At 56.4% G+C, this 110,382-nt stretch carries 120 protein-coding genes, 8 tRNA genes, 4 pseudogenes and 1 other annotated feature (1 of these 133 only partly in view); of the genes and pseudogenes, 60 read left to right on the forward strand and 72 right to left on the reverse strand.

The annotated features are described in order from the left end of the window. Window positions 1-155: 155 nt before the first annotated feature. The 3 genes from KHQ26_RS21485 to KHQ26_RS21495 are packed head-to-tail and all read right to left on the reverse strand — an operon-like array spanning window position 156 to window position 899. Entirely contained in the window at window positions 156-305 is a 150-nt protein-coding gene (locus KHQ26_RS21485; RefSeq protein WP_165473733.1) for a hypothetical protein, read from the reverse strand. Next, window positions 305-625 carry a CII family transcriptional regulator gene (locus tag KHQ26_RS21490; RefSeq protein WP_004141720.1) on the reverse strand — a complete coding sequence of 107 codons (321 nt, stop codon included), beginning with the start codon at window positions 623-625 and terminating at the stop codon, window positions 305-307. Before KHQ26_RS21490 ends, KHQ26_RS21485 begins: the two co-directional genes overlap by 1 nt. A gap of 40 nt (window positions 626-665) precedes the next feature. After that, the gene (locus KHQ26_RS21495; RefSeq protein ID WP_004151299.1) at window positions 666-899 is read right to left on the reverse strand and encodes a transcriptional regulator; all 234 of its coding nucleotides are present in this window, start codon (window positions 897-899) and stop codon (window positions 666-668) included. A 127-nt stretch (window positions 900-1,026) separates the two neighbouring features. On the opposite strand from KHQ26_RS21495, the gene KHQ26_RS21500 reads away from it, so the two are divergent. The 19 genes and pseudogenes from KHQ26_RS21500 to cmoB all read left to right on the forward strand — a co-directional run bounded on the left by KHQ26_RS21500 (window position 1,027) and on the right by cmoB (window position 11,773). Then, window positions 1,027-1,716, forward strand: a complete 690-nt coding sequence (locus KHQ26_RS21500; protein WP_032453660.1) for an XRE family transcriptional regulator — start codon at window positions 1,027-1,029, stop codon at window positions 1,714-1,716. Between the two features lie 335 nt (window positions 1,717-2,051). After that, a complete protein-coding gene (locus tag KHQ26_RS21505) occupies window positions 2,052-2,177 on the forward strand; it encodes a hypothetical protein (protein WP_211777942.1) in 126 nt (41 codons plus the stop codon). Further along, the gene (locus KHQ26_RS21510) at window positions 2,170-2,376 is read left to right on the forward strand and encodes a phage encoded cell division inhibitor protein (protein WP_008807814.1); all 207 of its coding nucleotides are present in this window, start codon (window positions 2,170-2,172) and stop codon (window positions 2,374-2,376) included. The genes KHQ26_RS21505 and KHQ26_RS21510 overlap by 8 nt, the downstream gene beginning before the upstream one ends. A 79-nt stretch (window positions 2,377-2,455) precedes the next feature. Next, window positions 2,456-3,427, forward strand: coding sequence for a hypothetical protein (locus KHQ26_RS21515; RefSeq protein WP_211777943.1), 972 nt, complete (start codon window positions 2,456-2,458; stop codon window positions 3,425-3,427). Window positions 3,428-3,434: 7 nt separating this feature from the next. Beyond that, window positions 3,435-3,719: a host nuclease inhibitor GamL gene (gamL, locus tag KHQ26_RS21520; protein WP_048287189.1), complete on the forward strand. Its 285-nt coding sequence runs from the start codon at window positions 3,435-3,437 to the stop codon at window positions 3,717-3,719. Window positions 3,720-3,734: 15 nt separating this feature from the next. Beyond that, entirely contained in the window at window positions 3,735-4,580 is an 846-nt protein-coding gene (bet, locus tag KHQ26_RS21525) for a phage recombination protein Bet (RefSeq protein ID WP_211777944.1), read from the forward strand. Further along, window positions 4,577-5,257, forward strand: coding sequence for a lambda exonuclease family protein (locus KHQ26_RS21530; protein ID WP_211777945.1), 681 nt, complete (start codon window positions 4,577-4,579; stop codon window positions 5,255-5,257). The genes bet and KHQ26_RS21530 overlap by 4 nt, the downstream gene beginning before the upstream one ends. Further along, entirely contained in the window at window positions 5,254-5,682 is a 429-nt protein-coding gene (locus tag KHQ26_RS21535; protein ID WP_211777954.1) for a regulator, read from the forward strand. The genes KHQ26_RS21530 and KHQ26_RS21535 overlap by 4 nt, the downstream gene beginning before the upstream one ends. Next, window positions 5,679-6,335 carry an MT-A70 family methyltransferase gene (locus KHQ26_RS21540; RefSeq protein WP_196983368.1) on the forward strand — a complete coding sequence of 219 codons (657 nt, stop codon included), beginning with the start codon at window positions 5,679-5,681 and terminating at the stop codon, window positions 6,333-6,335. Before KHQ26_RS21535 ends, KHQ26_RS21540 begins: the two co-directional genes overlap by 4 nt. Next, window positions 6,332-6,552 (forward strand): annotated as a pseudogene (locus tag KHQ26_RS26115) (hypothetical protein). The gene KHQ26_RS21540 and the pseudogene KHQ26_RS26115 overlap by 4 nt, the downstream one beginning before the upstream one ends. Continuing rightward, complete coding sequence (locus KHQ26_RS21545; RefSeq protein ID WP_211777946.1) at window positions 6,549-6,773, forward strand: hypothetical protein; 225 nt, start codon at window positions 6,549-6,551, stop codon at window positions 6,771-6,773. Before KHQ26_RS26115 ends, KHQ26_RS21545 begins: the two are co-directional and overlap by 4 nt. After that, window positions 6,770-6,997, forward strand: a complete 228-nt coding sequence (locus tag KHQ26_RS21550) for a hypothetical protein (protein WP_040217354.1) — start codon at window positions 6,770-6,772, stop codon at window positions 6,995-6,997. The genes KHQ26_RS21545 and KHQ26_RS21550 overlap by 4 nt, the downstream gene beginning before the upstream one ends. Next, a complete protein-coding gene (locus tag KHQ26_RS21555; protein ID WP_211777947.1) occupies window positions 6,994-7,212 on the forward strand; it encodes a TraR/DksA family transcriptional regulator in 219 nt (72 codons plus the stop codon). The genes KHQ26_RS21550 and KHQ26_RS21555 overlap by 4 nt, the downstream gene beginning before the upstream one ends. Before the next feature lie 3 nt (window positions 7,213-7,215). Further along, a complete protein-coding gene (locus KHQ26_RS21560) occupies window positions 7,216-7,458 on the forward strand; it encodes an excisionase family protein (RefSeq protein ID WP_110236430.1) in 243 nt (80 codons plus the stop codon). 47 nt (window positions 7,459-7,505) lie between these two features. Beyond that, window positions 7,506-8,765, forward strand: coding sequence for a tyrosine-type recombinase/integrase (locus tag KHQ26_RS21565; RefSeq protein WP_211777948.1), 1,260 nt, complete (start codon window positions 7,506-7,508; stop codon window positions 8,763-8,765). Continuing rightward, complete coding sequence (locus tag KHQ26_RS21570) at window positions 8,762-9,541, forward strand: DUF72 domain-containing protein (RefSeq protein WP_101972468.1); 780 nt, start codon at window positions 8,762-8,764, stop codon at window positions 9,539-9,541. Before KHQ26_RS21565 ends, KHQ26_RS21570 begins: the two co-directional genes overlap by 4 nt. A gap of 52 nt (window positions 9,542-9,593) precedes the next feature. Then, a complete protein-coding gene (locus tag KHQ26_RS21575) occupies window positions 9,594-9,989 on the forward strand; it encodes an MAPEG family protein (protein ID WP_002911484.1) in 396 nt (131 codons plus the stop codon). 39 nt (window positions 9,990-10,028) lie between these two features. Further along, window positions 10,029-10,772, forward strand: coding sequence for a carboxy-S-adenosyl-L-methionine synthase CmoA (gene cmoA, locus KHQ26_RS21580; RefSeq protein ID WP_002911486.1), 744 nt, complete (start codon window positions 10,029-10,031; stop codon window positions 10,770-10,772). Further along, window positions 10,769-11,773, forward strand: coding sequence for a tRNA 5-methoxyuridine(34)/uridine 5-oxyacetic acid(34) synthase CmoB (gene cmoB, locus KHQ26_RS21585; protein WP_020803737.1), 1,005 nt, complete (start codon window positions 10,769-10,771; stop codon window positions 11,771-11,773). Before cmoA ends, cmoB begins: the two co-directional genes overlap by 4 nt. An 81-nt stretch (window positions 11,774-11,854) precedes the next feature. On the opposite strand, the gene cutC is transcribed toward cmoB, so the two are convergent. After that, window positions 11,855-12,598: a copper homeostasis protein CutC gene (cutC, locus tag KHQ26_RS21590; protein WP_004891031.1), complete on the reverse strand. Its 744-nt coding sequence runs from the start codon at window positions 12,596-12,598 to the stop codon at window positions 11,855-11,857. A 76-nt stretch (window positions 12,599-12,674) separates the two neighbouring features. Further along, a complete protein-coding gene (locus tag KHQ26_RS21595) occupies window positions 12,675-13,244 on the reverse strand; it encodes a VOC family protein (RefSeq protein WP_002911491.1) in 570 nt (189 codons plus the stop codon). A 235-nt stretch (window positions 13,245-13,479) separates the two neighbouring features. Here KHQ26_RS21595 and argS point away from each other — a divergent pair, with 235 nt between their 5' ends. Next, on the forward strand, window positions 13,480-15,213 hold the full coding sequence (gene argS, locus KHQ26_RS21600; RefSeq protein WP_004151452.1) for an arginine--tRNA ligase: 1,734 nt from the start codon (window positions 13,480-13,482) through the stop codon (window positions 15,211-15,213). 61 nt (window positions 15,214-15,274) lie between these two features. Here argS and KHQ26_RS21605 read toward each other — a convergent pair whose 3' ends face one another. Together KHQ26_RS21605 and KHQ26_RS21610 are read right to left on the reverse strand one after the other, a co-directional pair. Further along, window positions 15,275-16,414, reverse strand: a complete 1,140-nt coding sequence (locus KHQ26_RS21605) for a glycoside hydrolase family 88/105 protein (protein ID WP_002911497.1) — start codon at window positions 16,412-16,414, stop codon at window positions 15,275-15,277. A 4-nt stretch (window positions 16,415-16,418) separates the two neighbouring features. Then, the gene (locus KHQ26_RS21610; RefSeq protein WP_002911499.1) at window positions 16,419-18,002 is read right to left on the reverse strand and encodes an MFS transporter; all 1,584 of its coding nucleotides are present in this window, start codon (window positions 18,000-18,002) and stop codon (window positions 16,419-16,421) included. 352 nt (window positions 18,003-18,354) lie between these two features. Here KHQ26_RS21610 and uspC point away from each other — a divergent pair, with 352 nt between their 5' ends. After that, on the forward strand, window positions 18,355-18,783 hold the full coding sequence (gene uspC, locus KHQ26_RS21615; protein ID WP_004175415.1) for a universal stress protein UspC: 429 nt from the start codon (window positions 18,355-18,357) through the stop codon (window positions 18,781-18,783). Between the two features lie 23 nt (window positions 18,784-18,806). Here the strand turns inward: uspC and otsA are convergent, their stop codons facing one another. From otsA to KHQ26_RS21640, 5 genes are all read right to left on the reverse strand, one after another. Next, the gene (gene otsA, locus KHQ26_RS21620; protein ID WP_004175414.1) at window positions 18,807-20,231 is read right to left on the reverse strand and encodes an alpha,alpha-trehalose-phosphate synthase; all 1,425 of its coding nucleotides are present in this window, start codon (window positions 20,229-20,231) and stop codon (window positions 18,807-18,809) included. Further along, the gene (otsB, locus tag KHQ26_RS21625; protein WP_002911505.1) at window positions 20,206-20,994 is read right to left on the reverse strand and encodes a trehalose-phosphatase; all 789 of its coding nucleotides are present in this window, start codon (window positions 20,992-20,994) and stop codon (window positions 20,206-20,208) included. Before otsB ends, otsA begins: the two co-directional genes overlap by 26 nt. A 161-nt stretch (window positions 20,995-21,155) precedes the next feature. Continuing rightward, entirely contained in the window at window positions 21,156-22,136 is a 981-nt protein-coding gene (gene araH, locus KHQ26_RS21630; RefSeq protein ID WP_002911507.1) for an L-arabinose ABC transporter permease AraH, read from the reverse strand. Window positions 22,137-22,150: 14 nt separating this feature from the next. After that, a complete protein-coding gene (araG, locus tag KHQ26_RS21635) occupies window positions 22,151-23,665 on the reverse strand; it encodes an L-arabinose ABC transporter ATP-binding protein AraG (RefSeq protein ID WP_002911516.1) in 1,515 nt (504 codons plus the stop codon). Window positions 23,666-23,727: 62 nt separating this feature from the next. Continuing rightward, window positions 23,728-24,708 carry an arabinose ABC transporter substrate-binding protein gene (locus KHQ26_RS21640; protein ID WP_002911518.1) on the reverse strand — a complete coding sequence of 327 codons (981 nt, stop codon included), beginning with the start codon at window positions 24,706-24,708 and terminating at the stop codon, window positions 23,728-23,730. Window positions 24,709-25,069: 361 nt separating this feature from the next. On the opposite strand from KHQ26_RS21640, the pseudogene KHQ26_RS21645 reads away from it, so the two are divergent. After that, window positions 25,070-25,165 (forward strand): annotated as a pseudogene (locus tag KHQ26_RS21645) (hypothetical protein); the annotation flags it as partial. A 434-nt stretch (window positions 25,166-25,599) separates the two neighbouring features. Further along, window positions 25,600-26,109 carry a non-heme ferritin-like protein gene (locus KHQ26_RS21650; protein WP_020804448.1) on the forward strand — a complete coding sequence of 170 codons (510 nt, stop codon included), beginning with the start codon at window positions 25,600-25,602 and terminating at the stop codon, window positions 26,107-26,109. Window positions 26,110-26,179: 70 nt separating this feature from the next. On the opposite strand, the gene KHQ26_RS21655 is transcribed toward KHQ26_RS21650, so the two are convergent. Then, window positions 26,180-26,338: a succinate dehydrogenase gene (locus tag KHQ26_RS21655; protein ID WP_004148869.1), complete on the reverse strand. Its 159-nt coding sequence runs from the start codon at window positions 26,336-26,338 to the stop codon at window positions 26,180-26,182. Between the two features lie 65 nt (window positions 26,339-26,403). Here KHQ26_RS21655 and KHQ26_RS21660 point away from each other — a divergent pair, with 65 nt between their 5' ends. Then, window positions 26,404-27,915: an MFS transporter gene (locus KHQ26_RS21660; protein ID WP_020804441.1), complete on the forward strand. Its 1,512-nt coding sequence runs from the start codon at window positions 26,404-26,406 to the stop codon at window positions 27,913-27,915. A 37-nt stretch (window positions 27,916-27,952) separates the two neighbouring features. Here KHQ26_RS21660 and KHQ26_RS21665 read toward each other — a convergent pair whose 3' ends face one another. Further along, window positions 27,953-28,204, reverse strand: a complete 252-nt coding sequence (locus KHQ26_RS21665) for a DUF2766 family protein (RefSeq protein ID WP_002911524.1) — start codon at window positions 28,202-28,204, stop codon at window positions 27,953-27,955. 150 nt (window positions 28,205-28,354) lie between these two features. On the opposite strand from KHQ26_RS21665, the gene KHQ26_RS21670 reads away from it, so the two are divergent. Next, window positions 28,355-29,776: an MFS transporter gene (locus tag KHQ26_RS21670; protein ID WP_004148871.1), complete on the forward strand. Its 1,422-nt coding sequence runs from the start codon at window positions 28,355-28,357 to the stop codon at window positions 29,774-29,776. A 49-nt stretch (window positions 29,777-29,825) separates the two neighbouring features. Here the strand turns inward: KHQ26_RS21670 and KHQ26_RS21675 are convergent, their stop codons facing one another. Further along, on the reverse strand, window positions 29,826-30,464 hold the full coding sequence (locus tag KHQ26_RS21675; protein WP_002911528.1) for an RpiB/LacA/LacB family sugar-phosphate isomerase: 639 nt from the start codon (window positions 30,462-30,464) through the stop codon (window positions 29,826-29,828). A gap of 171 nt (window positions 30,465-30,635) precedes the next feature. Here KHQ26_RS21675 and KHQ26_RS21680 point away from each other — a divergent pair, with 171 nt between their 5' ends. Then, window positions 30,636-30,815: a hypothetical protein gene (locus KHQ26_RS21680; RefSeq protein ID WP_020804451.1), complete on the forward strand. Its 180-nt coding sequence runs from the start codon at window positions 30,636-30,638 to the stop codon at window positions 30,813-30,815. Between the two features lie 57 nt (window positions 30,816-30,872). Then, window positions 30,873-31,370 carry a non-heme ferritin gene (gene ftnA, locus KHQ26_RS21685; RefSeq protein WP_004141101.1) on the forward strand — a complete coding sequence of 166 codons (498 nt, stop codon included), beginning with the start codon at window positions 30,873-30,875 and terminating at the stop codon, window positions 31,368-31,370. A gap of 35 nt (window positions 31,371-31,405) precedes the next feature. Here ftnA and KHQ26_RS21690 read toward each other — a convergent pair whose 3' ends face one another. Next, window positions 31,406-31,645: a YecH family metal-binding protein gene (locus tag KHQ26_RS21690; RefSeq protein ID WP_004200338.1), complete on the reverse strand. Its 240-nt coding sequence runs from the start codon at window positions 31,643-31,645 to the stop codon at window positions 31,406-31,408. 191 nt (window positions 31,646-31,836) lie between these two features. Here KHQ26_RS21690 and tyrP point away from each other — a divergent pair, with 191 nt between their 5' ends. Beyond that, a complete protein-coding gene (gene tyrP, locus KHQ26_RS21695; protein WP_004891013.1) occupies window positions 31,837-33,048 on the forward strand; it encodes a tyrosine transporter TyrP in 1,212 nt (403 codons plus the stop codon). Between the two features lie 24 nt (window positions 33,049-33,072). Here tyrP and KHQ26_RS21700 read toward each other — a convergent pair whose 3' ends face one another. The 8 genes from KHQ26_RS21700 to uvrY form a co-directional block, all read right to left on the reverse strand. Continuing rightward, on the reverse strand, window positions 33,073-33,741 hold the full coding sequence (locus KHQ26_RS21700) for a YecA family protein (RefSeq protein WP_004141106.1): 669 nt from the start codon (window positions 33,739-33,741) through the stop codon (window positions 33,073-33,075). Window positions 33,742-33,839: 98 nt separating this feature from the next. Then, window positions 33,840-34,721, reverse strand: a complete 882-nt coding sequence (locus KHQ26_RS21705) for a dihydrodipicolinate synthase family protein (RefSeq protein ID WP_020804444.1) — start codon at window positions 34,719-34,721, stop codon at window positions 33,840-33,842. Window positions 34,722-34,950: 229 nt separating this feature from the next. Then, window positions 34,951-35,037, reverse strand: a tRNA-Leu gene (locus KHQ26_RS21710). A 13-nt stretch (window positions 35,038-35,050) separates the two neighbouring features. Next, window positions 35,051-35,124, reverse strand: a tRNA-Cys gene (locus KHQ26_RS21715). A gap of 40 nt (window positions 35,125-35,164) precedes the next feature. Continuing rightward, window positions 35,165-35,240 (reverse strand) — tRNA-Gly (locus tag KHQ26_RS21720). Between the two features lie 150 nt (window positions 35,241-35,390). Next, window positions 35,391-35,939 carry a CDP-diacylglycerol--glycerol-3-phosphate 3-phosphatidyltransferase gene (gene pgsA, locus KHQ26_RS21725; RefSeq protein WP_004141115.1) on the reverse strand — a complete coding sequence of 183 codons (549 nt, stop codon included), beginning with the start codon at window positions 35,937-35,939 and terminating at the stop codon, window positions 35,391-35,393. 57 nt (window positions 35,940-35,996) lie between these two features. Further along, complete coding sequence (gene uvrC, locus KHQ26_RS21730) at window positions 35,997-37,829, reverse strand: excinuclease ABC subunit UvrC (protein ID WP_020804446.1); 1,833 nt, start codon at window positions 37,827-37,829, stop codon at window positions 35,997-35,999. Then, on the reverse strand, window positions 37,826-38,482 hold the full coding sequence (uvrY, locus tag KHQ26_RS21735) for a UvrY/SirA/GacA family response regulator transcription factor (protein WP_023301078.1): 657 nt from the start codon (window positions 38,480-38,482) through the stop codon (window positions 37,826-37,828). Before uvrY ends, uvrC begins: the two co-directional genes overlap by 4 nt. A 461-nt stretch (window positions 38,483-38,943) precedes the next feature. Here uvrY and KHQ26_RS21740 point away from each other — a divergent pair, with 461 nt between their 5' ends. Next, window positions 38,944-39,168, forward strand: a complete 225-nt coding sequence (locus KHQ26_RS21740) for a DUF2594 family protein (protein WP_002911541.1) — start codon at window positions 38,944-38,946, stop codon at window positions 39,166-39,168. Between the two features lie 67 nt (window positions 39,169-39,235). Here the strand turns inward: KHQ26_RS21740 and sdiA are convergent, their stop codons facing one another. The 5 genes from sdiA to tcyJ all read right to left on the reverse strand — a co-directional run bounded on the left by sdiA (window position 39,236) and on the right by tcyJ (window position 43,591). After that, window positions 39,236-39,958, reverse strand: a complete 723-nt coding sequence (sdiA, locus tag KHQ26_RS21745) for a transcriptional regulator SdiA (RefSeq protein WP_002911542.1) — start codon at window positions 39,956-39,958, stop codon at window positions 39,236-39,238. Window positions 39,959-40,275: 317 nt separating this feature from the next. After that, the gene (tcyN, locus tag KHQ26_RS21750; protein ID WP_004151455.1) at window positions 40,276-41,028 is read right to left on the reverse strand and encodes an L-cystine ABC transporter ATP-binding protein TcyN; all 753 of its coding nucleotides are present in this window, start codon (window positions 41,026-41,028) and stop codon (window positions 40,276-40,278) included. Then, window positions 41,025-41,693 carry a cystine ABC transporter permease gene (gene tcyL, locus KHQ26_RS21755; protein WP_002911547.1) on the reverse strand — a complete coding sequence of 223 codons (669 nt, stop codon included), beginning with the start codon at window positions 41,691-41,693 and terminating at the stop codon, window positions 41,025-41,027. The genes tcyN and tcyL overlap by 4 nt, the downstream gene beginning before the upstream one ends. Window positions 41,694-41,708: 15 nt before the next feature. Continuing rightward, a complete protein-coding gene (gene dcyD / locus KHQ26_RS21760; protein ID WP_004141132.1) occupies window positions 41,709-42,695 on the reverse strand; it encodes a D-cysteine desulfhydrase in 987 nt (328 codons plus the stop codon). A gap of 95 nt (window positions 42,696-42,790) precedes the next feature. Next, on the reverse strand, window positions 42,791-43,591 hold the full coding sequence (tcyJ, locus tag KHQ26_RS21765; RefSeq protein WP_016831817.1) for a cystine ABC transporter substrate-binding protein: 801 nt from the start codon (window positions 43,589-43,591) through the stop codon (window positions 42,791-42,793). Between the two features lie 200 nt (window positions 43,592-43,791). Between tcyJ and amyA the strand changes: the two genes are divergently transcribed. Further along, entirely contained in the window at window positions 43,792-45,279 is a 1,488-nt protein-coding gene (amyA, locus tag KHQ26_RS21770) for an alpha-amylase (RefSeq protein WP_004189225.1), read from the forward strand. 41 nt (window positions 45,280-45,320) lie between these two features. Here amyA and yedD read toward each other — a convergent pair whose 3' ends face one another. Continuing rightward, window positions 45,321-45,755, reverse strand: a complete 435-nt coding sequence (gene yedD, locus KHQ26_RS21775; protein WP_004189223.1) for a lipoprotein YedD — start codon at window positions 45,753-45,755, stop codon at window positions 45,321-45,323. Window positions 45,756-46,127: 372 nt separating this feature from the next. On the opposite strand from yedD, the gene rcsA reads away from it, so the two are divergent. Then, the gene (rcsA, locus tag KHQ26_RS21780; protein WP_002911561.1) at window positions 46,128-46,751 is read left to right on the forward strand and encodes a transcriptional regulator RcsA; all 624 of its coding nucleotides are present in this window, start codon (window positions 46,128-46,130) and stop codon (window positions 46,749-46,751) included. A 32-nt stretch (window positions 46,752-46,783) separates the two neighbouring features. Here rcsA and dsrB read toward each other — a convergent pair whose 3' ends face one another. Further along, window positions 46,784-46,975 (reverse strand): protein DsrB, encoded by a 192-nt coding sequence (gene dsrB, locus KHQ26_RS21785; protein ID WP_002911586.1) that lies wholly within the window; start codon window positions 46,973-46,975, stop codon window positions 46,784-46,786. Between the two features lie 133 nt (window positions 46,976-47,108). On the opposite strand from dsrB, the gene KHQ26_RS21790 reads away from it, so the two are divergent. After that, window positions 47,109-47,330, forward strand: a complete 222-nt coding sequence (locus tag KHQ26_RS21790; RefSeq protein WP_002911589.1) for a YodD family protein — start codon at window positions 47,109-47,111, stop codon at window positions 47,328-47,330. A gap of 299 nt (window positions 47,331-47,629) precedes the next feature. On the opposite strand, the gene dgcQ is transcribed toward KHQ26_RS21790, so the two are convergent. Together dgcQ and KHQ26_RS21800 are read right to left on the reverse strand one after the other, a co-directional pair. Beyond that, window positions 47,630-49,309, reverse strand: a complete 1,680-nt coding sequence (gene dgcQ, locus KHQ26_RS21795) for a cellulose biosynthesis regulator diguanylate cyclase DgcQ (protein ID WP_020804443.1) — start codon at window positions 49,307-49,309, stop codon at window positions 47,630-47,632. 115 nt (window positions 49,310-49,424) lie between these two features. Then, window positions 49,425-50,336, reverse strand: a complete 912-nt coding sequence (locus KHQ26_RS21800) for a DUF808 domain-containing protein (protein WP_002911591.1) — start codon at window positions 50,334-50,336, stop codon at window positions 49,425-49,427. A 183-nt stretch (window positions 50,337-50,519) separates the two neighbouring features. Between KHQ26_RS21800 and yedA the strand changes: the two genes are divergently transcribed. Then, on the forward strand, window positions 50,520-51,431 hold the full coding sequence (gene yedA, locus KHQ26_RS21805; protein ID WP_020804452.1) for a drug/metabolite exporter YedA: 912 nt from the start codon (window positions 50,520-50,522) through the stop codon (window positions 51,429-51,431). Here yedA and KHQ26_RS21810 read toward each other — a convergent pair. The 4 genes from KHQ26_RS21810 to drpB form a co-directional block, all read right to left on the reverse strand. Then, window positions 51,406-51,900 (reverse strand): very short patch repair endonuclease, encoded by a 495-nt coding sequence (locus KHQ26_RS21810; protein ID WP_004200342.1) that lies wholly within the window; start codon window positions 51,898-51,900, stop codon window positions 51,406-51,408. The two genes, yedA and KHQ26_RS21810, sit on opposite strands and share 26 nt — an antisense overlap. Next, window positions 51,881-53,281 carry a DNA cytosine methyltransferase gene (locus tag KHQ26_RS21815; protein WP_004175390.1) on the reverse strand — a complete coding sequence of 467 codons (1,401 nt, stop codon included), beginning with the start codon at window positions 53,279-53,281 and terminating at the stop codon, window positions 51,881-51,883. Before KHQ26_RS21815 ends, KHQ26_RS21810 begins: the two co-directional genes overlap by 20 nt. A 76-nt stretch (window positions 53,282-53,357) precedes the next feature. After that, window positions 53,358-54,065, reverse strand: a complete 708-nt coding sequence (locus KHQ26_RS21820) for a phosphohydrolase (RefSeq protein WP_002911594.1) — start codon at window positions 54,063-54,065, stop codon at window positions 53,358-53,360. Window positions 54,066-54,107: 42 nt separating this feature from the next. After that, a complete protein-coding gene (gene drpB / locus KHQ26_RS21825) occupies window positions 54,108-54,389 on the reverse strand; it encodes a cell division protein DrpB (RefSeq protein ID WP_004151461.1) in 282 nt (93 codons plus the stop codon). A 538-nt stretch (window positions 54,390-54,927) separates the two neighbouring features. On the opposite strand from drpB, the gene ompC reads away from it, so the two are divergent. After that, entirely contained in the window at window positions 54,928-56,073 is a 1,146-nt protein-coding gene (gene ompC, locus KHQ26_RS21830; protein WP_002911596.1) for a porin OmpC, read from the forward strand. A 272-nt stretch (window positions 56,074-56,345) separates the two neighbouring features. Here the strand turns inward: ompC and KHQ26_RS21835 are convergent. Further along, a tRNA-Ser gene (locus KHQ26_RS21835) sits at window positions 56,346-56,435 on the reverse strand. A gap of 90 nt (window positions 56,436-56,525) precedes the next feature. Here KHQ26_RS21835 and mtfA point away from each other — a divergent pair. The 4 genes from mtfA (at window position 56,526) to KHQ26_RS21855 (ending at window position 59,144) form a co-directional block, all read left to right on the forward strand. Beyond that, a complete protein-coding gene (mtfA, locus tag KHQ26_RS21840) occupies window positions 56,526-57,326 on the forward strand; it encodes a DgsA anti-repressor MtfA (RefSeq protein WP_072141170.1) in 801 nt (266 codons plus the stop codon). 100 nt (window positions 57,327-57,426) lie between these two features. Continuing rightward, a tRNA-Asn gene (locus tag KHQ26_RS21845) sits at window positions 57,427-57,502 on the forward strand. 352 nt (window positions 57,503-57,854) lie between these two features. Continuing rightward, on the forward strand, window positions 57,855-58,607 hold the full coding sequence (locus KHQ26_RS21850) for a LysR substrate-binding domain-containing protein (RefSeq protein ID WP_004189213.1): 753 nt from the start codon (window positions 57,855-57,857) through the stop codon (window positions 58,605-58,607). Window positions 58,608-58,907: 300 nt separating this feature from the next. Next, window positions 58,908-59,144 carry a hypothetical protein gene (locus KHQ26_RS21855; RefSeq protein WP_004189211.1) on the forward strand — a complete coding sequence of 79 codons (237 nt, stop codon included), beginning with the start codon at window positions 58,908-58,910 and terminating at the stop codon, window positions 59,142-59,144. 198 nt (window positions 59,145-59,342) lie between these two features. Here the strand turns inward: KHQ26_RS21855 and ldtA are convergent, their stop codons facing one another. The 3 genes from ldtA to nac all read right to left on the reverse strand — a co-directional run bounded on the left by ldtA (window position 59,343) and on the right by nac (window position 62,337). Further along, the gene (ldtA, locus tag KHQ26_RS21860; RefSeq protein WP_075204419.1) at window positions 59,343-60,284 is read right to left on the reverse strand and encodes a L,D-transpeptidase; all 942 of its coding nucleotides are present in this window, start codon (window positions 60,282-60,284) and stop codon (window positions 59,343-59,345) included. Between the two features lie 78 nt (window positions 60,285-60,362). After that, window positions 60,363-61,313, reverse strand: coding sequence for an HTH-type transcriptional regulator Cbl (cbl, locus tag KHQ26_RS21865; RefSeq protein ID WP_004175385.1), 951 nt, complete (start codon window positions 61,311-61,313; stop codon window positions 60,363-60,365). A 106-nt stretch (window positions 61,314-61,419) separates the two neighbouring features. Then, on the reverse strand, window positions 61,420-62,337 hold the full coding sequence (gene nac / locus KHQ26_RS21870; RefSeq protein ID WP_002911729.1) for a nitrogen assimilation transcriptional regulator NAC: 918 nt from the start codon (window positions 62,335-62,337) through the stop codon (window positions 61,420-61,422). Between the two features lie 330 nt (window positions 62,338-62,667). On the opposite strand from nac, the gene KHQ26_RS21875 reads away from it, so the two are divergent. Continuing rightward, a tRNA-Asn gene (locus KHQ26_RS21875) sits at window positions 62,668-62,743 on the forward strand. Between the two features lie 93 nt (window positions 62,744-62,836). Here the strand turns inward: KHQ26_RS21875 and KHQ26_RS21880 are convergent. Next, window positions 62,837-64,471, reverse strand: a complete 1,635-nt coding sequence (locus tag KHQ26_RS21880; protein WP_004148971.1) for a Na+/H+ antiporter — start codon at window positions 64,469-64,471, stop codon at window positions 62,837-62,839. A 590-nt stretch (window positions 64,472-65,061) separates the two neighbouring features. Here KHQ26_RS21880 and KHQ26_RS21885 point away from each other — a divergent pair. The 3 genes and pseudogenes from KHQ26_RS21885 to KHQ26_RS21895 all read left to right on the forward strand — a co-directional run bounded on the left by KHQ26_RS21885 (window position 65,062) and on the right by KHQ26_RS21895 (window position 67,793). Further along, window positions 65,062-65,887, forward strand: a pseudogene (locus KHQ26_RS21885) (TetR/AcrR family transcriptional regulator). Continuing rightward, the gene (locus KHQ26_RS21890; RefSeq protein ID WP_227542143.1) at window positions 65,820-66,740 is read left to right on the forward strand and encodes an MDR family oxidoreductase; all 921 of its coding nucleotides are present in this window, start codon (window positions 65,820-65,822) and stop codon (window positions 66,738-66,740) included. Before KHQ26_RS21885 ends, KHQ26_RS21890 begins: the two are co-directional and overlap by 68 nt. 120 nt (window positions 66,741-66,860) lie before the next feature. Further along, the gene (locus KHQ26_RS21895) at window positions 66,861-67,793 is read left to right on the forward strand and encodes a nucleoside recognition domain-containing protein (RefSeq protein ID WP_029497605.1); all 933 of its coding nucleotides are present in this window, start codon (window positions 66,861-66,863) and stop codon (window positions 67,791-67,793) included. Here KHQ26_RS21895 and KHQ26_RS21900 read toward each other — a convergent pair. Next, the gene (locus KHQ26_RS21900; protein WP_020804317.1) at window positions 67,704-69,326 is read right to left on the reverse strand and encodes an alpha/beta hydrolase; all 1,623 of its coding nucleotides are present in this window, start codon (window positions 69,324-69,326) and stop codon (window positions 67,704-67,706) included. The two genes, KHQ26_RS21895 and KHQ26_RS21900, sit on opposite strands and share 90 nt — an antisense overlap. 272 nt (window positions 69,327-69,598) lie before the next feature. Here KHQ26_RS21900 and pmrD point away from each other — a divergent pair, with 272 nt between their 5' ends. Together pmrD and KHQ26_RS21910 are read left to right on the forward strand one after the other, a co-directional pair. Continuing rightward, window positions 69,599-69,844 (forward strand): signal transduction protein PmrD, encoded by a 246-nt coding sequence (pmrD, locus tag KHQ26_RS21905; protein WP_004141189.1) that lies wholly within the window; start codon window positions 69,599-69,601, stop codon window positions 69,842-69,844. A gap of 129 nt (window positions 69,845-69,973) precedes the next feature. Beyond that, window positions 69,974-71,428: an AMP nucleosidase gene (locus KHQ26_RS21910; protein WP_004148975.1), complete on the forward strand. Its 1,455-nt coding sequence runs from the start codon at window positions 69,974-69,976 to the stop codon at window positions 71,426-71,428. A gap of 161 nt (window positions 71,429-71,589) precedes the next feature. Here KHQ26_RS21910 and KHQ26_RS21915 read toward each other — a convergent pair. From KHQ26_RS21915 to KHQ26_RS26330, 3 genes are all read right to left on the reverse strand, one after another. Beyond that, window positions 71,590-71,665: transfer RNA gene (locus tag KHQ26_RS21915), tRNA-Asn, on the reverse strand. Between the two features lie 128 nt (window positions 71,666-71,793). Next, window positions 71,794-73,230 (reverse strand): EmmdR/YeeO family multidrug/toxin efflux MATE transporter, encoded by a 1,437-nt coding sequence (locus tag KHQ26_RS21920; protein ID WP_004151469.1) that lies wholly within the window; start codon window positions 73,228-73,230, stop codon window positions 71,794-71,796. A gap of 34 nt (window positions 73,231-73,264) precedes the next feature. Further along, complete coding sequence (locus KHQ26_RS26330; protein ID WP_004225945.1) at window positions 73,265-73,417, reverse strand: DUF5951 family protein; 153 nt, start codon at window positions 73,415-73,417, stop codon at window positions 73,265-73,267. 5 nt (window positions 73,418-73,422) lie between these two features. Here KHQ26_RS26330 and KHQ26_RS21925 point away from each other — a divergent pair. After that, window positions 73,423-73,498: transfer RNA gene (locus KHQ26_RS21925), tRNA-Asn, on the forward strand. A gap of 53 nt (window positions 73,499-73,551) precedes the next feature. Here KHQ26_RS21925 and KHQ26_RS21930 read toward each other — a convergent pair. From KHQ26_RS21930 to KHQ26_RS21950, 6 genes and pseudogenes are all read right to left on the reverse strand, one after another. Beyond that, window positions 73,552-73,884, reverse strand: coding sequence for a type II toxin-antitoxin system PemK/MazF family toxin (locus KHQ26_RS21930; protein WP_023341911.1), 333 nt, complete (start codon window positions 73,882-73,884; stop codon window positions 73,552-73,554). Then, window positions 73,885-74,142, reverse strand: a complete 258-nt coding sequence (locus tag KHQ26_RS21935; RefSeq protein ID WP_000288812.1) for an AbrB/MazE/SpoVT family DNA-binding domain-containing protein — start codon at window positions 74,140-74,142, stop codon at window positions 73,885-73,887. 334 nt (window positions 74,143-74,476) lie between these two features. Next, window positions 74,477-74,683 (reverse strand): helix-turn-helix domain-containing protein, encoded by a 207-nt coding sequence (locus KHQ26_RS21940; protein WP_020805021.1) that lies wholly within the window; start codon window positions 74,681-74,683, stop codon window positions 74,477-74,479. Continuing rightward, window positions 74,680-75,140 (reverse strand): annotated as a pseudogene (locus tag KHQ26_RS26120) (hypothetical protein). Before KHQ26_RS26120 ends, KHQ26_RS21940 begins: the two are co-directional and overlap by 4 nt. Before the next feature lie 282 nt (window positions 75,141-75,422). Next, window positions 75,423-75,980, reverse strand: a complete 558-nt coding sequence (locus KHQ26_RS21945) for a hypothetical protein (protein WP_020805022.1) — start codon at window positions 75,978-75,980, stop codon at window positions 75,423-75,425. A 78-nt stretch (window positions 75,981-76,058) separates the two neighbouring features. Continuing rightward, entirely contained in the window at window positions 76,059-77,807 is a 1,749-nt protein-coding gene (locus KHQ26_RS21950) for a hypothetical protein (protein WP_211777949.1), read from the reverse strand. 185 nt (window positions 77,808-77,992) lie between these two features. On the opposite strand from KHQ26_RS21950, the gene KHQ26_RS26335 reads away from it, so the two are divergent. Then, window positions 77,993-78,316, forward strand: coding sequence for a hypothetical protein (locus tag KHQ26_RS26335; protein ID WP_016532370.1), 324 nt, complete (start codon window positions 77,993-77,995; stop codon window positions 78,314-78,316). 69 nt (window positions 78,317-78,385) lie between these two features. Next, window positions 78,386-79,489, forward strand: a complete 1,104-nt coding sequence (locus KHQ26_RS21960) for an AarF/UbiB family protein (protein ID WP_029497607.1) — start codon at window positions 78,386-78,388, stop codon at window positions 79,487-79,489. Here the strand turns inward: KHQ26_RS21960 and KHQ26_RS21965 are convergent. The 3 genes from KHQ26_RS21965 to KHQ26_RS21975 all read right to left on the reverse strand — a co-directional run bounded on the left by KHQ26_RS21965 (window position 79,486) and on the right by KHQ26_RS21975 (window position 82,268). Beyond that, entirely contained in the window at window positions 79,486-80,457 is a 972-nt protein-coding gene (locus KHQ26_RS21965) for a sensor domain-containing diguanylate cyclase (RefSeq protein ID WP_020804136.1), read from the reverse strand. The genes KHQ26_RS21960 and KHQ26_RS21965 overlap by 4 nt on opposite strands. A 206-nt stretch (window positions 80,458-80,663) precedes the next feature. Continuing rightward, window positions 80,664-81,500 (reverse strand): alpha/beta fold hydrolase, encoded by an 837-nt coding sequence (locus tag KHQ26_RS21970; protein ID WP_004180471.1) that lies wholly within the window; start codon window positions 81,498-81,500, stop codon window positions 80,664-80,666. Between the two features lie 192 nt (window positions 81,501-81,692). Next, window positions 81,693-82,268 carry a hypothetical protein gene (locus KHQ26_RS21975; protein WP_016532101.1) on the reverse strand — a complete coding sequence of 192 codons (576 nt, stop codon included), beginning with the start codon at window positions 82,266-82,268 and terminating at the stop codon, window positions 81,693-81,695. 131 nt (window positions 82,269-82,399) lie between these two features. Between KHQ26_RS21975 and KHQ26_RS21980 the strand changes: the two genes are divergently transcribed. Continuing rightward, window positions 82,400-83,314 (forward strand): LysR substrate-binding domain-containing protein, encoded by a 915-nt coding sequence (locus tag KHQ26_RS21980; protein WP_004899327.1) that lies wholly within the window; start codon window positions 82,400-82,402, stop codon window positions 83,312-83,314. A 5-nt stretch (window positions 83,315-83,319) separates the two neighbouring features. Here the strand turns inward: KHQ26_RS21980 and KHQ26_RS21985 are convergent, their stop codons facing one another. Continuing rightward, window positions 83,320-83,655, reverse strand: a complete 336-nt coding sequence (locus KHQ26_RS21985; RefSeq protein WP_002911862.1) for a DUF1869 domain-containing protein — start codon at window positions 83,653-83,655, stop codon at window positions 83,320-83,322. 6 nt (window positions 83,656-83,661) lie between these two features. Then, window positions 83,662-83,994, reverse strand: coding sequence for a DUF1971 domain-containing protein (locus tag KHQ26_RS21990; RefSeq protein ID WP_002911866.1), 333 nt, complete (start codon window positions 83,992-83,994; stop codon window positions 83,662-83,664). A gap of 97 nt (window positions 83,995-84,091) precedes the next feature. Here KHQ26_RS21990 and KHQ26_RS21995 point away from each other — a divergent pair, with 97 nt between their 5' ends. Then, window positions 84,092-84,220 carry a hypothetical protein gene (locus KHQ26_RS21995; protein WP_004144110.1) on the forward strand — a complete coding sequence of 43 codons (129 nt, stop codon included), beginning with the start codon at window positions 84,092-84,094 and terminating at the stop codon, window positions 84,218-84,220. Here the strand turns inward: KHQ26_RS21995 and KHQ26_RS22000 are convergent. Beyond that, complete coding sequence (locus KHQ26_RS22000; RefSeq protein ID WP_004196289.1) at window positions 84,217-86,127, reverse strand: putative bifunctional diguanylate cyclase/phosphodiesterase; 1,911 nt, start codon at window positions 86,125-86,127, stop codon at window positions 84,217-84,219. The genes KHQ26_RS21995 and KHQ26_RS22000 overlap by 4 nt on opposite strands. 10 nt (window positions 86,128-86,137) lie before the next feature. After that, on the reverse strand, window positions 86,138-86,635 hold the full coding sequence (locus tag KHQ26_RS22005) for a molybdopterin-dependent oxidoreductase (protein WP_004198821.1): 498 nt from the start codon (window positions 86,633-86,635) through the stop codon (window positions 86,138-86,140). Window positions 86,636-86,942: 307 nt separating this feature from the next. On the opposite strand from KHQ26_RS22005, the gene shiA reads away from it, so the two are divergent. Both shiA and KHQ26_RS22015 read left to right on the forward strand, forming a co-directional pair. Then, window positions 86,943-88,262: a shikimate transporter gene (shiA, locus tag KHQ26_RS22010; protein WP_020804143.1), complete on the forward strand. Its 1,320-nt coding sequence runs from the start codon at window positions 86,943-86,945 to the stop codon at window positions 88,260-88,262. Between the two features lie 46 nt (window positions 88,263-88,308). Further along, window positions 88,309-89,049, forward strand: a complete 741-nt coding sequence (locus KHQ26_RS22015) for a lipoate--protein ligase family protein (RefSeq protein WP_020804127.1) — start codon at window positions 88,309-88,311, stop codon at window positions 89,047-89,049. Here KHQ26_RS22015 and KHQ26_RS22020 read toward each other — a convergent pair. Then, window positions 89,009-89,965 carry a LysR family transcriptional regulator gene (locus KHQ26_RS22020; RefSeq protein ID WP_020804122.1) on the reverse strand — a complete coding sequence of 319 codons (957 nt, stop codon included), beginning with the start codon at window positions 89,963-89,965 and terminating at the stop codon, window positions 89,009-89,011. The genes KHQ26_RS22015 and KHQ26_RS22020 overlap by 41 nt on opposite strands. A 115-nt stretch (window positions 89,966-90,080) precedes the next feature. Between KHQ26_RS22020 and KHQ26_RS22025 the strand changes: the two genes are divergently transcribed. Continuing rightward, window positions 90,081-90,470 (forward strand): tautomerase family protein, encoded by a 390-nt coding sequence (locus tag KHQ26_RS22025; RefSeq protein ID WP_020804142.1) that lies wholly within the window; start codon window positions 90,081-90,083, stop codon window positions 90,468-90,470. 21 nt (window positions 90,471-90,491) lie between these two features. On the opposite strand, the gene KHQ26_RS22030 is transcribed toward KHQ26_RS22025, so the two are convergent. Continuing rightward, entirely contained in the window at window positions 90,492-91,223 is a 732-nt protein-coding gene (locus KHQ26_RS22030) for an HPP family protein (RefSeq protein WP_032410855.1), read from the reverse strand. Between the two features lie 198 nt (window positions 91,224-91,421). Here KHQ26_RS22030 and KHQ26_RS22035 point away from each other — a divergent pair, with 198 nt between their 5' ends. Continuing rightward, the gene (locus tag KHQ26_RS22035; RefSeq protein WP_031589183.1) at window positions 91,422-92,531 is read left to right on the forward strand and encodes an adenosylhomocysteinase; all 1,110 of its coding nucleotides are present in this window, start codon (window positions 91,422-91,424) and stop codon (window positions 92,529-92,531) included. Window positions 92,532-92,573: 42 nt separating this feature from the next. On the opposite strand, the gene cobT is transcribed toward KHQ26_RS22035, so the two are convergent. From cobT to dacD, 6 genes are all read right to left on the reverse strand, one after another. After that, the gene (gene cobT / locus KHQ26_RS22040) at window positions 92,574-93,641 is read right to left on the reverse strand and encodes a nicotinate-nucleotide--dimethylbenzimidazole phosphoribosyltransferase (protein ID WP_020804129.1); all 1,068 of its coding nucleotides are present in this window, start codon (window positions 93,639-93,641) and stop codon (window positions 92,574-92,576) included. Window positions 93,642-93,668: 27 nt separating this feature from the next. Then, window positions 93,669-94,409, reverse strand: a complete 741-nt coding sequence (gene cobS / locus KHQ26_RS22045; protein ID WP_004144121.1) for an adenosylcobinamide-GDP ribazoletransferase — start codon at window positions 94,407-94,409, stop codon at window positions 93,669-93,671. A 314-nt stretch (window positions 94,410-94,723) separates the two neighbouring features. After that, window positions 94,724-95,047 (reverse strand): DUF496 family protein, encoded by a 324-nt coding sequence (locus KHQ26_RS22050; RefSeq protein WP_002911883.1) that lies wholly within the window; start codon window positions 95,045-95,047, stop codon window positions 94,724-94,726. 167 nt (window positions 95,048-95,214) lie between these two features. Continuing rightward, a complete protein-coding gene (locus tag KHQ26_RS22055) occupies window positions 95,215-96,273 on the reverse strand; it encodes an FUSC family protein (protein ID WP_002911885.1) in 1,059 nt (352 codons plus the stop codon). A 98-nt stretch (window positions 96,274-96,371) separates the two neighbouring features. Further along, complete coding sequence (gene sbmC / locus KHQ26_RS22060; protein ID WP_020804146.1) at window positions 96,372-96,845, reverse strand: DNA gyrase inhibitor SbmC; 474 nt, start codon at window positions 96,843-96,845, stop codon at window positions 96,372-96,374. 176 nt (window positions 96,846-97,021) lie between these two features. Continuing rightward, window positions 97,022-98,185 (reverse strand): serine-type D-Ala-D-Ala carboxypeptidase DacD, encoded by a 1,164-nt coding sequence (gene dacD / locus KHQ26_RS22065; protein ID WP_029497101.1) that lies wholly within the window; start codon window positions 98,183-98,185, stop codon window positions 97,022-97,024. A 180-nt stretch (window positions 98,186-98,365) separates the two neighbouring features. Here dacD and sbcB point away from each other — a divergent pair, with 180 nt between their 5' ends. Next, entirely contained in the window at window positions 98,366-99,790 is a 1,425-nt protein-coding gene (gene sbcB / locus KHQ26_RS22070) for an exodeoxyribonuclease I (protein WP_020804141.1), read from the forward strand. A 216-nt stretch (window positions 99,791-100,006) separates the two neighbouring features. Here sbcB and fusA read toward each other — a convergent pair whose 3' ends face one another. After that, window positions 100,007-102,109 carry an elongation factor G gene (gene fusA / locus KHQ26_RS22075; RefSeq protein WP_020804128.1) on the reverse strand — a complete coding sequence of 701 codons (2,103 nt, stop codon included), beginning with the start codon at window positions 102,107-102,109 and terminating at the stop codon, window positions 100,007-100,009. A 239-nt stretch (window positions 102,110-102,348) separates the two neighbouring features. Here fusA and KHQ26_RS22080 point away from each other — a divergent pair, with 239 nt between their 5' ends. Further along, a complete protein-coding gene (locus tag KHQ26_RS22080) occupies window positions 102,349-102,660 on the forward strand; it encodes an ArsR/SmtB family transcription factor (protein ID WP_002912109.1) in 312 nt (103 codons plus the stop codon). 182 nt (window positions 102,661-102,842) lie between these two features. Here the strand turns inward: KHQ26_RS22080 and plaP are convergent, their stop codons facing one another. From plaP to KHQ26_RS22100, 4 genes are all read right to left on the reverse strand, one after another. Next, entirely contained in the window at window positions 102,843-104,201 is a 1,359-nt protein-coding gene (gene plaP, locus KHQ26_RS22085; RefSeq protein ID WP_004148994.1) for a putrescine/proton symporter PlaP, read from the reverse strand. After that, on the reverse strand, window positions 104,191-104,253 hold the full coding sequence (yoeI, locus tag KHQ26_RS26340; RefSeq protein ID WP_096335043.1) for a membrane protein YoeI: 63 nt from the start codon (window positions 104,251-104,253) through the stop codon (window positions 104,191-104,193). Before yoeI ends, plaP begins: the two co-directional genes overlap by 11 nt. A gap of 237 nt (window positions 104,254-104,490) precedes the next feature. Further along, window positions 104,491-105,381, reverse strand: coding sequence for a LysR family transcriptional regulator (locus KHQ26_RS22095; protein WP_004184781.1), 891 nt, complete (start codon window positions 105,379-105,381; stop codon window positions 104,491-104,493). Window positions 105,382-105,419: 38 nt separating this feature from the next. Continuing rightward, on the reverse strand, window positions 105,420-106,244 hold the full coding sequence (locus KHQ26_RS22100; protein ID WP_019724960.1) for an SDR family oxidoreductase: 825 nt from the start codon (window positions 106,242-106,244) through the stop codon (window positions 105,420-105,422). A 176-nt stretch (window positions 106,245-106,420) separates the two neighbouring features. On the opposite strand from KHQ26_RS22100, the gene hisL reads away from it, so the two are divergent. From hisL to hisB, 5 genes are all read left to right on the forward strand, one after another. After that, a complete protein-coding gene (gene hisL, locus KHQ26_RS22105; RefSeq protein ID WP_004899375.1) occupies window positions 106,421-106,471 on the forward strand; it encodes a his operon leader peptide in 51 nt (16 codons plus the stop codon). Further along, window positions 106,447-106,569: a sequence feature (His leader region), on the forward strand. It overlaps the preceding gene by 25 nt. Before the next feature lie 47 nt (window positions 106,570-106,616). Further along, window positions 106,617-107,516 (forward strand): ATP phosphoribosyltransferase, encoded by a 900-nt coding sequence (gene hisG, locus KHQ26_RS22110; protein WP_002912152.1) that lies wholly within the window; start codon window positions 106,617-106,619, stop codon window positions 107,514-107,516. Window positions 107,517-107,555: 39 nt separating this feature from the next. Beyond that, window positions 107,556-108,860 carry a histidinol dehydrogenase gene (hisD, locus tag KHQ26_RS22115; protein ID WP_023287820.1) on the forward strand — a complete coding sequence of 435 codons (1,305 nt, stop codon included), beginning with the start codon at window positions 107,556-107,558 and terminating at the stop codon, window positions 108,858-108,860. After that, complete coding sequence (hisC, locus tag KHQ26_RS22120; protein ID WP_020804148.1) at window positions 108,857-109,918, forward strand: histidinol-phosphate transaminase; 1,062 nt, start codon at window positions 108,857-108,859, stop codon at window positions 109,916-109,918. The genes hisD and hisC overlap by 4 nt, the downstream gene beginning before the upstream one ends. Beyond that, window positions 109,915-110,382 carry the start of a bifunctional histidinol-phosphatase/imidazoleglycerol-phosphate dehydratase HisB gene (gene hisB / locus KHQ26_RS22125; RefSeq protein WP_016529437.1) on the forward strand. 600 nt of this gene lie beyond the right edge of the window, so the window shows 468 of its 1,068 coding nt (coding positions 1-468); it begins with the start codon at window positions 109,915-109,917; its stop codon lies beyond the right edge, outside the window. The genes hisC and hisB overlap by 4 nt, the downstream gene beginning before the upstream one ends.

Genomic DNA, 110,382 nt, shown 5'->3' on the forward strand with positions numbered 1-110,382 from the left:
ATTCGCGTAGAAAGCCGTTAGTGTCCTACCACCGCGGCTTTCGCCTTTTTCAGAACAGACCTTGCTGCTTAACGGGCTTTGCCCTTTTCTTTTCGAACTTGTCAGACGGTAATGTCTGCTTCTCTGCCCACAGCTTTGCGTGGCGTAACACATCGTCAAAAATCCTCCCCTTGCGACTGGCCTGCGACATGCGCTTGTACATATCGACCGCCTGGTATGCCCCCCCCCTGAGCCACTGCCTGGGTGAATCCCTGGCGCATCAGCTCTTCGCGGACGTTCTTCTCAATGAATTCGATGTGGTTCATCAATCCCACCCTAACGGACCTGGACGGCACCGCTCTGCACGTAATCCGATATCTGCCAGCGTTTCTACTGACTGCAGGTAGTGGCGGGAAACTACCACCGCCTCCGGCGGAACAACCTGCAAACCCAGCGCTGATATTTCCTTCGCCATCTCGGCGTAATACCCCTCGCTCTTGCGGCGACTGATTGTCGACTCGCTAACCCCTCGCATTTCTGCAAAAACCTTCTGACCAATGGATAAAAGGCGGTTTAGCAAAATGCCTTCTATCTCAATCGGGTTGAGGATTGGCGGTTCTAACTTTCGGGCTATTGCATTCTCCATCTGTGATAATTCCTCTGGTGTTGTTTGGAATGGCCGCCAGTCAGGCGGCGCTATTGTTTGGTGGCGGAAAAATCGAAGGCAGATCAGGGCGAAACTCATATGCCTTAATCTCTCCATTTACGGCAGCGACAAGGTCGGGGACGTGCACTGGAGAAATCCTCTTTTTCCCGTTTAGCCAGTCGCAGATCGTCGACTGCGCTTTGCCGCATCGCTTGGCCAATTCTTTCTGACTGCCGGCGATGGAAATCGCTTTTTCTACTGCAGGGTTTTTCATAATCACCTCAGCTATTGGTTTTTGATGATTATGGTTATCGCAAAAGAGATTGTCAATCGCCTATGCGATTTTTTGCCAAGTAATCGCCTTGGCGATAGGATTAAAGGAGTTACTTTGAGGAGGTGTTATGGATTTCTCTGAGCGTCTTGCTCGAGCAATGTCATTGGCTGGGTATACGCAAGGCAGGCTTGCCAAAGAGGTCGGCATGGCTCAGTCAAGCGTAAACAAGCTGCTTAATGGCGCCAACGGCTCTCGCAAAACAGTGGAAATAGCATCTGTGTTAGGCGTGCGTCCTGAATGGCTTTCCACTGGAGCAGGTGAAATGCTTGCTGATTCCATACAGATCACGGAAGTGCAGACGCCAGTAACACCGAAAAATGGCATTTATCGGGTAGATGTCCTCGATGTAAAAGCCAGCGCAGGTCCTGGTGCACTTATCACGAACGATTTCATCGAGACGATTCGTGCGATCGAATACACATCAGAGCAGGCCAGATCTCTATTTGGCAATCGGCCAGCTCATCACATAAAAGTAATCACCGTTACCGGTGATAGCATGGACACGACAATATCCCCCGGCGATGAAATTTTCGTAGACATCAGCGTCACCCATTTTGACAGTGATGGCGTTTATGTGTTTGTTTTTGGCAAAACTCTTCACGTCAAGCGCTTGCAGATGCAAAGGGACCGACTAGCTGTAATTTCGGATAACCCCATCTATGAAAAATGGTATGTAGAGCCAGGTGATGAAGACCAGTTTTACGTTATGGCCAGAGTCCTTCTCAGACAATCGATCGAATACAAACGATTCGCATAACCCGCTCCGGCGGGTTTTTTATCGCTACACCTTAGCAACCACCCTCGCAAAAACACCTTTCTAAAATTTTTTCTTAAAATAATCACTTTAATAATCACATATTTATCACTTATACGATTGATAATATCGTTTTAGCGATTGACCTGAATAATCGCCTTGGCTATTATCATCTCATCCAAACAACAACGTTGGCGCCGGAAATAGGTAACAACGCTCCGTTAGCCGCGATAAGGCAAAGGTGAAGAGATGATCCGCGAAGAAGACAAGCCTGCATGGCGTAATTTTTGGTTAAAGGTCGTTCCGTTTCTGGTTGCTGTCCTCTTTTTTAGCTTCGCATGCTGGGGTGGAAAATGAGCAAACAAGGCATTCGTTCACTGATTTACTGCCTGCTGATCTGCGGCGTTATCTGGACAGCGTTGATTATCAAAATTCTGCACGTTACGTGGGTGTTCAATGGTTAGTCATCATTACGGGACACAGACCGTTAACCGCGGCGCCGTTCTCCCAGGGATGCTGGTTAAGCATCGGGAAAGCACCTGGACAGCATCAGCAAATAAACGCGGTCGCCTGTACCTGCATCGCGGGATTGAGCGGACTTACACAACCGACTTGCTGGTTGAAGTTTATCTGAACGGGTTGGGACAAGGTCTCAGCCGGTAATCGAAACGAAGAATTTAACTGAGCTATCAGGCAGCCAATACGGTGCCGGGCGTTTCACAACCAAATTTCAGGGGAAACCATGAGCGAAATAATGGATTTAACCGTCATCGAAATAAAACCAGAACAGGCACCGACCCTGTACCGGGCTGGCGGTCTTGATGCTTACCTGGAGCAGATTCGCCAGGCCGTGAACGAGGTTCCGGACCTGACCACCAAGAAAGGTCGTGACCGTGTCGCTTCTCTCGCGGCGCAGGTATCACGCAGCAAGACGGCAATCGAGAAGCCGGGGCGCGAGTACCTGAAACGTCTTAAAGAGGCTGTGCGCCCTGCTGAGGCGGAAATTAAGCGGTTCGTTGACGCATGTGACGAGCTGCGCGATGCAACACGTCGCCCACTGACTGAATGGGAAGCTGAGCAGGAACGCATTAAGGCCGAAGAAGCCATGAATGCCCTTCACGTCGAAGCGCTGGTGATGAACGAGAACATCGATCTGCAGCGTGCGGTTCAGTTCGAAGCTGACCACGAAATGGCCCTGCTGATGAATGACGCTTTCGACCGAGAGCAGGCTGAGAAGAAAGCAGAAGCCGAACGCCAGCGCATTGCCCGCGAAGAAGAGATTAAGCGCCTGGCAGAAGAGAAAGCGAAGCGTGAGGCAGCAGAACAGGCACAGCGTGAAATTGACGCCGCAGCCGCCAGAGAGCGCGAAGCGATTTTGGCCAAAGAGCGAGCCGAACGTGAACAGAGAGAAGCAGCTGAGCGTGCGGAGCGTGAAAAGCAGGCCGCTGTGGAAGCAGAACGCCGCAAAGCACAGGAAGAAGCCGATCGCATCCGCCGCGAGGCAGAGCAACGCGAACAGGCCCGCCTGGCTGAGGAGAAGCGTAAAGCCGATGAGCAGGCGCGCCGCGAAGCCGACGTTAAGCACCGCAAGGCTGTAGGTACTGAAATCGTCAAAGCTCTTCTGGCCAATACCAGCCTTACCCGGGATCAGGCTATCGAGGTGCTTACAGCGGTTAAAGACGGAAACATCCCGCACACCGGGATCAGTTACTGAGGTTCTTATGAACGCATACCGCGCATATGACGTGATCGAAGAGCGTAAGTGGGCCGAGCAAGCGCTCACCGAAGAGAAGCAAAAGTGGATTGACGATCGGGCGCAGGAAATTATCGACGCCCTGCCGAAAGAGCCGTCAGGACTGTTCCGCTTCTCTGTACCGATGGACAAAAGCCCATACGAAGGCCTCCGCAGCGATGCAGCTGGCGAGGCATATAACGATCTCATCTCGGCAGTAGCTTACGCCCAGGCGGAATACGACTGGGATCACCGCACCGGCTGCCCGTTTTAACTTTGGGGAATAGCAATGGCTAACGAACTTGTGATTACAGCCAGCACTCTTGCTGAGCGAGGCATTGACGGCGCTACCTGGAGCGCCCTCAAGAACAGTATTTACCCTGGCGCCAAGGATGAGTCGGTAATGATGGCGCTGGACTACTGCCGGGCCAGAAACCTCGATCCGCTTCTGAAGCCCGTTCATCTGGTGCCGATGAGCGTTAAGGACTCGAAGTCGGGGAAAAGCGAATGGCGCGATGTGGTTATGCCGGGCATTGGGCTTTATCGGATTCAGGCCGATCGCTCAGGTTCTTACGCTGGCGCAAAAGAACCAGAGTTCGGCCCGGACGTCACTCTGACGCTTACCGGTATTGAAGTGACCGTACCTCAATGGTGCAAGTACACGGTCAGCAAGCGCATGCCGAGCGGGGAGATCGTCGAATTCAGCGCGAAAGAATACTGGGTTGAAAACTACGCCACCGCTGGCCGTGACACTACCGCGCCAAACGCTATGTGGAAAAAGCGCCCTTACGGCCAGCTGGCGAAGTGTGCCGAGGCTCAGGCTCTGCGTAAGGCGTGGCCTGAAATTGGCCAGCAGCCCACCGCCGAAGAGATGGAAGGTAAAACGCTGGAAGTGGATGCGCGTGACGTGACGCCGCGCAGCACGACAGAGGCGCTCCCCCTGGTGGCCAGTGAGGAAACGCTGCAGGCAATTACCGACCTCCTGACGTCCCTGAATAAGGACTGGGAGCAGGACTTCCTGCCTCTGTGCAGCAACATCTTCAAGCGTGACATTTTACAGGCATCACAGCTTACCGAAGAAGAAGCGCAGAAAGGCTTTAGCTTCCTCCAGAAAAAAGCGCAGGTGGCAGCATGACACCAGAAATTATCTTCGAACGAACTGGCATTGACGTTACCCGCGTTGAACAGGGAGACGAATCCTGGCACCGATTACGCCTGGGCGTGATCACCGCCTCGGAAGTCCATAACGTCATCGCCAAGCCCAAGTCAGGTAAGAAATGGACTGATATGAAGATGTCCTACTTCCTTACGCTCCTTGCCGAAGTGTGCACCGGCGTGGCGCCGGAAGTTAACGCCAAGGCGCTGGCCTGGGGGAAACAGTATGAGGCCGACGCTCGCACCCTGTTTGAGTTCACCACCGACGTGAAGGTAACCGAGTCGCCGATCCTTTTCCGTGACGAAGGTATGCGCACCGCCTGCTCACCAGACGGCCTGTGCAGTGATGGTCGCGGCCTTGAGCTGAAATGCCCTTTCACCTCTCGCGACTTCATGAAATTCCGGCTTGGCGGCTTCGAGGCTATCAAATCCGCCTACATGGCCCAGGTGCAATTCAGTATGTGGGTAACCGGGAAGGATGCCTGGTATTTCGCGAATTATGACCCTCGCATGAAGCGAGAGGGCATTCACCATGTCGTTGTTGAGCGCGACGACAAATACATGTCCGACTTTAACGAAATGGTGCCGGAGTTCATCAGCAAGATGGATGAATCGCTGGCGGAGATCGGCTTTACCTTCGGGGAGCAGTGGAAATGAAACGCACTCCATTTTACCGCAGGCCCGGCAAAGCAGGGAAATTCTCCGGACTTCGCGAGCGCGTGATCTGGATGATTCAGACGCGCGGCCGCCCTGTAACCGGCAGCGAAATAGCGGAGAAGTTCGGCGTGACGCTTGTCGAATTTAACCGTGTAGCGAACGGCATAACCAAGGGAGAAGGCCGCATTGCGCAGCTGGTCGCATCGGAAACCTGGCTCAACGAGGACGGCATCTGCGATCGCACCTTTTACCTGATCACAAGGCCAAAGGTCATTACCCCGCAGGGTAAAACTCGCCTGTTCACTAAGCGCTCGATAGCTCAGGCCGCCTCTGGCAACCGCCAGAAATGTATTGATAAAGCGGCCCGGCGCCGCCGGCTTATCGCATCTGGCCTCTATATCGATGAAATGGAGTCAGTCCTATGAACCGCTACTCACTTATCTATGCCGACCCGGCCTGGTCTTACGGGAACCAGATCAGCAATGGCGCCGCCGTCGATCACTACCCCACAATGAGCCTTCTCGATATGAAGCGGCTCCCGGTGTGGGAGCTCGCCGCGGATAACGCCGTGTTGGCGATGTGGTACACCGGCACCCACAACCAGGAGGCGATCGAGCTGGCCGAGGCCTGGGGCTTTACGGTTCGCACGATGAAGGGCTTCACCTGGGTGAAGTTGAACCAGCTGGCCGAGCTACGCATTACCAAGGCTCTGGCAGATGGCGATGTGAACGATTTTTACGACTTCCTCGCCCTGCTGAATGCCGAGACGCGCATGAACGGCGGCAACCACACCCGCGCCAATACCGAAGACGTGCTGATCGCCACCCGCGGCGCCGGGCTGGAACGCAAGCACGCTGGAATTAAGCAGGTGGTCTACAGCCCACTCGGCGCACACAGCGAGAAACCGTGGGAAGTTCGCCACCGCCTGGAGCTGCTCTACGGCGACGTGCCGCGGATTGAGCTGTTCAGTCGCAGCGCAGCGCCAGGCTGGAGCCACTGGGGGAACCAATGCGCCACCGCTTCCGTTGAACTGATACCCGGCTGCGCCATCGACGTAGTGAAGACGGAGGCAGCATGACGCCAGAAGAAAAAGAAAACGCTCTCCGCGCCCAGGCTCGTCGCTGCGCAGAAGAGATAACCAAAGCGATGAGCGTAAAGCCTAAACCGAAGTGGAACGCTGTATGCCCCCCATCCTTCGCAAGCACTACGAGAAGGTAAAACCGATGGGTGTCAGCCTGGTGAAATTTGTCAGTGTTATTGGGCGGCTGAGCGGCCGCTATGGAGTGGAGTCATGAAGCTGAAAATGTATACCCCATCTGGGTCTGTGATCGTCGAAACCAACGACGTCGCGCAGTTTTACCCAGACGCTGAAAGCGGCGGAGAGCTGACCACAATCGAACTGGTTTCGCCAGCCGGCGACCATGGGAAGGTGGCAGTAAAACATAGCTTCCACCAGGTGGCTGGCGCTCTCGCCACGGCCTGGAAAATAGATGAAGACAAGGCAGGTGCAGCATGAGCAAATACGTAAATCTTGATATCGCGATAATGAGCAAGCTTAGCGAGACGCCTTCTCCGTTTAGCCGCCTGTTCTCTGGTGACGTAGGGGCTGAGTGCGTCGATATAGCGAAGGATGAAGGAGATAAAAAAGAGCCGTTCCGCATCCTCGACCGCCGATTACAGGCCTTGCGTAAATTGGGGGTGATTGCCCATGTGAAAGGTAAAGGATGGGTGAAGTTATGAGCGCAGAAATCATCGATCAGGCCAACGAGCTGGCAGAGCGCCGGCTGGAAATGACCATCCAGAGCACGCGCATCAACCATGCGGCAGTTTCAGCTACTCACTGCCGCGACTGCGGGGAAGAGATACCCGAGCGGCGCCGGGAACTGGTGGCGGGTTGTCAGCGCTGCGCTGACTGTCAGGAAGAGTTTGAAGAACGTGGTAAGCACCAGAGGTGATACATGCAGACAATTATCCAAGTTGAGACAAACGATTGGGTTTCAGAGGACTTGCTGATGGCGGTCACAGGGATGAAGCGCGGCACCATTACACGGGCTCGCAAGCTGTCCTGGTTACTTGGGCGAGAGTACAAACACGTTGCCCCTGATGGGGACCCTAAACCCCATTGCGAATTTATGTATAACAGAAAAGCTGTAGATTCTTGGATTTATGCCATGAAACAGCCAGGGGTAGTGATCGATTAGCATGAAAAAGGTAATCTTTCACCGCTCCTGGACGTCGGGAGGGAACAATGAGTAAAGAATCATACCCAACGGGCGTTGAGAACCACGGAAAATCACTCCGCATATGGTTCATTTTTAAAGGTAAGCGTGTCAGGGAAAACCTCGGTGTCCCTGACACCGCTAAAAACAGGAAGGTGGCCGGGGATCTGCGAACGTCAGTATGTTTTGCTATCCGCATGGGGACCTTTGACTATGCGGCGCAGTTCCCCAACTCACCAAACCTGAAAACTTTCGGGATCGGCAAGAAAGATATCACCGTGAAAGAGTTGTCTGAAAAATGGCTTGACCTGAAGCGGCTGGAGATCTGCGCAAATGCTTTAAACCGGTATGAATCAGTGGTGAAAAGCATGCTGCCGAGGATTGGTGCGAATAAGCTGGTTTCGGGTGTGACAAAGGAAGAACTGCTCTATATCAGGAGGGATATGCTGTCGGGGGAGAAAGGACTGAGTGTGGTGACGGTAAACTACTACATGACCACGATAGCGGGGATGTTTCAGTTTGCTGTTGATAATGGCTATGTGAGTGAAAACCCGTTTAACGGCATCAAGCCGCTAAAGAGGGCCAGGATAGAACCAGATCCGCTCACGCGTGATGAATTCGTTCGTTTAATAGATGCCTGCAAGCATCAGCAAACGAAAAACCTGTGGTCAATTGCGGTATACACAGGATTACGCCACGGTGAGCTGGTATCCCTCGCATGGGAAGACATAGATCTGAAAGCTGGAACGATGACCATACGCCGGAATTATACGAAACTCGGTGATTTCACTCTACCAAAAACCGAAGCCGGTACCGACAGGGTCGTGCACCTGATCAAGCCAGCCATTGACGCTTTAAGGAACCAGGCGGAAATGACCAGGTTAGGCAAACAGTATCAGGTTGAGGTGCAACTACGGGAGTATGGCCGAACGGTTATTCACGACTGTACATTTGTGTTCAATCCTCAGTTGGTTAAAAAAAGTGGCAGCGTGGGTTACCTGTACAAAGCCGATTCAGTTGGTGATTCATGGGATGCGGCGCTTAAACGGTCAGGTTTAAGACACCGCAAGGCGTATCAGTCGAGACATACTTACGCCTGCTGGTCGCTGTCTGCCGGGGCCAACCCGAGTTTCATTGCCAGCCAGATGGGACACGCCAGCGCCCAGATGGTTTTCAATGTCTACGGCGCCTGGATGGCCGACAGCAGCAGCGATCAGATTGCCATGTTGAACCAGAAATTATCGGACTTTGCCCCATCCATGCCCCACGGCATGGTGATAGGAATATGAGAATGATAAAAATCAGCAAGTTAGCGCATCACGCCCGCCACTTTAACTGCGTGGAGGGCAACACCACCCTGTATGCGCTACCAAAGCCGGAGATTGTCGCCCGCTGGTATGAACAGACTCACGATGACTTCCGCTTCTGCTTCAAATTTCCGGCCACCATCTCGCACCAGGCCGCCCTGCGCCATTGCGACGAGTTAAGCAGTGAATTTTTTGCCCGCCTGGCGCCGCTGGCCTCGCGCATCGGCCAGTACTGGCTGCAGCTGCCGGCGACGTTCGGTCCTCGCGATCTCCCCGCGCTATGGCATTTTCTCGACGGACTGCCGAAGGATTTCACCTACGGCGTCGAAGTTCGTCATCCCGAGTTTTTCGCCAAAGGGGAAGCGGAACAGCAGCTCAACCGCGGGCTGCACGAGCGTAACGTCAACCGCGTGATCCTCGACAGCCGCCCGGTCCATAGCGCTGCGGCCACCAGTCCGGCGATGATCGATGCCCAACAAAAGAAACCGAAGGTGCCGGTACATGCGGTGATGACCGCCCGGCAGCCAATGGTGCGCTTTATCGGCGGTGACGATATGGCCCATAACCGGGAACTGTTTCGCGTCTGGCTTCAGACCCTGGCGAAGTGGCATCAGTCGGGGACCCCGTGGTTGTTCCTGCATACCCCGGACATTGCTTTCGCCCCGGCGCTGGTGGATACCCTGTGGGGTGACCTGCGCGCTGCCCTGCCGGCGGCAGGAAATGCGCCGTCGATTCCGCAGCAATCTTCTCTTTTCTGATATCCTGCTATCATATCCGGAGCCATCTGCCAGAGTTAAAGGGAGTTTTCGTATGGTCAGCGCGCTGTATGCCGTTTTAGGTGCGTTATTGTTAGTGAAGTTCTCATTTGACGTGGTGCGTCTGCGCACCCAATACCATGTAGGCTACGGTGACGGCGGCTTTAGCGAGCTGCAGGTTGCCATCCGCGTTCACGGCAATGCCGTCGAATATGTGCCGATTGGCCTCATTTTGCTGTTATTTATGGAGATGAACGGCGCTCAGACCTGGATGGTGCACGTTTGCGGGATTTTATTGATTGTCGGGCGACTGATGCACTCCTGGGGCTTTCATCACCGCGTCTACTACTGGCGCCGCTCCGGCATGAGCGCCACCTGGTGCGCGTTGTTGCTAATGGTGCTGGCCAATCTTTGGTATATGCCCTGGGAGTTGGTTTTCTCCCTCCGTTAGCGCACAATACGCCGTTTTCGTTTTTTCGGGTTTAACGTTATGTCTCACCGCGATACGCTTTTTTCCGCGCCGATTGCCAGCCTCGGCGACTGGACCTTTGATGAACGGGTTGCTGAAGTCTTCCCCGATATGATCCAGCGTTCTGTGCCCGGCTACTCCAATATCATCTCGATGATCGGCATGCTGGCCGAGCGCTTCGTTCAGCCCAACACTCAGGTTTACGATCTTGGCTGTTCGCTGGGCGCCGCCACCCTCTCCGTGCGCCGCAATATTAGCCATCCGGGCTGTCGCATTATCGCTATCGATAACTCTCCCGCGATGGTGGAGCGCTGCCGTCGCCATATTGACGCTTATAAAGCGCCGACGCCGGTCGAAGTGATTGAAGGGGATATCCGCGACGTGACCATTGAAAACGCCTCGCTGGTGATCCTGAACTTTACTATTCAGTTCCTTGAGCCGGGCGATCGCCAGGCGATCCTCAATAAAGTCTATCAGGGGCTGAATCCGGGCGGCGCGCTGGTGCTCTCGGAAAAATTCAGCTTCGAAGACGCCCACGTTGGCGAACTGTTGTTCAATATGCATCATGACTTTAAGCGCGCCAACGGCTACAGCGAACTGGAGATCAGCCAGAAACGCAGCATGCTGGAAAATGTGATGCTGACGGACTCTGTCGAAACCCATAAAGCCCGCCTGCGTCAGGCTGGGTTTGAACATGCCGAACTGTGGTTCCAGTGCTTTAACTTTGGCTCGCTGGTGGCTGTTAAAGCCGGGGAGCAGGCATGATCGACTTCAGTAACTTCTATCAGCTGATCGCCAAAAGCCCGCTGTCTCACTGGCTGGAGACGCTGCCTGCCCAGGTAGCCGCCTGGCAGCGCGATGCCCTGCACGGCAAGTTTCGTGAATGGGAGCGCGCCGTAGAATTTCTGCCGGAGCTAACGCCCTGGCGTCTGGATCTTCTGCACAGCGTCACCGCCCAGAGCGAAACGCCGCTCAGCGAAGGCCATCAGCGGCGGATCGAAAATCTGCTTAAAAACCTGATGCCGTGGCGCAAAGGCCCTTATTCGCTGTACGGCATCAATATCGATACCGAATGGCGATCCGACTGGAAATGGGAGCGCGTTCTGCCGCACCTGTCCGATCTCACTGGCCGGACTATCCTCGACGTGGGCTGCGGCAGCGGCTATCACATGTGGCGGATGATCGGCGCCGGCGCACATCTGGCGGTCGGAATCGATCCCACCCAGCTGTTCCTGTGCCAGTTTGAAGCGGTGCGTAAGCTGCTCGGTAACGACCAGCGGGCGCATTTGCTGCCGCTGGGCATCGAGCAGCTGCCGGCGCTGGAGGCCTTCGACACCGTGTTCTCGATGGGGGTGCTCTACCACCGCCGCTCGCCGCTGGACCATCTGTGGCAGCTGAAAGATCAGCTGGCGCCAGGGGGCGAGCTGGTGCTGGAGACGCTGGTGGTTGAAGGAGATGAAAATACGGTGCTGGTTCCGGGCGACCGCTATGCGCAAATGCGCAACGTCTATTTTATCCCCTCGGCGGCGGCCCTGAAAATGTGGCTGGAGAAGTGCGGGTTTATTGACGTGCGCATCGTCGACGCCTGCGTCACCTCGACAGAGGAGCAGCGACGCACCGAATGGATGACGACCGAATCGCTGGCCGATTTCCTCGACCCACAGGATCAGCGCAAAACGGTGGAAGGCTATCCGGCGCCATTACGGGCTGTGATCATTGCCACCAAACCGGAAACCCAGCAGTCGCTGGCGAAAAAAGCGAGATAAAAAAAGGCCCCTGTTTAATGGGCAGGGGCCTGGTACGGGCAATCATCATATTGGGCGACATGATGTGCAGCAAAAAACCGTTTAACTTCTCCTGGCGGAGATAATCCTTTTCATCTCCGCCACCGCTGCGCCATTCACGGCGTAGCGTCTGTATTCATCGGCATCGGGATCGGCTGACATCGAAACGCCCGGATGACGAAAGCGCATTTCCGACGGCAACCAGTGGCCAGCCGAGCTATGGACCTCTTTCACCCCCGCCTGCAGAAACAGCGGCAGGTTCGCGGCGCGGACTCCCGCACCGGCCATAATGATTGGAGTATCCCCTGCGGCAATAAGTTCCGTAATTAATGAAATACCTTTCTCCGCCGAGGATTGCTGACCGGAAGTCAGGATACGTTTGACCCCCAGCTCACCCAGCGTTTTCCAGGCCTGACGCGGGTCGGCGCACAGATCGAACGCGCGATGAAAGGTCACCGCCAGCGGCCCCGCCGCGGCCATTATTTTTTTCATCCGCGGGATATCGACCTGGCCATCAGCATCCAGCACGCCGGTCACCAGCCCGGGAAAGCCCAGATCCCGCACCATGCGAATATCGTTAAGCATCGCGGCGAACTCTTCCTCGGTGTAGCAGAAATCGCCGCCGCGCGGGCGAACGATCGGATGCACCGGGAGAGTAATCGCCTCGCGGGCCGAGACCAGCACCCCATAAGAGGGGGTTAATCCCCCTTCCTGCGGCGCGGCGCAGAGCTCAATACGATCGGCGCCGCAGCGCTCAGCCTCCCGGGCGCACGCCATGCTGTAGCAACACACTTCCAGTACCGCCATTCCTCTCTCCCTGATCCAGACAACCTTTGCAGCATGTCACAATTTCACGCGGCAGACGCCGCGCGGCTTCACACTGTTACGTATCGGCTTGCTCGCTGGCGACGATTTGTTCAATAGACCATGGATGAAATTTGACCGTCACGCTGCCGTCGGTCACCGCCAGGGTGGGGTTCGGCAGGCGCTCATGCTCCCCTTTCGGCGAGCTGGTTTTGACCACGATCCCCGGCTGGCTGAGTCCGTCATCGGCCAGCAGCGCCAGCGCGCGGGCATTTAAGGTTGCCGGATCGCCGGGCAGGACGATTTCGATATGCTCCCAGCCTTCATGGGGATAACGCTTTTCACCCGGCCACGGCAGCTCAACGATATGGAAGCGCCAGTGCGCCACGCAGACCGGCTCCGCCAGTTTGAACAGGCAAATGGGCCGGCCGTTGATCATATTCTCCGACAGCAGGGTGCCGCACTGCTCCAGACCGCGGCGCCAGCGTTCCGCAGTGGTATTCTGATGACAGCGCAGGGAGATATGGTCGGCGTCGAGCCCGGCGATCTCCAGTCCCAGTCGCGCAGTGAAGCGCTGAAGCGCATCGGAAAATCGCGGGAGATCCGCCGTAATATCGGCCAGTTGTTCATTTTGCTGCCAGTTTGCCATGGGTTTGCTCGTCAATAATGCTCGTCAGTAATGAAAAGGTAATTTACCGTGTTTCGGCCTGCGGACCAACCGCCGCCCCGCTGATGGGCAACTGACCGGCGATGGATTGCGCACGCCGGCGCGCCGCGCGCAATGCTGACGGACGGGGACAAATGCAGTATACTCCCGCCCTAATTTGTCCACATTATGGCGCCGCCTCCCTCGGGGGCAGGCGCATTACACGTAAGGTATTCCGGTGAATATTCAGGCTCTTCTCTCAGAAAAAGTCAGCCAGGCCCTGATCGCGGCAGGCGCGCCTGCCGATTGCGAACCCCAGGTCCGCCAGTCAGCAAAAGTTCAGTTCGGCGACTATCAGGCCAACGGCGTGATGGCTGTCGCCAAAAAGCTGGGTATGGCGCCGCGACAACTTGCAGAGCAGGTACTGTCTCATCTTGACCTCAACGGCATTGCCAACAAGGTTGAAATCGCCGGGCCGGGCTTTATCAATATTTTCCTCGACCCCGCGTTTCTGGCGGACAACGTCAACCGCGCGCTGCAGTCTGAGCGCCTGGGCGTCACGAAACCGCAGGCGCAGACTATCGTCGTCGACTACTCGGCACCCAACGTAGCGAAAGAGATGCACGTCGGCCATCTGCGTTCGACCATCATTGGCGATGCTTCAGTCCGTACCCTGGAGTTCCTGGGTCATAAGGTGATCCGCGCCAACCACGTCGGCGACTGGGGCACCCAGTTCGGGATGCTGATCGCGTATCTGGAAAAACAGCAGCAGGAAAACGCCGGCGAGATGGCCCTGGCCGACCTCGAAGGTTTCTATCGCGAAGCGAAAAAGCACTATGACGAAGACGAAGCCTTCGCCGAGCGCGCGCGCAGCTACGTGGTTAAGCTGCAGGGCGGTGATGAGTACTTCCTGCAGATGTGGCGTAAGCTGGTCGACATCACCATGTCGCAGAACCAGATCACCTACGATCGCCTGAACGTCACCCTGACCCGCGATGACGTGATGGGTGAGAGCCTGTACAACCCGATGCTGCCGGGGATCGTCGCCGATCTGAAAGCCAAAGGGCTGGCGGTTGAGAGCGAAGGCGCTACCGTGGTCTTCCTTGATGAGTACAAAAACAAGGAAGGCGAACCGATGGGCGTCATCATCCAGAAAAAGGATGGCGGCTACCTCTATACCACCACCGATATCGCCTGTGCGAAGTATCGCTATGAAACGCTGCACGCCGACCGCGTGCTCTACTACATCGACTCTCGTCAGCACCAGCACCTGATGCAGGCGTGGACCATCGTGCGCAAGGCAGGCTACGTGCCGGACTCCGTGCCGCTGGAGCACCATATGTTCGGTATGATGCTGGGGAAAGACGGCAAGCCGTTTAAAACCCGCGCCGGCGGTACCGTGAAGCTGGCGGATCTGCTGGACGAAGCGCTGGAGCGCGCCCGTCGCCTGGTGGCCGAGAAGAACCCGGATATGTCGGCTGACGAGCTGGAAAATCTGGCGAAAGTGGTGGGTATCGGCGCGGTTAAATATGCCGACCTGTCGAAAAACCGCACCACCGACTACGTCTTCGACTGGGATAATATGCTGGCGTTCGAAGGCAACACCGCGCCGTATATGCAGTATGCCTATACCCGCGTGCTCTCCGTGTTCCGCAAAGCCGGCATCGACGAAAACGCGATGATCGACGCGCCGGTGGTCATCGCCGAAGATCGCGAAGCTCAGCTGGCCGCGCGCCTGCTGCAGTTTGAAGAGACCCTCTCCGTGGTCGCTCGCGAAGGGACGCCGCACGTGATGTGCGCCTACCTCTACGATCTGGCGGGCCTGTTCTCCGGCTTCTACGAGCACTGCCCGATCCTCAGCGCGGAAAGCGAAGAGACCCGCAACAGCCGTCTGAAGCTGGCGCTGCTCACGGCGAAAACCCTCAAGCTGGGTCTCGATACCCTCGGTATCGAAACCGTCGAGCGTATGTAACAAGCAACCCGGCGAAAGCCGGGTTAGTTTTATTCGGCGCCTCGCCAGCGGGGCGCCCTGCTCAGAAGTACTTGCGTAGATACTCCGTCAGACAAAGGATCGCCATCGCCTGACCGTAGGGCATCGAGGTAAGCGGGATCTGGCGATAAAAGTCGAGGTCTGACCCCATCCCGGTGCCAAATGAGGTCTGCAGCAGCTCCCCCTGCGGCGAAATATTCTGCACAATTCCGCGAATCGCTTTTTCAGCCACCCCGGCGTAGTGCTGCCCGACGTAACGCTTGCGCACCGCTTTGAGAATGCCGTAGGCAAAGCCGGCGGTCGCCGAGGCCTCAAGATAAGAGTGCGGGTCGTCCAGCAAGGTATGCCACAGGCCGCTGTCGTCCTGGCATTCTGCTAAGGCGGCAATCTGTGCGTCGAGGACTGTAATCAGATAGCGCCGTACCGCGTTCCCCTCGGGGAGATCCACCAGTTCCAGAAAATCCGGGATCACCATGGTGAGCCAGCTGTTGCCCCGCGCCCAACGCGCCCGGGCAAAGTTATGCCGCCCCTCATAGTTCCAGCCGTGAAACCACAGCCCGGTCTCCCGGTCCATCAGGTTCTGCACATGGAGCAGGAACTGGTAGGTTGCCTCCTCCACATACTGCGGGCGGTTAAGCAGCTTGCCAATTTTGGCTAACGGCAACACGGTCATCATCAGCGTGTCATCCCACATTTGCTGATGGTTCTCCTCCGCCAGAGTCATGTGCTGCATACCGCCCTGCTCGGTGCGCGGCATCTCGTGCATCGCCCACTCCGCCCAGCTCTCCAGCCACGGCAGATACGCCATACGGCCGGTCTCTTCAAAGCGGTAAGCCAGGGTCAGAAACGGGGCCATAGTATTGACGTTTTTGGTCGTTGCCCCCTCGGCGAAGCGGTCGGCAAACCAGCGATCGATGATATCACGCATCTCGATATCGCCGGTTTGCTGGTAATACTGATAGATGCCGTACAGCCCAACGCCGTGGGTCCACTCCCAGCCGGCCCAGCCTTTGGTATCGATCACGCGCCCGTCATCCAGGCGTAGTAAAAATTGCCCGCTCTCATCCTTAATATTCACCAGGTTTTGCGTCACGTTGCGGATCAGCGCCTGCAGTTCGCTACGGGCGATAAAACGCTCAGGCTGACGCAGTAATGGGCTATGTTTGACCGGCCAAACTTTCATGTTGTTAACCTCGGGTATATGTCGAATTCAAAGCGCCGCCCTTAATGAGCGCCGGGGCAGCAGGTTTATGACGATTCAGATAGCCAATATTGTTATTGCCCCACAGACAGTCGTAAGGCATCCCCGCCAGCAGCTCGACCACCGCGCGGTGTTCCGCACTGGTCTGTTCCGACTGAGCGTAGCCGAGCTCGCGCATTCTGAGGGTCTCGCTGCGCAGGACGCTGTGGGTGTGCAGGTTGAGCTTGAAGCGCAGCGAGACGAGGAAGCCGCAGGCTAACACCACCAGAGTGCCGACGCTGAGGATCAGCAGAATGGTATGGCTGACCCCTTCAGGCTGTATTTTTTGCCCGGAAACAAACCCCGACAACTGCATAATGATCCCCACCAGCATCACCGCCCCCGCCTGCGAGGCTTTGCGGGTCAGAGTCATGATGCCGGCAAAAATCCCCTCCCGGCGCTGGCCGGTGATCGCTTCGTCGACGTCGGCAATATAGGTGTAGGTATTCCACGGTACGTAATTTATCCCGCCGCGTCCCAGTCCGGCGACAGCAGAGATGAGCAGCAATAAGGAATAGACGTCGCTCAGTCCGGCGTAATAGAGCAGCGCGTAGGAGAGTGAGCTCAGGCCAAACAGGACCACCACCATGCGGTACGACGGCGCGGGGCCAAAACGAATGCACAGCGGGATCATGGCGATTACTGCAATAAACTGGAAGATGGCCATCGTCCCCAGCAGGTTCGAGGCGACGGCGGCTTCCTGCATCAGAACAAAGACCACGTAATAGGTAAACACGGCATTGAAGACGTCCTGGGCGATATAGCCCCCCAGATACATGCCGAGGTGCTGGCGGAAAATTTTTATCCGCAGCGTAGAACTCAGCTCAATCACCAGGCGATTGAGGCTCTGAGCAAGGGTTAAGTTTTGTTTTTCCGCTTCCGCCCGCAGGGCCGCTTCCGACCACGCCTCCCGCGGTCGTTCCCAGGTGAAACACCAGACCAGAGTCAGCATCACCGCGCACAGCACCGAGAACACCAGACTGGCATAGAAGAACGAGCTGGCATTATCTTTGCCGAGCCAGGAGAGAAGGATCCCCGGCAGGAAGGAGGCTAAAATCGCCGACATCTGCGCCATCGAAATGCGCGCGCCGGAGAATTTGGTTTTCTGTTTAAAGTCATCGGTCATCTCCGGCACCAGCGTCTCATAGGGCACCAGAATCATGGTATAGACCATATCAAACAGCAGATAGGTCGCCAGGTAGTACCAGAAGCCCATCTCGCCGACCCACATCGCTGAATAGCTGAATACGCAGGGGATGCCGAGCAGAATAAAGAATTTTCTGCGGCCGAAGCGCTTACCAAGCCAGGTGGTGCCAAAGTTATCGGTGAGAAAGCCCATCAGCGGGCTTACCACCGCGTCCAGCACGCGGGCGGCAGCAAAAATAAGCGTGGCCTCAATCGGGGTCAGTCCGCAAAAGGTCGTGTAAAAGTAGAGCAGCCATGCGGCGGTTAGCGCCGTCGTGCCGGCGCCGAGAAAATCGCCCGCGCCGTAGGCCAGATAGTTAGCCAGTCCAATTTTTCGTGTTTTCATCGCCGTGATCCTGTGTCTTTTTTTAAAAGAACGCCGACAATCGTTCCGGATTTGCCACCGGAAGGGAGTGGGTACCTGGCTACACTAAAAGCTGTGAAAGGAGGTTACCTTTGTACTTTTGCCACGGAACAGTCGCCGGTGGCAAAATGACAAAGAGATGACGTCGCCACTTCACTCATTTATAAAACAGCATTTCTTTTTAATCAAAAGACAGGTTCATTGATGTGATCTGGCTGGAAGGTCGCCGACTGACGAACAGGCTCGCAAATCCCGGGATCGGCCCTTGCGCAGTCGGGGAAACAGGAGTAAAGAATGGAAGAAAGGGTTATTCCGCCTATCTCAAGGAGGCCAGATGCCTTATACCCATCTGCTGGTTGCCGTCGCGCCAACGCCGGAGAGTCAGGTGTTAATTAAAAAAGCGGTGTCGATAGCCCGCCCCGTTAACGCGAAAGTGAGCTTAATCACTCTCGCTACGGATCCGGAGCTGTATAACCAGTTCGCCGCACCGATGATGGAAAATCTGCGCGAAGTGATGCAGGAAGAGACGCGGGAGTTTCTCAATGAGCTGGCTCGCCACGCGGACTACCCAATAGAAAGAATGACCATCGCCTGCGGCGAGCTAGGCCATCATATTAAGGACTTCTGCCGGTCACACCGTGTTGATCTGGTGATCTGCGGCAATCACAACCATTCCCTCTTCTCACGCGCCACCTGCTCGGCGAAAAATATCGTCGGCAGCTGTGGCGTTGATGTCCTGTTGGTTTCCCTTGAAAAGGGCTAACGCCGGTTAGCCCTTTTCCTGAACTAGGCCAGTTTAGGGAAGGTGGCTATCTTCCCCCGCAGACGGCTCTCCTCGCTGCGCGGTGAAATATGCTGCAGATCCTCGACAAAGCGCGCCTGCCAGTTATGAATATCATTTTCTCTGATCACGTCCAGCATCGCTGAATGACGGGCGATACGTTCCGCCAGCGGCATGCTGAGCGCGCGATCCAGCGCGGCGGCAACCTCGTCGCGATCGTAAGGATTGACGATCAGGGCGCTGGTCAGCTCCTGCGCCGCCCCGGCAAACTGCGACAGGACCAGTACGCCAGGGTTATCCGGATCCTGCGCCGCGACGTACTCCTTCGCCACCAGATTCATACCATCGCGTAGCGGCGTCACCAGCCCGACGTCAGAGTAGCGGAAGACCTTCATCAGCAGCTTACGATCAAAATGCTGATTCAGATAGTAGAGCGGTGTCCAGCCAAGCTGACCAAACTGTCCGTTGATGCGTCCGGCTGCGGTTTCCAGCTGGTGGCGGATATCCTGATAGGCCTGCACATCGCCGCGGGAGGTCGGCGCGATCTGGGTATAACGGATTTTGCCGTGGTGCTGAGGGTACTTCTCGAGCAGCGTCTCGTAGGCGAGGAATCGCTCCGGCAACCCTTTCGAATAGTCAAGACGCTCCACGGAGAAGATATTCTTCACATTTTTCAGCTCGTTCTTCAGCTGGGCCAGCTTCGGCGGCAGCGGACCTTTAGCGTTGCGCGTAATTTCGTCCGGATCGATCCCTATCGGATAAACCTCGGTACTGAACGCCTTACCCCATGCCTGATAGCGTTTATCGCCGAGGTCGGATAGGCGAGTCTGCATAGCAATGCTGTCGAGAAAAGCGGTTCTGTCGCTTTCGGTCTGGAAGCCCAGCAGATCGTAATCGCACAGTTGCTCCAGCAGCTCAGCGTGCGGCGGCAGAGCGTTAAAAATCTCCGGCGTCGGGAACGGAATATGTAAGAAAAACCCGATGCGATTGTTCACCCCGCGCTTGCGCAGCTCGCTGGCGAAGGGCAGAAGATGGTAATCATGGATCCACAGCGTATCGTCTGGCTCAATCAGCGGCAGAAGCTTGTCCGCCAGCATGGCGTTAACCCGCAGATATCCCTCCCAGGCTTCGCGCTGAAAGCTGACCAGATCAAGGCGATAGTGGAAAGCCGGCCACAGCACGGCGTTAGAGAACTGGTTGTAGTATTCATCATGGTCCCGTTCATTAAGGTTGAACGACGCCCAGGAAATATTCCCGCGGGAGACCTGCTTGAGCGGCTGCTGGTCATCGCCAATCTCGCCGCTCCAGCCAAACCACAGACCCCCCGCCGCTCTCAGTGCCCCCAGGATGCCGACGGCCAGACCGCCAGCGCTCGATTTTTTATCGTCCGGTAAGGCGATACGGTTAGAGACTACGACTAAACGACTCATGGTCATCCCTCCTTTCGGTTTGCGCGTCATACGCCAGATGTTGCAACCACGTCCTTACAGCGGCGGCATCCGCCAACCGCCAGTGCGCCTGAGTTTCCCCGGCGCCAACTTTTACCGACATTCCCTGCAGTTGATTAACGACGCTGAATCCCGCCTCGTCGGTCAAATCATCGCCGACAAAAACCGGTTCGCGGCCGGCGAATGGCGCCTCCTGCATGAACGCGGTAATCGCCTCCCCTTTGTTGACGCCGCGGGGTTTAATCTCCACCACGCACTTGCCAAGCTGTAACGCCAGCAGCGGATAGCGCTGAACAATCCGCTGCGCCAGCTCCAGCACGGCGCTCTGCTGCTGCGGGGCCTGGCGATAGTGGAGCGCGAAAGCCATCTCTTTACTCTCCAGCTCACATCCCGGGAGCGCTTCCAGCGCCGACGTCAGCTCAGCCGCGATCTCATCGCGCAGCGCTGTCGGCAGAGAGACGATGTAGGTTTTACCATTGATATCACGGCGCTCGGCCCCGTGAACGCCGGCCAGCGGTAGCCGCCAGGGATGGGTTAGCGCGTCAAGTTCAGCCATTGAGCGCCCTGAAATCAATGCCACCGCGCCCCCCTGCTGCTGAGCCAGCGCATTGAGCGCCTGCAGCGTGCTGTCGGGTATCACCACCTGATCGGGGTGCGGCTGGATATCGGCAAGAGTACCGTCGAGGTCAAAGAAAAAAGCGTAGTTTCCGGTTAGCGCAGGCGGTACAGATATCTGGTTATCCACCCTGTTTCCTCCTTATCATGGCCAGCCGAAGCTGGTTGTTAATTATATGTGAGCCATGTAAGTATAGACAGTGTGACCAACCTCGCCATTTTTGATAGTTACCGCCAGCGAAACGGGCGCTGGCGGCAATTACTCTGTAAACTAAAAAGTTCGGTTTAAATTCAGGCCGCACGTTTGGCTTTTTGTTTGTAGCGGTCGAAGATCACCGCCGCCAGCAGGATCACCCCGCGCACGACGTATTGTGAGAATGGCGAGATATTCAGCAGGTTCATCGCATTTTCCACGGTTCCGAGGATCAGGATCCCGGCCACCACGTAGGAGATCTTGCCGATCCCGCCCTTCAGCGACACCCCGCCCAGCACGCAGGCCGAAATAACAATCAGCTCATAGCCAATCGAGGTCATCGGCTGGCCGCTGGTCATCCGCGACGCCAGAATGATCCCCGCTGCGGCAGATACCAGACCGGAGAGCACAAAGATAATAATCTTGGTGCGCACCACCGGGACGCCGGCCAGGCGCGCCGCCTCTTCATTGCCGCCAATAGCCAGCGTATTACGGCCAAAGGTGGTTTTGTTTAGTAATAATCCGAAAACCACCAGGCAGGCGACGGTCAGCCAGATCGGCGCCGGCAGACCAAACCAATTGGCATAGCCGAGGGTGAAGAAACGTTCATCTTCGATCCCCACCGCTTTGCCGTCGGAGATAATATAGGCCAGGCCGCGGACAATCTGCATGGTGGCCAGCGTGGTGATCAGCGCGTTGATCTTAAGGCGCGCAATGACAAAGCCGTTAACCAGGCCACTAAGCGCCCCCAGCAACAGGCCTGCGGCGATCCCCAGCCACAGGCTTTCGCTGAGATTAATCACCACCGCGGTGGTGACCCCGGCGCAGGCGATAACCGACGCCACCGACAGGTCAAAATCGCCGGAGGCCAGGCAAAACAGCATGCCGCAGGCCACCATCCCGGACATCGAGATCGCCAGCCCCAGCCCTTTCATATTGACGAATGAAGCAAAGTTGGGCACAAAAATCACACAGCCGATAAACAGCACCGCAAACACCACCAGCATGCCAAACTGATCCCAGATGCGGGCAAAGCTAAAGGTTGAGCGGGTAGCCCCGGACGTAGTCACTGATGACATCATTTACTCCTTACTCAGGCGACAGCCTGGCTCACTGTTGGCATCGCAAGGCTTAACGCCTGCTGTTCATTGGCTTCTTCATGCAGCAGTTCGCCGGCGATTTGTCCTTCGCGCATCACCACGATGCGGTCAGCGACGCCCAGCACTTCCGGCAGGTCGCTGGAGGCAAACACCACGGCGACACCGGAGGCGGCGAGGCCATAGATCACATTGTAAATTTCATGTTTGGCGCCGACGTCGATGCCGCGGGTTGGCTCATCAAGCAGGATCACCTTCATCTCTTCCGACAGCCAGCGGCCAAGGATCGCTTTCTGCTGGTTGCCGCCCGACAGGTTCATAATCAGCTGTTCCGGGCCCGGCGTTTTAATATTCAGCGACTGGATATGTTGATCGGCGTTGTCCGCCTCCCAGGCGTTGTTGATCAGGCAGCCAGCGTGAATATGCTTGCGCCGGGCGCTGATATTGATGTTATCGCGCACGGAATGCACCGGAATAATCCCCTCCGCTTTACGATCCTCCGGGCACAGCATCATCCCGGCCTGGATGGCCTGGGCCGGTTTGCGAATGGAGACGGGCTGGCCATCGATATACACCTGACCGCCGGTTATCTGCGTGCCGCCAAACAGGCCTTTCATTAGTTCGCTGCGCCCGGCACCCACCAGTCCGAACAAACCGACAATTTCACCGCTGCGCACCGAGAGACTAACCGGCGTGCGCACGCCCGGCGCTTTGACCTCCTCCAGGCGCAGCCGCTCCTCGCCATAGGGGCGAGGCTTCCAGCCATAAATATCGCCCAGATTGCGGCCTACCATTGCCTGGACCAGGGCGTCGTGGCTGACGCTCGGCATATCGTCAAAGGTGCAAACGTAGCGGCCATCTTTAAAGACGGTGATGGCATCGCTGAGGGCAAAAATCTCTTCCATCCGGTGTGAAACATAGATGATGACCCTTCCCTCCTCCCGCAACTCGCGGATGACGCGAAACAGGTTGTCGATCTCTCTGGCGGAGAGCGAGCTGGTCGGCTCATCGAACGCGATAATCTTGGCGTTACGCGCCAGCGCTTTGGCAATCTCCACCATCTGCCATTGACCAATGGAGAGATATTTCAGCGGCGTCTCCGGGTCGATATCCAGACCCAGATGCTCCAGCTGCAGGCGGGCCTCATAGTTGAGCAGCGAGCGATTGACGATGCCGCCTCTGTGCGGCAGCTGACCGAGATAGATATTTTCGGCGACGGTCATCTCCGGGATCAGATGCAGCTCCTGGTAGATGATTGCCACGCCGGCATTCAGCGCCTCCATGGTATTGGCGAATGCCATCTGCTGGCCGCCGATCTGCAGATGGCCCGCGGTCGGGATATAGTTGCCGCTGAGAATTTTCAACAGCGTCGATTTGCCTGCGCCATTTTCGCCCATCAGCGCGTGGATCTGTCCTGGGTAGCAGTCAAAACTGATATCGGACAAGGCCTTTACGCCAGGGAACGTCATGGTGATGCCGCGAAATGAGAGATAAGGGGTAGACTGTTGCATAACGACTCCGCTCTTCTGCACTCAGCCCCCGCGCCGCGGCGGGGGCCAGTTTAATCAGGCTGTTACAGCCCTTTTTTCGCCAGCTCTTCTTTGAAGTTATCGCGGGTAATCAGCACCACATCGGTCACCGCCGTGAACTTCGGCGGCTCGACGCCCTTGGTGACCCAGTTGTATAGCATTTCGCTGGTTTTGTAGCCGTGGATATCCGGGCTTGGCAGCAGAGAACCATAGAAGCCGGTCGGCTGCGCCTTCGACAGTTCGTTGACGGCATCCACGCCGTTGATGCCGATGCCAATCACATCGGGAGCTTTAAAGCCCTGACCTTCGGTCGCGCGCACGCCGCCGAGGACGGTGTTGTCGTTCATCCCGACGATCAGCCAGTGTTTAACCTGCGGATGTTGGACCAGCATCGAGTTACCGGCGTCGAACGCTCCCGGGATATCGTTGGATTTTGTCGGCACGCGGTAGATTTGCGCGTCCGGGAAGCCGGCCGCCTTCAGGGCATCGATGGAGCCGGTGGTGCGACGGCGCGCGGTATCCAGCTCATCGGCGGTGATCGCCATTACGGCGGTGTCTTTGACATCCCAGCCGCGCTTTTGCATCTCTTTATAGAGTTCCTGCCCCTGACGGGCGCCAATTTCGCTCGCCGCCATCATCACCAGCGGTACGCTCTCCATCGGTTTGCCTTTCGCATTGACGAACTGGTCATCGACGGTAATCACCTTCATGTCATAGCCACGCGCTTTGGCGACAATCGCCGACCCGAGCTTGGGATCGGGGGTACAGATGACAAAGCCCTTCGCGCCGCTGGCCGCCAGGCTGTCAATGGCATTCAGGGTTTTCTCCCCATCCGGAACCGCAATTTTAATAACGTCAAAGCCTAAATCTTTTCCTGCTTTATCAGCAAATTTCCACTCAGTCTGAAACCATGGCTCTTCCGGCTGTTTCACCAGAAAACCCAGTTTAAGATTTTCCGCCATAGCTGATTGTGACATAACCGCAGCGAGACCAATGGCCGCCAGCGCTTTAGTAAATTTGTGCATGGTAAACTCCAGCTTTAATTCGCTTTCATGTAGGGAAAAATCGGAATTAACAATTTAATCGGCATCAAAACAAGGCATTAGAAAAATCGCATTCCCCACTGCCGTTGTTAGAGTAGTAATACCCGGAAATTATTTCTCCATACGAGAGCATTATCACATCGCGGAATTACAGTAATTGCGTACATACATTTAGCAAAAAATGACATAAAAAATGACACAATTGTCATACAATTTTACCGGGGCATAGCAGGATCATCTATACCATCAGCAGGCTTATCCTTGTGTTGTCAGAGGATGTTTAACGGTGGGTTACAGCACTGTTATCATCAGCGATTGACGGCGTTGCTGCGGGCGATCGCCTGTGCGCCACTCAAATGGCAACCCACCTCGCACCGCTGAGCCACATGGCCCGCTTAATATCGCGAAAAAACGGATCTTTGGCGTAACTTATTCCGAATAGAAAAAATATATTCCTCTTGATAAAAGCGCCTGCAACAAAAAATAAAAATAATGATCATCAACCTGAAACATTACTAATGAAATAACTTATTCCGTTCTCTTCTACGACGAATCTCGTAGTCAAATACTTATATCTTATAACCAATCTGAAACCAGCGAGCCCCTGCCAACGGCGCACAATCTCAGCCCTGGTAGTTTGCACAAATAATGGTGTAACAAAACGTAAATTACCGCGCTTGAGAGTTTTCTTAATTTCGTTGAGCGAGTATTCTTAAATCGTCGGCAAATGGAAAAAATACCCGACTCATACGGAATATGTAGAGTTTTATTATTCTGCAACAGTGCCGCGTGTCACTATTTTATCTTGTAGTTATCCGCAGGATCCGCTGACGCGCACCAGTAACCCCTTCCCGGTTAATAAGGATATTTTTTATGGCAGTTCCAGGAATGGCACAAAAGCTAAACACCCAAATGAATCTTGAGTTTCACGCCTCTAACGTTTACCTGAACTTAAGTGAGTGGTGCGCCCGACATCGCTTCGACGGCGCCGCGACGTTTCTGCGCACCCGCGCGCAAAGCAGCATCACCCTCACTATGCGCGTATTTGACTACCTGAAAAAAGCCGGCAGCTGGCCGATCGTCAATCCCGACCACGCCTGTAACCCTGAGTGCACCTCGCTGGAAGATCTGTTTACCCAAACCCTGAGCGATTACCAACAGCGCAGTCGTCTGCTGAGCGGTCTCGCTCAGGAAGCCAAAGCGCAAAGCGATGACAGCACCTGGCGGTTTCTCACGCTGTTGGCGGAAGAGCAGCAGCAGGATGGCCTGCTATTGCAAAGCGTGCTTGAGGAAATTCGTAATGCCGATAAAGCCGGTCTCGGGATGGAGCAGACCGATCGGCTTCTGATGGCTATCGTTGGAGAAGCGCAGAAAGCGCATTAATCAAGCCTTTATCGCTCTGCCAGGGGGAGCGCGTCTGCGCTGCCCCGCCCGGTTTATTAATCCATTACGTCTATTTTTTCTCCCCTATTATTCCTTTCAAGAATAAAAAAGTTTTAACTCGATCCCATTCCCTCATCACCGTTACCCCATAAGGGGGATTAGTGAGCGCGGTCACTTTTTGACGAACCATAAAGAAATATAAAAACAGTGTTTCAAAAATATAAAACACGAGGTTTATTTTTTATGGCTAGATACACGGCTTCAGCCTCTGAAGGGCTGCAGGGAAGACCGATCTTGTTACGCCATCAGTTAGCCTACGGCGGCGGAAATCTGTTAGGGAGCGGCGCACTGGCGATAAGCGGCGCATGGCTACTCTATTTTTATACGACCTTTTGCGGCCTGACGCTGATCGAGGCCTCATTTATCTTCTCCGTCGCCAGCATCATTGACGCTATCAGCAACCCGCTGATGGGCTATCTGACGGATAATTTTGGCAAAACGCGTTTGGGCAAGCGCTTCGGCCGCCGGCGTTTCTTTCTGCTAATCGGTATTCCGCTGATGATGTTCTACCCGCTGCTGTGGGTGGAAGGCCTGAGTTTCTGGTACTACCTTAGCACCTATGTGGTGTTTGAGATCATCTACACCTCTATCATGGTGCCTTATGAAACGCTGGCGACAGAGATGACCGATGATTTCTCACTGCGTTCAAAACTGACCGGCTATAAAGCTATCTTTGGTAAGCTGGCCAACTTCCTCGCGGCGTTTATTCCCGGCCAGTTCATTCTGCTGTATGGCAAAGATTCTGCCACCCCTTTCTTCCTCACCGGTCTGACCTATGGCGCGATCCTGATCGTCGCTATTTCCTGCCTGTGGTTGTGCAGCTGGGAGCGTGAGCGCGGGGAAGAGGTGGAAACCAGCGCGAAAAAAGGACTGCTGAGCACCCTGCTGTCGCTGGCGAAAGATATGCGTTCGACTTTTTATCTACGCGTATTCCGCAAACATCTTGGTATGTACCTGTGCGGCTTTGGCGCGGAATGGCTGTTTGCCTCCATCTTCACCTATTTCGTGATCTTCGTTCTACAACACGATCCAGCGATGGTGGCCGGGCTGAACAGCCTGAACTCGATTCTGCAGCTGATCTCTACGGCGCTGTTTATCGGCCTGTGCGTGAAAAAGGGCTTCAGCAAACCCTATATCCTGGCGCTGGGGATCGTGATTTTCGCGGTTCTGCTGTATACCTCGCTGTGGTTTTTCCATCTACCGTCCGGCCTGGCGACAGTGCTGATGTTCGGCATTACCGTGCTGTTCGGCCTGGGTACCGGCGGGGTTTACTATATACCCTGGACCGTTTACACCTTCCTGGCCGATGTCGATGAGATCTACACCGGACGCCGGCGGGAAGGGATCTATGCCGGCGCCATGACCTTCTCAGGAAAAATTCTGCGCTCGATTGTGGTGTTCTCGATGGGGGCGATCCTGAGCTTCTACGGTTTCCAGTCAAAAGCGCACAGCCAACCGGAAAGCGCGGTGACCGCTATCGCAGTGGTATTCTGCGTCGGGGTGATCGCATTAGCCCTGGCCGCCATCGTCTTCAGCAAGCAGATGAAGCTGGACCGGAAGGCCCATCTGGTGGTGCTGCAGGAAGTCGCGCGGATAAAAGCGGGCGGCAAAATTAGCGATATTGCGCCGGACGTGCGGATTATCGTGGAGGATCTGGTCGGCCATCGCTACGAAGAGTGCTGGGGCAACAGCAAATTGTTCAAAGATGCTGCCCCTGCGCCTGCGCAGACCGTCGTTTCCCATTAAAGAAGAAGGCCCCGCCGGTATCCGGCGAGGCCTGGTATTAATGCGTTTCTTCCTGTGGAGTAAACTTCAGCTCAATCAACGCGATCGCTTTTTGCACCGCGCGAAGGGTCACCGGATCGGCAGAGGCCGGATGGCTGGCGAAGTCGATAGCTTTCAGCTGAGTGGTCATTTTTTCACGCACTTCCACCGGCGCAATGACGTCAATGACATCGAGGATCTGTTTGATAACCAGCTGGCAGGCAACCACATCGGAAACCAGCTCGTCGTGTTCGGTAAGATGTTGAGACATTAATTACTCCTTTTTTCAGGAGCGTAATAGTACCCTAAATCGTTAACGATAATAAAACCTGCCGTCGCAGGTTTTTTTATCTACCCTACTGGCTGGCGGGTCGTCTCCTGCCGCTTTGCACAGGATCACACTCTTGATGGCAGTGACAACATGAATACCGCGATCTCTTCCCGCGATGAACGTGCTTTTTCAGCGCCGGCGCTGCTGGTGGCCGGTGCCTTTTTTATGGAGTTTCTCGACGGGACGGTGATCGCCACCGCCCTGCCCGATATGGCGAGGGATTTTGGCGTCACCGCGGTCGAACTGAATATCGGCATCAGCGCCTATCTGATTACCCTTGCGGTCCTGATCCCGGCCAGCGGCTGGATCGCCGATCGCTTCGGCGCCCGGGCTATTTTTACTCTCGCCCTGGCGATCTTTACCCTTGCCTCGGTCTTCTGCGGCCTCTCCACCGAGGTGCATATCTTTGTCGCCATGCGTATCCTTCAGGGAGTCGGCGGCGCGCTGATGGTCCCCGTTGGTCGCCTGGCGGTGCTACGCACCACGCCGAAACACCAGCTGATCAAGGCCATCGCCACCCTGACCTGGCCGGCGCTGGTGGCCCCCATTATCGGCCCGCCTTTGGGCGGCTTTATAACCCGCTACGCCAGCTGGCACTGGATCTTCTTTATCAATGTCCCGCTGGGCCTTGCCGCCATCATCCTTTCGCTGCGCATTATCCCTGATATTCGCGAAACGGAACGGCGCTCCTTCGATCTCAGCGGATTTATCACTACCTCGGTCGCGATGGTCAGTCTGGTGACCGCGATGGAGCGGCTCGGCGATCGCCAGCCGCAGATCTGGCCGACGCTGGCTCTCGCCGCGCTTGGCTTCGGCTGTCTGTTATATTCCATTCGTCATTTCCGCCGGGCGGCGGCGCCTATGGTTCGTCTCGACGCCCTGCAGGTGCCGACGTTCCGGGTGACAATGTACGGCGGCTCGTTGTTCCGGGCCTCCATCAGCGCGGTGCCTTTTCTGCTCCCCCTACTGTTCCAGGTGGGATTCGGTATGGATCCTTTTCATTCCGGCCTGCTGGTGCTGGCGGTGTTTGTCGGTAATTTAACCATTAAACCCGCCACCACACCGCTCATTCGCTGGCTGGGCTTTCGTCGGCTACTGCTGATCAATGGTGCGTTGAACGTCTGTTCGCTGCTGGCTTGCGCGCTGCTTACGCCGCAGACGCCGGTCTGGGCCATCATGCTGATCCTTTATCTCGGCGGGGTGTTTCGCTCAATCCAGTTTACCGGTGTAAGCACGCTGGCCTTTGCCGATGTCCCCGCCGCGCAGATGAGTGATGCCAATACGCTGTTCAGTACCGCGTCGCAGCTGGCGGTAGGGCTGGGGATCACGCTCGGGGCGATTGGCATTCGCCTGGGCGAGCAGGTCGGCGACTGGCTGCATCTTACTGAACTACCGGGGATCAGCTTCCGCCTGTCGTTTGTGTTTATCGCCTTGATCTGTCTGGTAGGGATGATCGACAGCCTGCATCTGGCCAAAACGGCCGGCAGCAGCGTGTCGGAGAAGAAGAAATAGAAGAAAAAATAAACGACGGAAGGGCCAGCGGCGCTGGCCCTGATGACGGTTAAGCGACGATCTGGCGAACAAAGTCTTCGATTGCTTTATCCTGGCAGTTTTCGAAGAAGCACTGCTGGAAGCGTGGGCCGGAGACTGCGGTTTTCACCAGCTGCGGATCGATGGCGCGCAGGGTATCGAGGTAGTTCTCTTTTACTACTGCTGCTTTGACCTGGTTGAGGATCCCGGCATTGCGCACCTGCGGTTCTTTGCGCTCCGGCGGATAGCCTTCGCCGTTGCGGCCGGTAAAGGCTTTTTCAAAGATAAACCGCACATTCAGTTCGGCGCCCCAGCCGAAGCCTTTGGCAAACGGCAGCGACAGCGCATTACCGTTGTTGATCTGGGCAAACAGGAACGCATCCGCCGGATCGATACAGTAGCCGCAGACCACGCCCGGATGGATGTTCAGCGACATCAGCGCCCCCTGACCGGTACCGCAGCCGGTGACCACGAAGTCAACTGCTTTCGAATTCAGCAGAATACTGGCCATGATCCCAAGATGGATGTAGGTCAGATGATGATCGTTCTCATCGCTCATGCCGACGTTATAGACCGGGAATCCTTTTTCGTCGGCAACCGCGTTAAGCTCCTTGAGGATGATGGCGTTTTTGTTCGCCTGGCTGTTCTCCATCATCAGTGCAATCTTCATGGTTTACTCTCCTGAATGCTGTGCGGGCCTGCCCGCAGAATGTCATTGGCGTTGACTGCACTCTACTACCTTGAAAACAAACTTTCAAATTTTATGAAAAGTTGTTTTAAAATTTACGCAGTGCTTCACACTTTCGCAGGCTCCCTTTGTCTGTTGACCTCAGCCCTCTGCATGCTGGCGTATCCGCTTCGTCCTCCCTTACCACCCGCCGGCGACAAAACCCTGACCGCCCAGGCAATAATGAATAATAAATTAAAAGCATTCTCATTTATTATTAAACTGCCAATGCGTGTTATTCCCATTAGCATTTTAAATAAAACATTTTTAAATTTACTTTTTGCAAATAATTAAATAACAAATTATAGTGGCAGCCAATAACATCTATTATTTAATTCCAGGAGTGCAACGATGCTGAAAACGGACATGATTGACAAACTCAATGAACAGATGAATCTTGAACTCTATTCTTCTCTTCTTTATCAGCAGATGAGCGCCTGGTGCAGTTACCACAGTTTTGAAGGCGCCGCGGCCTTCCTGCGTCGCCATGCTCAGGAAGAGATGACCCATATGCAGCGCCTGTTCGACTATCTAACCGACACCGGCAGCCTGCCGCGGATCAACGCTATCGCCTCCCCGTTTGCCGAATATGCCTCACTCGACGAGCTGTTCCGCCAGACCTACGAGCATGAGCAGCTGATCACGCAAAAAATAAATGAACTGGCGCACGCGGCCATGACCAGCCAGGATTATCCGACCTTTAATTTCCTGCAGTGGTATGTTGCTGAACAGCATGAAGAAGAGAAATTATTTAAATCGGTGATCGATAAACTGACCCTCGCTGGGAAAAGCGGCGAAGGTCTGTACTTTATCGATAAAGAGCTGGCTACCCTCGACGCGCAGAATTAATCCCCCGCGCCGCGACAGTCCGTGTCGCGGCCCTCTTAATGTCGGCAGATCTTATTTTCTGCGGTAGTAAAACCTTCCTCTCTGGCAATAAATTTGCCTTTTTTCTCTAAAAACGCTACCAGCTCTGCGGCGCTTAGATTCTCTGCTGAACAGGTGTGAAACCGCGCCTCTTCGCCAAAGCGGCGGCGAATGGCGGCCTCCAGCGAGGCGACCGTCCAGGACTCACCCGAGGCGAGCATCATCTGTAAAACTTCATGTCCATGAATAGAAGACATAACCCCTCCTGCAAAAACCGCCAGCTTAGGCCAGACCGTCAACCCGCGCCTTGCGCCAGCGCAGGCTTTCGCCCTCTTATTATGTAAACATTTCATTACACAGCTTGTAATCCCGATTTGACGAAAGCCGTAATATCCCCTACTCTGCGCGGCATAATTTATTGTTATTTGCTGTAGGGATAGCGAAAAGCGTGAAAAACCGCACTCTGGGCAGTATTTTAATCGTAGCTGGCACCACCATCGGTGCAGGAATGTTGGCAATGCCATTGGCCGCCGCAGGCGTCGGCTTTACCGTCACGTTGGGTTTACTTTTCACCCTGTGGGCATTGATGTGCTATACCGCCCTTTTGCTGCTGGAAGTCTACCAGCATGTCCCTGCCGATATGGGGCTCGGTTCTCTGGCGGCGCGCTATCTGGGCCGTTATGGGCAGTGGGTTACCGGATTCTGCATGCTGTTTCTGCTGTACGCCCTCACGGCAGCCTATATCAGTGGCGCCGGTGAATTACTCGCTTCCAGCCTCAACCAGTGGCTGGACTGGCAGCTACCGCCGGCCGCAGGCGTACTGATCTTCACCCTCCTCGGCGGGGCGGTAGTGTGCATTGGCACCGCGCTGGTGGATCTGTTCAATCGCTTCCTGTTTAGCGCCAAAATCGTCTTCCTGGTGATTATGCTGGCCCTGCTGATGCCGCACATTCATCAGGTGAACCTGCTGACGCTGCCGGTTGAGCAAGGCCTGGCCCTGTCGGCCATTCCGGTGATTTTCACCTCCTTTGGTTTTCACGGCAGCGTCCCGAGCATCGTCAGCTATCTGGGGGGGGATATTCGCAAATTGCGCCGGGTATTTATCATCGGCAGCTTTATTCCTCTGGTGGCCTATATTTTCTGGCAGCTGGCGACGCTGGGCAGTATCGACGCCCCGGCCTTTACCGCCATGCTGGCAAATAACGCTGGTCTGAACGGCCTGCTGGAGGCGATCCGCGAAGTGGTGGCGTCACCGCATGTGGAGCTGGCCGTTCACCTGTTTGCCGACCTTGCGCTGGCGACGTCATTCCTCGGCGTCTCGCTCGGCCTGTTTGATTATCTGGCGGATATGTTTCAGCGTAAAAACAGCGTCGGCGGGCGTCTGCAGAGCGGGATAATCACCTTCCTGCCGCCGCTGGCGTTCGCCCTGTTCTATCCCCGCGGTTTCGTCATGGCCCTCGGCTACGCCGGGGTGGCATTAGCCGTGCTGGCGCTGATAATGCCGGCCCTGCTGGTCATGAAGAGTCGTCGAGAGCATCCGCAGGCTACCTGGCGGGTCGCCGGCGGCGCACCGACGCTATGGCTGGTTCTGCTGTGCGGGATCGGCATCGTGGCTATTCAGTTCAGCATCGCTGCCGGGTTGTTGCCCGCGGTGGGATAAAAAAGGGGCCTGCTGGCCCCTTGTTCATTTCGCTAAGCAACACTGCTTATACTTTTTACCGCTGCCGCATGGGCAGGGATCGTTGCGTCCGACTTTCGCTTCATTTCTTATTGGCTGCGGGGCCTCTACCGGCTGCGGATTCGCTATCCAGTACTGGTAAAGCGCCAGCGCCGCCGGCGTGATACGCTCGATGCTGGCGATAAATTCATCCGCCGTCAGATTATCCAGCGCGCTAAACTGTTCTTCGCTGCCGTGGAGCGCGATAGCGTCCAGCTCCGGCTGGAGTTCAGCGGGCAACGTCGACCAGTCGCTCAGCGCCACGCCGCGCAGATAGCCAAAGCACCACTCCTCAACTATGGTCAGCTCCTGACCTTCCGCTTCGCGGGTGCCGAACAGCGGTTCGAACTGATCGGGATAAGACTCCAGCCGTTCGGCGATATCGCTCATATGCTGCAGCGTCAGATTGACAAAGCGATCGCGCTCGCGATCGTTGGCCCAGCGCGGGACATTATCCGCCCCGCCCCAAATCGCCAGCAGCCACTGAGCGGGTTCGATGTCGGTCGGCGCAGAGAGGATCGCCGTCAGCAGGCCATCCAGTTCAGAGACATCCAGAATGGCGCCTTCGGCGGCGTATTTCGCCAGAGTGTCATCCAGCCATTCCAGTTCGTTTTCGTTCAAAGGTCCGGTATTCATTCACAGGCTCGCATGGTAAAAATCGGGCCTACAGTAGCCGAATTGCCGACAGAAAGCCACCCGGCGATACCTATTGCGCCGGTGTCAACGATACGCGATCAGGCCAGGCCGCGCAGCGCCGACGCCACCTCACGACAGGCCTCCTCCCCTAACGAAAGCAAAGGACGGGGAAGCGAGTCTGGATCGCAGAGTCCGAGCATCGCTGCGGCGCTGGCTATCACTCGCAGGCTACCACCATAGCGATCAAAGCATCGCCATAGGGGGGCCAGATGCTCATTCAGTGCCGCAGTCTGCGCCATATCGCCGCTACGTATCGCTCTTACCAGCGCCAGTGAGCAGCGGGGAAAGAGTCCGCCGCAGACCGAATACCAGGCTTCGCAGCCGGCCTGCAACCCGGCAGTGGCCCATGCATCGCCGCTGACGCCAAGCGTAACGCGAGAGGGAAGATGCTGACGCAGGGCCGCTACACGTTCGCTCGCCTGTGGCGCGGGCAGGCCGGGAATTTTAATCGAGGCAATGGCCGGTAAGGCGGCGATGCGCCCCTGCAGCTCATCCGCCAGCATTACGTGGGTAGTGCGGGGATTGTCATACAGGCAAACCGGCACCGAGACATGCCGGCAAACTTCTTCGTAAAAGGCAAAGATCTCCTCCGCGGAAAGCGGCTGATAGGACATCATCGGCAGTAATAACGCATCCGCCCCTGCCTCCTGAGCATCCTCCACCAGGCGTAGCACCTCGTTAGTCGCAATGGCGCCGACGCCGACCATCATCGGGATCGACCCCGCATGCGCCTTCGCCACCTGCACCACTCGTCTGCGCTGCTCACGGCTGAGATAAGCGTAGCTACCGGTTGAACCTAAGATGCCCAGAGAGTCGACTCCGGCATCGGTAAGACGGGCGAGAATACGAATAAACGCTTTTTCATCAAAATCTTGCTGATGCAAAGGTGTCAAAGGAAATGCGCAAAGTCCACTGAACATGCTGCCTCCGGTAGGCTGGGCTGAGAGTCCGTTTGATAGTAGCAAGGCGCGATCGTTTTGTCCTGGGACAAATGAGAAGTTGACTGTAAGGCCAGAGTTAACCGAAAAACGCCGTGGCGTCAGGCTGGCGGGAAAGGTATCAGAAAGCGAAAGTACAGAAACAAAAAAACCACCCGTAGGTGGTTTCACGACACTGCTTATTGCTTTGATTATTCTGCTTTTATCCCAATGGTACCCGGAGTGGGACTTGAACCCACACAGCGCGAACGCCGAGGGATTTTAAATCCCTTGTGTCTACCGATTCCACCATCCGGGCTCGGGATATAAAGTGGAGGCGCGTTCCGGAGTCGAACCGGACTAGACGGATTTGCAATCCGCTACATAACCGCTTTGCTAACGCGCCTTTAATACTGAAGCACCCGCAACTGCCGATGCTGTTAATCTGGAGCGGGAAACGAGACTCGAACTCGCGACCCCGACCTTGGCAAGGTCGTGCTCTACCAACTGAGCTATTCCCGCATCATCAAGTTATTTGCTAATCACTTGATTTTGTTATCGTCTGGAAGACTGTGCCGCCGTTCGATGCGTTGCATTCTACTTATCTCTCGCGGTGAGTCAACGGTATTTTTCGCAACTTTGTATCGTTTGCTGAAAATAACGGCGAAACGATCACTGATCAAGCAAATCGCCGCGCGCCGCGTTCAAATACTGCAGCATCGACCACAGCGTCAGCACCGCCGCCACGAGGAAAAGCGCGATCCCGGCCCACTCCACCCACGGATAAGGACGCCACAGCATCCATACCAGGGCGGTCATCTGGGCGGTCGTTTTCACTTTGCCAATCCATGAGACCGCCACGCTGCTGCGTTTCCCCAGCTCCGCCATCCACTCACGCAGCGCGGAGATAATGATCTCACGGGCAATCATGGTCGCCGCCGGTAGCGTGACCCACCAGGTGTGATAGTGTTCGGCAACCAGCACCATGGCGATAGCCACCATGACTTTATCGGCAACCGGGTCGAGGAAGGCGCCAAAACGGGTGCTCTGATTCCAGCGACGAGCGAGGAAACCATCAAACCAGTCGGTTACCGCGGCAACAAAGAAGATCAGCGCGCAGGCAAACGGCGCCCAGCTAAAGGGCAGATAAAACGCCAGCACAAAAAACGGGATCAGGATGACGCGAAACAGAGTAAGCAACGTAGGGATATTAAATTGCATAGTGACGGGTAACTATCTGTTGTAAGTAAAAATTAGCCCTATGTTGCTACAGAGCCCCTAATGTTTCAACGAGTAGAAGATCTTTTCTGCCAGAGCGTGAGAGATGCCCGGTACTTTAGCAATTTCTTCGACGCTGGCCTGCTGTAGCCCCTGCAGCCCACCCATATACTTCAGCAGCATCTGACGACGCTTCGGCCCCACCCCCTCGATAGTCTCAAGCGAGCTGGTGCTCTTCACTTTCGCCCGTTTTTTGCGATGCCCGGAGATCGCATGATCGTGCGATTCATCGCGAATATGCTGGATCACATGCAGGGCCGGCGAATCCGGCGGCAGGCTAAACCCTTGCCCTTCCGGCTCAAAGAATAACGTTTCCAGACCCGCTTTTCGATCGCTACCTTTCGCCACGCCCAGCAGCAGCGGATGATGTTTATCCCAGGGGACGTCCAGTTCAGCAAACACGGCTTTCGCCTGGGCCAGCTGTCCCTTGCCGCCGTCTATCAGGATCACATCCGGGATCTTGTTGTCATCAATCGCTTTACCATAGCGACGGCGCAGGACCTGATTCATCGCCGCATAGTCATCGCCAGGGGTAATGCCGGTGATGTTGTAGCGCCGATACTCCGCGCGCAGTGGGCCATTGCTGTCAAACACCACACAGGATGCTACGGTCTGTTCGCCCATGGTGTGGCTGATGTCAAAACACTCCATTCGCTTGACGGCCGGCAGCTCCAGTACGCTGGCCAGCGCCTGCAAACGCTGATGAATGGTCGATTGCTGAGACAATTTGGTCGTTAACGCTGTCGCGGCGTTGGTCCGCGCCAGCTTAAGATAACGCGCTCTGTCGCCGCGCGGCTTAGTCTGCACATTGATTCGACGACCCGCCAGCTCCGACAGCGAGTCGGCCAGCAGCGTCTTATCCCCAAGGTTAAAGTCGAGCAAAATCTCCCCCGGCAGCGTGCGCATTTGGCTGCCCTGCAGGTAGAACTGGCCGACAAAGGTCTCCACGACCTCTCCCAGCTCGGTGCCGCCCGGCACTTTCGGGAAGTAGCTTCGGCTGCCCAGCACTTTGCCCTGACGGATAAACAGCACATGCACGCAGGCCATGCCGGCATCGAAGGCGACGCCGATCACGTCGAGGTCGTCACCGGTATTGGAGACAAACTGTTTCTCCGTCACGCGGCGGACGGCCTGAATCTGGTCGCGGATGCGCGCGGCCTCTTCGAACTCCAGGTTCTGGCTCGCCTTCTCCATCCGCGCGATGAGCTGGGTCAGCACCTGGTCATCCTTGCCGGCGAGAAACAGCCGCACATACTCTACCTGCTGAGCATACTCTTCTTCGCTGACCAGCCCGGCCACGCACGGCCCCAGGCAGCGACCAATCTGATACTGCAGACAGGGGCGGGAGCGATTGCGGTAGACGCTGTTTTCACACTGACGGATGGGAAAGATTTTCTGCAGCAGCGCCAGGGTCTCGCGCACGGCATAGCCGTTGGGAAAAGGACCAAAATATTCGCCCTTCGCATGTTTGGCGCCGCGATGCATCGCCAGACGCGGATGAGTATCGCCGCTGAGAAAAATAAAAGGATACGATTTATCGTCGCGTAACAGCACGTTGTAACGTGGCTGGTACAGCTTAATATAGTTGTGCTCAAGCAGCAGCGCTTCCGTCTCGGTGTGGGTGACGGTCACGTCGATTTGCGCGATCAGCGCTACCAGCGCTTCCGTTTTACGCGACGCAAGGTTGCTGCGGAAGTAGCTACTGAGCCGCTTTTTCAGATCTTTGGCTTTGCCAACATAGATGACGGTTCCGCCAGCATCATACATCCGATACACACCGGGCTGGCTGGTCACCGTTTTCAGGAAAGCTTTTGCGTCAAAAACATCACTCACTGGCTTGCTAACGACTCCGCATTACACAGGCCATGGCGAATTGCCAGGTGGGTCAGCTCGACATCGCCATGAATGTTTAATTTATTGAACATCCGATAGCGGTAGCTGTTAACCGTTTTAGGACTCAGATTTAGCTGCTCTGAGATCTCATTCACCTTCTGACCTTTGGTGATCATCAGCATAATCTGCAATTCCCGTTCAGACAAACTGGCAAACGGCGATTCTGTCTTTTCGGGTTCAATCTGACTTAACGCCATTTGCTGGGCAATATCGGAGGCAATATAGCGCTGCCCGGACGCGACGCAGCGGATGGCATTAACCACTTCCTGCGGCGCGGCGCCTTTACTGAGATAGCCCGCCGCGCCCGCCTGCATGACCTTGGCAGGTAAAGGATTCTCGGTATGCACGGTCAACATGATCACTTTGGTGCCCGCCACGGAGCGCGCGATTTTGCGCGTCGCTTCAAGACCACCGATCCCAGGCATGTTCATGTCCATCAGGACGACATCTGCGGAATTAGCCCGGCACCACTTGACGGCGTCCTCGCCGCAGCAGGCTTCGCCAGCGACTTTAATCCCTTTTATATCTTCCAGAATGCGTCGTATCCCTGCGCGCACCAGTTCGTGGTCATCAACAAGAAGAACGTTGATCAAAGGAATAATCTCCAGAATGAGGGATAACGCTACTGATACTTTATCTCCCACATATTACCGGGTTTTATTGCTATTTTAAAAGGCAAAAAAATGCCCTCGCCTCGATTTGGCTCTCATTTATGGCAATGTCTGTGCACACTAAGTGGAAAGTCATTGAGAACAGACAGTTGCCCGGCTCTTATTTTTTAACAATACTCATACAGAAGGCACAAAAAACACAACAGATTACGTAGCGCATAAATACGAAGCAAAATATGTAACAATTATTAACGAGCTAAATAGATGGGGGAAATTATTGGCTTGCCGACGGCTATTACGTATTATCCGAAGCATCAAAACATTCACAGCTCAGATGAGAGAACAGAAATTAAGCACACCTTTTTTTTCTGTCGCTTGTGGTATACTGCGCGGCCTTCACATTGAGTAGAGCGCAATAGCGCAGCGAGTAAACGAGGATATCGATGAGCACACCAGATTTTTCCACTGCAGAAAATAAGCAGGAACTGGCGCAGGAAGTCTCCTGCCTGAAAGCGATGATTACGCTGATGCTGCAGGCGATGGGCCAGGCGGATGCGGGGCGCGTGATTATTAAAATGGAAAAGCAGATTTCACAGATGGAAGATGAGGCTCAGGCCGCCGTATTCTCCAGCACCGTTAAGCAGATTAAACAAGCCTATCGGCAGTAATCCTGTGCCGGCTGAAAGTATCACTGACAGCCGGTATCACGTCTGACACGCAGAACGGCAGGCGCATTCAGATTAGCCCAGTCGCCACGGCGTAGCAGGCAATTTGCGTTTTATTCGGCGCATTAAATTTCCGCTGCATATTCTTCTGATGGAAATTCACCGTATTTTCCGAAATCGAGAGAATCATCGCCACCTCCGCCGAAGTCTTTCCTTCCGCCGTCCATTTGAGGATTTCCAGTTCGCGGCGGCTGAACTTCATCTCCGGCGGCATCACCATCTCATCTTCCAGACGCAGCAGCGTCAGCAAGCTTAGTTCAGTCAGCGTTCGCAGACGCAGCTCAAGCTCATCTTCAGGGTAACCGCCCGGCAGACGATTGTTCGCTGAGACAGAGAGAAATCCCTGAGCATGGTTTGGCAACGTCAGGCACTGCGTCACGCCCTTTTGCAGACCATGGTCACGCGCCCCGTCCCACAGTGCCGGCGCATCACGAAACAGGCTGTCGTTCCATGGCAGATGGCCACGCATAAAATTCTCCGGCCGTAACACAGGATCTATCGCGAAATAATTTTCTGCCTGATAGTGCGACATCCATGCGCGGGGGTAAGTCGACTGGAACGTAACGCGGGGGCGGGTGAAAGGCACCGGGTGGCGCACACAAAGCGTGTAGTAATCATATTCCAGCGCTTCGGTTTCACGTTGCAGGAGATTATAAACCTCCTCGCCGGTGGCCATGGACTGAAATTGGTGCAGCATATCCCGCCGCCAGCTGAAAAAATCATTGTCCCTCATAGCTGTGCAAATAACTCCTGATTGATAATCATTATTATAAATACAGAAAACTAACACATAAATCTTATTTATATGTATAAAATATCGTAGCTGTCGCATTTATTAGTCTGAAGGCTTGCCATTTTCCCGCTCGCCGCACAGAAACATAGCGTTTTTCTCCCATCATGTTCTACACCCTGCCAAGGGCGATGGGAAGCGGTGTATACGGCCGTGGGAGTCAATAGCGCAAAGACGTGTCGCGGGGGCGTTACCCCGCCGCGAGAGTGGGCTAAACGCGGCGGCTCCCGCGAATTTGAGCCGCCGCGCCAGCCCATGCTTTACTGCATCAGGAATTTTTCAAGGAACTGACGGGTACGCGGCTGCTGGGGCGAAGCGAACAACGCTTTTGCCTCGCCTTGTTCGACAATGCGTCCCTGATCCATAAATATCGCCCGATCGGCTACGTCGCGGGCGAAACTCATTTCATGGGTCACGATCACCATGGTGCGTTTTTCCTGCGCCAGCTGACGGATGGTGTTGAGCACCTCCCCCACCAACTCAGGATCGAGGGCCGAGGTGGGTTCATCAAACAGGATCACGTCCGGACGCATAGCCAGCGCGCGGGCAATAGCCACTCGCTGCTGCTGCCCGCCGGAGAGACGGCGCGGATAGCTATTCTCTTTTCCGCTGAGCCCCACCTTCGCCAGCAGTTCGCGCGCCCGCGCCATGGACTCCTGCTTATCTTCACCTTTTACGATGACCGGCCCTTCAATAATGTTCTCCAGCACCGTACGGTGGGGAAACAGATTAAAGTTCTGGAAGACAAAGCCGACGTGCTGGCGCAGCTGGCGAATGAGCCCTTTCTGCGGCCCGAGGCTGCGACCGGCGTCGATCGTCACATCGCCGACGCGGATAGTGCCGCTCTCCGGTTGCTCCAGCAGGTTGATGCTACGCAGCAGGGTGGTTTTGCCCGAGCCGCTGGGGCCGATGATCGCCACCACTTCCCCTTTCTGTACCTCCAGGTCGATACCATGGAGCACCGTCTGGCCATGGAATTTTTTTACCAGGCTTTTCACTTCTATCGCACTCATTTCGGATCACGCTCCTGGCGGTTCAGCTGGTTTTCAAAATAATTCTGCAGCGAGGAGAGCACTGTCGCCATTACCCAGTAGATCAGGGAGGCCGCCAGATACATGGTGAAGACCTCCAGGGTTCGCGAGGTGATTAGCTGCGCCTGACGGAACAGCTCCGGCACCTGGATCGTTGCCGCCAGCGAGGTATCTTTTACCAGGCTGATAAAACTGTTCGACAGCGGCGGCAAAGCGACCCGCGCCGCCTGGGGTAAAATGGCCCGACGCATCGTCTGCCAGGGCGTCATACCGATACTGGCCGCCGCTTCCCATTGCCCTTTATCAATCGAGGCGATGGCCGCGCGCAGCGTTTCCGCCGCATAGGCCGCAGTATTCAACGACAGGCCGATCATCGCCGCCGGGATCGGGTCAAGCTCAATGCCGAACTGCGGCAAGCCGTAGTAGATCATAAACAGCTGGGCGATAAGCGGCGTGCCGCGGAAAATGGAGATATACATGCGCGCCAGCCATTTTACCGGCCAGACTGGCGACATGCGCATCAGCGCCAGGATAAAGCCCAGCACCAGGCCGAAAAACATCCCGCCAATGCTCAGCTGCAGCGTAAAGACGGCCCCTTTCAGCAGAAAAGGGGCGGAATCAATGACCAGTTGGATACTTTCTTGCATGCTGTCGTTTCTGTATTAGAGGTGAGGATGATAGGCAAACAGCGCCGGCGCTCCGCCGGTGTGGACGAACAGTATCGGCCCTTCATCCTTAAAGCGCTTCTGCGTGATGCCGTCGATAAGCCCGGCCATCGCTTTGCCGGTATAGACCGGGTCGAGCAAAATACCTTCCAGCTGCGCCAGCAGCTTCACGGCGGCCATCCCATCTTCGTTTGGCGTACCGTATCCTGGGGCAAAGTAGTCATCCCACAGTATAATTTCAGCCTTCGCCTGTAGCTCGAGACTGTTGGCCACGGCCTGCTGCAGCGCCTCCACTTTCGGCAACTGGTCAGCGACCGAGCGCGACACGGTCACCCCAATCAGTTCCGCCTGCGGCATCAGCTGTTCAAGGCCGACCGCCAATCCGGCATGGGTGCCGGCGCTGCCGGAGGCGACCACGACTGACGAGATCGCCACCGCGTCTTCGCACTGCTGGCTGATTTCCAGTGCGCTTTCCACATAGCCTAACGCGCCGAGGGCATTGGAGCCGCCGACCGGAATAACATACGGACGATACCCCTGCGCCTCAATGCGGGTCGCCAGCTCATCGAGCTGCGCGGCGGGATCGGTCAGGGCATCACACATCTCAACCTGGGTGTTAAAGAGATCCAGCAGCAGACGGTTGCCATTGCTCAGATAGTTCTCCGCCCGGGTGCCGATGGGATTTTCCAGTAGCGCCACGCAATGCAGTCCCAGTTTCGCAGCGACTGCCGCCGTCTGACGCACATGGTTAGACTGGATCGCGCCGGCGGTGATTAAGGTATCCGCGCCCTCGCGCAGCGCATCGGCGGCGAGAAACTCCAGCTTACGCAGTTTGTTGCCCCCCATCGCCAGCGGCGTCGTATCATCACGTTTAATAAAAATTTCGCGCCCAAGGTGATCGGACAGACGCGGGAGATACTCCAGCGGCGTCGGCGCGCCGATCAATTCCAGGCGCGGAAAGCGGGTTAAGTTTTGCAGTGACATGGCCCCTCCTGACTCAGTTATGCTTCATTATGCACACAGTTACGCGCTAAATAAAAAAAGGCGCTTCCAGGAGCGCCTTTTTTCACCGCTGTCCGTTATTTCGTCACGTCAGCGCCAAACCATTTCTCGGACAGCGCCTTCAGGCTGCCATCTTTCTGCATGTCTGCAATCGCGCCATCTACCGCTTTCAGCAGGTCGTCGTTGCCTTTACGCAGCGCAACGCCAGCTTCCTGACGAGAGAAGGCTTCGCCGGTTACCGCCAGCGTATTGTTGGTTTTCTTCACCAGATCCAACGCCGCCAGACGGTCTACCAGAATGGCGTCAATACGGCCTACACGCAGATCCTGGTATTTGGTGGGATCGTCATCATAGGTACGGACGTCCACGCCCTGGACATTCTGACGCAGCCACTCTTCATAGTTAGTGCCCAGTCCGACGCCCACTTTCTTGCCTTTCAGATCCGCCGCGGTTTTAATCGCGCCTTCGTTACCCTTCTTCACCAGCGCCTGCACGCCGGAGACGGTATATGGGGTGGAGAAATCGTATTTCTTCTTACGTTCGTCAGAGATAGTGACCTGGTTAATCACCACGTCGATACGCTTGGAGTCCAGCGAGGCCAGCATACCGTCCCATTTGGTCGGTTTGAGATCGGCCTTCACGCCAAGATGTTTCGCCAGTTCGTTAGCGAATTCCACTTCAAACCCGGTCAGCTTGCCGTCATCCCCCTGGAAACTAAAGGGAGGGTAGGTGCCTTCGAGGCCCACGCGTAGGGTGCCGCGCTCTTTAATCTGATTGAGCAGGTTTTCCGCCGCAAAAGTTTTCACGCTAACGCCAGCCATCAAAACAACGGCCACCGCGCCCATCATCGCCTGACGACCCAGAAGTGCTAATTTCATAGATACCCCGAAGGTTAGGATTTTCCTGTAGTGTAAGGCGCTTAACGCCCTGACACCAACATCGTTACGCTACATCTTATGCAAATTTATTATATATGATCCGCTTTAGGGTATAGCGAAAATCAGGGCTTTCCTCACCCTTTTTGCTGGATATCTCCCATACTGCAAAGGTCAGCCTGTTGACGTCTGGAGCATGGAAGATGAAAAACCCCACCTTATTGCAATGTTTTCACTGGTACTACCCCACCGGCGGCGAGCTGTGGCCTGAGGTCGAAGCGCTGGCGCCCAGCCTGAATGAAATCGGCATCAATATGGTCTGGTTGCCACCCGCCTACAAAGGCGCCTCGGGCGGTTACTCCGTCGGCTATGATACCTACGATCTCTTTGACCTCGGCGAGTTTGATCAAAAAGGGTCTGTCGCCACCAAATATGGCGACAAAGCGCAGTTGCTGGCGGCGATCAACGCCCTGAAGGAGCACAATATCGCCGTGCTGCTGGATGTGGTGGTCAACCATAAAATGGGCGCTGATGAAAAAGAGGCTCTGCGCGTTCAGCGCGTCGATGAGCAGGATCGTACGCAAATTGACGAGGAGATCATTGAGTGCGAGGCATGGACGCGCTACACCTTCCCGGTGCGCGCCGGACAGTATTCGCAGTTTGTCTGGGACTACAAATGTTTTAGCGGCATTGACCACATCGAGAACCCGACGGAAGACGGTGTGTTTAAAATCGTCAACGATTACACCGGCGAAGGCTGGAATGAACAGGTCGATGATGAGCTCGGCAACTTTGACTATCTGATGGGCGCCAATATCGATTTCCGCAATCATGCAGTGACCGAGGAGATCAAATACTGGGCGCGCTGGGTAATGGAGCAGACCGGCTGCGACGGTTTTCGTCTTGACGCGGTCAAGCATATCCCCGCCTGGTTTTATAAAGCGTGGATCGAGCATGTTCAGGAGGTGGCCCCGCAGCCGCTGTTTATTGTAGCGGAATACTGGTCCCATGAAGTGGAGAAGCTCCAGCAGTATATCGACCTGGTCGAGGGCAAAACGATGCTGTTTGATGCCCCACTGCAGATGAAATTTCATGAAGCGTCGCGCCAGGGCCGCGATTATGACATGAGCCAGATTTTCAGCGGGACGCTGGTGGAAGCCGACCCTTTCCATGCCGTCACTCTGGTCACCAATCATGATACGCAGCCGCTGCAGGCCCTCGAGGCGCCGGTTGAACCCTGGTTCAAGCCCCTCGCCTATGCGCTGATCCTGCTGCGGGAGAATGGCGTGCCCTCGGTCTTTTATGCCGATCTCTTCGGCGCTTCCTATGAGGATACCGGCGGCGACGGAGAGACCTATGCCATTGAGATGCCCGTTATCGAACAACTCCACGAGCTGATCGACGCCCGTCAGCGTTTTGCCCATGGCGTGCAAACCCTTTGGTTCGATCATCCTAACTGCATCGCCTTTAGTCGTAGCGGTACTGACGACGATCCAGGCTGCGTGGTGATCATGTCCAATGGCGATGAGGGCGAAAAGACGCTGACGCTGGGCGAAAACTATGGCAACAAACGCTGGCGGGATTTTCTCGGTAACCGGGAAGAGATTGTCGAAACCGATGGCGAAGGCTGCGCGACTTTTACTTGTAACGGGGGGAGCGTGAGCGTGTGGGTATTAGAGGAGGTGCTGTAGTTCCCTGACGCCGGGCGGGCCAGCTATGGCCCGCCAAAATCTCAGCGCGTGGAGGCCGGCGCGCTGACGGGCCCCGTCGCTCGCGCTTTGGCCCACGCCTTCTCGCACTCCGGAGTGAGACGTTCAACACGGGACAACGTCATCCGATCGTAGGAGATTGTGTTGCCCTCGCGCTCGACAGGATAGATGTCCAGGGAAGCGGTCACGTTGTAAATCTCACTGTCACGATTCATCAGTTTCCCCGGCTGCGCAATCACGCGCTGCCACTGGCGGCAGTCGAAGGTGTCCCCTTCTTTAGTGACAATCAGGCTGGCAATGGCGTCAGGACTCATCATCGCGCTCTGCGGCCCTTTCGTTTGCCAGAAACCTGCAAGGCCAGCCGGCGCCGGCGCTTTAACCACGTCCTCATAACGATCAACCTGTACGCAACCGGCCAGCGCCACCACCATGCCAGCAAAAAATAACTTTTTCATCATTCATCCCACAAGCCGATAAAAAAGTATTGTGGCATTAAAGCGTTAAGCCTTCCACCCCCACCGCAAAGGGATAAGCGAGCAAGCCAGCAACCGCTAACGCGGGTTTCATTTGAAGTAAGGAAATTCTGAAAGTAAAAGAATACTGGGCGCGTAACCATAGCATCTATGGGCACTTTTTGTTTTTAATTCGGTCACACTACCGGTTCTTGACTTTACTTTAAGAGTTTTCCTGGCAAATTATATGCATAGATGCGGAATAGTTTAATGGAGCTAATGGGTTCTTTCTAAACCTACTATTATTATCGCCCGCAAGGACTGCTTCGCACAGCCAGTGCGAAGTGTATATCGTTACGTGTTGATTGAGGATGGGTCATGTCAACGATGATTATGGATTTGTGCAGCTATACCCGGTTGGGATTGACGGGATATCTGACCAGTCGGGGAATTAAAAAACAGGAAATCGTTGAGGTCAACAGTGCTGCGGATCTGCAGAAACACTGTACGTCGTGTTGCCCGGCGGTGGTGTTTCTGAATGAAGACTGTTTCGTGCATGATGATGAAAGTAATGGCATTATTCGCCAGATCATTACGCAAAACCCGGCGACGCTGTTTGTTATCTTTATGTCGCTGGCGAACATCCATTTTGACCGCTATTTGCGGGTACGGAAGAATCTGCTAATCAGTTCAAAATCGATAACCCCAAAAGACCTTGATGTTATTCTGGTTAATTATCTTAAATACAAAAACACCAGTGTAGGGCAGTTAACTTTACCGACATTGTCACTGAGTAAAACAGAATCAAATATGCTGCAAATGTGGATGGCCGGGCATGGTACTTCGCAAATCTCAACGCAAATGAACATCAAAGCGAAGACGGTATCGTCGCATAAAGGCAATATTAAAAAGAAAATACAAACGCATAATAAGCAGGTGATTTATCATATCGTTCGGCTGACCGAAAACATCACCTCCGGTATTCAGGTAAATATGCGCTGAAACAAACTGGCGGCGCTCCCGCCAGTTCAGTTTTACGAGACCTCTTTTTCCACGAAAATCCCATCCGGGTGGCCTATTTCATTAAAAAACCAGATCCCCAGAGGATAGTCTTCCAGTGAAACCAGATACATCGTTCCTTCACTAAACGACTCAATCGCCAGCACTACCCCCGATCGACGTGGGCCACCGTCGGTCTTCACCGTGACACGATCGTTCACCTGCATAATCATCTCCTCTATATTTTCAGCCAGTGTAGAACAAAACCACGCAACTCGCAGCGTCGCGGCACGTGACTGGCGCTTTTTTAGACCGGCTATACTTAGAGAGGCTTGAGCAACGCTCAGCGAGGGGGTAATGATGAAGCACCAATTAACAGGCCAGACCGGGGACGACCTTGACGTCAACGTAGATGCCCTGCTGGCGGCGATAAATGAGATCAGCGAAAGCGAAGTCCATCGCACGCTGGACGACCCGCAGCGCGCCAGCATTGATGGCCGCGGGTCACATACCTGGCGTGAGCTGGCGGAGGCATTCGAACTCGATATTCACGATTTCAGCGCCAGTGAAGCCAACCGTTAGCGGCAGGCGAAAAAAATCCCGACTCGCAGGAGTCGGGATCAAACTTGCTAATGCAAGAAGCACTTGAAAATTCGTTACACCGGGAAATCCGATGCGTTGAAACATTATCCTCAATTATTTTGCATGACAAGAGATATTCATGACGCAAAATATTGAGAATGTTGGCGCCTGGTGACTGACCGGGCTGCAAGGCTGATGTGAGAAGGCTTAGCCGCAAACCGGTTTCATTCGATAGCGCGATCGCCTGCGATCACTTTAAGATAATTCTCATTTTGCCAATCGACATCGAAACGTTTTACTCACGCTGCGCTGCGAAAACAGACCTGGTTACGCCCATTTTGCTTGGCCAGATAGAGTCGCCCATCGGCCACCGACTGCAGCGCTTCAAACTGATACTCCCCCCGCTCTTCGCTGGCGCTCACCCCTAACGAGGCGCTAACCCGCAGCGTCACGTTGTTATGCAAAAAGACTTCCCGTCCCTGGATACGCTGGCGCAATCGCTCCGCCACCGCCGCCGCTTCCTGCAGGGTGGTATTCGGCATCACGATACAAAACTCTTCTCCGCCCACTCTGCCCAGCAGATCGCCCTGCCGAACCGCGCTGGACAGCGTACTGGCCACCATCGACAGCACCCTGTCCCCCGCCTGATGACCATAGCGATCGTTGATGTGCTTAAAATGATCCAGATCGAGCTGGATCACCGCCAGCGGCCGTCCGCTGCGCTGGCAGTCGCTGGCTACCGCCATCGCCTGTTCAAACAGAGCCCCGCGATTGAGCAGGCGAGTCAAGGCATCGTGCCATGCCTGCCACTCCAGAGAGGTTTGCAGAACGCTCATGTTGCGGACCATGCGGCGGATCACTAGCCAGGAGAGTAACAGCATCAAGGTGAAGAGGACCCACATCAGGGTCAGGGCGATGGTGATGGTGCCAAAGTTCCCGCGGACGCCTTCCCGCAGAGTGTGGATCCGCAGCAGCACGCCGTCAAAATTGCGCAGTTTGGCCCAGCTGATATAGCGCGTCAGCAGACGCAGCCCTCCCTGGTTATCATGGACAAACGCGCGGCTCAGCAGCTCCTGCTCGCGCGGCGACAGCAGGGTCAGGACATTCCCCGGCGCGGAAGAAGCCAGCAGGTTCAAATGGCTATCATAAAGTTGGTACTCTCCCTCTTGTCCCCCCTGCATGGCGCTAACCAAAAACGCTTTGATTTCACTGACTGAGAAATCCATCGCCAGCACGCCGCGCCAGTAACCGGCAAAATCCAACGGTATCGAAGCGGTGACCACCTGCTCTTCCAGCTGCGGGTCATCGTCAGGAAAGGTTTGCCAGATAACACCTCGCCCCGGATTATTTCGCTGGGTCTGGCGGGTAAACCACGGAGCGCCGAGGGCTTGGGAATAGTGCGTTATCACCTGCGACTCATCCCGCAGCGGCAGGGTCGAGGTAAAAAAGCCGCTACGAGAGATATACTGCATCCGCTCGGCGAAATCGCGATCGTGCTGCGTCAGATTTAGCAGATAACCCAGCTCGAGCGTCGCCATTAGTTCATCAGCCGCCAGCGGATCGTCCACCAGCAGGATAGGGTTGTGGCCAGCGACGCTGCCTGAGATGCCAAACACCGGCAGCGTACGCCGATTCGGTAGCGCCACCCGCCAGGCCTGCTGATGGCGCTGGCTCAGATAGCGTTGGCTGGCCTTACGCAATACATCGATATCAAGCGGCTGTTCGAGCGCCGCCTGCATCCCATGGCGAAAAAACATCATTCTGTCGATGTTGAACTGCAACAGTCCATCCATTTCATGAGCGACGTTAGCCAGATTGTTACGCTGGTTGGCCACGTAGGCCTCTTCCAGGACATTGATTTCACGCCAGATCAGCAGCGTGGAGAAAAACAGCACTGCGATAAAACAAGCGTTAACCACATGCCCCGGGCGAGCCAGGTGGTAGCACTTTTTTAACTTCAACCGCAGTGGCTTATCCATCTTTCTCTCGCAATACGTTGCGCAAACCTCGCGGCGTCAGCGCCCCGGTCTCTGTCGATACCCGGGGCGTTTTCAGGGTAGAACACGCGGCGCCGTTACGCTGCGTTTCGCCATGCTACTTTCCAGCGCCACGCAGGCTGCTCACCGCCTTAACGCCCGCCAGCACCACCGCGCCGATGATAAAACCCAGCACCAGGTTGGCGACGACCGGCAGCGTGGAGGCCATCACCCCACCCAACCCCGCGCTCCAGTGCTCGATGGCATGATGCAGCGGCGCAATACCGTGAACGACTATCCCCCCGCCGACGAGGAACATGGCCAGCGTCCCGACGATGGACAACACCTTCATCAGGCGGGGAGCGACGGCCAGGAGCCCTTTACCTAGCCACTGCGCCAGCGCACTACGTTTTTCCGCCAGCCAGTAACCCATGTCGTCCAGCTTGACGATCACCCCCACCAGGCCATACACCCCGATAGTGACCAGAATCGCAATCCCCGAAAGAATAAGGATTTGGTTAAGCAGCGGAGCTTCCGCCACGATGCCGAGGGTAATGGCGACAATTTCCGCGGACAAAATAAAATCGGTGCGAATCGCGCCTTTTACTTTGTCACGCTCAAAGGCCAGCGGATCGCGCTCCGCCAGCGCGGCGAGACGCTGCTGCCGCCGTTCAGGATCCTCTTTGTGTTTCCGCGCTTCCAGACTGTGCAGTACCTTCTCCACCCCTTCGAAACAGAGAAACGCGCCGCCCAGCATCAACAATGGCGTAATCGCCCAGGGGATGAAGGCGCTGATCAACAAAGCCAGTGGCACGAGGATCACTTTGTTAACGAACGACCCTTTCGCCACTCCCCAGACCACGGGCAACTCGCGATTCGCCCGCACGCCGGTAACCTGTTGGGCATTGAGAGACAAATCGTCGCCCAGCACCCCCGCCGTTTTTTTCGCCGCTACCTTGCCCATCACGGAAATATCGTCCAGCAGCGTGGCGATATCATCAAGTAATGTTAAAAGACTACTTCCTGCCAAAATGATTTTCCTTCTCTTTTCATCAATGTCTCCCTCGAGTATGCGTTAAAAAACGGCCGGTGCCCAAGGTACAATTAGTCAATATAAATTTAACAACCTGACGCAAATTAACCACTCGCCAGCACGATAGTTTTCACGTTTACTATATGTCCCCTTTCTATCTCTGCACCGTCGTGAGGAAGTATGTCTACCCGTCAGCTTTTACCGCTCATCGGGGCGCTGTTTGCGCTGTATATCATCTGGGGCTCTACCTATTTCGCTATCGCCGTCGGGGTCGCCAGCTGGCCGCCGCTAATGATGGCCGGCATTCGTTTTCTCGCTGCCGGCTTACTGTTGCTGGGGTGGCTACTGGCCACCGGCCATAAGCTACCGGCGCGTCGTCCGCTGCTTAACGCTGCGCTGATCGGCGTGTTGCTGCTTGCGGTTGGCAACGGCTTCGTGACGCTGGCTGAACATCAGCACGTCCCCTCCGGCATCGCGGCGGTGATGGTCGCCACCGTACCGCTGTTCACCTTATGCTTCAGCCGCTTTTTCGGCATCGCCACCCGTAAACTGGAGTGGCTGGGCATTGCCATTGGCCTTGCGGGTATCGTGATGCTCAACAGCGGAGGCAACCTGAACGGCAACCCCTGGGGCGCACTGCTGATCCTGATTGGTTCCCTAAGCTGGGCCTTCGGCTCGGTTTACGGTTCGCGAATCGTACTGCCGACCGGCATGATGGCGGGGGCAATCGAGATGCTCGCCGCCGGGATCGTCCTGCTGGCGGCCTCATGGCTGAGCGGTGAAACCTTAACCCGCGTCCCTTCCTGGTCCGGGATCGCCGCCCTGGCCTATCTGGCCATCTTTGGCTCGCTGATCGCCATTAACGCCTACATGTTTTTAATCCGCAATGTCACCCCTGCGGTCGCCACCAGCTACGCCTATGTTAATCCGGTGGTCGCGGTGCTCCTCGGTACTGGGTTCGGCGGCGAGAGCCTGTCGCTCATTGAGTGGCTGGCGCTGGCGGTGATTATTTTCGCCGTAGTGCTGGTAACGCTGGGGAAATATCTCTTCCCCGTCCGCAGCGAGGCTACTCCTTGTAAGGCGTCGAAGTAGTCGTCAGTTCGCGGATCCCCTGCGTATCGATCTGCGCGTCGTGTCCGGCGCCGCAGATCCACTCTTCCAGACGTTCGGTGAGCGCCGCATCACTCAGCCTAAGGCGCCCGCGCAGGGCGCATTCCCAGATGATTAATACCCGCCAGCCCTCTTCGGCCAGCTTTTGCCGGTCGCGGGCGTCGCGCGCCACGTTACCGGCGATTTTGTCCAGCCAGAATGCCGTGCGGGTGGCCGGCACCTTAAACAGATAGCAGTCATGGTGATGCCAGAAACAGCCGTGAGTAAAGATAACGCAACGGTAGTCGGGTAAAGTGAAATCGGGACGTCCCGGCAGCGCGCGATCCTGGGCAACAAAGGTGAATCCCGCCCCGGTCAGCAGCGCCGCTATCCGCTTTTCGATCGCCGTATCGCGCGTGGCGATCGCCCGCATATTTTTACTGCGCGTCGCTTTATCGTGAACATCCGCCATCATTATCATCCGCTTCACGGCGCGCCACCGCCTGAGCGATGCGCGGCGCCAGGAGTTTCGCCACCGCGGCGAAGACCGGAACCACCACCGAGTTGCCAAACTGACGATAGGCCTGCGTATCCGATACCGGGATGCGAAAACGCGCCCCCTGCGGGGATTCAAAGCCCATCAGCCGGGCGCATTCGCGCGGCGTCAACCGGCGAGGCCGCCGCTGTTGATTCAGCGGATCGTCAAAATGCTTCTCACCGAGCGGCCGGTCCCAGCCGCGATCGACGAGAATTTCGGCACCATCTTTATAGTAGCGGGCAGAAAGCGTCCGGGCCACGCTGTGGGGATTGGCGGGGTCAACCAGGCCATAACCAAAGCCATTGCCCCGCGCCTGATGCTTGCGGGCATAACGATAAAGATATTTCCACAGCACCGGCGTAAGAATAAATTTCGCATCGACCGTCGGCTCCAGCAGCTCGCCAAATGTTGGCCGCACCGCCGGGTACTGCGCCGCGATGTCGCGCAGCGTAAATCCAGCATGCAGCTGCAGATCGCGACGGAAACCCACCAGCACGATGCGCTCCCGGTGCTGAGGCAAGAAATGGCGCCCGTCAATCACCTTCGGGTCATCCGGCCCGGTATGCCCCGCGTCAGCTACTTCATATCCCAGCTCATCCAGCGTCTGCATGATGATACGGAAAGTGCGCCCCTGATCGTGGCTTTTGAGGTTTTTGACATTCTCCAGCACAAAAATCGCTGGCTGACGAGCCGCGATAATTCTCACCACGTCAAAAAACAGCGTTCCCTGGGTTTCGCAGGCAAAGCCATGCGCACGGCCCATCGCATTTTTCTTAGAGACGCCGGCAAGCGAGAAAGGCTGGCAGGGGAAGCCAGCCAGCAGCACATCATGCTGAGGGATAGATTCGCGAATATGCCGCGCCGCCTCCTCGTCGCTAACGTCAGAGCGTTGGCTGAGGGTAATATCGCGGATATCTTCATTAAAACGGTGCTGCTGCGGATCACAGTACCAGTTGGCCTTATAGGTGCGTACCGCGTGCTTGTTCCACTCGCTGGTGAAAACGCACTGCCCGCCGATGGCTTCAAAACCACTGCGGATCCCGCCAATACCGGCAAACAGATCGATAAAACGGAACCCATAGTGCGGATGATGGGCCGGCGGCGAAGGCAGGAGCGTCGCCAGATGAGCAACTTCCTGCGGGCGCAAACGCTCCGCCACGCGGCCAAGCGCCACCACGCGCTTGAGGATCGCCGCGCTCCAGTGCTGTTCGCCGACGCTCACCAGTTCGGCAACCAGCGTTTTTACATCGTAGATCGTCATCAGCTGACGCAGCAGCGCCTCAGCGTCTTCCCCGGCCTGTTCAGCCAACGACAACGACCTGTGTTCCTTGCTTAACTTTTGCGGCATATCCTCAACCAACGCGGACGATTTTGGCAGAGAGTACCATAAATCACCGGTCGGTTGACGCCTGCGGTGCAAAGCGGCGCAAAACCGCTTCATCCAGCGCCAGCGGCTCCCCCTGCAGCTCCGCGCTGAGCTTAGCCATAAATTCGACGAGAAAACGGGCATTATGCTGCGCCATCGCTTTCCCCTTGTCAGTTTGCATGGTTTCCGGCAGGCGCAGAAGTTTGCACTGGAAATGGTCGAGGGCATATTTGCGGTCATCCAGCGCCCGCCGATCAGCAAAAGGATCTTCGGCATCAAACAAGATGGTATTCAGGGCGCCGGCGACAGCGAAGACCCTCGCCAGACCAATGGCTCCCAGCGACTCGAGTCGATCGGCATCCTGAACTATTTTCGCCTCCAGCGTGCGCGGTGGGATCGCCGCGCTGAAGCTGTGCGCCTCGATGGCATGGCTGACCGCCGGGTAACGATCCGCAGGAAAATCAGCAAAGGCCGACTGCAGAATGGCGAGGGTTTTCTCGGCGGCCATCATCGAGGATCGACTTCGCTCCGGATGATTTTTTGGCAAGCTGACGATGTCATGAAAATAGCAGGCCGTGAGGAGTACCAGCCGGTCGACTTCCTCCCCCGCGGCCAGCTGAGTGGCGGTCGCCCAGACGCGACGAAAATGGGACAGATCGTGTGCGGCGTCATCCTGCGCATGGTGCGTCAGTATCCAGCGCTCAAATCGTTGCTGCCAGTCAACCAGGTCCATAGGCTTTCCTTTATCTGAGGGTCAGCCTCGAGCATAGCAATTTTAGCGCTGATGATCCTGCTCGCCGCGGGATGGACGCGTATACCAGACGACCGCGCCGAGAATAGAGCCAATGCCGCCGAGGACCAGCATACCCAACAGGGCGCCAAGCCATTTCCCGGCCGTTGTTCCAAAATCACCCTCCACGCTGGCGCCGGGAACGCTGTGAATTTTTCCCACTACCCACCAGTAACGCACAATGACCCAGACACAATATCCGCAAAAAGCATACAACGCCCAGAGCGCAAGTTTCCCTCCCGGGCTGCGTTTTGCCTGCTCTTCCATCTCATTCCTCTCCGTGACACAACAGACTATTGTCACTCAAAACGTGACACGCATCACATTATACCGCTAACCTGCGTCACAGGCAGCAGTTTCATCTTCGTCTTCTGCGCCTTCTCGCGACTTATGCTGCCAATGCGCACAGGCTGAAGAGATGTCCTTATTATCTCCCGTACGCTTAAAGCTATTCATTACTTAATTATCGCAAGCTGGGTTGATAATCCCCTGGATATTTACATTCACACAAAATAAATTCCCATAATGAATAATGTACTTGATTATTATTTGTGCAATTTATTTCATAAAATTAACAACAACCTACCAAATATACAATAAAGCATTGCTATATAAGAAAATAATGAATTTTGCACAAACATCAAAATTTAATATAAAGAACCACTTAGAAATATTTTGAAATGTTTAACATTATTTATTTACATATTTTATTTTAAATAAAGATGAACTTAGTCGTTAGTATCGGATCGTCATTCCGGAGGGATTGTCATAATTCATAGAAATTATTATTAAAAGGGAATATATAATGAAAAGAAAAGTACTGGCACTTATGGTTCCGGCATTATTAATGGCTAGCGCCGCTAATGCCGCCGAAATCTATAACAAAAACGGTAATAAACTGGACCTCTACGGGAAAGTTGACGGCCTGCATTACTTCTCTGACGACGCTTCAGAGGACGGCGACCAGACCTATGTTCGCTTTGGTCTGAAAGGCGAAACGCAGATTACTTCCGAGTTAACCGGCTACGGTCAGTGGGAATACAACATTCAGGCGAACACTAGCGAAAAAGAAGGTGCGAATTCCTGGACCCGTCTCGGCTTTGCCGGCCTGAAGTTTGCCGACTGCGGGTCGCTGGACTATGGCCGTAACTACGGCGTGGTCTACGACATTGAATCCTGGACCGATATGCTGCCGGAATTCGGCGGCGATACCTACACCCAGACCGACGTTTACATGACCGGCCGTACTAACGGCGTGGCCACCTACCGTAACAGCGATTTCTTCGGCCTCGTCGACGGCCTGCATTTCGCCCTGCAGTATCAGGGTAATAATGAAAACGCCGGTTCTGGCGAAGGCACTAATAACGGTGGGAAACGTAAGCTGGCGCGGGAAAATGGCGACGGTTTTGGTATCTCCAGCTACTACGATCTCGATATGGGCATCAGCTTCGGGGCAGCGTATTCGTCTTCTGACCGTACCCATAACCAGCTGGCGGCCGCGCGTAGCAGCCAGCGTTATGCCAACGGCGATAAAGCCGATGCCTGGACCGTCGGCGCGAAATATGACGCCAATAACATCTATCTGGCCGCCATGTATGCTGAGACCCGCAACATGACCTTCTATGGCAACGATAGTTTTGGCGGAATTGCCAACAAAACGCAGAACTTCGAAGTGGTCGCGCAGTATCAGTTCGACGACTTTAATTTACCGCTGCGTCCGTCCGTGGCCTATCTGCAGTCGAAGGGTAAAGATCTCTACGCCTATTCTCGCTACGGCGACAAGGATCTGGTCAAGTATGTCGACGTGGGCATGACCTACTACTTCAACAAAAATATGTCCACCTATGTGGATTATAAAATCAACCTGCTGGATGAAGACGACCGCTTCTACAAAAACAGCGGTATCGCGACCGATGATATCGTCGCCCTCGGCCTGGTCTATCAGTTCTGATCCCCGTCAAAGCCCGCGTTCAGCGGGCTTTTTTATGTTCCCGCTCCGTTGAGATCACTCTTTTCGACATTGCCGCTTTCCAGGCGTACCTTCCCTCTTTATGATGCGTTTAAGCTCGTTCGGGCTAAAAGCGGCGATAAGGTGCCAAAAGGATAAAGCGCGCTACCGCGACTCTACGCTGAAACCAGGACGATGATGATGGTGATACCCCAGCGCAGGCGTTATACCTGAAGCTAACGGTGTTATTGAAGGGTAGGTTAGAGCAAGAAAAGTGGCGGAGAGAGGGGGATTTGAACCCCCGGTAGAGTTGCCCCTACTCCGGTTTTCGAGACCGGTCCGTTCAGCCGCTCCGGCATCTCTCCGCTGTGATGGTTGCTATAATGCCAGGATCTTTGGCATTTTAATAGCTCCCGTTTCGGTAATTGTGTTCAAGTGACGACTTTGCGAGCAATATGATGTTTAAATGGCCCTGGAAAGCAGATGATGAGTCCGGCAACGCAGAGATGCCCTGGGAGCAAGCGCTTGCCATTCCGGTTTTAGCCCATCTTTCGTCCGCTGAGCAGCACAAGCTCACGCAGATGGCTGCCCGTTTTTTACAGCAAAAGCGGCTGGTGGCATTGCAGGGGCTGGAGCTGACCCCGCTGCATCAGGCGCGCATTGCTATGCTCTTTTGTCTGCCGGTGCTTGAGCTGGGCATTGAGTGGCTGGATGGCTTCCATGAAGTGCTGATCTACCCTGCCCCTTTCATCGTTGATGATGAATGGGAGGATGATATTGGTCTGGTCCACAACCAGCGGGTGGTACAGTCGGGACAAAGCTGGCAACAGGGTCCTGTAGTGCTGAACTGGCTGGATATTCAAGACTCTTTTGATGCGTCAGGCTTTAACCTTGTGGTGCATGAAGTGGCGCATAAGCTTGATACGCGGAACGGCGACCGGGCCAGCGGCGTGCCGCTTATCCCGTTGCGTGAAGTTGCCGGCTGGGAGCATGATCTCCACGCCGCGATGAACAACATTCAGGATGAGATCGATCTGGTAGGCGAAAGCGCCGCCAGTATTGACGCCTATGCCGCCACCGATCCCGCAGAATGCTTTGCTGTCCTCTCGGAATATTTTTTCAGTGCGCCTGAATTGTTCGCGCCTCGCTTCCCGGCCCTGTGGCAGCGTTTTTGCCACTTTTACCGCCAGGATCCGCTGGCGCGTAGACGTGAGAATGGCCTGCAGGACGAAGGCGATCGGCGCATTGTTCACTAAAACAACGTGTTGAGCTAAATTTAGCCATTTGAATCAGCAGGTTAATTTTAGTGTTGACACAAAAATGCGAGGCCAGTAGTATGCGCCTCGTTCACACGATTCCTCTGTAGTTCAGTCGGTAGAACGGCGGACTGTTAATCCGTATGTCACTGGTTCGAGTCCAGTCAGAGGAGCCAAATTTAAAAATCCCGCTCAGGGAAACCTGAGCGGGATTTTTGCTTTCCGTGATCCTCTCCGCTCCCCAAGCATGCAATCTTATCCTGGTGTAGGTGCTATTTTCTTGCTATGAGGCAAGCTGAACGGCCGTGAGCCCCACGCTCCCGCAAAGGCTTAAATAAAGGCGGTTTAACCGTGCCGGACCATACCTGGGTGTAAGGCAATAATGCGCGGTTCCAAAAAAGATCGGCAACACCGTCGCTTCTGACATCTCTCCGCCAGCGGGTATAAGCAGCATCGTACCGTAGGTATCGTCCAAGGTTCCGTATGTGATCCCCGCAGGTGAAAATCAGCGATGCTGCTTCCAACCTTATGGCTACAGACTTTCGATCCGGCGGTAACCGCTGGGTCTGCCGCTGCGTAGCAGACATGGAGGATGCTGAAAACAGCCTGTCCAGTGCGGCGATGACGCCCAGGGGACGGCTACGGGTGGATGTACCGAGTCCGCTGGCCCGCCTTATTCTGGTGCCGGCGCTACCGGCTTTCCACGCCCGCTACCCTGATATCCAGATCGACATGGGTGTGAGCGACCGGGGAGTGGATCTGATCGGCGACAACGTGGATTGCGTTCTGCGCGGTGGTCAAATCACCGACCAGTCCCTAATCGCACGCCATGTCGGCGATTTGCAAATCGGCGTCTACGTCGCCCCCAGCTATGTGGAACGCCTTGGCGCTCCCGCACACCCGCGCGAGCTGCAAAATACTGACCATTGCATAGTGGGATTCTTGTCCTCACGCACCAGTAAGATTGATCCTTTGGTACTGTGCAGTGAGAATGAACGTATTGAAATCACGGGCAACTACGTACTTGCCGTGGATGATGGCAATGCTTACCTCGAAGCTGGGTTAGTTGGCTTAGGCGTGATTGCGCTGCCCAACTATATGGCGGCAGCGCATCAGGCCGTTGGCGCTTTGATTCCATTATTTACACAATGGCGGATTAGCCCAATGCCTCTGTACCTGGCGTTTCCACCGAACCGCCATGTCAACGCCAAGCTGCGCGTTTTTATTGACTGGATCGTTGAATTGATGGAGCAGCATGTCCCCATTGCCAACAATCAGTGACGCCATCCCCTGATTCGCTTATCAGCGGCGATGGGGGTCATTCCCGTTGTTTTGAACGAAAGTGAATTATAGAAATCGTTTTCCCAATTTAAATATTTATAACGAATCCAAGAACTATAATGCGGAATTGCCGTCCTATTCGGGATTCGCTGTAAATATTTCCCTAACACTAGCCTGTTTACCTAATTACAGTATTCATGGGATTACCGATGAGGTACACTTTATCTTTAATATCGTCATTCCCGTATCATTCATTATAATGATAGGAAATTGCATTTAATAAAATAAGGATATTAATTTATGACAAAAGGTATAAAAATTTTCATCACTGTAGTCTTCGTGATTCTGGCATTGTTGAGCGGCATGATGAGCTTCATGATCGTCGGGATGGGGGTCAGCGGTAGTGGCTGTGGTCAGGAGTGTTTTGATAATATGGATTCTGCAAAATTCATTAGTATTATATTCTGGATATTGGCTATCATAAGCGGTATCTTCGCTTTCATGGACAATGGCAGCCCAAAAAAAAATCCTCAGTAACAAGATTAAGTCCATAGGCATATTTGCAGACTTTATCATCCCCTCCTGAGCATCTCCTGGCGCCCTCATTAAAACGCCATCACCGCCACTGCTGATAAGTTAAGGATCGGTTTCCCGATCCTTATTCCCAACAACGTTGAATGCATCGACAGCAAAAGAGCCTTCTTACAATAGCCGTTAATCAGACTAAACGACCCGCTACAAACTTCCCTGCGCCGCTGTGGCGCTGATATTCACCGGCATGCCGGAGCGGCGCTGCAGGGTTTGATCGGCCTGCGAAGGACTCACTCCCGGCCCCTGAGTAAACTCGCGCAGCGCCGAGGTCATCGGCAAGGGGACTTTTCTGTCGGATTCAAACTCCGCGCGGTTGCGCGACAGCGGCTCGTGCACCTCCAGCCAGTGACTGCCGTCCGGCTCCACGCTGTACTTCACCGGCTGATCGATCAGCTGAACCCGCGTCCCAACCGGCACGTTATCAAACAGGAATTTAATATCGTCATTGCGCAGGCGGATGCATCCCTGGCTGACGCGCAGCCCGATACCAAAGTTGGCATTGGTACCGTGGATGGCGTAGAGCCTGCCGATGTAGATCGCATACAGCCCCATCGGATTATCGGGCCCGGGGGGCACCATCGCCGGCAGCGTTTTGCCCTCTTTCGCATACTCGCGGCGGGTATTGGCGGTTGGCACCCAGGTGGGGCCTTCCTGCTTACGCTCTACTGCCGTCACCCAGTTACGCGGCGTTTCGCGTCCCGCCTGACCAATGCCGATTGGCAGGACTTCGACGCTATTGCCCAGCGGCGGGTAATAATAGAGACGCATTTCGGCAACGTTGATCACGATCCCTTCGCGCACGGTGTCGGGCAGGATCAGCTGTTGCGGAATAGTCAGCGTCGAACCGGAGCGTGGCAAATAGACATCGACCCCGGGGTTGGCTTCCAGCATATTGCTTAACCCCTGGCCGTACTGGGCGGCAAAACTTTCCAGCGGCTGGGTGTTATTGTCCGGAACGGCAATGGTAAATGCGCTGCCCACCAAACGGCTCCCCTCCGGCGGCAGCGGATAGCTGACGGCCAGCGCGCCGTGGCTGGCAAGCAGCATCAGCGCCGTACAGAGTAATTTCACACGCCGCATCGTCATTTTCCCTTCCTCAGTCGCGACTCACGTGTGTGAATTATAGCGTTATTTCCACTCCCCGACCCGCTGGCCAGCATTTCCTTAAATCTGATAGTCGATTGCGACCTCTTCCGGCTCCATCGCCTGACGCTTAATCTCATCCAGCGACAGTCCGGCATTGCACAATTCGATAAAGCGCCAAACGTAATTCCGCTGCAGCTGGCCCCGCTTCAGTCCCAACCACACGGTATTGGCATCGAACAGATGGCGGGTATCAAGACGCGTAAAGGTGTCCGCTTCCCGGGCATCACCGGACTGCTCGGCGACCAGCCCGACGCCCAGCCCCAGCTCCACATAGGTCTTGATCACATCGGAATCCTGCGCGCTCAGCACGATATCCGGCATCAACCCCTTGCGGTTGAACGCCTCATCAATGCGCGAACGGCCAGTGATCCCCTGGCGGTAGGTGATTAACGGCCAGCGGGCGATCGCCTCCAGCGTCAGGGGAGAAACCTGCGTCAAAGGATGATCCTTCGGCACCAGCAGGCTGTGATGCCAGCGGAACCAGGGGAAAGCCGCCAGCGTCGGATCGTTGCTCAGGCGCTCGCTGGCGATGCCGATATCCGCTCCGCCGTTATGCAGCAGCGCTTCGATTTCCTGCGGGGTACCCTGCACCAGCTCGACGCGAACATCTGAGAACAGCTCGCGGAAAGCTTTAATGACCGGCGGCAGGCTGTAGCGCGCCTGAGTATGGGTGGTGGCGATAGTTAAGACGCCTGACGCATCGTTAGTGAAGAGATCCGCCAGCCGCCGAACGTTACTGGCTTCATTGAGGATCCGCTCGGCAATCGATAACAGCGCTTTACCCGGCTCGGTCATGCCTAACAGGCGTTTGCCGCGGCGGATAAAGATCTCAATCCCCAGCTCCTCTTCCAGTTCCCGGATATGGCGACTGACGCCTGACTGCGAGGTATAGAGCATATTCGCGACTTCCGTCAGGTTGTAATCCTGACGGGCCGCCTCACGGATAATTTTCAGCTGCTGGAAGTTCACCCTTTCCTCCGGGCCAATGGACTTAACGTATCTGCTATTGTTAAAGTCTGTTGTCCCAGGTAACAAATAATAAAAACCAGCAACTTATTCCTTAAGAGAATATACCCTAACTGACCAGCTGCAGTTCACGGTTTTCCAGCGATGGGCGGCTCACCAGAGACAGCAGGATCTCTTTCACCGCCTGCGCCTGCGGCGACAGACTGCCGCGAGCCGACATGTTCAGCGACAGCGACAGGCTCATTGAAGGCGTGCTGATCCGCGCCATCCAGCCGTTCGCCGCCCCGCACAGGGAACGGGCAGCGGATTCCGGTAACACCGTCGCCCCCATGCCGCTGGCGATGGCCGCGGTCAGGGTGGTAATGGATTCGATCTCGCCGATAATTTTCGCCGACAGACGACGCAGGGTGAATGCCTCGGTGACCCGCGCCCGCACTGCGCTGTAATCGCGCGGCAGGAACAGGTTCATCTCCGCCACCGCCGTGAGATCCACGCTCTGCCCCGGGCAGTCGCGGGTGCCGACCAGGTAAAGGTCTTCTTTCAGCAGCGGCTGGCTGACGATGCCTGCCACCGGCGAACGCTCATAGAGCACCGCCATATCCAGCTGGCCCGCCAGCAGCTTGTCATTCAGCGCTGTGCCGCTGCTCTCCTGCAGATAGACCATCACCTCGGGCAACTCATTGCGTACCGTTTGCAGCAACGGCATGGTAATGGCGGAGGCCGCGGTGCCCGGCGCCAGGCCGATCGACACCTGACCACGCAGCGTCTGGCCGACGTTATTGACCGCCAGCTGCGCCTGCTCGCACTGGCGCAGGATAGTGCGCGCATGGGTGTAGAGAATTTTACCGGCTTCCGTTGGCGTGACCCCTCGCTTGGTGCGTATCAGCAACTGCTGGTCCATTTCACCTTCCAGGGTCGCGACCTGTTGGCTAAGGGCCGGTTGGGCGATATGCAAGACTTCAGCGGCCTGGGTCAGACTGCCGATATCGACGATTTTCACAAAATATTTCAGTCGTCTTAAGTTCATTTTGCCTCCTGTAAGGAACGCCAGCGTCAACGCTGGGAGTATGATGCACTGGCTTTTGCAATTTGCTTGCCAGCTTTGCATTTCCTCGGCTGTCGCCCGCCGCAGGCAGTGTTATAAGGGATAGTGATAGCAATTCGGTTTTTATTTGCCCGGTAAGCAGATTGTGGTATGCCCCATTAGGGGTACATTCGCACTACAACGGTGCAACATGGTGAAAAAAACAGCGCATGGATGGCGATTGCTGAAATTGTCAGCAGTCGAACGCAATTCTTTGAATCAGGCTTTGACAAGGCCGGATGGCATCGTTAATATGCGCCCCGTTCACACGATTCCTCTGTAGTTCAGTCGGTAGAACGGCGGACTGTTAATCCGTATGTCACTGGTTCGAGTCCAGTCAGAGGAGCCAAATTTAAAAAGCCTGCTTTCGAGCAGGCTTTTTGCTTTTCAGCGCCGGTACTTCTGCCGGAAGGCGAATGGCCACCCTCCGGCGATTGCGGCTTTAGCGTAAACTCTCTTCCTTAAGATCTATCTCCCGCAGCACCTCATAAAAAGTGATATCGCTGATGTTATGGGCGCGGCGCAGCCGGAACAGTTCCTGACGCTGGGCGATAATGACCTCTCGTTGCATATATTTCTCCAGCCTGGCGCGCTTAGCCAGCTCCAGCCCGACATCCTGCCCCTCGTCATTGTCGTTATAGTGAAGCCGCCGCTGATAGGTTTCGAGCAGCATATTGCCGGCATCGGCCCGCAGGGCCTGCTCACTGGGATCCTCCACCGGCTCGTCCAGTAGCGCGTTAAGACGGTTAATGGCCACCTCGGTCATCACGGCGCCAATGTCGTCCTTACCGGTGTCATGCGGTAGATCATCGGCAAGATAACGGGTCATAAACGGCAGACCGATAGCCGCCACCACCAGCGACATCAGGATCACTGCCATCGAAAGAAAGATCAGTAGTTCACGGCCCGGGAACGGCGAACCATCTGCCAGCACCACCGGCAGCGTCAGAATACCGGCGAGGGTCACAGAGCCCTTCACTCCCGCCAGCGCCATGACGGCGAGGATACTGAAGCGTGGACGGACGGTGATGGCCTTGCCTCGACGTTTGCGGCGAAAAATTGTCAGCTTCATCGACAGCCATACCCAGGCGAAGCGCATCAGACCGAGCGCCAGGGTGATGGCCACGGCGTACAGCAGCAGATACCAGGGCGAAGAGACGCCGGCCTGGCTGGCTACCGCCGGCAGCGTCCTGAGCATGCGCGGCAGCTGCTCGCCCAGCATCAGAAAGATCATCCCGTTGAGGGTGGTCTGCAGCATGGACCATACCGCGCTGCTTTTCATGCGCGTCGCCGGAAGCCGGGGCCCCGACAGCTGCTCATAATGCATCGCAATGCCGGCGGCGACGGCGGCAAGAATGCCCGAGACATGGAACGCCTCGGCCAGCAGGTAGGCGGCGAAAGGGATAAGCAGGCTGATCAGGATCTGGATGGCTGGCTCCTCGCGGGTGCGCCGAACCAGAAAGTTATTACATTTGCCGGTGACCCACACCACCACGAGGCCACTGAGGATGCCCCCGAAGGCCATCAGGAAAAATTTCACCACCGCGTCTCCCGGGGAGAAGCTGCCGGTCAGCACCGCGGCGATGGCGAAGTTAAAGGCGACGAGGCCTGAAGCATCGTTTAACAACGACTCCCCTTCGAGAATATGCGCCATCCTTGAGGGAAGCGGCGAGCTGGCGGTCATTGCCGATACCGCCACCGGATCGGTAGGCGACAGAATAGCCGCGAGGGCGAACCCTGCCGCCACGGTGATAGCCGGGATCAGCCAGTGAATAAACAGGCCAATACCGAGAATAGTCACCATCACCAGGCCTATCGCCAGCGATAAAATCGGCTTCATATCGCGGAAAAAAGCGTCTTTGGGGATGCGCCAGCCATCGAGGAACAGCAGCGGCGGGATAAACAGCAGTAAAAAAATATGCGGGTCAAAATCGACCTGAAAGCCACTGGCGGCCAGCGCGGCGCCCGCGGCGATTTGGATCAGCGGTAGCGGCACTTTAACGGGCAGAAGATGGGACAGGAACACGGTCACCACGATGGCCATGATAAAGACCAGCACGATAGCAATTAGCGACATTCATCCCCTCCTCTGACGGCAATATTCATTCTGTACATCAGACTGTTAATCCTTTTTCGCAGGTGTTGTTTCGGTAACAGATTATTTACCCAGTCACCGATAATTAAAGACAGACGTCATTGTCTGCCGGCGATAATATTTAAACTGAGGTGGCAACCGGTGCCGGATCAGGGGTGACAATGTCTTTTATCAAGCCGCGTTTGTCAATCCGCTATCGTCTGCAAATCATCGCCGGCCGGCATTCCGGGGAGAAGTCCTCACGGGACTGTCGACCGGGTACTTCGCAAATTAGCCTCTTCACATGGACAAAACCACTCAACCGCTCCAGCCCCCCGCTGTTTATATATTCCCAATATTATTAATTCGTATTATGCATTGTGAATATGGATATTAATGACCAGTCTAATATACCCGACAGCGTTATATTTCGTGCCCCCGCCGGCAGTGCGAACCACGTATTTGCGATAAATAATTCTTAACGTCCCCCAGCCCAGAATGATTCGTCAACCAGCCTTACGCTGCGCGCAATGCTTGCCCTACCCCTGAATTGGGCGTACCCTGACCAACAATTAAACCACACGGTCTAAATCATGAATCCCGATACCTCCGCCGTCCTGAAGCCCCGCCGCGGCCGTCCACCCAAGGTCGATCGCCAGTTTGACGATACGCGTCAGGCGCTGATTCGCTCAGGCCTTGAAGTGCTGACCGAAACGGGCTATCTCGCGGCGGGTATTGATGCGGTGATCAAGAATATCGCCGTGCCAAAGGGGTCGTTTTATCATTGCTTTAAAAGCAAAGAGGCCTTTGGCCTCGCCGTGCTTGCCGCCTATGGCGACTTCTTTGCGCATAAATTAGATAAATTCCTGCTGGACGACGCCGTGCCGCCGCTGGAACGGATGGCGGCCTTTGTGCGTCATGCCAGTCAGGGAATGGAGAAATTCCAGTTTCGCCGCGGCTGCCTGGTGGGCAACCTGCTGCAGGAAGCCCCGTTGTTACCCGAGACGTTTCCCCAACGGTTGATGGCTATCCTGGCGGCATGGGAGTCGCGCGTGGCGCGCTGCCTGCGCGAAGCGCAGGCAGCCGGGGCCATCGCCAGCGACGCCTCACCGCAGGCGCTGGCCCAGGTGTTCTGGATCGGCTGGGAAGGCGCGGTGATGCGCGCCAGGCTGGTCCAGTCTGCCGCACCGCTTAACCAGTACTGGGATTTTTTTGCGCACAGTATGACAACAAAAACACCTGCACAGGACGGCGCTAGCGCCGATAACCCCCTTCCGACGAGGAATACTCTGTCATGAAAGCATTAGTTCTGGACCAGATCGACAACCGCACCGTCGCCACCGTCAAAGATATCGACCTGCCCGCTCTTGCCGAAGGCGACGTCCGGGTCGCCATCGACTGGTCGAGTCTCAATTATAAAGACGCCCTGGCGATCACCGGCAAAGGCAAAATTATCCGTCAGTTTCCGATGGTGCCGGGCATTGATTTTGCCGGTCAGGTGAAAGAAAGCCGCGATCCGCGCTTTGTTCCCGGCCAGGCCGTGATCCTCACCGGCTGGGGCGTGGGCGAAAACCACTGGGGTGGCCTGGCCACCGAAGCCTGCGTTAAAGGCGACTGGCTGGTTGCTCTGCCGGAGACGCTCAGCGCGCGCCAGGCAATGATCATTGGCACCGCCGGCTTTACCGCGATGCTATGCGTTGATGCTCTCGTTAGTGCGGGTGTCACCCCTGATAGCGGGGATATCCTGGTCACCGGCGCCAGCGGCGGGGTCGGCAGCACCGCCGTGGTGTTGCTGAAAGCCCTTGGCTACCGGGTGACGGCCGTATCGGGCCGGGAATCGACACACGATTACCTTCGCCAGCTGGGCGCCGATACGATCCTGCCGCGCAGCGACTTCGCGGAGACCCGTCCGCTGGAGAAACAACTGTGGGCGGGCGCGGTGGATACCGTTGGCGGCCCGGTGTTGGCCAAAGTGCTGGCGCAAACGCAATATCGCGGCTGCGTCGCCGCCTGCGGTCTGGCCGGGGGCTTCGATCTGCCGACCACCGTGATGCCGTTTATTTTGCGCAATGTGCGTCTGCAGGGGGTGGATTCGGTGATGGTGCCGACCGCTGAACGCGACGCCGTCTGGCAGCGTCTGGCCCAGCTTCTGCCGGAGAGCTACTACCAGCAGGCGGCCACAGAAATCACGCTGGAGCAGGCGCCAGCGTATGCCGCAGATTTCCTCAGCAATAATATTCATGGTCGGACGCTGGTCAATATCGGCCAGTAATCCTCTTCTCCCGGCGCCCGTGCGGCGCCGGATCCCGAGAGGGATCAAGGCATATCATTTCCTTCCCCACGGGATTATGATGACGCGAACAAATAGCTCTGCGAGTGGTAAAAAAAGTAAATGGATGTCATAAGCATCATTATGGCGGCGGGCAAGTCGTCCGTTGACGTCGCGCTGTATACGCTGTTGCCGATCATGGTGATCATGCTGATCATCATGAAATACCTTGAGGTCCGCGGTATCCTCGATGTGATTGTTCGCTGGGTGGCCCCGCTGCTGAAGCCCTTCGGCTTAACCGGGATGAGCGCCTTCGCCCTGATCCAGATTAACTTTGTCAGCTTTGCCGCCCCGCTCGCCACGCTGTCGATTATGGATAAACGCGGCGTCTCGGACCGACAAATGGCCGCCACGCTGGCCATGGTGTTCGCCATGGGGCAAGGCAACGTCTTCTATCCTCTTACCCCTTTTGGTCTGCACTGGCTGGCCTCGATCGTTATCTCGGTGGTCGGCGGCCTGTGCGCGGCCGCCGTCGCCTGGCACGTCACCGGACGGCGCTTATCGGTCGCCGAGAGCCCCCGCGCGGAAGCGCTGCCGAACGCCGAGCAGAACAGCCAGGGAATTCTGGCCGTGATTAACAGCGCCGGCTCCGACGCCATCCGCCTGGCGCTCGGCGCGGTGCCAATGCTGATCCTGTCGTTAACTATCGTCGGGCTGCTGCAGGGCGCCGGGGTTATCGACCTGCTGCAGCAGCTGCTGAAGCCGCTTCTCAGCTGGCTGCACATCCCCCAGAACTTTGTGCTGCCGGCGCTGGTGAAGTGCGTTGCCGGGGGCACCGCCTACTTTGGCGTCATTTCCGAGCTGATCCAGCAGGGCAAAGTCACCGTGGGCCAGGTCAACGCCTCGGCAGGTCTACTGATCCAGACCTTTGATCTTCCCGGTATCGGCATTTTTCTTGGCATCAGCTCACGGTTTGTCCGCCTGTTCCGCTTCGTGGCTCCCGCGGCGATCGTCGGTATCCTGCTGCGTACCGTTCTGCACCTGATCCTGTTTTAACGCCTCTGCTCTGGCCTGCGCTTTCAGGCAGGCCGCCACCGCCGCCTGTTCGCCGCAGGCGATGCGCTCATCGACGCGCGTCATCATCCATGGAAAGAATGGATTGGAGGTGACGCGCATTAACGTCTCCAGCCCCACGCTCAGCGTCCCGGTCTCTCCGCGCAGTGAAATGGTGCCCAGGCTAATGCCGTAGCGGTTCTTCTCGTCCGGCTCGCGACCATACAGCGAGTCGCTCAGGGGAAACGGCACCGCCACATGCGACAAAGAGTACATATCCGCCGGCCAGGCCAGGTGTAAAGGATAACGATGCTCTTCCCGATCCTGGGCCAGCGTGGTCCGGGCGACGGTCTGCAGCGTGTGTGCCGTCGCGTTGGTCACCACCGTGGTGGTATAGGCCCGCGGCGCCGGGGGCAGCAGCGTATTCACCGCCGCATAGAGCGCAGGGCGAAACAGGACCCGGAGATCCGCCGCCTGGTTAATATCGAACACCACCAGCTCGCTGCCGTTATCCGGCAGATAACGATACAGGGACTCCACCACCGCGCGGGTGCTGACCGTGGAATCCATCACCGACTGAAAGGTGAGGATCGGCGGCAGCGCTTTCAGCTCGCCCTGCCGGGCCGCACGGATAATCTGCTGCTGCAGCGCCTGGCTCAATAACCACGATTGTCTCGCCGCCTTGACCGGAAAGGAGTTGTACTTGAACGGATTAAACTCAGGCGCCACGTTCAGCCAGGCCGCGCGGGCGAACGCCGGGAAGACGGACGGTAGCCCGGCGAGGCCGGCGAAACGGGCAAACGCGGTCACGCCGATCATCGGCGACAGCAGAATGATCTGCTGCGGCTGGCGCAAGTGATTGTCTTCCAGGCTATCGAGGGCATACTTGAGCGCCAGCGCGCCGCCGTTAGAGTAGCCGACCAGATGCAGCGGCACGTCCGCCCCGGCAAGGCGGGTCGCTTCGCGTACCGCCAGACGCGTCGCCGCCAGCCAGGTCTCCCAGTCAACCGCCGTTAACGCCCCCGGCGCGGTGCCGTGTCCCGGCAAACGCGGCGCCACCGCCACATAACCCCGCTGCTGCCAGAGTTGCGCCAGATAGCGCACGCTGTAGGGCGAATCGGTCAGGCCATGGAGGAGCACCACGCTGCCGCGCGGCTTGCCCAGCGGCATCAGCACAAAAGAACGGTTCCAGTCCTGCTTAAACTGCCCCGGCCAGACCCGGCTGTGACGATAAAAGCGGTTGACCGGGGTTTTATCTTCCTCCGGCAAAGCCTCTGTCACCTCACGCTGGAGATCGGCGAAAATCGTCTTCTCCCGCGCCAGATACTGGGCAAAGGTCGCCTGGTCGATCTCTTCGGCCGACATCTCGTTGCCACTCCAGGTATGCCAGCGATGCAGGGCCGGGCCGCGCTGGGACTCATAGATCCGCCCGGCGAGAAAGACCACCAGCAGCGCCAGTACCGCAATGCTCCCTTTTTTCAGCAGTGAGCCGATAACGGCGCCGGACGTTCGCCAGTGTCGAAATAGATGCTTCATGACGCTCTCTCTTATATTTATTGCGTAGCCGGACTTATCAGCCCTCTTCCTGACAGGCTATTCTCACGGTCTGCTTTTCAGCATAGTCATCGCTTCCTGCAAATTAAACCCGGCAGATCATTGCCCCCCGGCATAAAAAAACCTAGCGCACAGATCAACAATCGGTTGCGTATTTTTAAACACTGCATAAACCAAGGGGATAATCTTATTGTCAGATTTTTAAGAAACATGAATTATCGACGCACATGTCGCTATGAGAGGATAAAAAACAGATGGAGTGGTGGGTAAAAAAAGTACAGGACAACGCTTCGGCCAGCCTCTGCCGCGTCGTGCTTCAGAGCGGTGCGCTGGAGATGATCGCAGAGATTGAAGCCTGTCGCCTCCGCCTGCGGGAAGGGGATAAACTCACTCCGCTGGCCGATGCGCGCTATTGTCTGAATAATAATCCGACGCAAACTTTGAAGATCCGCAACGCCACTCATTATAGCAGCGAGCGTTGGACAAACGCCGGCAAATAACACGAGCCCGCTCCTTTTACTGGTTATGGTCTGAGTATCGTCGCATTTGACAGATAAATTCTCCTTCGCCCTTTTCCCGCTGTGACATACTATCGGGAATGTCAGCAGACCTGAAACAAGGAGCGAATCATGAATATCAAGGCCGCCAGTCTGACCCCGGAACAAGCGCTTGCCGAGCTGGAAGCGCGCTATGAAGCCTCGGTCACGGCGTTACGCAAAGCCATCGGCGACTATATCGACCATAATACGCTCCCCGATACCGAAGCCCGCGCGGAAGGTCTTTTTGTCTATCCGCAGCTGTCGGTCTCCTGGGACGGCGCCGATCATAAAGCCCTCAAAACGCGCGCCTGGGGACGTTTCACCCATGCCGGTTGCTATACCACCACCATTACGAATCCGAAACTGTTCCGCAACTATTTGCTGGAACAGCTGACCCTGCTGTATCAGGACTATGGCGCGCATATCAGCGTCGAGCTGTCGCAGCATGAGATCCCCTATCCTTACGTGATAGATGGTTCCACCCTGACACTCGACCGCTCGATGAGCGCCGGTCTGACGCGCTATTTCCCTACCACCGAGCTGTCACAAATTGGCGATGAGACCGCGGATGGCCTGTTCCATCCCACCGAGTTCTATCCGCTGTCGCACTTTGACGCCCGCCGCGTCGATTTTTCGCTGGCGCGTCTGCGACACTACACCGGCACGCCGGCGGAACACTTCCAGCCCTACGTGCTGTTCACCAACTATACCCGCTACGTGGATGAGTTCGTCAGCTGGGGCTGCAGCCAGATCCTCGATCCCGACAGCCCCTATATCGCTCTCTCCTGCGCCGGCGGGATCTGGATCACCGCCGAGACCGAAGCGCCGGAACAGGCCATTTCCGATCTGGCGTGGAAGAAGCACCAGATGCCGGCCTGGCATCTGATCACCCACGACGGCAAAGGGATCACCCTGATTAACATTGGCGTCGGCCCGGCCAACGCCAAAACCATCTGCGATCATCTCGCGGTACTGCGGCCGGACGTCTGGTTAATGATCGGCCACTGCGGCGGCCTGCGCGAAAGCCAGGCCATCGGCGACTATGTGCTGGCCCACGCCTATCTGCGTGACGATCATGTACTGGATGCGGTGCTGCCGCCAGATATTCCGATCCCCAGCATTGCCGAAGTGCAGCGCGCCCTCTACGACGCCACCAAGCAGGTGAGCGGGATGCCCGGCGAAGAGGTTAAGCAGCGGCTGCGTACCGGGACGGTGGTCACCACCGACGACCGTAACTGGGAGTTGCGCTATTCCGCTTCGGCGCTGCGCTTTAATCTCAGCCGGGCGGTAGCTATCGATATGGAGAGCGCGACCATCGCCGCCCAGGGCTATCGCTTCCGCGTCCCCTACGGCACGCTGCTCTGCGTCTCGGACAAGCCGCTGCACGGTGAAATCAAGCTCCCCGGCCAGGCTAACCGCTTTTACGAGGGCGCTATCTCCGAGCATCTGCAGATAGGCATCCGGGCGATTGACCTGCTGCGCGCCGAGGGAGATCACATGCACTCGCGTAAGCTGCGCACCTTCAACGAGCCGCCGTTCCGTTAATCGTCGATGACGTGGGAATCGTGAGATAAACGCTGACGTTACCCGCCAGGGAGCGTCAGCGTCCGGATAAGCGAAACAAACGACCCGGCGGTGTTTGTCCACGGAAGAAAGGCGGTAGACAGAAAAGCAAAAAGCCTGCTCGAAAGCAGGCTTCTTAAATTTGGCTCCTCTGACTGGACTCGAACCAGTGACATACGGATTAACAGTCCGCCGTTCTACCGACTGAACTACAGAGGAATCGTGTGAACGGGGCGCATATTATCGATGACGCCCGGCGCTGTCAAAGCCTGTTTTCAATAAAATGAATCGTTTGCCGAATTATTCTTCACTTTGCGCAAAAAATGGCGATTAGCCTCGCAAACGGCTCAGCTTTCCTCCGATGAAGCCTTCACGCGCGGATATTTCCACAGCCAGCGGCCGCTCACCATGCGGAAATAAAACAGCACGCCGCGCACCGCCCAGTCGAGCACCATCCCTAACCAGACGCCAATCACCCCCATCCCCAGCACGATGCCCAGGGTATAGCCCGCCACCACCCGGCAGCCCCACATGCCGAGCATCGACACCCACATGGTGTAGCGTACGTCACGGGCGCCTTTAAAAGCGCAGGGTAAAGTCCATGACAGCGACCAGATCGGCATAAACAGGGCGTTGAGCCACAGCAGCTGTTTAACCACTTCTTTTACATCTTCTTCATGGGTGTAGAACGAGGCGATAAAGCCGGCGAAGGGGGCGCTGCCCCAGGCGATCAGCGTCAGAATGATCGTCGACAGCCAAAATACGTGCCAGGCCTGGAATTCAGCCTGACCAATCTGCCCTTTTCCCAGCCGCTTGCCGGTAATGATCGTCGAGGCAGAGCCGAGGGCGTTGCCCGGCAGGTTAATTAGCGAGGCCACCGAAAAGGCGATAAAGTTGCCGGCGATAACGTTGGTGCCCATCCCGGCGACAAACATCTGGGTCAGCAGCTTGCCGCCATTGAAGAGGACAGATTCGATACTGGCCGGGATGCCGATCCCCATCACCTCCCAGATAATGGCGAAGTTAAAGGGTTTGAAGTAGCCCTTCAGCGACAGCCGCAGCGCCGGATTGAGGCCCACCATCAGCACCCAGATCGTGGCTATCGCGCCAATATAGCGGGCAATGGTCAGCCCAAGCCCGGCGCCGACAAACCCCAGCCCCGGCCAGGAGAAGATGCCGTAGATGAGCACGCTGCTGATTAAGATATTGAGGATGTTCATCCCGCCGTTAATCAGCAGCGGGATTTTGGTGGTGCCGGCGCCGCGCAGCGCCCCGCTGCCGATCAGCGCAATCGCCGCCGCCGGGTAGCTCAGCGCCGTCAGTTCCAGATAGGTCAGCGCCAGGTCCTTGACCTGGGCGGTGGCATCGCCGGCGACAAAATCAATAATCTCCTGGCCAAAGGCATGGATCACCCCCGCCAGCAAAATGGAAAACAGGGTCATAATGGCCAGCGACTGGCGCGCGGCCGCCCTCGCCCGCCGCCGATCGCGCTTGCCGAGGCTAAAGGCCACCACCACCGTGGTGCCCAGATCGATGGCGGCAAAGAAGGACATGATGACCATGTTAAAGCTATCGGCCAGCCCCACCCCGGCCATGGCCTCTTTTCCCAGCCAGCTGACAAGGAAGGTGCTCAACACCCCCATCAGCAGCACACAGGCATTTTCCAGCAGAATGGGCACAGCGAGAGGGCTGATTTCGCGCCAGTACAGCACACGATAACGCTGACGTTTTTTAAACCAGGATGTCCGTTCGACAGCCTGGCGTACGGCGGAGGTGACGTTCAAGAGAGACCTTAGTGAGAGATGTTGAAACAACATTTCAAATGATGATTGAGAAATGGATATCCTGCAAAGTATTTTCCGTAATAATTGTCGGAAATGACAACAAATTGTCGATGGAAGCGGCAGTTGCACCTGAACAGGCGAATTGATGTTTGACAAAAGTTTTTTCGCCGCTAAGATACGACTCCACACGATTCCTCTGTAGTTCAGTCGGTAGAACGGCGGACTGTTAATCCGTATGTCACTGGTTCGAGTCCAGTCAGAGGAGCCAAATTTAAGAAGCCTGCTTTCGAGCAGGCTTTTTGCTTTTTTGCGTCGCTGACGTTAACTCAGCATCGCATCCAGCCTGGCAAGCACCTCGTTGACAACGACGTCAGGTATGCGTTCCAGACGCTTGCCTTTCCGGGCCGCCATATCGATAGTCCTGGGCTGGTCGCAGCGAATAACGCCTGTTGTTTTGGTCCCCGCCTCTTCCAGTGAAACCGTGAAACCTGCTGTACGTGCAAAGTTTCCGCCGCTGGTGACGGGAACCACGACCGGTAGTCGGGTCAGCTTGTTAAACGATGCCTTCGATACAATGAGTACCGGACGTTTTCCACTTTGCTCGTGGCCAGCAATCGGATCCAGTGAAACAAGCCAGATTTCCCCTCTGTCCATTTACAGAATCTCCTTGCCCACCGCAGGCGCATCAATCCATTCCCGATCCTCTTCGCTCATTTCGGCGTGCGGATCGCACTGCGCCAGCAGCTCCTCAAGCGAATAACGGGGCCGTTTCTGGGGTTCAATAATCAGGCAGCCATTATCAATGGTCATACCCACTTCGCTGTCCGTCGACAGCTCCAGCGTTTTCAGCACGGCGGGAGGAACCGCCAGCATGATGGATCCGCCGACCTTTTTCAGGCGAGTTGTATACATAGAGGATCTCCTAATATTATATTTTAATATAACATCCAGGGTGGGTTGTGCACAATTACTCATCAGATTCATGGTGATTTCCTTAGCGTAATAAACCGTCATCCATCGAACGACAGATCCAACAGTTTTCAGCGGTGTGATGACCCGTAAAACGGCGACCATCCTGATACATCGGGCACTTCTCTTAGGTCAGGAAGCATTGTGTGCAGGCGAGAACTGATTTCGTTGTAAGAAGGCGATAATAGAAAACTGCTTCTGGGGTTCAAAGGATTATGGCGAATCAGATAAATAAAATGCGGCACGGCTTCCGTATCCGGGTTGCGCTGGAGGAACATCAGCGATAGCGCGAAGGCCAGATTTGCTCAGGTGCGATGCCTAACGCTTCCGCTATCAATCTTTCGCCTTTGGGCCAGCGACGGTTAAGGGCGTTGGTCAGCGTGGAGGACGCCAGCCCGGCGTTACGGGAAACCGCCGTCAGCGACGTTCCCCGCTTTTTCAGCGCCGCAATAATGTCGGCGGGTTGCCAGTCCTGTTGCATCATGCCGTCACCTCGTCAATAAATTTAACGCCATCGGCGGTACGTATCCAGCGCGGGGCTATCATTTCCGCAGCAAAATACTTGATCAGTTCATACAGCAGGCAGCTAAGGTATTTTTCCATTTCAGAGTAAAAGCTTTGCCCTGCCAGCATCTGCGTCAGGGAGAGACAGTAGCGGCAAAGCTCTGTGCATTCAGGCTCGAAACGGGGGAATTTGCAGGGAGGATGTCAACGGTCAGGCTTTCAATAAGATGGGGCGGGACGGGCTCTAACAGCGTGGGCTGGAGCCGCGTCAGACAGGCGTTTAGTCTGCCGCAGAGCGCCATTTTCAGCGTGGGATCGTTGCTTTCAATCAGGGTTTCGGCAAAAGTTTCGCAATGACCAGCGAGTACGGTGAAATCTGAGGCAGCATTAAAGGGAACAGCAAGTAACGGATATGTCTGGATTGGGATAGTAGCTATAGAGGCAGCCCCCTGTAACGGGTTTAAAACCCACCACCAGAGGTTCCAATCTCATCCATTGAGGTATAGCCGAGCGCACGACATAAAAAAAGACGCGGGGCGCGTCGTATGTCGCCTGTAACATTTCTCAGGGTTCCAATCCCGGTGCCTGATTTTGCAGGTGCGGGTAAAAGATTCCGCTTTCGGTCAAAAACAGCAATAGGAAGTGGTGGAATACAGATCGCAAATTGTTATAAATATGCACAATAGTTACTGTTGACCAAGGCGGCACATATAGTAACTTTACTCCCAATCTTCTGGATATTTTTTCGCATGTAATTCTCTGGTAAAATAGTGGATATCCTCTTTCTTCTCTTTCATCCCCTCATGCCTCACCATAAAAGTAAACGAAAAAATTGCTGAACGCGTTATCTGAAGTAAATGTTCGAAATGGCGAATAAAATCACTTTCTTTTATGAAAAGAACATCTTCGATTCGTTGATAAGATTCGTAAATATCCTGAGAGCGACAGGAGATTCTGACTGTTTGCGGGGTTTGAGAAAAAATCCTTCGGACTATGCCATCTATAACATCGCTACTGTTATGACTGCTCCTTTTTTCATCTAATGCATCAATAAATAGAGCTTTTTGGTTATCTATCGGAACACCACTTAGAAAGTGCCGTACCGTCAGATAGTTTGCCCTATGAAATGCCAAAAACTGTTTGAAAAGATGGGTTTTTCCAGCACCAGGATCGCCAAGCAGAACAATGTTAGGGGACTCCGAATAATCGCCAAATGTCTTAGTTTGGCTATCTTTATCCTCTTGGGGGTGAATCTGCCTGACTTGCCTGTTTAACATGTAATACTCCCCAAAATATTTTCATCTAAATCTAATACTACTGAAATGGAGATTATTGAGACCATCCATAGACAACTATCAAAACTCATCAAGCAGCATACAGTTTTCAACAATACCTATAGATGGAACTTCATTATACAAAATTGCTGGCTCAAGATTAAACAAATCATATAACTGTCTTTCTACTGAAAGAATAGGCATTTTATCATAACGTGGCTTTGAATAATCAACATCACTTTGCTCAATAAAACTGATATATTTATTTATCTCATGCAAAAGCATATTTTGTGTGTGTTTTGTTCCCGTACTTTGTAATTCATGAAACCCTACTGTCGAATTAACCGACTTATATGCTGAAAAAGACAATCGCCTAGCACTGGTTATAATATTCTCTAGTCGCTGCCTAGTGTTTTCGTTAAGAATAAATTCCTGAGCCCATCGCTCAGATATTTTGGAAAGATAATATTCTAACGTATTGTAAAAATACCCTAGATTAATTTTACGCCAAAGATTGACAACACTATCTTTTATATCCCCCCTCTTTAAAACCTCTTCTTGTAAAACTTTTAACGATATAGTTTTCGTATCACTTATTCCAATTATATTTAAGTGGAAACGGCAGAGGTTGATGAATGAGTCAAAGTTATATAAATCATCATCTTTCAATGAAGAAAAATCAGAAACTGAAATTTTGAGAATGTGCTGAGTAAGCAGATTTATTAGTTGCTTGTTTGCAATTTCCTTTGATGGAAATGTATAGCGTAAAAGTTCTTCTTTAGCAACAATTCCCCAATCCCCACCACATCCATCAATTATTGATAACAATATCAACAATTCTTCTGTCTTCACAGAATCCAGGGTAATTGGAGTTACATTGGTGGGATTTATTGGATGTTCATGTCTAGCTAATGCTTTATTTATTGCACATTCACCTTGTTCTCGTAACTGTAACAACTCTGGATTATCACCACCAACTGCTGATTCTAAAATGTCCATCCACTTATCATATTCATGCCAAAGGTTACAGCGAATAGTTGCTCTTATTGTATTCTTACATAATGAAAAATTATACGATGTTCCATCTGCATAATTTCTTGAGTTCAAACACGTTAAAGCATAGTCTATTGCTTGTTGATCATTTTTATTAAGACAGAAATAAGACAAAAAGAAATATAATGACTGACTCCCTTCGCCCTCAAGATGTTGATAAATAAAAAGTGTGAGGTTATTCAACTCATTATCATTTTTAATCAATACTCGATGATAGTACTCATAAAACCGTAATAAAATATCGTCATAATGATGTAAAGGATAGTTGGAATTCTCTTTTTTATTTGCAATCACTTTCATAAAGGTCTTAAAATACGATGAGTTACGTCCTTTAGCCCCCGTACGTATAAAGCAATCAATTAGTTTATAATATACATGTGCTAACTTTAACCCTTCACTTATGTTATCTAAATGAATAAATGAAAGTCTCTCTGATAAAATAAATTCATTTTCTTCAGTCATCAGTCTTATTATATATGAGGGGACTTCATCATAAATAGTCATCAGTAATAAAAATGCAGATATCCTGTGTGACTCATAATCTTTATTTTCCCAATGAACAATCATATTAGAAAAATGATAATCTGGACTATTTTCTAGTGCTGGGTTTAATTTAACCTGATCAATAACAAGTGAACAAAAGTCAATCAATGGAATATTAGTTGGAAGTATAGTATTGTTGAATAAATATTCACCATTCCCTCTTCGTTGGGGATTTTCATTTTTCTTCTGTCGTTGTTGCTTATTCCGATTCTTTTTTGACTTCCTGTTGACCATAACCATTCTCCTAAGACAAACAAAGCCATGCTAACACTATGGATGTTAAAGTAAAGGTACTAAACGACAGGTAGTGAATACAACGGCACATGGACCTCTCGTACTGGTTATCTTAGAAAAACATGCTCAATAGTAAGTACACAAGCGTATCAATCATGATGTCATACCAAGGCTCTTTGACCAGAATGACCCATGCACAAAAAGGTGGTCATTCTGGTGGTCTTGACAAGCCCAATTTTAGGTTTAGCTTACCAATCAGCCAGTTAATGGCTAAGGCGATCCCAGTCAGAGGAGCCAAATTTAAGAAGCCTGCTTTCGAGCAGGCTTTTTGCTTTTTTGCGTCGCTGACGTTAACTCAGCATCGCATCCAGCCTGGCAAGCACCTCGTTGACAACGACGCCAGGTATGCGTTCCAGACGCTTGCCTTTCCCTACCGCCTCCCTACGCCCCGCGTGTCCTCCGTGAGCGCACCCCAGCTCAGCCTGAAAAAGCGCCTGCCAGTAGGATGAATTCACTATCATTTGCGGGTGAGATAGCGTGGATTATCCACTCTGTCTAACGTTATACCCGGAGGCACCATGAACCTCAGACAACAGCAACAGCAGGCGTTCGATCGCAGCGGAGAACCTCTTATCGTCGGCAACGTCAGCCACTGCCCGCTGCCGCCGGAGACCCTCGCCGCACTGGGCCCCGATTCCCCCTATGTGGTGCAGGTATACGGCTCAGGCCTGACCGGCGAGGTTTATCGTCTGCGCATCGCCGGCAAGGAGTACAATTTAAAGAAACGTCGCGCCGTCGCCGGCGTTGCCAACCTCAACGGCCAGCTGTCGTTTTTAAATGAGGTACAGCGTCGGCAGGCATTGCAACAGCTGAAGGATGACCCGGTCACCGCGCCGCGCTTCACCCACATCGTCCCAACGCTGTATGCCGATTATCGCCTCGGCATCCTGCTCTCCCCCTGGATCGATGGCGAGCCGATACACCAGTTGACCCCGCCGCTGATCGCCCAGCTATTTACTACTCTGGAAGCCTGCGAAGAACAGGGGCTGATGGAGTGGGATCTCTGTAGCGGGAATCTGCTGGTGGACCGGCAGGAGCAGTTATGGCTGTTCGATTTTGGCTATATGTATCCCTTCGACCCGCTGAGAGAATTCAACAGCAATGGTCTGGCCGACCCGCTGTTCCACTTTGTCGAACGTTTTGAGACTCGCTTCTTTTTTAGCTGGCTGATGACCCGGATCCCTGACGCCGAACAGCAGCTGGCGCAATATCGCGAGATGAAGCGGCTGGCGGTCGAAAGCTACCGCCGGAAGCTGGTCTGGCTTCGCGCCCGGCGCGCTGACCCGCTGGTGCTGGCTCACTTTCAGCAGTTGACGGCGCGCTGGGAGTCGGCGCTGGCGGACCCTGCCGCGCTGAGCCGGCTGTTTGCCGTAGAGGCCTTTCGCTCACATGTGCTGGATATTGAAGACGACCTGCATGGTCAGTCCTGTACCTTACTCACCCTGCAACGCATTGACTGGGTGATAAACCAGCTGGAACAGCATTATCGCTTTATCGCCGACGAAGGCGGCCTGTTTTACGATAACGAAGGGAAATCGCAGCAGGCGCTGCTCAGCAGCTATGCGCAGAAGCGGCAGCAGGCGCAGCAGTACCTGTTGAAGGCCACCGCCGCGAAGGATTAACGGCGCTCGCGTCCCTGCTTCTGCTTCGCCTGGTACATCAGGCGGTCAGCGGTGGCCACCAGCGCGTTGAGACTGGGATGGCTGGCGGGATCGTATTCGACGCAGCCCCAGGAGAACGCCAGCTGCCAGGGATTGGCCGCCTGCTGGTTGAAATGCGCCACGTTGTGGCTGAGCGTCTCCATCGCCGTCGCGGCATCGTGGCGGCTGGTATTGGCGAACAGAATGATAAATTCGTCCCCCCCCTGCCTCGCGAGGATATCGGACTCGCGGAAGGCCGCTTTCATCAAGTCGGCGATGGCGATCAGCGCGCGATCGCCCTCTTCATGCCCCCAGGTATCATTGATGTGCTTGAAGCGATCGAGGTCGACAAACGCCAGGCTCACCGGCTCATGGCGGCGCTGGGCCGTCAGCAGGGCATACTCTGCCAGGGTGAGGAATCCCCGGCGATTAAACAGTCCCGTCAGCTCATCCGAGGTTGCCGCATCCAGCACCTTGAACTCATCCTCCACGATCGCCGCCAGATCGCTTAAGATCTGCATTTCATGGGCGGAAAACGATCGCGGCTGGTGATCCATCAGGCAGAACGACCCGACGGTCGCGCCATCCGGCAGTTGCACCGGATACCCGGCGTAAAAACGGATAAACGGCGCCTCAATGACCAGCGGGTTATCGTGAAAGCGCTCGTCCTGCTGCATGTCGTTGACGATAAGCGGGTCGGTTTGCAGAATGGTATGGGCGCAAAATGAAATATCTCTCGGCACCGTGTCCACATCGAGACCGGCACAGGACTTGATATGCAGGAGATCTTCCCCCACCAGACTGATGGACGCCACCGGCAGGTTATACAGCGAACGGGCAAGCCTGGTCAGGCGATCGAAGCGTTCTTCTTTTCCGCTATTCAACAGCCCGGAAGAGCGTAGCGATTGCAGGCGACGCTGCTCGTCGGGATGAAGTCCGGCTAATTTCATTGTCTCTCACTTGTCTCTTGCGCAGAATTCCGCCGGGTTTCCGCAGAGAAACCCGGCGTTTTATCCTGCGAGGGGAAAATAGTCGTCAGGTACCCCATGAGTTAAGCAGATTTCCTCTGCACGTCAACCGGCGCGCCCCAGGCGACTGGCGCCCAGGGCGCTGGCGGAATGCCATTAACGGCACTCTGCCCGGCAAAGAGGGCAGATCAGGCGCGGATAAACGCCAGCAGATCGGCGTTGATGGTATCGGCGTGGGAGGTGTGCATCCCGTGCGGGAAGCCAGGATAAATTTTCAGCTGGCTGTTCGGCAGCAGCTTGTCCTGCAGGATGGCCGCATTTTTATAGGGGACCACCTGGTCGTCATCTCCCTGCATCACCAGCACCGGCAAAGTGATCGACTTAAGGTCTTCCGTCTGGTCGGTCTCTGAAAACGCCTTAATGCCTTCATAATGGGCTTTAGCGCTGCCGATCATCCCCTGTCGCCACCAGTTCTGGATCGTCCCCTGGGATATCTCTGCTCCATCACGATTGAAGCCATAGAACGGGCCAGAGGCGACGTCGAGATAGAACTGGGCGCGGTTCGCCGCCAGCGCTTTGCGGAAACCGTCAAACACCTCGATCGGCGTCCCGCCCGGATTCTGCTCGGTTTTCACCATTAGCGGCGGGACGGCGCTAATTAACACCGCCTTCGCCACCCGCCCCTGCGGCTGGCCGTAGCGGGCGACGTAGCGGGCGACCTGGCCGCCGCCAGTGGAGTGCCCGACGTGGACCGCATTGTGCAGATCCAGATGTTCCACCACCGCCGAAACGTCCGCCGCGTAATGGTCCATATCGTGCCCCTCGCTAACCTGATCGGAGCGGCCATGACCCCGACGATCGATAGCGATGACCCGGAACCCTTCGGCAAGGAAAAATAACATCTGGTTATCCCAGTCGTCAGCGCTTAACGGCCAGCCGTGATGAAAGACAATCGGCTGAGCTTCCTTTGGTCCCCAGTCTTTAAAGTAAATGTTGACGCCGTCTTGGGTGGTGACAAATGCCATATTACAGACTCCTCTTTCAGGATAACCAGCCTGCAGGCCCGTGCCTGGGCTGAACGCCGACGGCGGCCGGCAGGAGTGCCGACCGCACAGGAATGTGATGCCTGTAACAGTGTAGAAGATATTTAACGCCGGGCGGGACAACTTACCCTGTCTCGCTTGATTCGCCGATCCTGGACCAGACCGCGTCTGGTATCAGGCCGCACTCTCCTGCTGGCGGATCCGCACCATCAGCGCGCCGAGCAGCGCCCAGTCAAGCAGCACGGCGAAGGCAAAGCAGACGCCATGGCGTCCTCCTCCCGCAGTATGCCAGGTCAGCAGCGTCGCCGCGATGGCGATAGCTACGCTCAGCACCGTGGCGCCGCTGACCCGCATCCCCGGCAGCGCCGTCCTACCCGCCGCAATGCGCCAGGCGACAGCCGCTCCCGCCCCACCGCACGCCACGCCCGGCAGCAGTGCCGGCCAGTCCTGCCCGCCATACCAGGCCACCAGCGCCAGCAGCCAGCCGGCCGCTGACAGCAGAAAGGCCCAGCGCGTCGCCGCCAGGGGTGAGCGATAAAGCCAGGATTGTCCGCGTGTGAATCCCCACCCGACGCTAAAGGCCGCAATCAGCGCAGTCAGCAGACTCAGCGTGCCGGTCACCCCGATAACCGGGGGCATGATTAACAGCAAGGCCCCGGCGGCGATGACCACGCTAAGGGCGATAGCGCGGCCGCGGGGGTCGATCGTTGCCGCGGCTTCCGCGGCGGTGTAGCGGCTTACAACGTGCATAGTTGACTCCTGACAGGCGAAGCTGCATGAATTTAATTCATGTCATTGTCTTTACATGCCCGTAGCCTATCGCCACAATATCGCTTTACACAAACGCATAGTTTTCAGCCATAGATGAGAAAAACTCAGCCATGAGACCGCCCCGTCTGCCGCCGCTGGGGGCGCTACGCGCTTTTCATGCCGTCGCCCGCCACCGCAGTTTTAAACAGGCCGCCGAGGCGCTCGACGTCAGCGCGACGGCGGTCAGCCATCAGATTAAACTGCTGGAGTCGGTGCTGGAGTGCCGGGTCTGCGAACGCAGCGCGCAGGGCGTCAGTCTGACCGCTGATGGCGAGATCCTTTACGCCGCCACCCAACGCGCCTTTAGCGCCCTGGAACAGGCCGTCGTCCAGATCGCTCATGCCCGTCAGCCGCCATCCTTAACCGTCACCACCACCTCCAATTTTCTCACCCACTGGCTGGTGCCGCGGCTGGCGGATTTCACCGCCCGCTTTCCGGCTATCGACCTGCGGCTACACACCAGCGTCGAACGAGTGGATCTGCATCTGGGCACGGTAGACGCCGCGATTCGCTATCGTGAAACGCCGGAGCCGGACCTGTACTGCACGCTGCTGTATGAGGATCGCTTTATCGTGGTCGCCAGCCCGACTCTGGGCCTCAGCCGGCCTGAAGATCTGCAGCGGGTGACGCTGTTTCACGTTGCCAACCGGCGCGTGCCAGCTGATTCGCCTAGCTGGGAGAACTGGCGTCGGCGCTATGGACCGCCGACGCTGAATATTGATGCGGGGTTAACCTTTAGCGATGAGACCCATGCCCTGCAGGCGGCGGTGGCCGGTCAGGGAGTGGTGATCGCCAGCGAACTGCTGGCGCGGGATCTGCTGCAGCGCGGCGTATTGTCCGCGCCGTTCAGCAACGCATTGCCTGGCGCCCGCTACTACCTGGTCACTACCGAAGCGGTAGCGCAGCGGGCGGATATTATCGCTCTGCGGGAGTGGCTGCTCAGCCAGATGGCGTCGGGCGACGGCGGCCATCCGACTGCGGGATAGCGGGCTTACCAGCCGCAGACGTTGGTCTCTTCATCGGACTCGTAGCCGCGAACGATATTGATCAGATCCTTCACCGCATCAGCCGCGGTGAGTGGGTCGCGCAGCGCCGCCAGCGAGGAAAAGGTTTTATCAACCGAGACGCCGTTATTATTATTGGTGACCGTCAACAGAAACTCCCCCTCTTCCCTGTCGTCCGGCAACTTGCTCAGCAGGTCATTAACGGCCTCCACCGCCTGCTGTGGAATATACAACACCATTGGTTTAAGAAATATTTTTTCCTGCTTCTGGTGAAGTCGGCCATTCTCTAGCGCTAAGGTATAACCTTTATTTTCACTGGTCATCTCTTGTTATCCCTCGATGAGAATTTTTGGATCAACATAAAAGTCGACATTAAAAACCGTGTCCTCTGAGAGGGCCTCAATACAGTGCCACTTCTCCGGCGGAAAGACGCCAAACTGGCCGGCTTCAATAGTCAGGGTTTCAACGGGCTCGGGGCTGGTTTCATCGGCATAGCCGAGATAGCGGATCGCCCCCTGCATCACCGAGAGACGAGGGTAGACGCCCTGCCGGGTGCCGGCATCCAGATGGCGGCGCCAGATAGAGGCCGGGGCGGTCTCTTTGGTCCACAGCGGCGTGCTGCGGGTGTGAACGTAATGGGTGGGAATAATGATTCGCTGCATGATTGTGCCTCACTTTACCGTCTCAAACGCGACGTTCAGAAATAGCCTATATGATGCATATCATATACCCCTTTTAAACGTTAAGGATATTATTTTGTTGTGGAATTTTACGCCTACTCCTTTTTATACCTCGCAGGGATTAGCGCTAAGAGAAAATAAAAAAGGCGATTTCAGGATCCTGAAATCGCCCGGGAGAATAAAAATAAACGCGTTAAAAATTTGTTAGCGCAGCGGACTCGGTTTGCCGATTAAATATCCCTGAACCAGGTCACAGCCCAGCGCCTGCAGCGAAGCCAACTGCTCTTCGGTCTCTACACCTTCCGCCACAATGCGCATATGCAGGCTCTTTCCCATGCTGATAATCAGGCGGACGATATCCAGATCGTCTTTTTGTTCCGGAATATTGATGACAAACGAGCGGTCGATTTTAATTTTATCGAACGGGAAGTAGCTTAAACGGGACAGGGAAGAATAGCCGGTACCAAAGTCATCGATGGAGATCTGAATGCCCTGCTCGCGCAGCTGGCTGAGAATTTCCAGCGAACGGGTGTTCTCATTGAATACGTCCGACTCGGTGATCTCCAGATCAAGACGTCGCGGATCGAGGCCGGTCTGATGCAGCACCTCGATAATGGTGTCGGTCAGCGATGTATTCATCAACTGAATTGGTGAAACGTTGACCGAGACCTTCAGCGGCGTCGCCCAGCTGGCCGCTTCGGCACAGGCGGTTTTCAGCACCCATTCGCCAAGGGCATTAATAAGACCGATTTTCTCTGCCACCGGAATAAACACCGTCGGCGGCACGGCGCCGCGCACCGGATGGAACCAGCGAACCAGCGCTTCATAGCCGTAGATTTCGCGCGTGACGGTATCGGCGATCGGCTGATAGTAGACTTTGAACTCGTCATGGGCCAGGGCCTGCAGCAGATCGTCTTCAAACGATTTGTTCTCCTGCAGGCGCTGCAGCATCCCCGGCCGGAAGATTTGCACATGGCCGCTACCCTCTTTTTTCGCCTCATACAGCGCGAGGTCGGCGCACTTGTACAGATAATCGGTACGACTTTCACCGTCAGAGATCACGATCCCAATGCAGGCGTCGATATTAATCTGCGCATCGTAGATCTGATAGGGCTGGCTGATCTTCTCCCGGATAACATTGGCCCGCTCAAGGGCCATTTCTTCAGTGAGATCGTAGGAGAGCATCGCAAACTCATCACCGCCAAGGCGATACAGCGTCTCGGAGGTTTTGCGGAAAAAAGAGAGGCGACTGGCCAGATCCTGCAGCAGCTTATCGCCAGCATCATGGCCAAGGGTATCGTTCACATCCTTAAAGCTGTCGAGGTCGAAAAGCATCACCACGGCGCATCCCTTATAGGGACGCACCTGGTTGACGATCTCCTGCAGCCGCTGCCAGAAAGAGAGACGGTTGGGCATACCGGTCAGCGAATCATGGTAGGCGTCGTACTGCAGCCGGCGGTTCTGCACCTGCAGCTTCTCTTTCGAGGCCTGCAGATCGTTGGCCAGCGTTTTCATACGAACATGGGCGCGACGCAGATTATTATTCTGTCGGAGCATCAGCAGACCGAGAGTTATACACATGGCGATCAGCAGAATGGAGATCACCGAGTAGATATAATAGAGATGCTGGATTTTATCATGGGTGATATTAACGATATTGATATCTTGCGTCAGGGTGGCGGCGGCCATTGAGGTCAGCGGACCATCAAGCTCGCTTAACACCGGCAGGATCTGTCTGACCTGCTCCGGCGTCATGGTATCAACTTGTTTATCGAGCAGATGAAGATTACGAATCAGCGTCGCAACCACCGTCTTCCGCTGCTCGCTTTTATTGATAAATTTACCCAGATCGCCCTCCTGCAGAAGCTCGATCTGGCTCATCATGATCTCAAGACGCAGGCGCACCTCATCGTGGTCCGCCCCTTCGGCCCCAATCGCCATTCCCGCCAGACGAGACTCCAGCCGCATATATTCCGACACCATCTGCGACATTGACCACGAGTCCGTATAGCGGGTAAATTTTTGCAACTCACTTTGTCGCTCATGCACCAGATAAGTAATATATCCGGTGACAACAAATAACGACAAAATAATAGCCGTGAGTATTCGATTCAAGATCCAACCCTTATTCTATAATCATCTTTGAAACTTGCCAGGCCGATCGGGAATAATAGATCTGGTTCTGTAATTCAGCACTGCTGTCGTAAGGGTAGACAATAAATAACGGGCCTTTATCACGAATGCGCATATATTGACCGTTCATTTTTAACGCCATAATGACCGGGAATTTATAAAAATCATCAATCGGGATAATGGTGGTGTAGTCGTTCAGCGCCAGCACGCGGGCCGATGTGCCTTTCGCGCCGACTAAATCCATGAGTTTACTAAGGGGAATACCGTCAAAACGAACCTTGCCGGTGTACCAGGGGGTGGTGGTTTCTATCGTCTTCATCCCCAGTTTTTCCAGCATTGCGAGATCAAAAACGGCCTTGTCGCCGACATTCATATTTCCGATTTTTCCGGAAATGGTCAGTACAGGTTTTCCTGTCGGCGCAGGCAGTTTTTCAGCATAAGCAGAAGGCAACATGACAGAACAAAATAAAACTGCAAGAAGTAGACGCATTTTACTCACCATTCCAGAGAGGGAGACACGTTAAGTGTAAACCATTTACGTCGATTCTTAAAAGGTGTCCATCTTTGTTATCCGTTGATTTAATTAAAAGTATAAGCTGGATGGCAAATTGCCAGAATGTTAAGTCCAGGGTGTGATTTCGCCCGCCTTTCCCATCGATTCTTTTTTGCGCCATCTCCCCCGCTTAGCAGGCAAACTACTTTCCTCCACGGCCGCTGCGCGGTAGTCTCAGAGCAGACGCAACAGTAAAAGCGTCTCATTCCAATAACAATGAAGTACGTGACTGACAGGACAGGGTATGGATTCAACAATAAGCGTGCAGCCCGGCGAGGCGCCAGATTCACTACATCGGGCCCGGCGGGCGGCCTGGGGTAGCTTTGCCGGCGCGGTGGTCGACTGGTACGATTTTCTTCTCTATGGCATTACCGCCGCGCTGGTGTTCAACCGCGAATTTTTCCCGCAAATCGGCCCGGCGATGGGAACGCTTGCCGCCTTTGCCACCTTCGGCGTTGGGTTTCTTTTTCGCCCGCTCGGCGGAATTATTTTTGGCCACTTCGGAGATCGCCTCGGGCGGAAACGGATGCTGATGATGACCGTCTGGATGATGGGTATCGCCACTGCCTGCATCGGCCTGCTCCCCTCGTTCAACCAGATCGGCTGGTGGGCGCCGGTGCTGCTGGTGTTCCTGCGAGCGGTTCAGGGATTCGCCGTCGGCGGCGAATGGGGCGGCGCGGCGCTGCTCTCGGTGGAGAATGCCCCGCAGGGGAAAAAAGCCTTTTACAGCAGCGGGGTGCAGGTGGGCTACGGCGTCGGCCTCCTGCTCTCTACCGGGCTGGTATCGCTGATTAGCAGCCTGACCAGCGACCAGCAGTTCCTCAGCTGGGGCTGGCGCTTACCGTTCCTGTTCAGCGTGGTGTTGGTCCTTATTGCGCTGTGGATCCGCAACGGCATGGCGGAATCGCAGGAGTTTGAAGCGCAGCAGAGCCTGGACAACGCGCCGCAGATGAAAAAGCGGCTACCGGTAGTGGAAGCGCTGCTTCGCCATCCGGGAGCGTTTTTACTGATTATCGCCCTGCGGCTGTGTGAACTGCTGACGATGTATATCGTCACCGCCTTCGCCCTCAACTACTCCACGCAAAACCTCGGCCTGCCGCGCGAGCTGTTTCTCAACATTGGCCTGCTGGTGGGCGGTCTTAGCTGCCTGACTATCCCCTGTTTCGCCTGGCTGGCAGACCGCTTTGGCCGTCGGCGGATCTATATCACCGGGGCGCTGATCGGCACTTTGAGCGGTTTCCCGTTCTTTATGGCGCTGGAGAGTCAGTCCGTTTTCTGGATCCTGTTCTTCGCCCTGATGCTGGCCAATATCGCCCATGATATGGTGGTCTGCGTCCAGCAGCCGATGTTTACCGAGCTGTTCGGCGCCAGCTATCGCTATAGCGGCGCCGGCGTCGGCTACCAGGTGGCGAGCGTGGTCGGCGGCGGCTTTACCCCGTTTATTGCCGCGGCGCTGGTCACCTTCTCCGGCGGATCGTGGCACAGCGTGGCCCTCTATCTGACCGCAGGATGCCTGCTGTCAGCGCTCACCGCGCTGCTGATGAAAAAGCACCCCGTCGACTGACCCACCAGCGGAGGGCGTAACCCGCGCCCTCCGGTAAGGAGAATGCATGTCTCAGTTAACCCTGGCCGACTGCTGGCCTCGCCGTTTTTCCCCCTCCTCGCTGGCGCTGCAGTTTTGCGAGGATCCCACCCAGGCGGAACAGCCGTTGTTTGCCAAAGCCAGCGCCGGCGAGGCCGTCGCCCAGCTCTGGCAGGCGCCGCAGGGATTGGTGGTGCCGGGGAGCTATCGTCAGTTTACGGATCTGCCGGCGGTCAGCGCGCATTTTGCCGCGCGCGGCTGGCCGGTATGGCTTCGCCGCTCCGGCGGCGGTCTGGTGCCCCAGGGGCCGGGCATTATCAACCTTAGCCTCGCCTGGCCGGTGCAGCAGCCGCTCGGCGAAGCCGCCGAACCGATCTATCATTCGCTGTGCGCTGTGCTGCAGCGCACCCTCGCGCGCTTCGGCGTTGCCAGCCACCCCCGGGCGGTGAGCGGTTCCTTTTGCGATGGCCGGTATAATCTTGCCTGCGGAGAAGGCGCGGAGGCGCGCAAGATTGTCGGTACCGCCCAGTACTGGCGGCCGCTGGCGGCGGGCGGCGGCCACGTGGTGCTGGCCCATGCGGTGATCCTTATTGACGCCGATCTGAGCGCGGCGCATCAGGCGGCGAACGCCTTCGAAGCGCAGCTCGGCAGCGAGCGGGTCTATTGCGCTGACAAGACCGTTACTCTCGCGCAACTGCTTCCCGGCGAGCGCCATCTGCTGCCCCGCTTTAGCGAGGCGCTGGCGCAGGAGCTGGACGCGGCTCGCTGAAGGTCGCTTTCAGATAGCGGCTGAAGGTTTCCACCGCGCGTGACACGCGCGGGGTATAGGGCCGGATGACGTACAGCCGGTCGGCAAACACCTCCACCGGCTGCCACGCCGGCAGCAGCTCCTGCACCAGCCCGCGGCCAATGGCCTCCCGGGCGCTGAAATCCGGCAACAGCGCCACCCCAAGCCCCGCCAGCACCGCATCACGTAGCGACTCGCTGTTATTGGTGGCGAATGGCCCCTGCACGTTGATGGTCACCCGAGCATCGGGCGACTGACGGGAGGCGAACGTCCACTGCGGGCGCTGTGGCCCACGAGGATAGGTCAGGCATTGGTGGTGGCGCAGATCTTCGGGGGTCTCCGGGCGGCCATGGCGGCGAATATAGTCTGCGGACGCGACGGTAAGCGTCGCGGTGTGACACAGCGGCCAGGCGACGTGGGTATCGGGGAGCGCCTCGTGCCGACAGTGGCGGATGGCGAGATCGAACCCTTCGCTGGCCAGAGAGACCAGCCGGTCGGTGACCTCAAGCTGCAGATGCAGCTGGGGATGCTGATGCAAAAAAGGCGCGATTGCCGGGACCAGCTGCTGGCGGGAAAAGGCCACCGGCGCGGTCAGGCGCAGCGTTCCCCGCAGCGGCCCGCCCTCATCGCAGGCGCCGGTGAAAATATCCCGCAGCTGACCAAACGGCTCGTTGAGCTCCACCACCAGTCGCAGTCCGTCGTCGCTGAGGCTCACGCTGCGGGTGGTGCGATGGACGAGGGTTTTACCGGTCACCCGCTCCAGCTCGCTGATTTTCTGGCTGATAGCCGACTTGCTGATCCCCAGTTTTTCCGCGGCCCGGGTATAGCTTTTTTGTTCTTCCAGCACCGTCAGCCAGTACAGATGGAGCCAGTAACTCTCCGGACGACTCTCGCTCATGTGATTGTTCACCAGTAAAAACAATGTATTCAACTATAGCGGTTTTTGCCGGCGGCGGCATCGGCTAGCATCTTGTTGAGCCCATCATTATTCCCTAACGATAAGGAGCACCTGCATGCCATTACTGACATTTGACCTGATTGAAGGCCGTACGGAACAGGAGGTCAAAACCCTGCTGGATGGCGCCCATCGCGCCGTGCTGCGCGCCTTCGAGGTACCAGAACGCGACCGTTACCAGATTGTTCATGAAAACAAAGCCCACCATATGGTGATTGAAGATACCGGCCTCGGACTGACCCGCACGCGGGATCTGGTGGTGGTGCGGGTCTATACCAGCCCGCGCAGCGAGGCGCAGAAGCAGCGCTTCTTCGCCATTTTGCAGGAGGAGCTGGCGGAACACTGCGGCCTGAGCGGCGATGACCTGATGGTGTCGATTATCAGTAACCAGAAAGGCGACTGGAGCTTTGGCCGCGGGGTCGCGCAGTATCTTACCGGCGATCTGTAACCCGCAGCCCGCAGTACGCCCTTAGCGGCGGGCTGCCGTCGCGATGCGCTGCCGCGCCTGCTGCTCGATATTCTCCAGCAACTCCTGGACATCGTCTTCATCAATGTCGAGGAACTGGCCTTCCAGCAGCGCGGCGTGAATATCTTCCCGGGTGACCGAAATACCCAGCGGCACCGCCCTGGATTTGACCTCCTCCGCCGCCAGCGGATGCGGATAACGGCGGCCAACCAGGTTATTAAACACAATAGCCAGCAGCGCCAGCATCAGCGAGTTGAGGAGCACCGGGGTCAGCACAAAGTGATAGCCTTCGCTGTGCACCCCGGCGCCGCCGAGGATCGCCGTCAGGGCCACCGCGCCGCCGGGGGGATGCAGACAGCGCAGAAAATACATCCCGGCGATGGCCAGAGCCGCCGCCAGACCGCAGGCCAGCGCCGCATCGGGGACCAGCATACCGACCGTGACGCCGATCAGCGCCGACAGCACGTTGCCGCCGACAATCGACCACGGCTGCGCCAGCGGGCTGCTCGGTACGCCAAACAGGAGTACCGCCGAGGCCCCCATCGGGGCAATAAACCACAGATTGACTTCGCCGAGCAGCCAGTGGCTGAACATGCTGGTCACCGCCAGTCCGGTGCCGGCGCCAATGGATCCCAGCACGATATGCCGGCGGGCCACCGGCAGCGCGTGCGGCTTCAGGCGGCCAAGGAAAATCCACAGCCGTGAAAATATCCCCGCAGGAATAACACTCAACATCGCTTCATCGCTCAAATCATAGGAATTACTTATATTTTATTTTCTTTTTTTAACCTTAAATTAACAACCCTGTCTTTCGCAGGGGATAGCGCGGGCGGCGATGTCCGACGGCATTGTGCTGTGAATTCTCGCGGGGGCTGATAGAATCCCTTTTCGGTCAGGGGGATACCCCTTTTGCGAATTGAAGGTCATAACCCAGTGAATAATAAAATCTCTTTAGCGAAAGAAGTGGCATGGGCCAGCCAGAATATGCCGCGTACCCTGCGTCAGGTCGCCGCGCTGCCCGACCTCAGCGGCGTGCGTCTGGCCTGCTGTATGCACCTCGACATGAAAATGATCCCGCTGGTGCAGGGGATCCTCGACAAGGGCGCTCAGGTCTTTTTAACCACCTGTAACCCCACCACCGTGCAGGACGACGTGGTGGCCTGGCTGGTGGAGCGCGGCGCCGAGGCCTGCGCGTGGCGCAATATGAGCGATGCCGACTGGCAACAGTCATGGGAAAAAGCGATTGCCTGGCAGCCCACTCACCTGTGCGAGATGGGCGCCGATATCACCACCCTGCTCCACCAGCGCGGCGAGTATGGGAACATCGTGGCGGGTCTGGAAGCCACCGGCTCGGGCGTCAATCGGCTGGGGGATATTCAGCCAGGCTATCCGATCTTTAACTGGGACGATCTGCCGGTCAAAGAGGGGCTGCACAACCGCCATATGGTCGGTCTCACTGCCTGGCACACCTTCTTCCAGACCACTCACCTCACCCTGCATGAGAAAAAAGTGCTGGTGATCGGCTACGGCCTGGTCGGCCAGGGCGTCGCGGCGGCGGCAAAAGCTTTTGGCGGTCAGGTGATGGTGGCGGAGATCGATCCTGCCCGCCGTCTACAGGCGGCCTACGACGGCTGGCACGTGGTGGACCTCCAGGAGGCTATCGCCTCGGCGGACGTGGTGGCCACGGCGACAGGCGGTAAAAACGTGGTTAATCGCCAGGCGCTGGACCGGGCGAAAGCGGGAGTATTTATCCTTAACGTCGGCCACGTGGCGGAAGAGATCGACGGCGAGTACCTGCGCCAGTACCCCCAGGAAGAGGTGATGCCGTATATCAACGCCTACCGCATGGCCGACAAAACCGTCTATCTGCTGGCCAATGGTTCGATGCTCAATCTGACCGCTGGCTTCGGCGATAGCCTGAACGCCTTTGACGTCACCCTGGCGGTGATGGCCAGCGGCATCCGCCATATTGTCACCGACGGCATGCGCGCCCCGGCGAAGGTTTATCTCCTGCCCCAGGCGGTCTGGCAGCAGGCCCTGTAAACCCGGCGCATCGCCTCCATCGCGGGACGATGCGTTTTACCATCAGGACGACGGCGCGCTATCGGGCAACACAATATTGCTCTGCGCCAGCGTTCCCATCTGGTTGTACATCACGCTGGCGGCATCCAGCAGGTGCATCGCCAGCGCGGCGCCGCTGCCCTCTCCCAGGCGCATGTCCATATCGAGATACGGCCGCAGACCCAGCGCGTCGAGGGCGATCTGCGCCCCTTTCTCCGCCGACAGGTGTGAAGGAATAAGATAAGGGTGCGCCGACGGGGCCATGCGGCAGGCGGCCAGGGCAGAGGCATAGGAGAGGAAGCCATCCAGCACCACCGGCAGGCCACAGGAGGCCGCCCCGAGGATCACCCCGGTCATGCCCACCAGATCGTAACCCCCCACCTTCGCCAGGACATCCAGCCCGTCGGCCGGGTTCGGCTGATTATGGGCTATCGCCTGGCGCACCACCGCCACCTTATGGCCCCGCTGCGCCAGCGGCAGATTGGCCCCACAGCCCACCACCGCGTCAGGGTCGCTGCCCGTCAGGACACTGATCGTCGCTGCGGCCGGGGTGGTATTGGCCATTCCCAATTCGCCGACGCCGAAGGCTTTCACCCCGTCGGCAGCGAGCTGGCGGGTGAGATGCATGCTGGCCAGCAGCACCGTCTCCGCCTGCTGGCGGCTCATCGCCGCCGTCCGGGCGATATTCCCGCTACCGCGGGCCACCTTGAGGTTAATCAGGCCCGGCAGCGGGTCGGCATCGATGCCGACATCCACTACCTGCACCCTGGCCCCGGCCTGCGCCGCCAGCACGCAGACGCCGGTGTTGCCCCGCACCATATTGCCGGCATGAATGGCCGTCACCACCTGCGGCGAAGGAGTCACGCCTTCATGCCAGACGCCATGGTCGGCGCACATGACCACAATCGCTTTCTCCGCCAGCGCCAGCTGCCCCTGCAAGCCAGGCAGACCGGCCAGCTGCACCGCCAGCGCCTCCAGACGGCCAAGGCTGCCGGGCGGCTTTAACAGGCCATCTATATGCTGCTGAGCGCGCGCCATGCCCGCCACATCGGGCTGCGGAATGGCAGCCAGTAACGCCGAAAGTGTTTCCATTCTGTTCCTCACCGTTGGCGTCAGGCCTTACAGCAGCGCCAGTAAAAAGAGTAATTCGCCCAGCTCAATCGCCGCCCCGAGGGTATCTCCGGTCTGCCCGCCGAGGGTTCGCTTCAGCGCCCATCCCAGACCCCAGATCAGCACCAGGGTGATCAGCGCGGCGCGCAGCCCCTGCAGCCCCATCAGGGCGGTGGCCAGCGCGATCGCCATCGCCATCGTCACCAGCGTCTGCTGCAGGCTAATTTTGCCAATAAACAGATTGCCCAGCCCCTTTTCCCGCGCATAGCGATGACGATACATCAGCAGCACCGCCATCCCGCGACCGACGGCGCAGGCCGCCGCCAGGGCTGCGATGGGGTGGATATCACGCAGCAGCAGCTCGCCAACCACCAGCACTTTCGCCACCAGCACGAAGATCAGCGCCAGCCCGCCGTGGGTGCCCAGCCGGCTGTCGCGCATGATCTCCAGCATCCGATCGCGGGTGCGGGCGGAGAAAATGCCGTCGCAGGTATCAGCCAGCCCGTCAAGATGGAATCCGCCGGTGAGCAGCGCCAGCGCCAGCACGCCGAACAGCGCCGCCAGCGGGACGCCGCACCACGGCTGCAGGAGGAGCGCCACCGCGCCGGCGATGGCGCCGAGCAGTAAACCGACCAGCGGAAAGGTGACGATACTGCGCTGGTACTGTTCGATCTCCAGGCCCTGAGATAACCGCGCCGGGACCGGCAGGCGGCTGATAAACGAGAGTGCAGCAAAGAATGACTTAATCACGTGAGGTTGACTCCTGTCGGCGAAAGCAGCGGAAGAGTTCTGTCGCGCCCGGTCAGCACCTGAGTTTGTCTTCTGGCGAATCGATCGTCGGAGAGGTGAGAGGTGTTGAGATATCGCCCTGACGCCGCTGCGTCAGATGCCCGGCCAGGATGAGAGAAACCTTTCCGATATCAATACGTTTTTCGCGGGCCAGTATAGCAAAGTGTCGGTGAGGAGAGGCAGTTGCCGGAACAAAGTTTTCGCAGAAAAAAGCAGGGAAGAGAGGGAAACGCGGAACAGCCCGGCGACGCTGACCGCCGCCGGACCGGCAGGGTTTAGCCTTCGACTTTGGCTTCGCCCATCACTTTCAGTTTTTTCGAGATGTCGCGGCGCTCTTTGGACAGCTCGGCATTTTTGATGATGTAATCATCAACGCGATCTTCGTAATCGCTCTTCATGCTGGCGATGATGCCCTGGATGGCTTCCACGCTCATGCCCGGTTTGATGTAGTCGCTGAGGTTGTCCAGCAGCAGAACGCGCTTCTGGTTATCACGGATCTTTTTCTCAACGTCCTGAATTTCACGCTGCAGTTTGTTCTTACGACGGTACAGACGAACAAACTCCAGTACGTCCTGGAAAGAAGGCTTAGTTGTTTCCATTTTTACACCCCTAATAATTGAGATTCGGATTCGTAAAGCGACTGCGTTATAGGGCTAACATAACTGCTAGCAGCCGCTGATGACAATGTTTTTTCCTTTGCGTTTATCATAACCCTAAACGCTGCTGAATCGAAACAACCCATGTGGTTACCCGGTGCATCTGATGTTTATTTGCGCAACGCGCGGCAGATCAGATGCGAGAGCAGCTCCAGCTGGCGCGCCAGTTCGATTGAGAGCCAAACATAGCCATGGACCGGGGTTTCCGCCAGGCCGTCATCACCCTGCTCTTTCAGCAGCTGGCGCAGTTCGAGGACGATCTCAGTCAGCTTTTCATTGTTGGCGCGCACAGGCTGAGGGTTCCCTTCGTACAGCGCGTGGGCGATGGACAACAGCGTCTGCTGGGTCATCTGCTGCGTCTCCCGCAGGGTGTGCGCATTGAGCATCACGAAGTGACCCGGACGCGTTGCCCACCAGGCGTTGATCTGCAGCTCCAGCATGCAGACGAGGTTGCGGCTGACGGTCTGGATAGCCTCGAAGATCGCCTTCTGGATGTGCGTCTCTTTGCTGGCGGGGGTGATCAGCCCGCGCATTTTAACCACGTCGTTCAGCGCCTGCTGGAGATGCTTTTCCAGCCGCGGTCGATCCACCAGATTTGGCGAGAAGCCGGCCTGGTAGAGGCGGTTAAAGTTGGTGACATAGCTGGCCATCTGGATGCGCCAGTGGATGAACGCCCGCTGCGGCCAGATGCCGGTAAACAGCATCGCCAGCAGCGAGCCGAAGATCACATCGCCGCTTCGCCACAGCGCGGTATGCATATCGCCGGGCGGCGCCCCGACCACCACCGACAGAGTAATGCCGATCAGCAGCGCCTGATAGGGTTTCTTGCCCAGCGCCAGCCAGCCGCAGAGGAACATCGCCGCCGCGCACCAGAGGACCATCAGCGGCAGGGAGATGAGCTCAAGCTTCAGCGCCACCAGCCCCAGCGCCGAACCGAGGATCGTGCCGCCGATACGCTGAAACGCCCGCGGCACGACGTTACCCCAGAAGGAGATCGGCCCCATCACCACCACCAGAGTGATGAGAGGCCAGGTTCCCTCAGGCACGTTCAGCAGCCGCACCAGCAAAAAGGTGAGCACAAAGGCCAGCGCAATCCGCACACCATGCACCACCCGATAATGGCGATACAAGCGGATCTCAAATGGCTTGAGTGATTTATCAGCGCGCACAACCCTCTCCGGCAAAACGAAAAGGCCAATTGTAACTGCTTTTTCGCCCGGAGCATGCCGGGAATGTAAAAAACCTTGTCCGAAACAGGGGTAAACCGCTACGACGCGACGCGCTCAACGGGAACATACATGTCGATATCCCAGTAGCCGTCGTGGTTGCCGTCGTTAAGATAGACCTCAAAGCAGGGCTGGGGGGCGATGCGATACGCCGTGCTCTGCTGCAGGCTGTCAAAAAACTGCATCCACGGGGTGGCGAAGTCGTACTCCACCACCCGCGCGCGGGCGCAGGCGTAATCCCCGCCGGCAATCGCCGCCAGGATCACCCCTTCGCTGTTGGCGGGAATGACATAATCCTCATCCACGGTGACCGCTGTCGCGCAGCGCAGTTTTTCCGCCGGCACTTCCTCCGGGTTATCGTAGTAGACGGCCACCCATTCGCGGGCGGGCACCTGGTGGTTCTCAACCCACATCATCAGTTGCTCAAACCCCTGCTTGACCGTGTGATCCCAGGGCCCGACCAGATGGAAACCGGCGATGGTTTTCTTGCCGAGGGTGGTGATGCTGTAGTTCATCTTGCCTCCTTTGGAGATAAATTGCTGTATGAATATACAGTTAATTTAACAGGAGATCCCCCCTCAGTATGTGCGCGAATTCACAGAGTCGCCACCACACTGCTGTAAAAACAGGCGCCTCGCCAGCACGAGCGACAGACGAAAAAAAACCGCCTGCAAAGAGGCGGTTGGCGTGGTTACAGCTCTTGATGCAGGTAATCGCTCATTCGCGAGAACACTCCGCCTTTATTGATGCTTTCGAGGGTGACCAGCGGATAGTGCCCCACCACCTTGTCGCCGTCATACAGTGAAATCTCGCCAACCCGCTGATTGGCGGCGATCGGCGCCTCAAGATCCTTCTTATCCAGCACATATTTCGCTTTAATGCGCGACACTTCCGCCTTCGGCAGGGCTAACCAGAAATCCTGATCGGTGCCGAGCTTAATCTGCTCTTTATCGCCGTACCAGATACGCTCGGTGCCGACCTTCTGCCCCTTCTGTAGCACCTGCACGGTGTCGAAGTTCTGCTGCCCCCAGTGCAGCAGTTTAGCGGCCTGCTGCTCGCGGCCTTTCGGACTGTCCGCCCCCATCACCACGGCGATCAGCCGGCGCTGGCCATCCACCGCCGAGGCGATCAGGTTGAACCCGGCGCCCGAGGTGTGGCCGGTTTTCAGGCCATCGACGTTCATGGTTTTATCCCACAGCAGACCGTTACGGTTTTGCTGGGTGATCCCGTTCCACGTCAGGCTTTTCTGGCTGTACATGTGGTAGACGTCTGGTTCGCCATGAATAATCGCCCGCGAGAGCACCGCGAGGTCATAGGCCGAACTGTGCTGGCCCGGGGCGTCGAGGCCGTGGACGGTTTCGAAATGGGTGTCCCGCAGGTGCAGTTTTTCGACATACTGATTCATCAGGGCGACAAACTGCGGCTGGCCGCCGGCGACATAGTCGGCCAGCGCGACGCAGGCGTCGTTACCGGAGTCGACAATCAGCCCGCGGCTGAGGTCGCGGACGCTGACGCGATCCCCTGGCTTTAAGAACATCAGCGATGACCCGTCGAACACCGGGTTGCCCTTCGCCCAGGCGTCTTTACCCACGGTGACGATATCGTCAAAGGTGATACGATGGCTGTCGATGGCGCGATCGACCACGTAGCCGGTCATCAGTTTGGTCAGACTGGCAGGATTGCGCTGCTGATGTTCGTTACCCGCGGTCAGGACCTGACCGGTGGTGTAATCCATCAGCACCCAGGAGCCAGCCTGAATGGAAGGCGGCGCGACCGTAGCAGGTAAGTCGACGGCAAATGCGCAGGAAACGCTCGAAGCGAGCAAAGATACAGCAATAAACAAACGGCCTTTCAACGGCATATCCTCTAGATTTACAGATCCGCCGTCCTTTTTACGGAACTTCGCGTTTCATATCAGGGTTTAATTGCAAGAAAATATGACACAGCAGAGGAAGTTGCTTGCCGCGACCCTTCTGATGACCGGGCAAATCGTTTACCATACCGGTCGCACGCCACCACGGATAATGAACAGACTATGCAAGATAGCGTCAACCAGCCCGGATTTTTATTCCACGATTATGAAACCTTCGGCACCAGCCCTTCCCTCGACCGGCCGGCGCAGTTCGCCGCCATCCGCACCGACGCGGAGCTGAATGTGCTCGGCGAGCCCGAAGTGTTTTACTGCAAACCCGCTGACGATTACCTGCCGCAGCCGCAGGCGGTGATGATCACCGGGATCACGCCGCAGGAAGCGCTGGCCAAAGGGGATAATGAGGCCGCGTTTGCCCGCCGCATCCACGATCTGTTCACGGTGCCGCAAACCTGTATCGTCGGCTATAACAACGTGCGCTTTGATGACGAAGTGACGCGGAATATCTTCTATCGCAACTTCTATGACCCTTATGCCTGGAGCTGGCAGCACGATAACTCGCGCTGGGATCTGCTCGACGTGATGCGCGCCTGCTATGCCCTGCGCCCGGAAGGGATCGCCTGGCCGGAGAATGACGAGGGTTTGCCCAGCTTCCGGCTTGAACATCTGACCGTCGCCAACGGTATTGAACACCAGAACGCCCATGACGCGATGGCCGATGTGTACGCCACCATCGCCATGGCGAAGCTGGTGAAAACCCGGCAGCCGCGGCTGTTTGATTATCTCTACAGCCACCGCAATAAGCGCAAGCTGGCGACGCTCATCGACGTGCCGCAGATGAAGCCCCTGGTGCATGTCTCCGGCATGTTTGGCGCCGCGCGCGGCAACACCAGCCTGGTGGCGCCCCTGGCCTGGCATCCGGAAAACCGCAATGCGGTGATTATGGTCGATCTGGCGGGCGATATGGCGCCGCTGCTGGAACTGGATGCCGATGCCCTGCGCGAGCGGCTTTACACCCCGCGCGCCGAGCTTGGCGATCTGCCGGCGGCGCCGATTAAGCTGGTACATTTAAATAAATGTCCGGTACTGGCCCAGGCCAATACCCTGCGCCCGCAGGATGCCGACCGGCTGGGGATCTCTATTCAGGGCTGTCTGGAGAACGCCCAGCTGCTGCGGGCGAATCCGCAGGTGCGGGAGAAAGTGGTGGCGGTCTATGCCGAAGCCGAGCCGTTCGTGCCGTCCGAAAACGTCGACGCCCAGCTGTACAATGGGTTCTTTAGCGATGCCGACCGCGCGGCGATGAAAATCGTGCTGGAAACCGAACCGCGCAATCTGCCGGCGCTGGATATCACCTTCGCCGACCAGCGTATCGAACGCCTGCTGTTTAACTACCGGGCGCGCAACTTCCCCGGCACGCTCGATGAACATGAGCAGCAGCGCTGGTTAGAGCACCGTCGTCAGGTGTTTACGCCGGCGTTTTTGCAGGCCTATGCCGATGAGCTGCAGATGCTGTATCAGCAGTATGCGGATGATAAAGAGAAGCTGGCGCAGCTGAAGGCGCTGTGGCAGTACGTGCAGGATATTGTCTGATTGGCTGAAATTCCCGGGTTGCGGCTAACGCCTTACCCGGGCTACAAACTCAGTTGGGTGTCCAACTTTTGGGGGCAGTCCAGCAGCGCCGCCGGGTATTGCGTCCCCAGTTCACGCTTACCTTTTTGCCCGGTGGCGGCTTCGCCTTACCGGGCCTGGGCGCTGGTACCAGAGTAGCCCGGGTAAGACGCCTCGCGTCGCACCCGGGAACGTTGCTTAGCTTTTCGCGCGGCTGGCGATGATTTCATCCGCCACATTACGCGGCGCTTCCGCGTAATGGTGGAACTCCATGCTGTAGGTTGCTCGTCCCTGCGACATCGAGCGCAGCGTGGTGGAATAACCAAACATCTCCGCCAGCGGCACGTCGGCGCGGATGATCTGGCTGCCGAAGCGCTCTTCCATCCCCTGCACCATCCCGCGACGGGAAGAGAGATCGCCCATAATATTCCCGGCGTACTCTTCCGGCGTCTCCACCTCGACGTGCATCACCGGCTCAAGGATCACCGGATCCGCTTTGCGCGCGCCTTCCCGGAAGCCAAAGATCGCCGCCATGCGGAACGCCATCTCCGAGGAGTCCACGTCGTGGTACGACCCAAAGGTCAGGGTCGCTTTCACGTCAACCACCGGATAACCCGCCAGCACGCCGGTGCCCATCGCTTCGCGCAGCCCTTTCTCCACGGAGGGGATGTACTCGCGCGGCACCACGCCGCCTTTGGTGGCGTCCTCGAAGACGAAACCGCTGCCCGGCTCCAGCGGCTCCAGGGTCAGCACAACGTGCCCGTACTGCCCTTTGCCGCCGGACTGGCGCACAAATTTGCCTTCCACGTCCGTCACTTTCTTGCGCAGGGTTTCGCGGTAGGTGACCTGCGGACGGCCAATGTTGGCCTCGACGCCAAACTCGCGCTTCATCCGGTCGACAATGATCTCCAGATGCAGCTCACCCATGCCGGAGATAATCGTCTGGCCGGACTCTTCATCGGTATGCAGACGGAACGACGGATCTTCCGCCGCCAGCCGCTGCAGCGCGATGCCCATTTTCTCCTGGTCCGCTTTGGTCTTCGGCTCGATGGCCAGCGAAATCACCGGCTCCGGAAACTCCATCCGTTCGAGGGTAATCACCGCATCCGGATCGCATAACGTATCGCCGGTGGTCACATCCTTCAGACCGACGCAGGCCGCGATATCCCCGGCGTGCAGTTCGTCAACTTCGTGACGGTCGTTGGCCTGCATCAGCACGATACGCCCGATGCGCTCTTTCTTACCCTTCACCGGGTTCCACACCGCATCGCCTTTCTTCAGCGTCCCGGAGTAGACGCGGATAAAGGTCAGCTGGCCGACGTAGGGGTCGGTCATCAGTTTGAACGCCAGCGCCGACAACGGCTCATCGTCGCTCGGATGGCGTTCCGCCGGCTGGCCTTGCTCATCGACGCCCTGTATCGCCGGAATATCCAGCGGCGATGGCATCAGCTCCACCACCGCATCGAGCATGCGCTGCACACCTTTGTTTTTAAAGGCGCTACCGCAGAGCACCGCCTGGATCTCTCCCTTCACCGTGCGCTGGCGCAGACCGGCGACGATTTCCGCCTCGTCCAGCTCACCGGTTTCCAGGTATTTATCCATCAGCTCATCGCTGGCTTCCGCCGCCGCCGAGACCATTTTCTCCCGCCACTGCTGCGCCGTCGCCAACAGCTCGTCAGGGACTGGCCCATAGCTGAAGGTCATGCCCTGGGTGGCGTCATCCCACAGGATGGCGCGCATTTTCACCAGGTCGACGACGCCGGTGAAATGCTCTTCAGCGCCAATGGGGATCACAATCGGCACCGGGTTAGCCTTCAGGCGGTCGATCATCATCTGCACCACGCGGAAGAAGTCCGCCCCCGGGCGGTCCATCTTGTTGACGAAGGCCAGCCGCGGAACGTGGTATTTATTCGCCTGGCGCCAGACGGTCTCCGACTGGGGCTGCACCCCGCCGACGGAGTCGTACACCATCACCGCGCCGTCGAGCACGCGCATAGAACGTTCCACCTCAATGGTGAAATCCACGTGCCCCGGGGTGTCGATGATATTGATCCGGTGCGGCTCGAAGCTGCGGTCCATCCCCGGCCAGAAGCAGCTTACCGCCGCCGAGGTAATGGTGATCCCGCGCTCCTGCTCCTGGGCCATCCAGTCGGTGGTTGCCGCGCCATCGTGTACTTCACCCAGCTTATGGCTCATCCCGGTATAAAACAGGATGCGCTCGGTGGTGGTGGTTTTACCGGCATCGATATGCGCGGAGATACCGATGTTGCGATAACGTTCGAGAGGGATGGGTCGGGGCATGATGCGTCCTTAGTCGTTTTGACGGTCAGTCTGCGGTCGGAATGATCCGCAGTTCATTTAACTGCGTCTATCTTAGTACAACTGTACGAGTATATTCGAACTATTTTTGCTATCATTACGATTGGGCAGGTTGCGGCGGCGCGCGTGGTATCAGAACCGGAGTTTGGGTATAGTAGCCGCCAGCCGCCGATATGGGCTGCGGCTGCGATGCGCCGCGCCACCGCCGACACAGGATTATTATGATCGCCAATCACCCCGAACGAGAACAAATTCGCCTGGAAAATGTCCTTTCCGCGCTCGGAAACCCGCTGCGACTGGAGATCATTCGTACGCTGGCCGACGGCAGCGAGCTGAGCTGCAACGCCCTGCGCCAGGAGGAGGTGGCCAAGTCCACCATGACCCACCACTGGCGCGTCCTGCGCGACAGCGGTGTGATCTGGCAACGGCCTCAAGGACGGGAGAACATGATTTCGCTGCGCCGGGAAGATCTGGACGCCCGTTTTCCCGGCCTGCTGGATACGCTGCTGAAAGTTATGGTGCAGGCAGGATAAGCTCTTCTGCCGGGTGGCGCTTCGCTTACCCGGCCTACATAACCATTAAATTTCAGAAGGTTAACCATCACCGTAGGCCCGCGCAAGCGCAGCGCCGCCGGGCAAAAGATATCGCACCGAGCCAAACGAAAAAAAAGCCGGAGGTTTCCCTCCGGCTTTTCTCAATCACATCACGCTACGCCTTACGCCACGTCTTCGTACTGCGGCACCGGGTTGCGGAAGCTTTTGGTCACGCAGGCCAGATAGACCAGACCGATACCGGCCCAGATCAGGCCCAGAATCATCGAGCTCTCTTCCAGGTTGACCCACAGCGCGCCAACGGTCAGGGCGCCGCACATCGGCAGGAACAGATACTGGAAGTGGTCTTTCAGCGTCTTGTTGCGTTTCTCACGGATCCAGAACTGGGAAATCACCGACAGGTTTACGAAGGTAAACGCCACCAGCGCACCAAAGTTAATCAGTGCCGTCGCCATCACCAGGTCGAAGTTAATCGCCAGCAGCGCAATCGCGCCGACCAGGATGATGTTCATCGCCGGAGTGCGCCAGGTCGGGTGCACGTAGCCGAAGAAGCTTTTCGGGAACACGCCGTCGCGGCCCATCACGTACATCAGACGCGCCACGCCAGCGTGCGCCGCCATACCGGACGCCAGTACGGTGATGGTGGAGAAGATCAGCGCGCCAACCTGGAAGGCTTTACCTGCCACGTAGAGCATAATTTCCGGCTGTGACGCATCCGGATCTTTAAAGCGCGAGATATCCGGGAAGTACAGCTGCAGGAAGTAGGTGGCAAAGATGAAGATCAGGCCGCCGATCAGCGCGGTCAGGAAGATCGCGCGCGGAATGACGCGCTCTGCATCTTTGGTCTCTTCAGACAGGTTGCTGATGCCGTCGAAACCGGTAAACGAGAAGCACAGGATCGTCGCCCCGGTAATCATCGGGATCACGTGCGCGTCACCGGACCAGAACGGACGGCTGCTGGCCAGCGTACCGGCGCCCTCGCCTTCAAACACGCCATAAATCACCATGCCGAGGATAACGGCGATCAGCACCACCTGCAGCACCACGATCACGGTGTTGAAGTTGGCCACGGATTTAATGCTGCGCAGGTTAAAGGCGGTCATAAAGGCGACCAGCGCGATAACAAACACCCACGACGGAATCGAAGGCACCAGTGCTTCAAAATAGATTTTCGCCAGCAGAATGTTGATCATCGGCGCGAACAGATAGTCGAGCAGCGAGGACCAACCCACCATAAAGCCAACGGTCGGGCTGATGGATTTCTGCGCATAGGTATACGCCGAGCCGGCAGAAGGGTAACGACGTACCAGCTTGCCATAGCTCAGGGCAGTAAACAGGATAGCGATTAACGCAAAGGCGTAGGCCGTCGGCACGTGACCGTCGGTCATACCAGAGACGATACCAAACGTATCGAACAGCGTCATCGGCTGCATATAGGCCAGGCCCATCATTACAACCGGAACTAACGTAAGCGTTTTACGTAATTCCACGCGAGAGGTATTTGGAGTAGCGTTATGCGACATAGTTATCCCCTTTTACGGTGAACGCCAGCGCGTAAGCAAAAAATTGCCCCATTTCTTTCTATTCCTCAGCGACAACGACTGTCGGTTTTTAGTAAATATCTATCCGGTACGAAGCCCGGCCTCTTGGTATTGAATGATGTGTCTTTCGACCAAAAAAATAACCGACACTTTAAAAAAAAGCGTCGGCTAGTCTCTGGTTTTCAGGCCGCATATTTTGCAACAAATTCAACGGCGTTGACAAGATGTTATGAAGTTCATTGCGTAAGCATAATTTTTAACGTGCTAATATCTATACGGTTTCCGTATGATAAATTGTAAAAATAGCACTATTTGCTAATAGCGTTTCCCGCCACCATTTGCCAGCCAAACCGCAGGTGGCGTCATTCCAGGCGATCCACGCGCGTTGACGAGGCGACAGCCCGCGCACGGTCATGCAGACCAGCTCGCCGCTGTCCAGCAGACCCTGCACCTGATAGCGCGGCAGGCACCCCCAGCCCAGCCCCAGGCGCAGCAGCGCCAGCTGCCCCGCGGCGTCACACACCGTCAGGGTCTCCTGATCGCTGAGTAGCGCCCCGCCCTCGCCAGTGGCCACCGCCCGGTAACGGCGCAGGGTTCGCCAGCTTAGCGGTGCGCGGTGTCGCGCCAGCGGATGCTGTGGGGCAACGACCAGCAGCAGCTCCAGCTCGCCGAGGGGGAGATAGTCATAACCGCTCAGCGGCGGCGGCTCGCCGAGCGCCCCCAGCAGCAGATCGGCCTGCCCGTCAGTCAGCGGCCGCCAGTCCAGCAGGGAGGGGTTCAGCGTGAAGTGCAGCCGGGTCAGCGGCTGTTGTTGATAAAATGCAGCGATTGGCGGCGAGAGCAGCGCCACGGGAAAGGTGCTGTCCACCGCCAGACGAAGGCTATTCTCCCACCCCTGCTGCAGCTTAACCGCCCGGTTCTCCAGTTCGCGGGCGATATGCAGCACCTCCCGCCCTTTCTCCAGCAGCATCTGTCCGCTGGGGGTAAAGCGCGCGCGATGGCCGCTGCGGTCGAGCAGCTGAATATTGAGATCGCTTTCCAGGCGGTGAATGGTGTAGCTCAGCGCCGAGGGCGTTTTAAAGAGCTTTGCCGACGCCGCGGCAAAGCTCCCCTCTTTTTCCAGGGCATCCAGGATCACGAGGACATCCAGCAGTGGTTTCATCGCTACCCCCTTACGGTATGCGAATCACCGCTGGCGGATCACTCCATCGGCATCACCAGCGGATCGGGGTACTGGTACTCAAACCCCAGCTCATTGCAGATACGATTGCCATCCACAATCTTGCCCTGGCCGCCGCCCGGGCTGTCGCTGAACACCGGCGGCGGCAGACCGAGCTCGCGGGCCATCTGCGGATAAAAGAGGCCGCGCGCCGGATGGCGGGGCGCACATAGATTATAGATGTGCCCGCCCTTCGGGGCCTGCAGCAGCAGTTCGATAGCGGCCACCACATCCTGCAAATGCACCAGATTGACCACGTGCTGGCCATCCGGCGCCGACTTGCCGGCGAAAAAACGTCCCGGATGACGGGAAGGCCCCACCAGCCCGGCCAGGCGCAGAATATCCACCGACGTCCCCGGCAGGTTGTGCAGCCAGTCCTCCAGCTCCTTGAGCACCTGTCCGCTGGCGGTTTGCGGCAGACGCGGGGAATTCTCCTTCACTGTACCGTTGACGTTGCCATACACCGAGGTGGAGCTGGTGAAGACGATCCGCGGAATATGGTACGCCAGCGCGGTATCGACGATCTCCTGCACCGCCTGTAGATAAAACCCTTCCCCTGCCCCGGTACGCCGGGCCGGCAGGGTGATCACCAGCGCATCGACGTTCATCAGCGCGTCGAGGTCCTCGGTATCACAGACCAGCTGCGGCTCCAGGCGCAGCGGATAGCTGTCGATCCCGCACATCCGCGCCGCCTCCACGCCATCCTGCGTAGTTTTACTGCCGGTAACCTGCCAGCCTCGCGCCGTCAACGACAGCGCCAGCGGCATCCCCAGCCATCCCAAACCGACTATCGCGACCTTTTTCATCCCAGGCTCCTGACTCTTTCGCTGTGCTGATTACAGGCTACGCCAGCCAGCGGCAACTGACAATTTCTTCGCTCAATATGAAATGAATTAATGATAGAAAAAAGCCCTTGCTTTCTGCGGCGGAAGTGGTTTAGGTTAAAGGACATCAAATGCATAGTCATTCACAGAGAATTTTTATGAACCGCGTTCAATTTAAACACCACCATCATCACCATCATCCTGACTAGTCTTTCAGGCGATGTGTGCTGGAAGACGTTTGGATCTTCCAGTGGTGCATGAACGCGCAGAGAGCCCCCGGAAGATTCACTTCCGGGGGCTTTTTTTTGGACCAAATTCGGACAGATTCAGACAGGTATTCAGAGGAAAAGAACAATGTTAGACAACACCCGTTTACGCATAGCTATTCAGAAATCAGGCCGTTTAAGCGAAGATTCACGCGAATTACTCAGCCGCTGCGGCATTAAAGTCAATTTGCACACCCAGCGTCTGATTGCGCTGGCGGAAAATATGCCAATCGATATTCTGCGCGTGCGTGATGACGATATCCCGGGCCTGGTGATGGACGGTGTTGTCGACCTCGGCATTATCGGCGAAAACGTGCTGGAAGAAGAGCTGCTCAGCCGCCGCGCCCAGGGCGAAGACCCGCGCTACTTCACCCTGCGCCGTCTCGACTTCGGCGGCTGCCGCCTGTCGCTGGCGACTCCGGTGGATGAAGCCTGGAACGGCCCGGCGGCGCTGGACGGCAAACGTATCGCCACCTCTTACCCGCACCTGCTGAAGCGCTACCTCGATCAAAAAGGTATCTCCTTTAAATCCTGTCTGCTGAACGGCTCCGTGGAAGTGGCGCCGCGCGCCGGCCTCGCCGACGCTATCTGCGACCTCGTCTCCACCGGCGCCACCCTGGAAGCCAACGGCCTGCGCGAAGTGGAAGTGATCTACCGCTCCAAAGCCTGTCTGATCCAGCGCGACGGCGAAATGGCCGACGCCAAACAGCAGTTGATTGACCGCCTGCTGACCCGTATTCAGGGCGTGATTCAGGCCCGCGAGTCGAAATACATCATGATGCACGCCCCGACCGAACGCCTGGAAGAAGTGGTTGCCCTGCTGCCGGGCGCCGAGCGGCCGACTATTCTGCCGCTGGCAGGCGACAAGCAGCGCGTGGCTATGCACATGGTCAGCAGCGAAACCCTGTTCTGGGAGACCATGGAAAAACTGAAGGCGCTGGGCGCCAGCTCCATTCTGGTGCTGCCGATTGAGAAAATGATGGAGTAATCGGCCAGCCGGTCACAGGACACACAGGGGAATACAATCATGAGCTTCAACACAATCATCGACTGGAACGGCTGTAGCGCAGACCAACAACAGCAACTCTTAACGCGCCCGGCAATTTCCGCCTCCGACAGCATCAGTAAAACGGTGACGGAGATCCTCGATAACGTCAAAGCCAACGGCGACGCGGCGCTGCGCGAATACAGCGCGAAGTTTGATAAAACCACCGTCGCCGCGCTGCAGGTGAGCGAGGCGGAGATCGCCGCCGCCGGTGAACGCCTCAGCGACGAGCTGAAGCAGGCGATGGCGGTGGCGGTGAAAAACATCGAGACCTTCCACAACGCGCAGCAGCTGCAGGCGGTGGATGTCGAAACGCTGCCGGGGGTGCGCTGCCAGCAGGTCACCCGCCCTATCGCCTCCGTCGGGCTGTACATCCCGGGTGGCTCGGCGCCGCTGTTCTCCACGGTGCTGATGCTGGCGACGCCGGCGCGCATCGCCGGCTGTCAGCAGGTGGTGCTCTGCTCGCCGCCGCCGATTGCCGATGAGATCCTCTATGCCGCACAGCTGTGCGGCGTAAAAACCATCTTTAACGTCGGCGGCGCCCAGGCCATCGCTGCCCTCGCCCTCGGTACCGAGTCGGTGCCGAAGGTGGATAAAATCTTTGGCCCGGGCAACGCTTACGTCACGGAAGCCAAACGCCAGGTCAGCCAGCGTCTGGACGGCGCAGCCATCGACATGCCGGCCGGCCCGTCGGAAGTGCTGGTCATCGCCGACAGCGGCGCCAACCCGGACTTTGTCGCCTCTGACCTGCTGTCGCAGGCGGAACACGGCCCGGACTCGCAGGTGATCCTCCTGACCCCGGACGCCGACATGGGCAGCCGCGTCGCCGAAGCCGTGGAGCGCCAGCTGGCCGCCCTGCCGCGCGCCGAAACTGCCCGCGTGGCGCTCTCCGCCAGCCGGATCATCGTGGCCCGCGATCTGGCGCAGTGCGTGGCTATTTCCAACCTGTACGGCCCGGAGCACCTGATCATTCAGACCCGTCAGGCCCGCGAGCTGGTGGACAGCATCACCAGCGCCGGTTCCGTTTTCCTTGGCGACTGGTCACCGGAATCCGCGGGCGACTACGCCTCGGGCACCAACCACGTCCTGCCGACCTATGGGTATACCGCCACCTGCTCAAGCCTCGGCCTGGCCGACTTCCAGAAGCGGATGACCGTGCAGGAGCTGTCGCGCGACGGCTTTGCCGCCCTCGCCTCAACGATTGAGATCCTGGCCGCCGCCGAGCGCCTTGACGCCCACAAAAACGCCGTAACGCTGCGCGTTGCCGCCCTGAAGGAGCAAGCATGAGCATTGAAGATTTAGCCCGCGCCAACGTCCGCGCGCTGACCCCGTATCAATCCGCTCGCCGGCTGGGCGGCAAAGGCGACGTATGGCTCAACGCCAACGAATTCCCTACCGCCGTAGCCTTCCAGCTTACCGAACAGACGCTGAACCGCTATCCGGAGCCGCAGCCGAAGGCCGTGATTGAGAGCTACGCCCGCTACGCCGAGGTCAAACCGGAGCAGGTGCTGGTCAGCCGCGGCGCCGACGAAGGCATCGAGCTGCTGATCCGCGCCTTCTGTGAGCCCGGCGAAGACGCGGTGCTCTACTGCCCGCCGACCTACGGCATGTACAGCGTCAGCGCCGAGACCATCGGCGTCGAGTGCCGCACTGTGCCGACGCTGGCCGACTGGCAGCTCGACCTGCCGGGCATCGAAGCGCGGCTGGACGGCGTGAAGGTGGTCTTCGTCTGCAGCCCGAACAACCCGACCGGGCAGATTATCGACCCGCAGTCGATGCGCGATCTGCTGGAGATGACCCGCGGCAAAGCCATCGTGGTGGCCGACGAAGCCTATATTGAATTCTGCCCGCAGGCGACGCTCGCCGGCTGGCTCAGCGACTATCCGCACCTGGTGGTGCTGCGCACGCTGTCCAAAGCCTTCGCCCTCGCCGGCCTGCGCTGCGGCTTCACCCTCGCCAACGCCGAGGTGATTAACGTGCTGCTGAAAGTGATCGCCCCGTACCCGCTCTCCACGCCGGTGGCCGATATCGCCGCCCAGGCCCTGAGCCCGGAGGGGATCGCCGCGATGCGCCAGCGCGTGGCGCAGATCCTTGACGAGCGGCGCTACCTGGTGGAACAGCTGCGCGGCATCGCCTGCGTGGAGCAGGTCTTCGATTCCGAGACCAACTATATCCTGGCGCGGATAACCGCCTCCAGCGCGGTGTTTAAATCTTTGTGGGATCAGGGCATTATCTTACGTGACCAGAATAAACAACCTTCATTAAGCGGCTGTTTGCGTATCACTATCGGTACCCGTGCCGAGAGCCAGCGCGTGATTGACGCCTTGACTGCGGAGAATGTATGACCCAGAAGTATCTCTTTATTGACCGTGACGGCACCCTGATTTCCGAACCACCGGAGGATTTCCAGGTGGACCGGTTCGACAAGCTGGCGTTTGAGCCGCAGGTGATCCCGGCGCTGCTTAAGCTGCAGCAGGAAGGCTATAAGCTGGTGATGATCACCAATCAGGATGGTCTGGGGACGGACAGCCTGCCGCAGGAAGCGTTTGATGGCCCGCACAACCTGATGATGCAGGTTTTCGCCTCGCAGGGCGTCAATTTCGAAGAGGTGCTGATTTGTCCGCACTTCCCGGGCGACAACTGCGCCTGCCGCAAGCCGAAAACTCAGCTGGTGCTGCCGTGGCTGGAAGAGGGTGTGCTGGATAAATCCCACAGCTATGTGATTGGCGACCGGGCCACCGACCTCGAGCTGGCGGATAACATGGGGATTACCGGCCTGCGCTATGACCGTGAGACCCTGGACTGGCCG

The organism is Klebsiella sp. 10 (assembly GCF_018223925.1).
GTDB classification, from domain to species: Bacteria; Pseudomonadota; Gammaproteobacteria; order Enterobacterales; family Enterobacteriaceae; genus Klebsiella; species Klebsiella pneumoniae.

Excerpts from the sequence above, each read along its gene's own strand:
- KHQ26_RS21485 (WP_165473733.1), bottom strand. The coding sequence starts at position 305 with ATGAACCACATCGAATTCATTGAGAAGAACGTCCGCGAAGAGCTGATG.
- KHQ26_RS21490 (WP_004141720.1), bottom strand. The coding sequence starts at position 625 with ATGGAGAATGCAATAGCCCGAAAGTTAGAACCGCCAATCCTCAACCCG.
- KHQ26_RS21495 (WP_004151299.1), bottom strand. The coding sequence starts at position 899 with ATGAAAAACCCTGCAGTAGAAAAAGCGATTTCCATCGCCGGCAGTCAG.
- KHQ26_RS21500 (WP_032453660.1), top strand. The coding sequence starts at position 1,027 with ATGGATTTCTCTGAGCGTCTTGCTCGAGCAATGTCATTGGCTGGGTAT.
- KHQ26_RS21505 (WP_211777942.1), top strand. The coding sequence starts at position 2,052 with ATGCTGGGGTGGAAAATGAGCAAACAAGGCATTCGTTCACTGATTTAC.
- KHQ26_RS21510 (WP_008807814.1), top strand. The coding sequence starts at position 2,170 with ATGGTTAGTCATCATTACGGGACACAGACCGTTAACCGCGGCGCCGTT.
- KHQ26_RS21515 (WP_211777943.1), top strand. The coding sequence starts at position 2,456 with ATGAGCGAAATAATGGATTTAACCGTCATCGAAATAAAACCAGAACAG.
- gamL (WP_048287189.1), top strand. The coding sequence starts at position 3,435 with ATGAACGCATACCGCGCATATGACGTGATCGAAGAGCGTAAGTGGGCC.
- bet (WP_211777944.1), top strand. The coding sequence starts at position 3,735 with ATGGCTAACGAACTTGTGATTACAGCCAGCACTCTTGCTGAGCGAGGC.
- KHQ26_RS21530 (WP_211777945.1), top strand. The coding sequence starts at position 4,577 with ATGACACCAGAAATTATCTTCGAACGAACTGGCATTGACGTTACCCGC.
- KHQ26_RS21535 (WP_211777954.1), top strand. The coding sequence starts at position 5,254 with ATGAAACGCACTCCATTTTACCGCAGGCCCGGCAAAGCAGGGAAATTC.
- KHQ26_RS21540 (WP_196983368.1), top strand. The coding sequence starts at position 5,679 with ATGAACCGCTACTCACTTATCTATGCCGACCCGGCCTGGTCTTACGGG.
- KHQ26_RS21545 (WP_211777946.1), top strand. The coding sequence starts at position 6,549 with ATGAAGCTGAAAATGTATACCCCATCTGGGTCTGTGATCGTCGAAACC.
- KHQ26_RS21550 (WP_040217354.1), top strand. The coding sequence starts at position 6,770 with ATGAGCAAATACGTAAATCTTGATATCGCGATAATGAGCAAGCTTAGC.
- KHQ26_RS21555 (WP_211777947.1), top strand. The coding sequence starts at position 6,994 with ATGAGCGCAGAAATCATCGATCAGGCCAACGAGCTGGCAGAGCGCCGG.
- KHQ26_RS21560 (WP_110236430.1), top strand. The coding sequence starts at position 7,216 with ATGCAGACAATTATCCAAGTTGAGACAAACGATTGGGTTTCAGAGGAC.
- KHQ26_RS21565 (WP_211777948.1), top strand. The coding sequence starts at position 7,506 with ATGAGTAAAGAATCATACCCAACGGGCGTTGAGAACCACGGAAAATCA.
- KHQ26_RS21570 (WP_101972468.1), top strand. The coding sequence starts at position 8,762 with ATGAGAATGATAAAAATCAGCAAGTTAGCGCATCACGCCCGCCACTTT.
- KHQ26_RS21575 (WP_002911484.1), top strand. The coding sequence starts at position 9,594 with ATGGTCAGCGCGCTGTATGCCGTTTTAGGTGCGTTATTGTTAGTGAAG.
- cmoA (WP_002911486.1), top strand. The coding sequence starts at position 10,029 with ATGTCTCACCGCGATACGCTTTTTTCCGCGCCGATTGCCAGCCTCGGC.
- cmoB (WP_020803737.1), top strand. The coding sequence starts at position 10,769 with ATGATCGACTTCAGTAACTTCTATCAGCTGATCGCCAAAAGCCCGCTG.
- cutC (WP_004891031.1), bottom strand. The coding sequence starts at position 12,598 with ATGGCGGTACTGGAAGTGTGTTGCTACAGCATGGCGTGCGCCCGGGAG.
- KHQ26_RS21595 (WP_002911491.1), bottom strand. The coding sequence starts at position 13,244 with ATGGCAAACTGGCAGCAAAATGAACAACTGGCCGATATTACGGCGGAT.
- KHQ26_RS21605 (WP_002911497.1), bottom strand. The coding sequence starts at position 16,414 with ATGAAAGTTTGGCCGGTCAAACATAGCCCATTACTGCGTCAGCCTGAG.
- KHQ26_RS21610 (WP_002911499.1), bottom strand. The coding sequence starts at position 18,002 with ATGAAAACACGAAAAATTGGACTGGCTAACTATCTGGCCTACGGCGCG.
- uspC (WP_004175415.1), top strand. The coding sequence starts at position 18,355 with ATGCCTTATACCCATCTGCTGGTTGCCGTCGCGCCAACGCCGGAGAGT.
- otsA (WP_004175414.1), bottom strand. The coding sequence starts at position 20,231 with ATGAGTCGTTTAGTCGTAGTCTCTAACCGTATCGCCTTACCGGACGAT.
- araH (WP_002911507.1), bottom strand. The coding sequence starts at position 22,136 with ATGTCATCAGTGACTACGTCCGGGGCTACCCGCTCAACCTTTAGCTTT.
- araG (WP_002911516.1), bottom strand. The coding sequence starts at position 23,665 with ATGCAACAGTCTACCCCTTATCTCTCATTTCGCGGCATCACCATGACG.
- KHQ26_RS21640 (WP_002911518.1), bottom strand. The coding sequence starts at position 24,708 with ATGCACAAATTTACTAAAGCGCTGGCGGCCATTGGTCTCGCTGCGGTT.
- KHQ26_RS21650 (WP_020804448.1), top strand. The coding sequence starts at position 25,600 with ATGGCAGTTCCAGGAATGGCACAAAAGCTAAACACCCAAATGAATCTT.
- KHQ26_RS21665 (WP_002911524.1), bottom strand. The coding sequence starts at position 28,204 with ATGTCTCAACATCTTACCGAACACGACGAGCTGGTTTCCGATGTGGTT.
- KHQ26_RS21670 (WP_004148871.1), top strand. The coding sequence starts at position 28,355 with ATGAATACCGCGATCTCTTCCCGCGATGAACGTGCTTTTTCAGCGCCG.
- KHQ26_RS21675 (WP_002911528.1), bottom strand. The coding sequence starts at position 30,464 with ATGAAGATTGCACTGATGATGGAGAACAGCCAGGCGAACAAAAACGCC.
- KHQ26_RS21680 (WP_020804451.1), top strand. The coding sequence starts at position 30,636 with ATGCTGGCGTATCCGCTTCGTCCTCCCTTACCACCCGCCGGCGACAAA.
- ftnA (WP_004141101.1), top strand. The coding sequence starts at position 30,873 with ATGCTGAAAACGGACATGATTGACAAACTCAATGAACAGATGAATCTT.
- KHQ26_RS21690 (WP_004200338.1), bottom strand. The coding sequence starts at position 31,645 with ATGTCTTCTATTCATGGACATGAAGTTTTACAGATGATGCTCGCCTCG.
- KHQ26_RS21700 (WP_004141106.1), bottom strand. The coding sequence starts at position 33,741 with ATGAATACCGGACCTTTGAACGAAAACGAACTGGAATGGCTGGATGAC.
- KHQ26_RS21705 (WP_020804444.1), bottom strand. The coding sequence starts at position 34,721 with ATGTTCAGTGGACTTTGCGCATTTCCTTTGACACCTTTGCATCAGCAA.
- pgsA (WP_004141115.1), bottom strand. The coding sequence starts at position 35,939 with ATGCAATTTAATATCCCTACGTTGCTTACTCTGTTTCGCGTCATCCTG.
- KHQ26_RS21740 (WP_002911541.1), top strand. The coding sequence starts at position 38,944 with ATGAGCACACCAGATTTTTCCACTGCAGAAAATAAGCAGGAACTGGCG.
- sdiA (WP_002911542.1), bottom strand. The coding sequence starts at position 39,958 with ATGAGGGACAATGATTTTTTCAGCTGGCGGCGGGATATGCTGCACCAA.
- tcyN (WP_004151455.1), bottom strand. The coding sequence starts at position 41,028 with ATGAGTGCGATAGAAGTGAAAAGCCTGGTAAAAAAATTCCATGGCCAG.
- tcyL (WP_002911547.1), bottom strand. The coding sequence starts at position 41,693 with ATGCAAGAAAGTATCCAACTGGTCATTGATTCCGCCCCTTTTCTGCTG.
- dcyD (WP_004141132.1), bottom strand. The coding sequence starts at position 42,695 with ATGTCACTGCAAAACTTAACCCGCTTTCCGCGCCTGGAATTGATCGGC.
- tcyJ (WP_016831817.1), bottom strand. The coding sequence starts at position 43,591 with ATGAAATTAGCACTTCTGGGTCGTCAGGCGATGATGGGCGCGGTGGCC.
- amyA (WP_004189225.1), top strand. The coding sequence starts at position 43,792 with ATGAAAAACCCCACCTTATTGCAATGTTTTCACTGGTACTACCCCACC.
- yedD (WP_004189223.1), bottom strand. The coding sequence starts at position 45,755 with ATGATGAAAAAGTTATTTTTTGCTGGCATGGTGGTGGCGCTGGCCGGT.
- rcsA (WP_002911561.1), top strand. The coding sequence starts at position 46,128 with ATGTCAACGATGATTATGGATTTGTGCAGCTATACCCGGTTGGGATTG.
- dsrB (WP_002911586.1), bottom strand. The coding sequence starts at position 46,975 with ATGCAGGTGAACGATCGTGTCACGGTGAAGACCGACGGTGGCCCACGT.
- KHQ26_RS21790 (WP_002911589.1), top strand. The coding sequence starts at position 47,109 with ATGAAGCACCAATTAACAGGCCAGACCGGGGACGACCTTGACGTCAAC.
- dgcQ (WP_020804443.1), bottom strand. The coding sequence starts at position 49,309 with ATGGATAAGCCACTGCGGTTGAAGTTAAAAAAGTGCTACCACCTGGCT.
- yedA (WP_020804452.1), top strand. The coding sequence starts at position 50,520 with ATGTCTACCCGTCAGCTTTTACCGCTCATCGGGGCGCTGTTTGCGCTG.
- KHQ26_RS21810 (WP_004200342.1), bottom strand. The coding sequence starts at position 51,900 with ATGGCGGATGTTCACGATAAAGCGACGCGCAGTAAAAATATGCGGGCG.
- KHQ26_RS21820 (WP_002911594.1), bottom strand. The coding sequence starts at position 54,065 with ATGGACCTGGTTGACTGGCAGCAACGATTTGAGCGCTGGATACTGACG.
- drpB (WP_004151461.1), bottom strand. The coding sequence starts at position 54,389 with ATGGAAGAGCAGGCAAAACGCAGCCCGGGAGGGAAACTTGCGCTCTGG.
- ompC (WP_002911596.1), top strand. The coding sequence starts at position 54,928 with ATGAAAAGAAAAGTACTGGCACTTATGGTTCCGGCATTATTAATGGCT.
- mtfA (WP_072141170.1), top strand. The coding sequence starts at position 56,526 with ATGATGTTTAAATGGCCCTGGAAAGCAGATGATGAGTCCGGCAACGCA.
- KHQ26_RS21850 (WP_004189213.1), top strand. The coding sequence starts at position 57,855 with ATGGCTACAGACTTTCGATCCGGCGGTAACCGCTGGGTCTGCCGCTGC.
- KHQ26_RS21855 (WP_004189211.1), top strand. The coding sequence starts at position 58,908 with ATGACAAAAGGTATAAAAATTTTCATCACTGTAGTCTTCGTGATTCTG.
- ldtA (WP_075204419.1), bottom strand. The coding sequence starts at position 60,284 with ATGACGATGCGGCGTGTGAAATTACTCTGTACGGCGCTGATGCTGCTT.
- nac (WP_002911729.1), bottom strand. The coding sequence starts at position 62,337 with ATGAACTTAAGACGACTGAAATATTTTGTGAAAATCGTCGATATCGGC.
- KHQ26_RS21880 (WP_004148971.1), bottom strand. The coding sequence starts at position 64,471 with ATGTCGCTAATTGCTATCGTGCTGGTCTTTATCATGGCCATCGTGGTG.
- KHQ26_RS21895 (WP_029497605.1), top strand. The coding sequence starts at position 66,861 with ATGGATGTCATAAGCATCATTATGGCGGCGGGCAAGTCGTCCGTTGAC.
- KHQ26_RS21900 (WP_020804317.1), bottom strand. The coding sequence starts at position 69,326 with ATGAAGCATCTATTTCGACACTGGCGAACGTCCGGCGCCGTTATCGGC.
- pmrD (WP_004141189.1), top strand. The coding sequence starts at position 69,599 with ATGGAGTGGTGGGTAAAAAAAGTACAGGACAACGCTTCGGCCAGCCTC.
- KHQ26_RS21910 (WP_004148975.1), top strand. The coding sequence starts at position 69,974 with ATGAATATCAAGGCCGCCAGTCTGACCCCGGAACAAGCGCTTGCCGAG.
- KHQ26_RS21930 (WP_023341911.1), bottom strand. The coding sequence starts at position 73,884 with ATGGACAGAGGGGAAATCTGGCTTGTTTCACTGGATCCGATTGCTGGC.
- KHQ26_RS21935 (WP_000288812.1), bottom strand. The coding sequence starts at position 74,142 with ATGTATACAACTCGCCTGAAAAAGGTCGGCGGATCCATCATGCTGGCG.
- KHQ26_RS21940 (WP_020805021.1), bottom strand. The coding sequence starts at position 74,683 with ATGATGCAACAGGACTGGCAACCCGCCGACATTATTGCGGCGCTGAAA.
- KHQ26_RS21945 (WP_020805022.1), bottom strand. The coding sequence starts at position 75,980 with ATGTTAAACAGGCAAGTCAGGCAGATTCACCCCCAAGAGGATAAAGAT.
- KHQ26_RS21950 (WP_211777949.1), bottom strand. The coding sequence starts at position 77,807 with ATGGTCAACAGGAAGTCAAAAAAGAATCGGAATAAGCAACAACGACAG.
- KHQ26_RS26335 (WP_016532370.1), top strand. The coding sequence starts at position 77,993 with ATGACCCATGCACAAAAAGGTGGTCATTCTGGTGGTCTTGACAAGCCC.
- KHQ26_RS21960 (WP_029497607.1), top strand. The coding sequence starts at position 78,386 with ATGAACCTCAGACAACAGCAACAGCAGGCGTTCGATCGCAGCGGAGAA.
- KHQ26_RS21965 (WP_020804136.1), bottom strand. The coding sequence starts at position 80,457 with ATGAAATTAGCCGGACTTCATCCCGACGAGCAGCGTCGCCTGCAATCG.
- KHQ26_RS21970 (WP_004180471.1), bottom strand. The coding sequence starts at position 81,500 with ATGGCATTTGTCACCACCCAAGACGGCGTCAACATTTACTTTAAAGAC.
- KHQ26_RS21975 (WP_016532101.1), bottom strand. The coding sequence starts at position 82,268 with ATGCACGTTGTAAGCCGCTACACCGCCGCGGAAGCCGCGGCAACGATC.
- KHQ26_RS21980 (WP_004899327.1), top strand. The coding sequence starts at position 82,400 with ATGAGACCGCCCCGTCTGCCGCCGCTGGGGGCGCTACGCGCTTTTCAT.
- KHQ26_RS21985 (WP_002911862.1), bottom strand. The coding sequence starts at position 83,655 with ATGACCAGTGAAAATAAAGGTTATACCTTAGCGCTAGAGAATGGCCGA.
- KHQ26_RS21990 (WP_002911866.1), bottom strand. The coding sequence starts at position 83,994 with ATGCAGCGAATCATTATTCCCACCCATTACGTTCACACCCGCAGCACG.
- KHQ26_RS22005 (WP_004198821.1), bottom strand. The coding sequence starts at position 86,635 with ATGCGTCTACTTCTTGCAGTTTTATTTTGTTCTGTCATGTTGCCTTCT.
- shiA (WP_020804143.1), top strand. The coding sequence starts at position 86,943 with ATGGATTCAACAATAAGCGTGCAGCCCGGCGAGGCGCCAGATTCACTA.
- KHQ26_RS22015 (WP_020804127.1), top strand. The coding sequence starts at position 88,309 with ATGTCTCAGTTAACCCTGGCCGACTGCTGGCCTCGCCGTTTTTCCCCC.
- KHQ26_RS22020 (WP_020804122.1), bottom strand. The coding sequence starts at position 89,965 with ATGAGCGAGAGTCGTCCGGAGAGTTACTGGCTCCATCTGTACTGGCTG.
- KHQ26_RS22025 (WP_020804142.1), top strand. The coding sequence starts at position 90,081 with ATGCCATTACTGACATTTGACCTGATTGAAGGCCGTACGGAACAGGAG.
- KHQ26_RS22030 (WP_032410855.1), bottom strand. The coding sequence starts at position 91,223 with ATGTTGAGTGTTATTCCTGCGGGGATATTTTCACGGCTGTGGATTTTC.
- cobT (WP_020804129.1), bottom strand. The coding sequence starts at position 93,641 with ATGGAAACACTTTCGGCGTTACTGGCTGCCATTCCGCAGCCCGATGTG.
- KHQ26_RS22050 (WP_002911883.1), bottom strand. The coding sequence starts at position 95,047 with ATGGAAACAACTAAGCCTTCTTTCCAGGACGTACTGGAGTTTGTTCGT.
- sbmC (WP_020804146.1), bottom strand. The coding sequence starts at position 96,845 with ATGAACTACAGCATCACCACCCTCGGCAAGAAAACCATCGCCGGTTTC.
- sbcB (WP_020804141.1), top strand. The coding sequence starts at position 98,366 with ATGCAAGATAGCGTCAACCAGCCCGGATTTTTATTCCACGATTATGAA.
- fusA (WP_020804128.1), bottom strand. The coding sequence starts at position 102,109 with ATGCCCCGACCCATCCCTCTCGAACGTTATCGCAACATCGGTATCTCC.
- KHQ26_RS22080 (WP_002912109.1), top strand. The coding sequence starts at position 102,349 with ATGATCGCCAATCACCCCGAACGAGAACAAATTCGCCTGGAAAATGTC.
- plaP (WP_004148994.1), bottom strand. The coding sequence starts at position 104,201 with ATGTCGCATAACGCTACTCCAAATACCTCTCGCGTGGAATTACGTAAA.
- KHQ26_RS22095 (WP_004184781.1), bottom strand. The coding sequence starts at position 105,381 with ATGAAACCACTGCTGGATGTCCTCGTGATCCTGGATGCCCTGGAAAAA.
- KHQ26_RS22100 (WP_019724960.1), bottom strand. The coding sequence starts at position 106,244 with ATGAAAAAGGTCGCGATAGTCGGTTTGGGATGGCTGGGGATGCCGCTG.
- hisG (WP_002912152.1), top strand. The coding sequence starts at position 106,617 with ATGTTAGACAACACCCGTTTACGCATAGCTATTCAGAAATCAGGCCGT.
- hisD (WP_023287820.1), top strand. The coding sequence starts at position 107,556 with ATGAGCTTCAACACAATCATCGACTGGAACGGCTGTAGCGCAGACCAA.
- hisC (WP_020804148.1), top strand. The coding sequence starts at position 108,857 with ATGAGCATTGAAGATTTAGCCCGCGCCAACGTCCGCGCGCTGACCCCG.